Consider the following 82,277-nt stretch of genomic DNA (forward strand, 5'->3'; position numbering starts at 1 on the left):
GCCGCAAGCCGGATCCGGACCAGCGAGCAGCCACGAGCGCCCGCGAAACAGGACGAGAACCCGCGCAACGCCACCAGCCACGAGCCATCAGCGCCCGCAAACCGGATCCGGACCAGCGAACAGCCAGCAGCGCCCGCGAACCGGACGAGGACCCCGCGCGAAGCCCCCAGCCACGAGCCATCAGCGCCCGCGAACCGGGGGACGACCCGCGCGAAGCCACCAGCCACGAGCCATCAGCGCCCGCAAACCGGATCCGGACCAGCGAACAGCCAGCAGCGCCCGCGAACCGGACGAGGACCCCGCGCGAAGCCCCCAGCCACGAGCCATCAGCGCCCGCGAACCGGGGGACGACCCGCGCGAAGCCACCAGCCACGAGCCATCAGCGCCCGCAAACCGGATCCGGACCAGCGAACAGCCAGCAGCGCCCGCGAACCGGACGAGGACCCCGCGCGAAGCCCCCAGCCACGAGCCATCAGCGCCCGCGAACCGGGGGACGACCCGCGCGAAGCCACCAGCCACGAGCCATCAGCGCCCGCAAACCGGACGAGGACCCGCGTACCGCCACCGGGGCCCGCGTACGGGCGAGCCGACCCCCGGACGGCGACCTGCCGACTCGAGTACGCGGGGCAACTTCGGTCGCGCGGGCCGAAAATCGGATCCGCGGGTCAGCGCCGGGCCGGCCGCAGCAACCGGCCGATCCGACTCCACTCCGAGCCGAAGTGATCGTCGGTGACCATGTAGGTCCAGGTCGCCCCGGGCCGGTAGAGGCCGGCGGAATCGAGGTCGAGCCGCCCGTCGACCACCTCGGCGTCCTCGAACAGTTCCACCGCGGTGGCCAGCGCCTCCTGCAGCAGATCCGGGAAGGCCTCGTGCAGCATCCGGTTGTACACCGTCAGCGGCTCCTGCTTGCCCAGGGCCTGCAGGTGGATGCCCTCGCGGATCTCCAGGGCGTACGCCAGATGCGCACTCCACCGCTCATCCAGACTGGACAGCACCGCCGTCCGGGCGGCCGACTCCAGTTCCTCGGCCGAGACCTGCTCGGCGAGTTCGTCGATCCGGTCCGGGATCTTCTGCTTCAGCCGCTCCAGGGCCCGGTCGCCGATCATCAACTCGCCGCGTACCTTGACGATCTCGACCCGCTGCTGCGCCGGCAGATGCGCATATCGACGCGCCAGGCTGCGCTGCTCGCGCTGCTGACCGTCGGAGATCCGCTGGGCCTGATCGATGAACCGGGCGTGTTTGCGGTCCAGCACCAGCCCGTCGGCCTCCAGCACGTCCCGGGCCTCGGGAGTACCGGGCAGGAATTCCCGCAGCAGGGCATCCTCCAGGCTGGTGAAGAACACCGAGTGCCCCGGATCGCCCTGCCGCCCGGCCCGTCCGCGCAACTGGTTGTCCAGCCGCGGGTTCGGGAACCGCTCGATCCCGACCACGCACAGGCCGCCGGCCTCGGCGGCCCCGTCGGCGAGCTTGATGTCGGTGCCCCGACCGGCCATCTGGGTGGACACGGTGATCCGCCCCGGCTCCCCGGCGCGGGCAATGATGTCGGCCTCCTCGCGGTCGTTCTTGGCGTTCAGCAGCACCGCCGGCACCGCGGCCTCGGTCAGCAGTCGGTGGAACCGTTCGGATTCGGCGACCGACTGGGTGGCGACCAGGACCGGTTGGCCGGCCTCGTGCAGGTCCCCGATGAATGCCACCGCGGCCGCGTCCCGCTCGGCGCCGGTCTCGTAGAGGCGGTCCTCTTCATCGGTACGGATGTTCGGCACATTCGGCTCGATCGAGCCCGAGCGGATCTCGTAGAGCTCCATCAGTTCCTCCGCCGCCGAGACCAGCGTGCCGCTCATCCCCACCACGGTGCGGTAGCCGGTGACCAGGTCGCGGACCAGCAACTGGTCCAGCACCTGCACCCCGGCGCTGCCGGCCAGCCGCTCCTTCGCCTCGACCGCCTGTTGCAACCCCTCGGGCCAGCGCTGCAGCGCATCGATCCGGCCCCGGGAGGAGCTGACCAGCGAGACCGCGCCATCGGCCAGCACGTAGTCCACATCGCGTACGAGCAGCGTCCGGGCGTACAGGGCGACGTTGACCCGGGTCAGCACATCGGCGCCGTCGCTGAACAGGTCCGCTTCCGGCGCCCAGTCCTCGACCCGGTTGATCCCGGTGTCGGTCAGGTGCAGGGTGCGCCGGTCGTCGTCGACCTCAAAATCCACCCCCTCGACCAGATCGGCCACGAAGTCGGCCACGCTCAGGTCCAGTTCGGGGGTGGCACCGGCCTCCCCGGCCAGCACCAGCGGCGTCTTCGCCTCATCCAGCAGGACCGCGTCGGCCTCGTCCAGCACGGTCGCATCCTGGCTGATCCCGACCATCTCTTCGGGCCGCGACCGGACCCGGTCGCGCAGCACGTCGAACCCGGCTTCGGTGACCGGGACGTACACCACATCGGCCCGGTACGCCGCCACCCGGTCGGCCTGCGGGGTCGCGCTGGTCACCGTGGCCACGCTCGCCCCGGCCGCGGCCAGCAGCGGACCCATCCAGGCCGCGTCCCGCTCGGCGAGATAGTCGTTGGCCGAGAGCACATGCACCTGGCGACCCTGCAGCACCCAACCGGCGGCGACGACCGCGCCGATCAGCGTCTTGCCCTCGCCGGTGGCGACCTCGACGCTGATCCCGTCCAACATCGCCGCCGCGGCCCGCAGCTGCACATCGAAGGGCCGCAGGCCGATCGTGCGGTCGGCGATTTCGCGGATCAGCACCAGGAAGCGGGCCAGTTCGGGGGGATCGGTGAGTTCGCCCAACTCGTCCAGTGCGGCGCCGAGCTCGGCCACGTCGAGCCCGGCCAGGTCCTCGGCCAGCCCGACGGCGGCCAGCCGGTTCGCCTGCTCAACCACCTGCCGGGCCGGTTTGATGTTCTCCATCCCGGGTGTACCGCGCAGCCAGGCCGCAAATCGCGAGGCACCGCTCGCCCCGTCGGACTTCTTCTTCAACCCAGCCACTACGCCAATCCCGCCACTTCGCCGACCCTGCCCCCACGTTCGCTTCCCGGTCTGTCGTCCGGCCCGTCCGGCCGCTGCGGCAACCGGCTGCGACCTCCATCCAGCAGCGTACGTGGCCTGCGGGGGGATGGGTGTCCGGACTAGTGTTCGTGGTGCGGGTGCACGGCAGGGGATTGGTAGCCTGAGACGAATCACCAACCTTTAAGTCCTGTCCCGTGAGGCAGGAAAGGACGGTTACATGTCTGCACAAGCTCCCGCAGCCATCCTCGTGCTCGAGGACGGCCGGACCTTTACCGGACGCCGGTTCGGCGCCACCGGGGAAACCTTCGGCGAAGCGGTCTTCTGTACCGCGATGACCGGATACCAGGAAACCCTCACCGATCCCAGCTACGACAAGCAGGTCGTCATCGCGACCGCGCCGCAGATCGGCAACACCGGCTGGAACGACGAGGACGACGAATCGAGCCGGATCTGGGTCGCCGGCTACGTGGTCCGGGACCCGGCCCGCCGGGCGTCCAACTGGCGCGCCACCGGCACTCTGGAGGACGCGCTGATCGCCCAGGGCATCGTCGGGATCTCCGACATCGACACCCGGGCACTGACCCGCCACCTGCGCGAACGCGGGGCGATGCGGGTCGGCATCTCCTCCACCGGCGCCTCGGTCGACGAGGTCCTGGAACGGGTCCGACAGCAGCCGGCGATGACCGGCGCGAACCTGGCCGAGGAGGTCTCCACCGACACCGGCTACATCGTCGAACCGATCGGGGAGCACCGCTTCACCGTCGCCGCGGTCGACCTGGGGATCAAGTCGATGACCCCGTACCGGATGAGCGAACGCGGCTGTCGGGTGCACGTCCTGCCGGCCACCGCGAGTGTCGAGGACGTCCTGGCGGTCAAACCCGACGGCGTCTTCTTCTCCAACGGCCCCGGCGACCCGGCCGCCACCGAGCATCCGGTGGAACTGCTCGCCGCACTGCTGCGCCGCCAGGTGCCCTACTTCGGCATCTGCTTCGGCAACCAGATCTTCGGCCGCGCGCTGGGCCTGGGCACCTACAAGCTCAAGTACGGCCACCGCGGGATCAACCAGCCGGTCAAGGACCTGACCACCGGCAAGGTCGAGGTCACCGCCCACAATCACGGATTCGCGGTCCAGGCGCCGATCGGGGAGGACATCCCCACCGAGTTCGGCACCGTCCGGGTCTCCCACGTCGGCCTCAACGACGACTGCGTCGAGGGCCTGGAACTGCGCGACAGCGGCGTCCTGGTCGGCTTCTCGGTGCAGTACCACCCCGAGGCCGCCGCCGGACCGCACGATGCGGCGTACCTGTTCGATCGCTTCGCCGACATGATGGCGGTCCGCCGGGGTGACGCCGCCGGCGGCGACAAGGCATGTCATCGCGACGAGCTGGATCCCGAGCACTACGAGCCGGCCGGCTCCGACACCCCCGCGACCGATGGAGAGAACGCCTGATGCCCCGCCGTACTGATCTGAAGTCGATCCTGGTGATCGGCTCGGGCCCGATCGTGATCGGCCAGGCCTGCGAGTTCGACTACTCCGGCACCCAGGCCTGTCGCGTGCTCCGCGAGGAGGGCTTCCGGGTCGTCCTGGTCAACTCCAATCCGGCCACCATCATGACCGACCCGGACATGGCCGACGCCACCTACGTCGAGCCGATCACGCCGGAGTTCGTGGAGAAGGTCATCGCCAAGGAGCGCCCGGACGCGCTGCTGGCCACCCTGGGCGGGCAGACCGCCCTGAACACCGCGGTACGCCTGCACGAGGCGGGCATCCTGGAGAAGTACGGGGTCGAGCTGATCGGCGCCTCGATCGAAGCGATCCAGCGCGGGGAGAACCGGGAGGAGTTCAAGGAGATCGTCACCGGCCTGGACGTGCCCGGCGGTCCCGGGGAGGTCGCCCGCTCGGTGATCTGCCACAGCATGGACGAGGTGCTGGCCGCGGCCGATCAGCTCGGCTACCCGGTCGTGGTCCGGCCCAGCTTCACCATGGGCGGGGTCGGCTCCGGCTTCGCGCACACCGAGGAACAGCTGCGCACCATCGCGGGGACCGGCCTGGCCGCCTCCCCGGTCACCGAGGTGCTGATCGAGGAGTCGATCATGGGCTGGAAGGAATACGAGCTCGAGGTGATGCGCGACGGCGCCGACAACGTCGTCGTGGTCTGCTCGATCGAGAACTTCGACCCGATGGGCATCCACACCGGCGACTCGATCACCGTCGCCCCGACGATGACGCTGACCGACCGGGAGTACCAGCGGATGCGCGATGTCGGCATCGGCATCATCCGGGCGGTCGGGGTCGAATCCGGTGGCTGCAATATCCAGTTCGCGATCAACCCGGCCGACGGCCGGATGATCGTGATCGAGATGAACCCGCGGGTCTCCCGGTCCTCGGCGCTGGCCTCCAAGGCGACCGGTTTCCCGATCGCCAAGATCGCCGCGAAGGTCGCCATCGGCTACACCCTCGACGAGATCCCCAACGACATCACCGGGGAGACCCCGGCCAGCTTCGAACCGTCACTGGACTACGTGATCGTTAAGGTGCCCCGGTTCGCCTTCGAGAAGTTCCCGACCGCCGACACCACGCTGACCACGCACATGAAGTCGGTCGGCGAGGCGATGGCGATCGGTCGCAACTTCGGCGAGGCCCTGGGCAAGGCGCTGCGCTCGATGGAGGACCCGCTGGCGCGCTACAACTATGCCGCCACCCCGACGACGTCGAAGGCGGAGCTGCTGCGGATCGCACAGACCCCGACCGACGGCCGGATCCAGACCGTGTTCGCCGCGTTCAGCGCCGGTGCCGGCGTCGAGGAGGTCTTCGAGGCCACCAAGATCGATCCCTGGTTCCTCGCCGAGATCGCCGCCCTGGTCGACCTGGCCGCGGAGGTCAAGCAGGCCGGCGGGATCAGCGCCGAGCTGCTCCGCGAGGCCAAGCAGAACGGCTTCTCCGACCTGCAGATCGCGCAGCTGCGGGGGCGGACCGAGTCCGAGGTCCGCGCGATGCGGCACGAGCTCGGGATCCGCCCGGTGTACAAGACCGTCGACACCTGTGCCGCCGAGTTCGCCGCCCGGACGCCCTACCACTACTCCTCCTACGACGAGGAGACCGAGGTCGCCACCCGGACCAAGCCGGCGGTGATCATCCTGGGCAGCGGCCCCAACCGGATCGGGCAGGGGATCGAGTTCGACTACTCCTGCGTGCATGCCTCGATGGCGCTGCGCGAGGCCGGGTACGAGACGGTGATGGTCAACTGCAACCCCGAGACCGTCTCGACCGACTACGACACCTCCGACCGGCTCTACTTCGAACCGCTCACCCTGGAGGACGTGCTGGAGGTGGTGCACGCCGAACGGCAGGCCGGCCCGGTGGCCGGGGTGATCGTCCAACTGGGCGGGCAGACCCCGTTGCGGCTGGCCCAGGCGCTGAAGGATGCCGGGGTCCCGATCGTGGGCACCTCCCCGGAGGCGATCAACGCCGCCGAGGAACGCGGCGCCTTCGGTGCGGTCCTGGAGGCCGCCGACCTGCCCTCGCCGAAGCACGGGATGGCGTACTCGGTGGCCGATGCCCGCGAGATCGCCGCCGAGATCGGCTACCCGGTGCTGGTGCGTCCCTCCTACGTGCTGGGCGGGCGCGGGATGGAGATCGTCTACGACCAGACCTCGCTGGACTCCTACATCTCCCGGGCCACCGAGATCACCCCGGAGCACCCGGTGCTGGTCGACCGGTTCCTCGATGACGCGATCGAGATCGACGTGGACGCCCTGTACGACGGCACCGACCTCTACCTCGGCGGGATCATGGAGCACATCGAGGAGGCCGGGGTGCACTCCGGGGACTCCGCCTGTGCGCTGCCCCCGATCACCCTCGGCGCGGCGGTGATCGACCGGATCCGCACCTCCACCCGCGCGATCGCCGCGGGGGTGGGCGTACACGGGCTGCTGAACATTCAGTACGCCCTGGCCGCCGACACCCTGTACGTGCTGGAGGCCAACCCCCGCGCCTCGCGGACCGTCCCGTTCGTGTCCAAGGCGACCGCGACCCAGCTGGCCAAGGCTGCCTCGCGGATCATGCTCGGCGAGACGATCGCCGAGCTGCGGGCCGACGGGACGCTGCGCCGGGAGGTGGACGGGGCCTACGTGACCGACGCCTCGCCGACCGCGGTCAAGGAAGCAGTGATGCCGTTCAACCGGTTCCGGACCACCGAAGGACGCCCGGTCGACACCCTGCTCGGCCCGGAGATGAAGTCGACCGGTGAGGTGATGGGCATCGACGCGATGTTCGGGCCCGCCTTCGCCAAGTCCCAGCTGGGTGCCTCCAGCTGGCTGCCGACCACGGGCCGGGTGTTCATCTCCGCGGCCGACCGGCACAAGCGCAACATCGTGTTCCCGGTGAAGGCGCTGGCCACCCTGGGCTTCGAGATCCTGGCCACCGAGGGCACGGCGCAGACCCTGCGGCGCAACGGTCTGGAGGTGACCGAGGTGCGCAAGTACTCCCAGGGCACCGGCCCGCACGGGGAGAAGACCATCGTGGAGATGATCAGCGACGGCGAGGTCGACCTGGTGTTCAACACCCCGCACGGGGTCGCCGCCGCCGGGATGCATCCGCAGATGGACGGCTACGAGATCCGGACCGCGGCGGTCTCCCGGGAGGTGCCCTACTGCACCACCGTGGCCGGGCTGTCCGCGGTGGTCCAGGCCATCGAGTCGCTGCAGCGCGGCGACATCGGGGTGCGCTCCCTGCAGGAATGGGCCGCGGATCTGCAGGCCAGCCTGCCGGGAGCGGACGGCTGATGAGCCGGCTGCCGCAGCGGCTGGGCGAGGCGGGGTACCGGGCGCTGCGCCCGGCCCTGTTCCGGCTCGGCGGGGGAGACCCCGAGGTGGCCCATCACGCCACGATGGCGGCGCTGCACCGGGTCGCGGGCAATCCGTGCGCCCGGGCCGCGCTGCGTACGCTCAGCTCTACCCCGGCGGCCCCGGTCACCGTCGGCGGAATCACCTTCCCCGGCCGGGTCGGGATGGCCGCCGGGATGGACAAGTACGCCACCGCGGTCCGGGCGTGGGCCCCGCTCGGGTTCAGCCACATCGAACTCGGCACCGTCACCGGGCAGGCCCAGCCGGGCAATCCGCAGCCGCGGCTGTTCCGGGCCCCGCAGTCCCGGGCGCTGATCAACCGGATGGGCTTCAACAATCCCGGCGCGGTCGCGATGGCCGACGCGCTGCGCCGGCAGGGGATCTATCGGGGGGAGGGGTACGCCGGCATCCCGGTCGGCATCTCCCTGGGCAAGACGAAGGTGGTCGACCTGGACCGGGCGGTGGCGGACTATCTGTTCTCCTTCGCGCGGCTGCACTGGCATGCCGATTACATCGCGGTCAATGTGTCCAGCCCGAACACGCCGGGACTGCGCTCCCTGCAGGAGGGCGCGGCACTGCGCGAACTCCTCGGCGCCCTCACCGCGGCCGCGCGGACCCTGGCCGACCCGATGCCGATCTTCGTCAAGATCGCCCCGGATCTGAGCTTCGCCGATCTGGACGACGTGCTGACCGTCTGCGCCGACACCGGGGTGAGTGCGCTGATCGCCACGAACACGACGCTGTCCCGCGAGGGGCTGGTCGGCGCCGACACCGCGCTGGCCGGGGAGGCCGGCGGGCTGTCCGGAGCCCCGCTGACCGCCCGGGCCCGGGAGGTGGTCGGCTACCTGTGCGCGCACAGCGGGCTGCCGGTGATCGGGGTGGGCGGCATCATGTCCGGCGCCGACGCCCGGGCCCTGCTCGACTTGGGCGCGGCGATGGTGCAGGTCTACACCGGTTTCATCTATGCCGGCCCCCGCCTGGTCCGCCAGATCAATGAGCTACCGGGCGAGATGACCGAATCAATGCACTCAACTGCGGACCCGTCCAGTCAGCGCGGAAATGGCCGCGCCGCCGACACCACGACAACATCGATTCGGCGCTCGAGCGACGTATCCCCGGCGAAAGGGACCCGATGACCGCATATGCCGAGCGGCTGGCCGAGGCGATCCGGACCCGGGGCAGGCTGTGTGTCGGGATCGATCCGCATCCGGCGATCCTGGCCGCGTGGGGCCTGAGTGACGATGTCGCCGGGCTGGCGGCCTGTGCCCGCGGGATGGTCGACGCCCTGGGCGACACCGTTGCGGTGTTCAAACCGCAGGCGGCCCTGTTCGAGGCCTACGGATCGGCCGGGATCGCCGTGCTGGAACAGACCGTCGCCGCGGCCCGCGCGGCCGGCGCGCTGGTCATCCTGGATGCCAAGCGCGGTGACATCGGCTCCACCATGGCCGGGTACGCCCGGGCGTACCTGGGGGAGAGCGCGCCGCTGCCGGTGGATGCGATCACGCTGAGCCCCTACCTGGGGTTCGAATCCCTGCGACCCGCGCTGGACGCCGCCGTCGCCGCCGACGCCGGGGTCTACGTGCTGTGCCGCACCTCCAACCCCGAGGGCGGATCGGTCCAGCAGGCCGAGTTCGGCGGCCGCTCGGTGGCCCAGCAGATGATCGATGCCGCGGCGGCGGCCAACACTGCCGCCGAAACGGACTACGTCGGGCTGGTGATCGGCGGGACCCATGACCGGCTCGGGCTGGACCTGGCCGAGTTCGCCGGGTCGATCCTGGTGCCCGGGATCGGCGCCCAGGGCGGCAGCATGGCGCACCTGCACACCCTGTTCGGTGCTGCCGTCCCGCAGATCCTGCCGAATTCAAGCCGTGGCATCATGCAGGCGGGCCCGGATGCCGGCGCTCTGCGCGAAGCGGTGCAGGGGACCCTGTCCGAGCTCGGGTAAGGGGATAGGTTGAACCCACCGGACAGATGCGAGCAGGAGATGCCGTGAACATTCCGCCCTTGAGCGAACAGCAGATGCAGACAGCGCGCAAGGCAGCCACCGAGGCCCGGCGCCGCCGCGCCGAGGTCAAGGAGCAATTGCGCACCGGAGCGTTGACCCTGGATGAGGTTCTGACACTGGCCGAGACCGACAAAGTGGTGGCGAACGCCCGCGTGGTGGAAGTCCTGCGCTCCCTGCCCCGGGTGGGGGAGAAGCGGGCCGCCGAACTGATGGAGCGGCTCAACATCGCCGAGAAGCGCAAGTTGGGCGGCCTGGGCCGGCACCAGCTCGCCGGCCTGCGTGCCGAGTTCGGCCCGCGTACGCCCGGCGACACCCCACCGGCCGACAGTGAGTGAGGAGACCACGATCACACAGCAGCACGAACCCGGATCGGTCTGGGTGATTTCGGGGCCGGCCGGGGTCGGCAAGGGCACGCTGGTGAACCTGCTGCGGGCCCAGTACCGGCAACTGTGGGTGTCGCTGTCGGTGACCACCCGGGCGCGCCGGCCCCGGGAGCAGGACGGCGTGCACTACCGCTTCATCTCCGAGGAGGAGTTCCTGCATCTGCGGGACACCGACGGGCTGCTGGAATGGGCCCACGTGCACGGCTCGGCGTACTACGGGACACCGCGCCAACCCGTCCTGGACGCGGTCGCCGCCGGCCGGACGGTCATCCTCGAGATCGAGGTCCAGGGGGCCCGGCAGGTTCGGCAGACCATGCCCGAGGCCCGCTCCATCTTCATCGACCCGCCGACGTGGGAGGTCCTGGTACGCCGACTCGCCGGACGAGGCACGGAAACCCCGGAACAACAGGCCCGCCGGTTGGAGACCGCCCGCAAGGAATTGGCGATGCGTTCGGAGTTCGACTACGTGGTCGTCAACGACAATGTCGAGCGGGCCGTGGCAGAACTGGTATCCTTGCTCGGTCTGTAGCCCGTCCCGGCCAATCCGCCGGGCACCGCGGCCCAGTTCGACCCAGAACCTGCGAAGGACGGCATGACCACCAACATTCCCGAAGGCATCACCAACCCGCCGATCGACGACCTGCTCACCAAGGTCGACTCGAAGTACCGGCTGGTCCTGTTCGCCGCCAAGCGCGCGCGCCAGATCAACGCGTACTACTCGCAGTTGGGCGAGGGCCTGCTGGAGAACGTCGGCCCGCTGGTCGAGACCGGGATCCAGGAGAAGCCCCTGTCGATCGCGATGCGCGAGATCAACGCCGGTGTCCTGGAGTGCAAGGAGATCGACCCGAACGAGGAGCAGCAGCTCGCCGATACTTTCGTCGATCCGGACTTCGCGGCCGACGAGTTCGGCACTGAGGATCTGCCCGGCCCCGAGTTCCCGACCGCCTGATCCATGGCCCGGATCGTGCTCGGCGTCGCCGGCGGCATTGCGGCGTACAAGGCCTGTGAGTTGCTGCGGCTGATGACCAAGGCCGGGCACGATGTCACGGTGGTGCCGACCGAGTCGGCACTCAACTTCGTCGGCCGGACCACCTGGGAGGCGCTGTCGGGACATCCGGTGAAGACCCAGGTGTTCGAGGGCGCCGATGAGGTGGCGCATGTCCGCCTGGGCCAGCAGGCCGACCTGGTCGTGATCGCCCCGGCGACCGCGGATCTGATCGCCCGCGCGGCGACCGGCCGCGCCGACGACCTGCTCACCAACGTGCTGCTGACCGCGCACTGTCCGGTCATGCTGGCCCCGGCGATGCACACCGAGATGTGGCTGCATGCCGCCACGCAGGCGAACGTGGCGACCCTGCGCGAGCGCGGAGTCATCGTGGTCGATCCCGACGACGGCCGACTCACCGGTCCCGATTCCGGCCCCGGCCGGCTGCCGGAGGCCGCGGATCTGTTCCCGAACGTCGCCTCGCTGCTCGAATCGGAGACTGTCGCCGCCGCGGCGACCCGCCGCGACCTGGCCGGCCGGCATGTGGTCGTCTCGGCCGGCGGCACCCGGGAACATCTGGATCCGGTGCGCTACCTGGGCAACTCCTCCTCCGGCCTGATGGGCCTGTCGATCGCCCGGGCCGCGGCCCTGCGCGGGGCCCGGGTGACCGTGGTCGCCGCCCACATCGAGCATCCGGTCCCGGCCGGGGCCACCGTCCGCCCCGTGGTCAGCACCGCCGATCTGGCCGAGGCGATGACCGAGCTGGCACCCGAGGCCGATGTGATCGTGATGGCCGTGGCCGCTGCCGACTTCACCCCGCGTACCGCCAGCGCCGGGAAGATCAAGAAGGAATCGGCCGACGCCGGGCTGCAGCTGGATCTGGTCCAGACCACCGATGTGCTCAAGACGCTGTCGCACCGGCGCCCGCGGGAGCAGACCATCGTCGGCTTCGCCGCCGAGACCGCCACCGGGGACGAACTGCTGCGGCTGGGGCAGGAGAAGCTGGCGCGCAAGGGCTGCGACCTGCTGGTCATCAACGACGTCTCCGGCGGGGGCGTGTTCGGGCAGGCCGACAACGCCATCACCATCGTCTCCCCGGATGCCGTCATCGGTTCCTGGACCGGCAGCAAGGGCGCCCTGGCCCATCGCATCCTGGACGCAGCAGGGGCAGTTGGTTCCGCGGGCTAGGGTGTGGTGACACCCACCCCCCTTTGCGATACTCGCGATTCGGGTGTGTGCAGGGAAGGTTGTGCGCATGTCGAAGCGTTTGTTCTCCTCGGAGTCGGTGACCGAGGGTCACCCGGACAAGATCGCCGATCAGATCAGCGACTCGATTCTCGATGAGTTGCTGCGGCAGGATCCCTCGTCCCGGGTGGCCGTGGAGACGATGCTGACCACCGGGCTGGTCATGGTGACCGGTGAGGTCACCACCGAGGCGTACGCCGACATCAACCAGATCGTTCGCGACACGGTGATCCGGATCGGCTACGACTCCTCGCACAAGGGATTCGACGGCTACTCCTGTGGGGTGCAGGTCTCCCTGAACGGCCAGTCCGCCGACATCGCCCAGGGCGTCGACACCGCCTGGGAGAAGCGGCTGGAAGCCTCCGCCGACTCCTACGACCTGCAGGGCGCCGGGGACCAGGGCCTGATGTTCGGGTACGCCTGCACCGAGACGCCGTCGCTGATGCCGCTGCCGATCGATCTGGCCCACCGGCTCGCCGAGCGGCTCACCGAAGCCCGTAAGTCCGGCGACATGCCCTACCTGCGCCCCGACGGGAAGACCCAGGTCACCGTGGAGTACGAGGACAACAAGCCGGTCCGGCTGGACACCGTCGTGGTGTCCTGCCAGCACGCCCCCGACGTCGATCTGGACAATCTGCTCGGGCCGGACGTGACCGAGCAGGTGATTGCTCCGGTGCTGGCCGCCTACGACCTGGCCCATGACGATTACCGCAGCTTCGTGAATCCGACCGGCAAGTTCGTCATCGGTGGTCCGATGGGTGACGCCGGGCTGACCGGACGCAAGATCATCGTCGACACCTACGGCGGGATGGCTCGCCACGGTGGTGGCTGCTTCTCCGGCAAGGACCCCTCGAAGGTCGACCGGTCCGCATCCTATGCGATGCGCTGGGTCGCCAAGAACGTGGTCGCCGCCGGGCTGGCGCAGCGCTGTGAGGTGCAGGTGGCGTACGCGATCGGACGCGCGCACCCGGTCGGTTTCTATCTGGACACCTTCGGCACCTCGGCGGTCCCGGAGGAGCAGATCGAGGCGGCGGTGCTGGCCACCTTCGACCTGCGCCCGGCTGCGATCATCGATGCCCTCGACCTGAAGCGCCCGGTCTATACCAGGACCGCCGCGTACGGGCACTTCGGTCGGGAACTTCCCGAGTTCACCTGGGAACGGACCGATCGGGCCGACGCGCTCGCCCGCGCCGTGCGTGGCTGACCGGTTCGTCGGGGTTGACCGACCGATCGCCGGACCGACAGAAGTGTCGGTGGGCTCGCCTAGCATCACGGTGTGACTGACTCCCTGCTGACCCTCGCGCCCCGGGAAGCGCCGGAGGTCGAGGTGGCCCGGGTGTGCGTGGACATGCCGCTGCCCCACCTGGACCGGCTGTTCGACTACGTCGTGCCCGCGGAGCTCGGCGAGAGCGCGCAGCCGGGCGTCCGGGTCCGGGTCCGGTTCGCCGGCCGGCTGCGGGATGGCTTCGTGATCGAGCGGACGCAACTGGCGCCGGACCCGAGTCGGCCGCTGGCACCGCTGGAGAAGGTCGTGTCCCCCGAACCGGTGCTGACCGCCGAGGTCGCACGGACACTGCGCCGGGTCGCCGATCATTTCGCCGGCTCGCTGTGCGACCTCACCCGACTCGCCGTGCCACCCCGGCATGCCGCGACCGAGAAGGCGAAACCACCCGAACGCCCGCCGATCGACCCGGCGCTGGCCGAGGCCGCACCGAACCCGTGGACCGACTACCCGGCGGGGGAGTCGTTCCTGCAGGCCCTGCGCGCCGGCCGGTCGCCCCGCGCGCTGTGGCAGGTGGCCCCGGCCGCCGCTCGGGTCGGGGACTGGCCGCTCGGCCTCGCCCAGGCGGCCGCCGCGACCGCGGCCTCGGGTCGCGGCTGCGTCATCGTGGTCCCCGACACCCGGGATCTGGCCCGGCTGGAGGCGGCGTGCGAGCAGGTGCTGGGCCGCCACGCGTTCGTGACGCTGCACGCCGACACCGGCCCGGCGGCCCGGTATCGCGCCTTTCTGGCCGCCCTGCGCGGTCAGGTCAAGGTGGTGATCGGGACCCGGGCCGCGGCGTACGCCCCGGTGCCGGACCCGGGTCTGCTGATCTGTTTCGACGACGGGGACGACCTGCACCAGGAGCCGCGGGCGCCCTATCCCCATGTCCGCGAGGTGCTCGCCCTGCGGGCCGCCGAATCCGGGGCGGGCCTGCTGCTGGCCGGGTTCGCTCGCTCGTGTGAGGCCGAGCATCTGGTCCGCACGCACTGGCTGACCCCGATCGAATTGCCGGCCCGGGAACAGCGCCGGCACGCGCCGGGAGTCCGGATCGCGGCGGCGACCGACTTCGAGCTGGAACGCGATCCGCTGGCCCGCGCGGTCCGGGTGCCGCATGAGGCGTTCGAGGCGATCCGGGCCGGGCTGGCTGCCGGTCCGGTGCTGATCCAGGTGCCCCGGACCGGCTATGTGGTGACGGTGAGCTGCGTGGAGTGTGCCGCGGCGGTGCGCTGCACGAACTGCGGGGGACCGGTCGGCGCGACCCGAGACGGCGCCGCCTGCCGCTGGTGCGCCACCCCGGTGACCGACTGGGTCTGTCCCGAGTGCGGGGCCGACCATTGGCGGGCCCCGGTGATCGGGGCGGAGCGGACCGCCGAGGAGTTCGGCCGGGCCTTCCCGAACACCGCGATCGTGCAGTCCCACGGCGAGCACATTCTGGCCGAGGTGGACGACCGGCCGGCGCTGGTCATCGCGACCCCTGGAGCCGAGCCGGTCGCCGCGGGTGGGTACGCCGCCGCGATCCTGCTGGACACCCCGCTGCTGCTCGGCCGGGCCGACCTGCGCGCGGCCGAGGAGGCCCTGCGGCGCTGGCTGAACCTGACCGCGCTGGTCCGGCCGGGCGCCGACGGGGGGACGGTGCTGGCGGTCGGGCCGACCTCCTCGCGGGCCCTGCAGGCCTTGGTGCGCTGTGATCCGGCCGGCTTCGCCGCCCGCGAACTCGCCGAACGCTTCGAGGCGCATCTGCCGCCGGCGGTGAAACTGGTCAGCGTCGAGGGTGGCGCCGAGGCGGTCGATGCCTTCGCCGAGCACCTGGAACTGCCCCCGGTCAGTGAGGTGCTCGGTCCGCTGGTACGCCCGGGCACCGGGGCCGCCGAGGCGACCGAACCGCTGGCGCAACTGATCCTGCGGGCGCCGCTGCACGACGGAGCGGCCCTGGTGCACGGGGTGCGTGCGGTGGTGTCGGTGCGCTCGGCCCGCAAGGAACCGGGGGCGCTGCGGGTCCGGGTGAATCCGGAACTGGTGCTCTAGGTCAGAGCGGTTCCGTAGGATCGATGGGTGCGTGTTGTCTTTGCCGGTACCCCCGATGTCGCCGTCGCCTCCCTCGACGCCCTGCTCGCCTCCGACCACGAGGTGGTGGGCGTACTGACCCGACCCGATGCGCCGGTCGGGCGGTCCAAGAAGCCGGTGCCCAGCCCCGTCGCGGCCCGGGCGATGGACGCCGGCGTGCCGGTGTTCCGCCCGCAGCGTCCGCGGGATGAGGAGTTCATCGCGCAGTTGACCGAGCTGGCGCCGGATTGTTGCCCGGTGGTGGCGTACGGGAATCTGATCCCGCAGCGGGTGCTCGACATTCCGCGGCTGGGCTGGGCCAACCTGCACTTCTCCCTGCTGCCGCGCTGGCGCGGGGCGGCGCCGGTACAACGGGCGATCATGGCCGGAGACACCGAGACCGGCGCCTGCGTGTTCCGGCTGGTGCCCGAACTGGACGCCGGCGACGTGTACGCCGAACTGCGCGAACCGATCGGCCCCCTGGACACCGCCGAGGACCTGCTCGCCCGACTGGCGGGGTCCGGCTCCCGGCTGCTGGTCGAGGTGATGGACCAGTTGGCCGCCGGCACCGCCGTCGCGACCCCGCAGCCCACCGAAGGGGTCACGCACGCCGCGAAGCTGACCGTCGCCGACGCCGAGATCGACTGGACCCGGCCGGCGGAGGAGATCGACCGGCAGATTCGCGGGTGCCATCCGGCCCCGGGGGCCTGGTCGACGTTCCGCGGGGACCGGTACAAGGTGCTGCGGGCCCATCCGGTGCCCGGCGACACGATCGAACCCGGTGTGCTGATGGCGACCAAGAAGTACCTGCAGGTCGGCACCGGGACCCGACCGTTGGAGCTGGACCTGGTGCAGCCGCACGGCCGCAAGGCGATGGCGGCCGCCGACTGGGCGCGCGGGGCCGCCCTGGCGCACGGGGAACGGTTGGGCGCGTGAGCCCGGCCGCACGTCGGCCCGCCCCGCGTCGTCGGCCGAAGCGCCGGATCGATGCGCCGCGCCGCGCCGCGTACGACGCGCTGCGCCAGGTCACCGGCAACGACGCGTACGCCAACCTGGTCGGCCCGGAACTGCTCGGGCAACGGCACATCACCGGCCGTGACGCCGCCTTCGCCACCGAACTGCTGAACGGAACCTGCCGACTCCAGGGCACCTACGACCTGATCATTGCCGCGGCCTCCGGACGCAAACTCGGCGACCTGCAGGCGAATGTGCTCGACGTGCTGCGGCTGGGCTGTCACCAGCTGCTGTCGATGCGGGTCCCGACCCATGCCGCGGTCGCGGCCAGTGTCGACCTGGCCGCGGTCGCGATCGGGGAGCGGGTGACCGGCCTGGTCAACGCGATCCTGCGCCGGGTGGGGGAGCACTCGATGGATGAGTGGCTGGATCGGCTCACCGCCGGCCTGGACGAGGCGTTGGCGCGCGCGATCCGCTCGCACCATCCACGCTGGATCGTCGACGAGTACGCCCGGCTGCTCCCGGCCGACGAACTCGACGCCGCGCTGGCGGCGAACAACATCGCGCCGCGGACCTGTCTGGCGATCCGGCCGGGCCTGTCCACCGTCGCCGAACTCGTCGACGCCGGCGCCGAGGCCCACCCGCGCGTGCCTACCGCGGCGTACTGGCCGGGGAACCCGGGGGACCTGGCCGCAGTCCGCGACGGTCGGGCGGGAGTCCAGGATCCGGGGTCCCAACTGGCTGCGTTGGCGGTGGTCGAACCCGATGCGCCCGAGGGTCCCTGGCTGGATCTGTGCGCGGGGCCCGGCGGCAAGTCGGCGCTGCTGGCCGGGTTGGCCCGGGAACAGGGCACCTGGCTGCTGGCCAGTGAGTTGCAGCCGCATCGGGCCGCGCTGGTCGCCCAGGCCCTGCGCGCCTACCCCGAACCCCATCGGCCGCAGGTGATCGCCGCCGACGGGACCCGACCCGCCGTGGCGCCGGGCAGCTTCGCGCGGGTGCTGGCCGATGTCCCGTGCACCGGGCTGGGCGCCCTGCGGCGGCGGCCGGAGTCGCGCTGGCGGCGTACGCCCCAGGATCTGGCCGCGTTGGTGCCGCTGCAGCGGGCCCTGCTGCGGGCGGCGCTGGATGCCGCCGCGCCCGGTGGGGTGGTGGCGTACGTGACCTGTTCGCCGGTGGCCGCCGAAACCACCGAGGTGGTCGAGCACGTGCTGGCCGAACGCCCCGAGGTCACCCGGATCGCGCCGGATCATCAGCTGTGGCCGCACCGCGACGGGACCGACGCCATGTTCCGGGCGCTGCTGCGGGTCCCGGCCGACCCCGCCGGTCAGGAACCGAACCGACGTCGATAGGAGGTCGGCGTGGTCGCATAGGCGGCGACGAAGTTCTGCCGAAAGGTGACCGCGGAGGCAAACCCGCACGCCGCGGCGATCCGGGTAATGCTCCATTCGGTGGTCTCCAACAGGCGGCGGGCATCATCGAGCCGGCGCGCCAGCAGCCACTTTGCCGGACTGGTCCCGGCGGTCTCGCGGAAGCGGCGACTGAAGTTGCGCGTGCTCATATGGGCATGTGCGGCCAGTTCGGCCACCCCGAGCGGTTCGTCCAGGTGCGCCAGCGCCCAGGTCATCGCGTCGGCGATCGGTCCGGTGCCGTGGTCGGCCGGCAGCGGCCGCTCGATGTACTGGGCCTGGCTGCCCTCGCGGTGCGGCGCGATGACCAGATGTCGGGCGACAGTGGCGGCAGCCTCGGCCCCGAGCCGGGTCCGCACGAGGTGCAGGCAGGCATCCAGTGCCGACGCGGTCCCGGCGGAGGTGAGGACGTCCCCGTGGTCCAGGTAGAGCGCCGCCGGTTCGACGGTGACCTCGGGGTGGGCCCGCGCGAGGGCCGCGGCGCCTGCCCAGTGCGTCACCGCGGTCCGGCCGTCCAGGATCCCGCTGGCGGCCACCGGGACCGCCCCGAGACACAACCCGGCCACCGCCGTTCCCCGTTCATGCGCGGTCCGCACCAGGTCGGCCAGGGTGTCGGGCACCGGTGGAAACTCCGCCGGCCAGGACGGCAGCACCAGCAGGTCGGCCGTCGCCGCCGCGGCCGGTCCGGCAATGTCGGCGAGGAGGATTCCATCCGCTGTCCGCACCGGTGCTCCGTCGGCACTGAACACGACCATGCTCCAGTCCTCGGCCAGTCCCTGGCGGATTACCTCGCCGAAGACGACCAGGGGAGCCGCCAGATGGAACATCGTGATGCCGTCGAAGGCGTGGATGGCGATCTTCATGGTTGGCCCGATTCCATCGAAAGTATGCTCCTGCGCCACTCACGGTACGCCGTGAACCGGGCGAGAGTTGAGGCACGCTCATCGAATGCCAACAAATCGAATGCCAACAAGAGGAGAACCTGACCATGACCGCACCACGCCGCGCCCTCATCCTGATCGACGTGCAGAACGAGTACTTCGACGCCGAAGGCCCGCTGGCCATCCAGTACCCGCCCCGCGCGGACTCGTTGGCCCGCATCCTGGAGACCATCGCAACCGCCCGGGACGCCGACCTGCCGGTGGTGGTCGTCTCGCACGAATACCCGGCTGGTGCCCCGGTATTCGCGGCCGGTTCGTCGAACCAGCAGGTCCACCCGGAGGTGACCGCCGCCGTCGCCCCGGGCGCCAAGCAGGTGACCAAGGCCTACGCCAGCGTGTTCGCGGGTACCGGACTGCTCGACTGGCTCCGCGACCGGGCCGTCGACACCCTCACCCTGGTCGGCTACATGACCAACAACTGCGTCCTGGCCACCGCCGCCGACGCCGAGCAGCACGGGCTCGCGGTGGAGGTGCTGTCGGACGCCACCGGCGCGATCAACCTCGCCAACGAAGCCGGCAGTGCCAGCGCCCAGCAGGTGCACGAGACCCTGATGGTGCTGCTGCACTCCAACTTCGCCGCGGTGGGCACCACTGCCGCCTGGCGTGCCGCCGTGGCCGGCGGAACCGCGCTGCCCAAGAGCGACCTGGGCACCTCGGCGGTGCAGGGCCGGGCGGCGGTTGCCACGGTCTGATCCGGCGACCGTCGTTTTTGGTGCAGCAGAATCTCCCTGCCTCCAGTCAGCGGCACTTTGGTGGGCCCTTGAGGAGTTTTGCTGCACCGAAAACGACGGTCAACCCGGCCCAACTCCTCGGCGACCGGTCGCGGCCCCGCTAGGCTGCGCGCAGAGTCCGAACCCGAAAGACCCGAGGCCATGCGAATCACTCCGAGCATCCTGTCCGCCGACTTCGCGAACCTGCAGCGCGATATCGAGCGCATCCCGTCCTCCGACGCGCTGCACATCGACGTGATGGACAACCATTTCGTGCCGAATCTGACCCTCGGGCTGCCGGTGGTCGAGGCGATCCGGGCGATCACCCAGCACATGCTCGACATCCATCTGATGATCGCCGACCCGGACCGGTGGGCGCCCGCCTATGCCGAGGCCGGGGCGGAGTCGGTCTCCTTCCATGTCGAGGCGGCGCATGCCCCGATCCGGCTGGCCCGGGAACTGCGGGCGCTGGGCGCCCGGGCGTCGCTGGGCCTCAAGCCGGCCACCCCGATCGAGCCCTACCTGGACATCCTGGGTGAGTTCGACCAGATCCTGATCATGACCGTCGAGCCGGGCTTCGGCGGGCAGCGGTTCCTCGACGCGATGCTGCCGAAGATCCGCCGCACCCGCGAGGCGATCGCCGCCCGGGGGACCGATATCTGGATCCAGGTCGACGGAGGAGTCTCCGAGTCGACCATCGATCAGTGCATCGAGGCCGGCGCCGACACCTTCGTGGCCGGCTCCGCGGTCTTCGGGGCCGAGGAACCCGACGCGATGGTGCAGGCCCTGCGGGCCCACGGCGACAAGTTCGGTCGCTGCGCCCACTGACCCCGGGCGGTCAGCCGGACGGATCCTGGCCGTGCCGCCGCAGGTAGCGCTCGAAATCGGCCGCGATGGCGTCCCCGGAGGCCTCGGGTAGTTCGGTCTCGTCCTGATCGGCCTCCAGCCCGGAGACATAGTCCGACAGCTCCGCGTCGTCCTCGATCAGCTGGTTCACCCCGCGCTCCCAGGCGCGCGACAACTCCGGCAGGTCGGCGTAGCCCAGGTGCAGGCCGGTGACATCCTCCAGCCGCTTGATCAACGCCAGGATCGCCTTCGGATTCGGCGAGCTCGACACGTAGTGCGGCACCGCCGCCCACAGGCTCAGCGTCTCGAACCCGGCGGTCTCGAAGGCGCCACTGAGGATTCCGACGATCCCGGTCGGCCCCTCATAGGACGCCCGTTCGGCGCCGTACTTCTCGATCAGGGCATCCGAGGACGCGCTCTTGGAGACCGGGATCGGGCGGGTGTGCGGGGTATCGGCCAGCAGCGCACCGAGCAGCACAACCAGCGACGGCCGCACCGAGCGCAGCGCCGACACGATCGCAGCGGAGAAGGACTTCCAGCGCAGGTTCGGCTCCGGCCCGGTGATCAGCAGCAGGTCCCGGTCGCCGATCCGGCCGGCCCGGAACTCCGTCCGCGGCCAGGTCACCACGGCCTCGTTGGGCACCGGACGGGTCACCGTCGGCCGGTTCACCTGAAAGTCGTAGTACTCCTCGCTGTCCAGCGTGAACACTTCCCGGGCCTCGGCGAGGGTGTCCAGGTGAGCGAGGGTGTCCGTCGCGGCCGCCCCGGCATCGTTCCAGCCGGCGAACGCCAGCACCACCACCGGATCGGTGAGGTCGCGCAGATCACGGTGCATCGGTTGGGGATCGGAGGTCATGGGGTCCACTGTAGTTTGTCCCGTCCGGCCCGGTCGCCGCACGAGCGACGGCGGTTCGCGGCGCCGGCATCCGCCCTGCAAGACCGGGGGTCGCTGCGGGGGATCGGGATAGAATACCCGGTCGTGACCGATAAGCAGCCGCTTTCCCAGCCCATTCCGCGTTCCGGCCCCGCCGGATTGCGAGCCGCCCTCGCTGATCATGTCGTGATCGCCGACGGAGCGATGGGAACGATGCTGCAGAGCTACGACCTCACCCTCGACGACTTCGACCAGCTCGAGGGGTGCAACGAGATCCTGTCCGTGACCCGGCCCGACGTGGTCCGCGCCATTCACGACGCCTATTTCGAGGCCGGCTCCGACTGCGTGGAGACCAACACCTTCGGTACCAACCTGGCCGCCCTCAACGAGTACGACATCGCCGACCGGATCGGTGAGCTCGCCGAGGCCGCCGCCCGGATCGCCCGCGAGTCGGCCGACGCGTACACCACCGCGGAGCACCCGCGCTGGGTGCTGGGCAGCGTCGGCCCCGGAACCAAGCTGCCGACCCTGGGCCACATCGGCTTCGTCGCGCTGCGCGATGCGTACCAGACCCAGGTCGCGGCGATGATCCGCGGCGGGATCGACGCGGTCCTGATCGAGACCTGCCAGGACCTGCTGCAGACCAAGGCCGCGGTGATCGGGGCCAAGCGCGCCATCGCCGAGGCCGGAACCGATCATCCGGTCATCGTCCACGTGACCGTGGAGACCACCGGCACGATGCTGATGGGCTCGGAGATCGGCGCCGCACTGACCTCGCTGGAGCCGCTGGGGATCGACATGATCGGCCTCAACTGCGCCACCGGCCCGGCCGAGATGACCGAGCACCTGCGGTACCTGTCCCAGCATGCCGGGATCGACGTCTCGGTGATGCCGAACGCCGGGCTGCCCGAACTGACCCCCGACGGTGCCCGCTACCCGCTGGGGCCCGACGCGATCGCCGAGGCCCTGGACCGGTTCACCACCGACTTCGGGCTGTCGCTGATCGGCGGCTGCTGCGGCACCACCCCCGACCACATCCGGGCGCTGGTTGCGCGGGTCGGCCACCGGCCGCGCCAGGAGCGTACGCCGGAGATCATCCCGGCGGTGTCCTCGCTCTACACCGAGGTTCCGCTCGACCAGGACACCGCCTACCTGTCGATCGGGGAACGGACCAACGCCAACGGTTCCAAGGCCTTCCGGGAGGCGATGCTGGCCGGGAACTGGGACGAGTGCCTGGAGATCGCCAAGGCCCAGATCCGCGACGGCGCCCACCTGCTGGACCTGTGCATCGACTACGTCGGCCGCGACGGGGTCGCCGACATGACCGAGGCGACCAAACGGTTGGCGACCGCCTCGACCCTGCCGATCGTGCTCGACTCCACCGAACCCGAGGTGATCCGGGCCGGCCTGGAACACCTGGCCGGTCGCTGCGTGATCAACTCGGTCAACTATGAGGACGGTGACGGACCCAACTCCCGCTTCCAGCGGGTGATGCCGCTGGTCCGCGAGCACGGTGCCGCGGTGGTTGCGCTGACCATCGACGAGGAGGGGCAGGCCCGCACCGCGGATTGGAAGGTACGCGTCGCGTCCCGGCTGATCGAGGACCTCAGCACCAACTGGGGGATGAACGTCGCCGACGTCATCGTCGACACGCTGACCTTCCCGATCGGCACCGGGCAGGAGGAGACCCGCCGCGACGCCCTGGAAACGATCGAGGCGATCCGTCGGATCAAGGAGAAGTACCCGCAGGTGCACACCACCCTGGGGGTGTCGAATGTGTCCTTCGGGCTGAACCCGGCCGCCCGGATCGTGCTCAACTCGGTCTTCCTGCACGAGTGCGTGGAGGCCGGCCTGGATTCGGCCATCGTGCATGCGGCCAAGATCCGCCCGATGAACCGGATCCCCGAGGAGCAGCGTCAGGTCGCCCTGGACATGGTCTACGACCGGCGCCGGGAGGGCTACGACCCGCTGCAGACGTTCCTGCAGATGTTCGAGGGCGTCACCACCGCCGACGAGAAGGCCGCCCGGGCCGCGGAGATGGCTGCCCTGCCGGTCGCCGAACGGCTCAAGCAGCGCATCGTCGACGGGGCCGACAAGGGCCTGGAGGCCGACCTCGACGAAGCGATGGCCGACAAGGCGGCCCTCGACATCGTCAACGACGACCTGCTCGCCGGGATGAAGGTGGTCGGCGAACTGTTCGGCTCCGGGCAGATGCAGTTGCCGTTCGTGCTGCAATCGGCGGAGGTGATGAAGAAGGCCGTGGCCTACCTCGAGCCGCACATGGAGAAATCCGACGACACCGGCGGCAAGGGCACCATCGTGCTGGCCACCGTGAAGGGCGACGTCCACGACATCGGCAAGAACCTGGTCGACATCATCTTGTCCAACAACGGCTTCAACGTGGTCAACCTGGGCATCAAGCAGCCGGTGCAGGCCATCATCGACGCCGCCCAGGAACACAACGCCGACGTGATCGGGATGTCCGGGCTGCTGGTGAAGTCCACCGTGGTGATGAAGGAGAACCTCTCCGAGCTCGCCGCGCACGGGATGGCCGACCGGTTCCCGGTGCTGCTCGGCGGTGCCGCGCTGACCCGGGCGTACGTGGAACAGGATCTGCGCCAGCAGTACCCGGGCGAGGTGCGCTACGCCAAGGACGCCTTCGAGGGACTGCAACTGATGGACACCCTGATGGCGATCAAGCGCGGGGATCCGGACGCGGTGCTGCCGCCGTTGCGGCAACGCCGGGTGCAGCCGGTCGACAAGCCCGCCGAAGAGCTGCCGGTCAGCACCGAGCGCTCGGATGTGGCCCGTGGCATCGACGTGCCCACCCCGCCGTTCTGGGGCTCTCGGGTGGTCAAGGGGATCAAGCTGGCCGACATCGTCGACTGGCTCGACGAACGCGCCACCTTCCTGGGCCGCTGGGGCCTGAAGCCGACCCGCGACGGGGTCTCCTACGAGGAACTGGTCGAAACCGAGGGCCGGCCGCGGTTGCGGATGTGGCTGGACCGGATCCACCGGGAGAAGATCGGCGAGTTCGCCGTGGTGTACGGCTATTTCCCGTGCTACTCCGAGGGCAACACGCTGTTCGTGCTCGATCCCGAACGGCCCGAGATCGGGAACCCGGACGCGGTCGTGGCCCGGTTCGAGTTTCCCCGGCAGCGCCGGGACCGGCACCTGTGCCTGGCCGACTTCTTCCGCGATGCGACCGAGGCTGCCGAACTCGGCCCGGATGTGATCGCGTTCCAGCTGGTCACGATGGGGCGGCGGGTCTCGGAGGTGACCGCCGAGCTGTTCGCCGCCAACGCCTATCGCGACTACCTCGAACTGCACGGCCTCAGCGTTCAGTTGACCGAGGCGCTCGCGGAGTTCTGGCACTCCCGGATCCGCGACGAACTCGGGCTGGGCCGGGCCGACGCGACGATCGAGGAGCAGATCCGCGACCAGGCGTACCGCGGCTCGCGGTATTCGTTCGGGTACCCGGCGTGTCCCGATCTCGGCGACCGGGCGAAGCTGGTGCAGTTGCTGGAGCCGGAACGGATCGGGGTGGAGTTGTCGGAGGAATTGCAGCTGCATCCGGAGCAGTCGACCGACGCCCTGGTGGTACACCATCCCGAGGCCAAGTATTTCAACGCCTCCTGAACGACGGGACGACATGACGACATCCACTGCTGCCTCCCCGCTGCCCTTCGCCGCGGTGATGTGGGATTTCGACGGGACGCTGCTGGACAGTGAACCGATCTGGATCGGTATCGAGCTGGCCATGGTGACCGAGATGGGCGGCGATGCCGGGCAGTACGACGTGGCCTCCCAGGTCGGCAGTTCGCTGCTGGACACCGGGGCGTACATGATCGAGCTGGCCTACTCCACCGGCGGCAAGGTGACCGGGCTGACCCCGCAGACCGTGGTCGGGGACCTGGTGGCCCGGGTGAGTGCCGAGATCCGGGCCCGGCGGCTGGAGTGGCGGCCCGGGGCCAAGGAACTGCTGCTGGCGCTGCACGAGGCCGGGGTGCCGCAGGCGCTGGTCTCCGCGTCCTATCGCGATGTGCTCGCTGCCGCCGCCGAGCAGTTGCCCGGCCATGTCTTCGACACGATCGTGGCCGGCGACGACGTACGCCTGGGCAAACCGCACCCGGAGCCCTACCTGACCGGCGCCGCCCGACTCGGCGTGGCCGCGACCGACTGTGTGGTGATCGAGGACTCGGTCACCGGCGCGGCGGCGGGCAACGCCGCCGGGGCGATCGTGATCGCGGTCCCCAACGAGGTCCGGCCCCCGGCCGCCGCCCGACGGATCGAGGTGGAGTCGCTGGCGGGGGTCGGGATCGCCGAGCTGTCCGACCTGGTCCGCCGGGCAGCCGCCGGCAGCGTGGCGCAGGCATGACGCGTCGAACCGGGCCTCGCGGGCCGGTCGCGGCTCTGGTTGCGCTGGTCCTGCTGGTCACCGGGTGCACCGCACCGATCGATCCCTATCGCAGCGGCCCGATCGTGGTGGCGACCACCGGTAGCCCGACCACCCTCGACCCGGTGTTCGCCGCCGACGCGGCGTCGCAGGATCTGGTCACCAACGTCTACGAACGTCTCCTGATGATCGAGCCCAAGACCGGCCAGGCGCGGCCGGAGGCGGCCCAGGAGTGCAAGTTCACCGCGCCGACGGTGTACCTGTGCTCGCTGCGGGACAAGACCTGGTTCCACAACGGCAACCCCGTCACCGCCGAGGACATCAAGTTCTCCATCGAACGGGCCAAGCGGATCGGGGGCGAGCGCGGGCGCATCTTCGATGTGATCACCGACATCACGATCCCCTCCGAGCGGCGCCTCGAGTTCCACCTGGCCCGGCCCGACCATCAGATCGCCGCGATCCTCGCCACCCCGCAGGCCTCCATCGTCGACCATCGCACCGTCGGGCTGACCGAGATGGCGCCCACCAACCGGGAATCGGCGTCCGGGCCGCTGGTGCTGCGCCGCTTCGAACCGGGCCTGCAGGAGTACGAGCGCTACGGCAACTACCAGGGCGCCCGGTGGGCCGCCTGGGGCCGGTTCACCGTACGCCAGTACACCGAGGACGGGCTGGCCCGGGCGCTGCAGAACCCGCAGTCGGGGATCGATGTCGTCTGGCACGGCCTGCGCGACGGGGGCCGGCCCCCGAACGACTGGCAGGAGGTCGTCGCCCCCGAGGGGCAGGCGCGCTGGCTGCGCTGGAATCCGACCTGGCAGGAGAGCCGGGATCCCGCGATGCGGGCCTGGCTGGTCGCGGCGACCACCGAGCTGCGCAACTGGGACTCGGTGATCCCGCCGTCGATGGCCGGCCACACGACCACCTTCCCGATGCCGCCGGTCGCGCCCGGGCAACGCCCCAAGCTCCCCGGCAACGAGTTGCGGATCGGCTACGTCTCGAGCGTCGCCGGTCTTCCCGCCTTGGCCGAGCAGCTGCGGTTCGCGCTGCAGTATGACGGCACCATCGTGCTGTCCCCGGACCGCACCGATGTCGCGGTGTTCCTGGAGGAGATCCGGGCCACCACACCCGGCAGCTACCTGCAGCCGTGGCTGGCCGACCTCCCCGCCGATCGGCGGGCCCAGGTACAGCCGCTGTACGACCAGTGGGTGAGCGCAACCACCGAACCCGATCGGGTCCGGCTGCTGGGCGACCTGCAGCGGGCGGTGGCCGAGGACGGCACCGTCGTCCCGCTGACCATCGCGAACGACCGGATCTGGCTGGCGCCCGATATCCAGGTGCGAACCAACACCGAACGCGAACATGACATTCCGAACTGGGGCACCGGCTACACGCTGGGCCTGTGGGGGCTGTACCGATGAATGACGAGCACACCGAACCGGCCGCCCCGGGCCCGCAGCCGCAGACCTGGTCCGGGGTCCGCACCGGACCGCTGCAGGAGGGGGAGTGGGTCACCGTCACCGACCCCAAGGGCAAGCGCAAATCCCTGCTGCTGCAGTCGGGACACACCTACCACACCACCAAGGGCGGGGTGCCGCACGACGAGATGATCGGCGGCCCGGACGGGAACACCGTCATCACCGCCGGCGGGATGGGGCTGCTGGTGCTGCGTCCCCTGCTGTCGGACTACACCGTGACGATGCCGCGCGGCGCCGCGATCATCTACCCGAAGGAAGCCGGACAGATCGTGCTGGCCGCCGACATCTTTCCCGGGGCCCGGGTGCTCGAGGCGGGCGTCGGTTCGGGCGGGCTGACGCTGTCCCTGCTGCGCGCGATCGGACCGCACGGGGAGTTGCACTCCTTCGAGCGGCGCCCCGATTTCGCCGAGATCGCCCGCAGCAATGTGCGCACCTGGTTGGGCGCCGACCCGCCCGGCTGGCACGTACACGTCGGTGACCTGGTCGAACAGCTGACCGCCGCCCCGGACGATCCCGCCGAGGTGGACCGGGTCATCCTGGACATGCTCGCCCCCTGGGACTGCATCGAAGCGGTCCGGGACCGGCTCGCCCCCGGCGGGGTGCTGTGCTGCTATGTCGCCACCACGACCCAGCTCGGGCGGGTGATGGACACCATCCGGACCGTGACCGGCTTCACCGAGCCGCAGGGCACCGAGACGATGACCCGGGACTGGCACGCCGAAGGGCTGGCCATCCGCCCGGCCCACGGCACCGGGTCGCACACCGGCTTCCTGGTCACCGCCCGCCGGCTGGCCCCCGGGGTGGTGGCGCCGATGCGCAAGCGTCGCCCGGCGGCCGGGGCGTACGGGCCCGACTACACCGGCCCCCGGCCGGCCTGGGTCCCCACCCTGGCGGAGGTTCACGGCGACGCCGACCCGACAACCGACTGGGGCCGGCTCGGGTGAGCTAGTCTCGAAGGAATCCCACCGAACGGAGGTGGTCGCGGTGACTCAGCCCGACCCCAGTGTTCCCGGCCAGGCCGACATTCTCAGCAGGCGGCTGGACCAGGCCCGAGCCGATGCCCGAGAACTGGCCGCGCGCAATGACCGGCTGGCCGCCTCGCTGCGCGAGGCCCGGGACAAACTGGTCTCGATGAAGGCACGGCTGGACGCGTTGGGTGCGCCGCCGGTGTCCTTCGGGGTGCTGCACGCGATGCTGCCGGCCCCCAGCGACGGCAGCGCCCAACTGGCCGATGTCTGGGTGAACGGTCGCAAGTTGCGCACCAAGGTCGCCGCCGAGGTGGACCTGTCCCAGCTGCGCCGCGGCAGTGAGGTGCTGCTGAACGAGTCGATGGTGCTGCTGGAGGTCCTCGACCCGACCGACACCGGCGAGGTCCAGTCGGTCAAGCACGTGCTGCCCGACGGGCGCGCGATCATGGTGGGGCGCAGCGACATGGAAACCGCCGTCCGGCTGGCCGGCGAGCTCGATCCCGAGACCGTCGAGGCCGGGGATCTGCTGACCGTCGACCTGAAGCTCGGGCTGGCGTACGCGAAGGTCCCCAAGGTCGACGTCGAAGAACTCGTCCTGGCCGAGATCCCCGATGTGACCTGGGCCGATATCGGCGGCCTGGACGCCCAGATCGAGCAGATCACCGACGCGATCGAACTCCCGTTCCTGCACCGCGACCTGTACGCCGACTACCAGCTGCGGGCCCCGCGCGGGGTGCTGCTGTACGGGCCCCCCGGGGTCGGCAAGACGATGATCGCGAAGGCGGTGGCGAACTCGCTGGCCCAGCAGATCGCCCGCGACGAGGGGCTGGACCCCAAGCAGGCGCGCAGCTATTTCTTCAACATCAAGGGCCCCGAACTGCTGAACAAGTACGTCGGGGAGACCGAGCGGCACCTGCGCCTGGTCTTCGAGCGGGCCCGCACGATGGCCTCGGAGGGGATGCCGGTGGTGGTCTTCTTCGACGAGATGGAGGCGATGTTCCGCACCCGCGGGACCGGGGTCTCCTCCGACATGGAATCCACGATCGTGCCGCAGCTGCTCAGCGAGATCGACGGCGTGGAGGGGGTGGACAACGTGATCGTGATCGGCGCCTCGAACCGGGAGGACCTGATCGATCCGGCCATCCTGCGGCCGGGCCGCCTCGATGTGAAGATCAAGATCGAACGTCCCGATGCCCAGGCCGCCCGCGACATCTTCGACCGCTACCTGAGCGAGAAGGTGCCGCTGCACCCCGAGGAGGTGGCCCGCTTCGGTGGGGACCACAGCCAGGCCCGAGCCGCGATGATCGACGCGGTGGTGACCGAGATGTACGCGGTCTCCCCGCACAACCGCTACCTCGAGGTGACCTACGCCGACGGGGACACCGAGATTCTCTACTTCAAGGACTTCACTTCCGGGGCGATGATCTCCTCGATCGTGGCCCGGGCGAAGAAGGCAGCGATCAAGGCCCAGTTGGCCGGCGGGGAACGCGGAATCCGGGTGGATCAGTTGATCGAGGGGTGCCGCCAGGAATTCCTGGAGAACGAGGACCTGCCGAACACCTCCAACCCGGACGACTGGGCCCGGATCTCCGGGCGCAAGGGGCAGCGGATCGTACACATCCGCACCCTGGTCACCTCGAAGCGCCCCGAGGGGATCGACGAAGGCTCCACCGGTCAGTACCTGTGACCCGCAGGGTGCCGAACAGGAACACGATCAGCCGCCAGCCCAGCAGCAGATAGCCGAGCACGGCGGTGGTGGAGACCACCAGCGCCCAGGGGACGGTCGCGTCGGTGAGCAGGTAGCGCAGCAGCAGGCCCACCACGCAGGTCAGCAGCCAGACCCCGACGCTGCGATAGGCGGAGAACACGTTGCGCCACTGCCGCAGCACCAGCCAGCCGACCGCCAGCCCGACCAGGAACGGCCAGGCGTTCGTCCACAGCGACGCCGGGGTCATCTCCTCGGCCCGGCTGCGGGAGAACGCCAGGGCGTACGCGGTCACCATCACCAGGTCGAGCCCGAGGGCCAGCAGCGTACGCACCGCCCCAGCGTACGCGGTGCCCGCTAGGCTCGGCGCCATGACTGTGTGCGGGATCGAGACCGAGTACGGGATTTCGTTGGAGGGCGACGCCCAGGAAACCCACCCGATGGTCCTGTCCAATCACGCTGTCCGGGCGTACCAGGCGCTGATCAGCAGCTCCGAGGGCCCGCACTGGGACTTCTCCGGGGAGCGGCCGCTGACCGATGCCCGGGGCTTCGAACTGGAGCGCTACGAGGCCCGCGCCGACCAGTTGACCGACGAGCCGGATGCCACGATGGCGAACACGGTGCTCAGCAACGGGGCCCGGTTCTACGTCGATCACGCCCACCCGGAGTACTCCGGGCCGGAGGTCACCTCCGCCGCCGATGCGGTGCTGTGGGACCGGGCCGGGGACCAGGTCCTGGCGCTGGCCGCGCGCGCGGCCGGCAGCCGGCTGGGGCGCACCATGCGGATCTACAAGAACAACACCGACGGCAAGGGTGCGGCGTACGGGACCCACGAGAACTACCTGATGGCGCGACAGACCCATTTCCATCGAGTGGTCCGGCAGTTCACCGGGTTTCTGGTCACCCGGACCCCGCTGGTCGGCGCCGGCCGGGTCGGGATCGGGACCGACTCGCGCACCCCGGGCTTCCAACTGAGTCAGCGGGCCGACTTCTTCGCCGCCGAGGTCGGGCTGGAGACCACCGTCAACCGGCCGATCATCAACACCCGCGACGAGCCGCACGCCGATGCGCTGCGGCACCGACGCCTGCACGTGATCACCGGCGACGCGAACCAGTCGGAGTTCGCCACCTGGCTCAAGGTGGGCACCGCGGCGCTGACCCTGCGGGCGATCGCCGACGACGTGGTGGGGGACTCGGTGCAGCTGTTCCGCCCCGTCCCGGCGATGCACGCGGTCTCCCACGACCTGGACTTCACCGTGCTGCTGAAGACCCTCGAGGGGCGTCAGTTGACCGCCCTGGACCTGCAGGAGCAGTACGCCGACGCCGTCGCCGCCTGGCTGGCCCGGGACCCGGAACTGGCGCACCCCGAGGAGGCCCGGGACCTGCTGACGGCCTGGCGGGCCACGATCGCGCAACTGCGGCAGGACCCGATGCAGCTGGCCGATCGGCTGGACTGGGTGACCAAACTGCAGCTGTTGGAGTCCTACCGCCGCCGCGACGGGCTCGACTGGTCGGCGGCCAAGCTGGCCCTGGTCGACCTGCAGTACGCCGATGTCGATCCCGATCGCAGCCTCTACCACGCGCTGCGCCGCAAGGGCCGGCTGCTCCGGCTGGTCACCGACGCCGAGGTCGCCCGGGCCCGGACCCAACCGCCGGACGACACCCGGGCGTACTTCCGCGGCCGGGTCGTCGACCGGTTCGGCGACCAGGTCCGCGCGGCGTCCTGGGATTCGGTGGTGCTGCAGGTGCCCGGTCGGCGCAACTGGCTGCGCATTCCCACCCTGGATCCGCTGCGGGGCACCCGGGCACTGGTCGGCGATGTGGTGGATCAGGCCGCCGACGTGGGCGATCTGGTCACCCGGCTGGGGCTGTGACCGAGTGTCCGGCGCAGGGTCTATAGTCGACTGGGTCTGTAGTCGAGTCGGTCGATCGCCGGGTCGATCTATAGTCGGTACAGGGCCCGTCCGCTGGCCCGGTGATGTCAGGAGCGTCGATGAGTGAGTCCGCACAACAGCTCCCGCACCGCTCGGAGGAGGACGCCGAGCAGGTGATCGACCAGACCCGTCCCGCCGCCGGTGACGAGGACCTGGATGATCTGCTCGATGAGATCGACGATGTGCTCGAAGTGAATGCCGAACAGTTCGTGCGTTCCTTCGTCCAGAAGGGTGGCCAGTGACCGAGTTTCTCAATCCGGCGTTCCGGGAGATCGCGACCTCCTCATTCACCGAGTTTCTCGGCAAGGCCGCGCCCGAACTGCTGCCCGGCCGGCTCGGGCTGACCGGGTCGGCGGCGGAGTTGACCCCGCACGGGACCACGATCGTGGCCGCGACCTACCCCGGCGGAGTGATGATGGCCGGCGATCGGCGCGCGACCATGGGCAATGTGATCGCCCAGCGCGACATCCAGAAGGTCTACCCGGCCGATGAGTACTCCGTGGTCGGGATCGCCGGCGCGGCCGGGCTCGCGGTGGAGATGGTGCGCCTGTTCCGGGTGGAGCTGGAGCACTACGAGAAGATCGAGGGCGCCCCGCTGTCGCTGGACGGCAAGGCCAATCGGCTGGCCGGGATGATCCGCGGCAACCTGCCGATGGCGATGCAGGGCCTGACGGTGATTCCGTTGTTCGCCGGCTGGGATGCCGGGCGCGACCAGGGCCGGATCTTCTCCTACGACGCCACCGGCGGACGCTACGAGGAGACCGCGTTCCATTCGGTCGGCTCCGGCTCGGTGTTCGCCCGCGGCGCGCTGAAGAAGCTGTATCGCCATGATCTGGACGCCGCCGGCTGCGCGACGGTCCTGGTGCAGGCGCTGTACGACGCCGCCGACGACGACTCGGCCACCGGGAGCCCCGATCTGGCCCGCCGGATCTTCCCGATCGTGGTCGCGGTGACCGCCGAGGGCAACCACCGCTATGACGAGGTCGAGACCGCCGAGATCGTGGATCGTATCGTCGCCGCGCGGCGTACCCGCCCCGATGGGCCGCAGGCCCCGCTCAACTGACCACCCACCGCACCGCCTGAACACAGGAGCAGCTCATGAGCATGCCCATCTATGTTGCCCCCGAGCAACAGATGAAGGATCGCGCCGATTTCGCCCGCAAGGGGATCGCGCGCGGCCGGTCGGTGGCGGTGCTGCGCTATGCCGACGGCATCTGCTTCGTGGCCGAGAACCGCTCCCAGGCCCTGCACAAGGTCTCCGAGATCTACGACCGGATCGGGTTCGCCGCGGTCGGTCGGTACAACGAGTTCGAGAATCTGCGGATCGTCGGCATCCGGCACGCCGACATGCGCGGCTACTCCTACGACCGGGTCGATGTGACCGGGCGGGGGCTGGCCAATGCGTACGCCCAACTGCTCGGCACGATCTTCTCCTCCGGGGCGGAGAAGCCCTACGAGGTGGAACTGATCGTCGCCGAACTGGGGGAGACCGCCGAGCACGACCAGATCTATCGCCTCACCTACGACGGATCGGTCGGCGATGAGCCGCACTTCGCGGTGATGGGCGGTCAGGCCGATCAGATCGCCGAATCCATCCGGGCCCACCATCGCGACGACCTGTCCCTGGCCGAGGTGCTCAAGGTTGCCGTCGAAGCCCTCGCCGCGGTGAATCCGAGCACCGAATTGGGGGTGGAGGCGCTCGAGGTCGCACTCCTGGACCGGACCCGGCATCAGCCGCGCAAGTTCCGCCGGCTGTCGGCGGCCGCGCTGCACACCCTGCTGGACCTGCCGACCGCCGGGACCACGACAGCGGCCGAGCCCGGGACCGGCGAGCCGGCCGAGCAGCAGGGAACCGCTGCCGAGCCGGCGGCAGAGCCGGAGCCCACCCCGGGTGCGGACACCGCGTCGAACGGAGATGAACCCGCCGGTGAGTGAAACAACGGAGCTCCAGGGCCCGGTCGTGATCATCGGGGCGGGCCTGATCGGAGCCTCGGTGGGGTGTGCCCTGACCGCCGCGGGAATCGACGTCCGGCTCAGCGACCGCAATCCGGCGCATGCCCAGGTCGCGGCCGGCCGCGGCGCCGGAAGTGTCGACCCGGTCGATCCGGACGAGGTCGCGGTGGTCGTTGCCGCCGTCCCGCCGGCCGCCCTGGTCGGGGTGATCATGGCCGCCCTGGCCCAGTACCCGAATGCGTACGTCACCGATGTCGGGTCCGTGAAACACCGCATCCTGATCCGTTTGCGCGAACAAGGCGCCGACCTGTCGCGCTATGTCGGCTCGCACCCGATGGCCGGGTCCCATCTGAGTGGCCCGATCTCCGCCAACGAGGACCTGTTCGCCGACCGGACCTGGATCGTGGCACCCCATGAGGGGTCGACGCCCGGCGCGGTCGACACGGTCACCGCCCTGGCGCGGACCTGCCGGGCCCGGGTGGTCCGGATGGGCACCGCCGACCATGATCGGGCGGTCGCCGAGGTCTCCCACCTGCCCCAGGTGGTGTCCTCGGTGCTGGCCTCCGGACTCACCGGCGTGGCGCCCGCACACCTGGCGATCGCCGGGCAGGGCCTGCGCGACACCACCCGGATCGCCGGCAGCGACCCCGGCCTGTGGCAACAGATTCTGCTCGGCAACCGGGAAGAGGTCGCCCAGGAGGTACGCCGCTTCCGCGCCCGGCTGGACGACATGCTCGAAGGCCTGGAGGCCGGCTATGTCGAGCCGCAATTGGCCGCCGGGGTGGCCGGAACCCTGGCGATCCCGGGCAAGCACGGCGGACGGCACGAGGAGTACGCGCGGTTCATCGTGCAGATCCCCGACGAACAGGGCGCGTTGGCCCGGTTGTTCGTGGACGCCGATCGCGCCGGGGTGAGCATCGAGGACATCTCGATCGAGCACGACCCGGTCAAGCAGGTCGGTTGGTTGTCGCTGGCGGTGGTTCCCGAGGGCGCCGAGCGGCTGGAGAAGACCATGACCGAGGCGGGCTGGGAGATCCAGCCACCGGATTGAGCCGGAGTGCCGCCGGCCGGGGTACGCCCCGACCGGGTCGGGGCGTACCGACGCGGGATCAGCGACCGAACCGGAAGCTGGAGGCGGTGATTCCGCCGGCCATCATCGTCTCGTGGTAGGTCCGATGTGCCGGGTCGCCCTCGGCGGCACCCACCGCCACCATCAGCGGGATCAAATGATCCTCGGTGGGATGGGCGATCCGGGCACTCGGGGCCGCGGCCCAGCGCTCCAGCAGGGCCGAGCGCTCCGCCCCCTGATGGGCCAGCAGGGCGTCCGACAGCCACGCGTCGAACTCCGCCGACGGCCGCGCCGCCCCCGGACCGAAGGCCCGCAGGTTGTGATATGACAGGCCGCTGCCGATGATCACCACGCCCTCGTCCCGCAGCGGCGCCAGCGCCCGGCCCGCGGCCAGGTGGGCCGCCGGATCGAAGTCGTGCTTGATCGACAACTGCAGGATCGGCACATCGGCCTTCGGCCAGATCGCGTACGCCGGGGCGAACACCCCATGGTCGTAGCCCCGCTCGGCGTCCTGGTCGACGCGGATCCCGGCTCCGGTGAGCAGCTCGGTGACCCGGGCGGCGACGTCGGGGGCACCCGGCGCCGGGTACTGGATGTGATAGGTGAACTCGGGGAAGCCACCGTAGTCATAGACCATCGGCGGATTCGGGTTGGTCTGGACGGTGAACCGGCCGGTCTCCCAGTGCCCGGAGACCATCAGCACCGCCCGCGGGGCGACCCCGATCTCGGCAGGCATCGCCTGCAGCGAACGCTCCAGGATCGACATGTCCATCGGCAGCATGTCCTTGATCCACGGCCAGGGCCCGCCACCGTGAGAGATGAAGTAGGTCGGCATCCGCAGGGACTGCTCGCTCATGACGCACTCGTTTCACTTGATGATTCAACTATTGTGCCACAACGACCGCCCACCCCGCCATATTCCCCGGGGCAGTCCCCGCGTACGCTGTGCGGCACACCCCCGAACTCCCCATCGACGCCGCTGAAACGGAGCCAGTTGTGAGCACCCTGCTCGAGGGCATTACCAGTCACCAGATCCGCACCGAGCGTGGCCAGTTCCAGGTGATCGAGGCGCACGCCGAGGCGGCGGGCATCCCGGTCGTGCTGATCCACGGCAATGTGTCCAGCTCGCTGTTCTTCCAGCCCACGATGCAGGCGCTGCCGCGCCACACCTACGCCGTCGACCTGCGCGGCTTCGGGGATTCCGAGACCCTCCCGGTGGACGCGACCCGCGGCGTCCGCGACTATTCCGACGACGTCGCCGCGGTGCTCGACACCCTCGCCGTGCCCCGGGCCCATCTGGTCGGCTGGTCGATGGGCGGGGGAGTGGTGATGCAGCTGTTGCTGGATCGCCCCGACCTGGTCGCCACCCTGACCCTGATCTCGCCGGTGTCGCCGTACGGGTTCGGCGGCTCCGCCGCGGACGGTACGCCGCTGACCGAGGACTCCGCCGGGACCGGGGGCGGTGCGGCCAATCCCGGCTTCGTCGCCGCCCTGGCCGCCGGGGACACTACCGCCGATTCACCGGTGACCGCCCGCTCGGTGTTCCGGACCACCTATGTCGCGCCCGGGTACGACAGCGAGCTGGAGGATCTGTGGGTGGAGTCGATGCTGTCCACCAAGCTCGGGGATGACAACTACCCCGGCACCAAGACCGAGAGCCCCACCTGGCCCGGCTTCGGCGCCGGCGAGCGGGGCGTGCTGAACACGATGGCCCCGCGCTGGTTCAACACCGCCGGCATCGTGGACATCGCCGCCAAGCCCGCCATCTTGTGGGTGCACGGGGAGGACGACGCGATCGTCGGGGACGCGACCATGTTCGATCTGAATCAGCTCGGCAAGCTCGGGGTGGTCCCCGGCTGGCCCGGTGAGGAGGTCGCGCCGGCGCAACCGATGGTGAGTCAGACCCGCGCGGTGCTGGACGCCTACCGGGCCAACGGCGGCAGCGCGACCGAACTCGCCCTGCCCGGGGTGGGCCACTCGGCCCACCTGGAAGCTCCCGAGGAGTTCCGCACGGCCCTGCTCGGACACATCGGCGAGCACGACCAGTAGGAGCGGTCGACCGGCGGGGACCGCGGTTCAGACCGTACGCCCCCGGGCGTCCGCGTCGGGCCAGCAGCCGGTGTCGGCCATGCTGACCACCATTGCACTGAACAGGGCCGGATCCTCCGCGCTCCAGGGATGGTGCATCCCCGGCGCCATCCAGGTCTGCAGTTGCGGCAGCCGTTCCTGCAGCGGTTCGAAGCCACGCCGGATCGAGGCGCTCTCCCGCTGTCCACTGACCGCCAGCACCGGACCGGCGTACGCGAAGGGCCCGACGGGCATCCCGGAGGCGGCCACTTCCGCGAACATCGCCCGGTTCGTCTGCGCCGAAGCCGCGGTCGCCGAGTCCACGAACACCTCGCGGGAGTCCGGCGGGATGCCGAAGGGGAGTGCCTGCAGCCACCAGTACCAGCGTCGCTGCCACAGCGGTACCTGGGGGCGGATCAGCACTCGTTCGGCCCGGGAATACCCGGCCAGCGCCACTCCGGTGACCGTGGCACTGCGGACCAGTTCCGGGTGTCGGTGCAGCAGGTGGACCGCCACGAAGCCGCCCAGCGACAGCCCGACCACATGGGCCCGGCCGGCCACGGCGTCCCGGCGGATCCGGTCGGCGATGTCGTCGGCCGCTCCGGCGAGCCCGGGCCAGCGCTCACCCGCGCGGGAGGCGTACCCGGGCAGGTCCGGGGTGAGCAGGTGGCGCTCGGACAGCAACTCGATCTGGGGCAGCCAGGTCCACCCGCCCATGTTCGCTCCGTGCAGGAAGACGATCGTCTCCCCGGTGCGCGGGCCGTGCTCCTGGGGGTAGCTGGTCAACATGGCGGGGCCTCGGTTTCGGTGAGAGTGCGGCGAGTCTGTTCGAGCCAGCGCAGTTCGGCCTCGGCCTGGCCGATCCCGGAGCGCAGCGTGGCGGCCCGGAGGGTGGCGGCCAGGTCCCCGGTGGGAGCGTCGATGGCCCGCAGCGTGTCCAGCAGGGCACGGGCCTGCGCCTCGCGTTCGGCCAGCAGGTCGAGCACTGCCGGCACCCCGAGCGGCGCGGCGAAGAAGAGCCGGGCGAGGAAGGGTTCCTTGCTCTGCTCCTGCTCCAGCGGGCTGCGCAGCCAGGCGTCCAGTTCGGCCCGGCCGACCTCGGTCAGCGCATGCACCTTCCGGTCCGGCTTGCCGTCCTGGTTGATCACCGTGGTCTCGATCGCGCCGGTGTCGCCGAGCCGGGTCAGGGTCCGGTAGATCTGCGACTGGTCGGCATGCCACAGGTGGGTGATTGAATTGGCGAACGCGCGGCCGAGATCGTACCCACTCATCTGTTGCACCGAGAGCAGGCCGAGGATCGCGTGCTTGAGCTCCATGGCCATATCCTACAGTGCATATATAGGACTGTACATATATATGGAGAAGTTGTCGGATGGCCATCTGTTCACCGGTGGGCGTACTAACGTTGAACGCTTGATGACATGTCCCGAGCACCCCCTGTTCGGGCAGCAGCGCGAGCGAAAGTGGTGGTTAGGGTGACGAATATGCAGACCGGATCTGCGTTGATCATTGCGATCGACGGCCCGAGTGGATCGGGCAAGTCCAGTGCAGCCAAGGGGGTTGCCCAACGGCTCGGTCTGGCCTACCTGGACACCGGTGCGATGTATCGCGCGGCCGCCTGGACGGTCCTGCAGCAGGGCATCGCGTTGACCGATCCGGACGCCGTCGCCGAGGCCGTCCGGCGCGCGGACATCCGCCTGAGCACCGACCCCGACGCCTTCACGATCAGCGTCGACGGGACCGAGGTGACCCGGGCCATCCGGGAACCCCGGATCTCCGAGCAGGTCAGCCTCGTCTCCACCGTCCCGGCGGTCCGCGAAACTTTGATCGCCCAGCAGCGGGAGATCATCGCCGGGGCCGCCCAGGGGATCGTCGTGGAGGGCCGCGACATCACCACCGTGGTCGCCCCCGACGCCCCGGTCCGCGTTCTCCTGCAGGCCGACCCGGCAGCTCGGCTGGCCCGCCGCGGGGCAGATCTGGCCGGCGCGGTGAACTCCGCCGAACTGACCGACCAGGTGCTGCGCCGCGACCGCGACGACGCCACCGTGGCCGCCTTCGAGGAGCCCGCCCCCGGGGTGACCCTGATCGATTCCACCCAGCTGACCCTGGAGCAGGTCATCAGTCGGATCTGCGCCCTGGCCGAAGTCCACTAGCCGAAGGAGCCCCGGTGACCAGTCTTGACGTTCGTTTCGCCAGCAGTCCGGACATCTCCGACTGGGTCCCCGGGGCATTGCCCAGCACCGATCACCTGCCCGCCCCGCGCATCGGGCTGCTGAGCCGACTGCGCGGACCCGCCGCCTGGGCCCTGGAGCAGTACTGGGACATCGACTGCCGGGGCGCCGAACACATCCCCGGACAGGGCCCGGTGATCCTGGCCAGTAATCACATCGGCGTGGCCGATGGGCCGCTGCTGGTCGCCCGGACACCGCGGCCGACCTTCGCCCTGGCCAAGGCGGAACTGTTCTCCGGCGCGGTCGGCGCCACGCTGGAAGCGGTGGGTCAGATCCCGGTCGCCCGCGACTACGTCGACACCACCGCGATCCGCCGCGCGGTCAAGGTGCTGCGGGAGGGGCATGCGCTGGCGATCTTCCCCGAGGGCCGGCGGCATCGCGGGGATCTCTCGGTGATCCAGGGTGGGGTGGCGTACCTGGCGATGGTGACCGGGGCGCCCATCGTGCCGGTGGCGATCCTGGGCACCCGACTGCCCGGACAGAGTGTGAGCCAGGCGCCCGCCCGGGGTGCCCGGTTGCATATCGTGTACGGTGAACCGATTGTCACCGATCCGGTGCTGTGGCCGCGTCGCCGTACGGCGGTCGCCGAGCACACCGAACAGGTACGCGTCCGGCTGGCCGCGCACCTGGCGTACGCCGAAGCCAGCACCGGACACACCCTCCCCGGACCGGTCGACCTGCCCTGACAGGTCGCGGTCCGCCCGACCGAAGCAGGACCGATGACCAGCGAAGACACCAGTGCCGAATCCGCGACCGTGAAACCGGTCCTGGCCGTGGTCGGGCGCCCCAACGTCGGGAAGTCCACCCTGGTCAATCGCATCATCGGCCGGCGCGAGGCCGTCGTGCAGGATGTGCCCGGGGTGACCCGGGACCGGGTCTCCTATGACGCGATCTGGAACGGCCGGGAGTTCATCCTGGTCGACACCGGCGGCTGGGCCTCCGACGCCACCGGGATGGCCGCCCAGATCGCCGAGCAGGCCGAACTGGCCATCGCGGCCGCCGACGCCGTGCTGTTCGTCGTCGACGCCACCGTGGGCACCCTGGACGAGGACGAGGCGGTGGTCCAGGTCCTGCGCCGCTCCCGCAAGCCGGTGATCCTCGCGGCCAACAAGGTCGACGACCAGCGCACCGAGGCCGAGGCGGCCAGTATGTGGAATCTCGGCCTGGGCCAGCCGTGGGCAGTCTCGGCGATGCACGGGCGCGGCACCGGCGATCTGCTCGACGCGATCCTGGCGATCCTGCCCGAGGCGCCGGCCGAGGCCGAGGCCGAGATCGGCGGTCCCCGTCGGGTCGCCCTGGTCGGCAAGCCCAATGTCGGCAAGTCCTCGTTGTTGAACAAACTGGTCGGGAGCCAGCGCTCGGTGGTCGACAACGTCGCCGGGACCACGGTCGATCCGGTCGACGAGTTGGTCGAACTCGACGGCGAGGTCTACCGCTTCATCGACACCGCCGGGATCCGCAAGCGGGTCAAGGAGGCCTCCGGGCACGAGTACTACGCCTCGCTGCGGACCCAGTCGGCGATCGAGCGGGCCGAATGCTGTGTCGTGGTGATCGATGCCACCGAACCGGTGAGCGATCAGGATCTGCGCATCCTGTCCGGGGTCGAGGAATCCGGGCGGGCACTGGTGCTGGCGTACAACAAGTGGGACCTGACCGATGAGGAGCGTCGGCACTACCTCGAGCGCGAGATCGAGCGGGACCTGGGCCACTTCGCCTGGGCGTCCCGGGTGAACATTTCCGCGCTGACCGGGCGCAATGTGCACCGGTTGCGCGCGGCGATCGATGAGGCGCTGGCCGGCTGGGAACGCCGGATCAGCACCGGCCAGCTCAATGCGTTCCTGGGCCGGGTGGTGGCCGCCCATCCGCACCCGGTACGCAGCGGCAAGCAGCCGCGGATCCTGTTCGGGACCCAGGCGCAGAACTGCCCGCCCACGTTCGTGCTGTTCACCACCGGCAAGCTCGACGACACCTACGTCCGCTTTGTGCAACGCCGGTTGCGCGAAGAGTTCGATTTCACCGGTACGCCGATCCACGTCCAGGTCCGGGCCCGGGAGAAGCGGGGCAACCCGCGTGCCTGACCCGCGGGCGTACCCGGGCAAGGCGGGGGTTGTCCCCGATTCATTGGACAGCGAACGCGGCCAACACTGGGCGTATGCACACACCATCGGATGACCGGCTCCTGGATCGGTTCCTTCCCACGTTCGATCTCGCCGTGACCCAGCACTATGTCGCCGCGGTCCCGGCCGACGCCGCCTTCGCCGCGCTGAAGAATCTCGACCTGATGACGGTCCAGTCGCCGCTGTTGGCCACGGTCTGGACCCTGCGGGGGATCGGCAATCTGCTGAGCGGGCGGCCCGACCAGCGGCCCAGCGCCCGGATGAACGATCCGCAGACCGCCCCGCCGGGCTGGCAGATCCTGGCCGACGGAGATCGGGAGATCGTCTATGGCGGGATCGGGCGGACCGATCGCGGCGAATGGCGTGAGGTGCCGATCGACGAGTTCGCCGGCTTCGCCGCGTCCGGCTGGGCGCGGATCGCGGTCGCCCTGTGGGTACGCCCGGGCACCGACGGGCACAGCTGCCTGTCGGCCGAACTGCGGATCAGTGGCGGCGACGAACACCTGCACCGGCAGTTGAGCGAGGACTGGTGGATCTTCCGCGTACTGGCCGCGCACCTGCTGCGCGCCGGGCTGGCCACCGCCGCCCGGGACGCGCAACAGGCCTAGGCCCCAGCAGGTCCGGACCTCACCAGCAGGCCCGGACCTCACCAGCAGGCCCGGACCTGACCAGCAGGCCCGGGCTCAGGCGGCCCGGGAGAGTTCGCGGGTCAGCTGGTCCACCAACTGCGACCAGGACTTCCCGAACCCCGGGTGCAGCCGCAACTGCGGAACCCGCTCGAGGTCGACCCAGGCGATGTCGAGGGACTCCCAGTCCGCCGGGGCGACCGGCGTACGCTCGCTGGCCTCGGCCAGGAAGGTGCTGTAGGACCAACCACCGTGATCGGTGACGTGGGCCAGGGTCAGCGGGCCGATCTCGGGGAACCCTGCGACCTCCTCGCCGGCCTCGCGCAGCGCTGCCTGCTCCGGCGTCTCACCGAGCTCGATGGCACCGCCGGGCGCCGCCCAGGTTCCGGTGTGGTGCCCGGCGCCGCGCTGCTGCAGCAGGACCTGCCCGTCGTGGTGCACCAGCACCCCGGCCGCCCCGTGGACGCCCCAGTGCTGGCAGCCACGTGCACAGGTGATCGTTTCGTCGAAATAGTCGTGCATAATGCCTCCCAGTTGTCTCGGGCGGCCACGCTGCCGCGTTATCTTTTGTTGATCTTTCTGCAATTCAGCATGACACGGGCGATCAAACGACACCGACGAAGACATGCCAAGTACAGATGAACACTGCCCCAACACGGATTATTCCGGCTAGCGTGAACGCATGAGCGAGCGGATCCCCAGCCACTGGGACGCCATGGTTGCGGCGAACCCCGGCCACTCGGCGGCGTACGCCCAACGATTCCGCGACATGGCGGCCGCCGGACTGGACCTGCTGGGGGAGGCCCGGTTGGTCGACGCCATGCTCCCACGCGGCGCCCGCGTCCTGGACGCCGGCTGCGGACCGGGGCGACACGCCGGCTATCTGGCCCGGGCCGGGCACGTGGTGATCGGCGTCGACGGGGACGCCGAGTTGATCCGGGCCGCGGCCGCCGATCATCCCGGACCGACCTACCTGGTCGGCGATCTGGCCGAACTCGATCTGCCCGCCCGGGGGATCGCCGCCGATTTCGACGCGATCCTGTGCGCCGGCAATGTGATGACCTTTCTCGCCGAGTCGACCCGGCGTACGGTGCTGGCCGGATTCGCCCGACATCTCAGCGACACCGGTCGGGCGATCATCGGGTTCGGCGCCGGCCGGGGGTACGCGTTCGACGCATTCTTTGCCGATGCGATCGCCGCGGGCCTGCGCGTCGAGCTCACGCTGAGCACCTGGGATCTGCGAGCTTTTACCCCCGACGCCGATTTCCTGGTCGCGATCCTGAGCCGCGAGACGACTACCGAGCGGTAATAATCGGGGCTCCCATTTGCGGTGTGACGGCGCGTTTCGCCTATCGGCCCACCCGTGGACAAGCGCCGATCCGAGGAGGATACGCTGCCCGGTAGATCGGCGAGACGCCCGCTCACTCTTCCTCGGAGCAACTACTGACGAGGCGCAGTGAGTTCGCTAGATTGTGCTACGGGCAACGAGGCTCACAACAGGAGGACGGTGCTTATATGGCGACCTCAACGCCAGCCAAGCGGACGGCGGCCAAGAAGAACACAGATAACACCAGCACTGTCGAGACGATCGCCAGTCCTGACCCGGAGCTGGCCAGCAAGCTGACCCCCGAGGTGCTTGCGGCCATCGACGTCAAGGACACCTATGCGAACCCGCCGGCGGAGCTGAGCGACCGCGATCCCGAACTGCTGAAGAAGCTGTATCACGGCGTGATCCGCGGCCGTGCCTTCGAGGACCGGATGCACTCGATGTATCGCTCCGGAGACCTGCTGGGTTCCTATTACTCGGGCAACTGGCACGAGGCGATCGGCGCCGGGATCATGGCCGCCATGCGCGATGACGACTGGTTCGCGCCGCTGCACCGCGATGTGACCGCGCACCTGATGCGTGGCATGCCGCCGGAGCAGATCATGGCGTCGTTCATGGGCAAGGCGATCGGGCCGACCGGTGGCCGCGACGGCACGCTGCACTACGGCCGGCTGGATCTGCGGACCTACAACCCGCCCAGCCACATCCCGGCAAACTTCCCGGTCGCCACCGGGTTCGCATTTGCCTCGAAGTACCGTGGTGAAGACACCGTGACCGTGGCCATCTGTGGTGACGGTTCCACCTCGCGGGCCGACTTCCACGAGGCGGTGAACCTCGCCGCCGCCCAGGACCTGCCGATCGTGTTCGTGGTCCAGAACAACCAGTGGGCGTACTCCACCCCGCTGCCGTTGCAGACCCACTCGGCGACCTTCGCGATCAAGGCCGTGGCGTATGGCATCCATGGCATCAAGGTGGACGGCACCGACGCCGTCGCCGTCTACGACGCGATGGCCGAGGCGATCGAGCGGGCCCGCTCCGGCGGGGGCGCCACGATCGTGGAGGCGGTCACCATGCGCATGCACGGCCACGCCGAGCATGATCCGGCCGACTACGTCCCGCGGGAAATGCTCGAGGAATGGTCGAAGAAGGATCCGGTGGAGCTGCTGGAGAAGCGCCTCATCGACGCCAAGGTGATCACCGAGGACGAGGCGAAACAGACCCGCGAGGACGCTCGCAAGTGGGCCATCGAGGCACGCAAGATCGCCATTGCCGCGCCCATGCCCGACCCCAGCAACATTGAGGATGGCATCTATGCTGAGTGACCTGGCTGACAAGAACGACTACACCTACCTCGATGCGGTCGGTGCGGGACTGGACGCGGAGATGGATCGGGATCCCGACGTCTTCCTGATCGGCGAGGACGTCGGTCAGTTCGGTGGCGCGTTCAAGGTGACCAAGGGCTTCCTGGACAAGTACGGCCCCAAGCGGGTCGTCGACACCCCGATCGCCGAGACCGGGGTCACCGGTCTGGCCGCCGGTGCCGCGCTGGTGGGCCTGAAGCCGGTGGTGGAGTTCCAGTTCGCCGACTTCATCTCCTGTGCGTTCGACCCGATCATCAATGTGCTGTCGCGGCACCACTGGCGGACCGGTGACGCGATGCCGGTGACCATGCGGGCCCCGTTCGGTGCCCGCCTGAGCGCCGGCCCGACCCACTCCCAGTCGGTCGAGTCCTACTTCGCGCACGTGCCCGGCATCAAGATCGTCATGCCGGGTCTGCCCGAGGACGTCGCGCCGCTGCTGATCGCCTCGATCCGGGACAAGAACCCGGTGCTGTTCCTGGAGAACAAGTACCTCTACCGTCGCCTGCACGGGCAGGGCAAGGTCGATCTCGAGCCGGCCGAACTGGGCAAGGCCAAGGTCGTCCGCGAGGGCACCGATGTCACGCTGGTGACCTACTCCGCCGGGGTGCACCAGGGCCTGGAGGTGGCCGAGGAACTGGCCAAGGACGGGATCTCCGTCGAGGTCATCGACCTGCGTACCGTGGTGCCGCTGGACATCGACACCGTGGTGGAGTCGGTCAAGAAGACCTCCCGCGCGGTAATCCTGCACGAGGCGATCGTCCACCTGGGCATGGGCGCGGAGATCTCCTCGCAGATCCAGGAGAAGGCGTTCTGGTACCTCGATCAGCCGGTCAAGCGGGTCGGTGCGCTGAACATCCCGGTTCCCAGCAGCCCGCCGCTGGAGCAGGCGATGATCCCGCAACCCGAGGAGATCGCCGCGGCGCTGAAGGAGGTGGCACGGGCATGAGCGAGTTCGACATCTGCGTCCTCGGTGGTGGCCCCGGTGGCTACGCCTCCGCGCTGTACGCCGCCTCCGCCGGCCTCAAGGTCGCAATCGTGGAGAAGGACACGATGGGCGGCACCTGCCTGAACCGGGGCTGCATCCCGGCCAAGGGCCTGCTGCAGGCCGCCGAGGTGTATCGCACGGTGGGTCATGCCGACACCTTCGGGTTCAAGGTCCCCCAGGGCGAGACCACGATCGACTGGCCCCAGGTCAACAAGCGCAAGCAGGGCGTGGTCGATCAGCTGGTCAAGGGCCTGGAAGGCCTGCTGAAGCGGCGCAAGGTCACCCGCTTCGACGGCTTCGGCACGATGAACAAGGACGGCAAGGTCGTCGTCGACGGGAAGGTGATTGACGCCGACAACGTGATCATCTGCTCCGGCTCGGTCCCCAAGGTGTTCCCGGGGATGGAGCTGGGCCCGCGGGTGTACACCTCCGATGAGGCGACCAACTCGACCTGGGACAGCCTGCCCAAGTCGGTCGCGGTGATCGGCGGCGGCGTGATCGGGGTCGAGTTCGCCTCGGTCTACATCGACATGGGGGTGGAGACCACCCTGCTGGAGTTCATGCCGGATCCGATCCTGCCGATCGGCACCGACCGGGAGGTCGCCAACACCGTCGCCAGGAGCCTGCAGAAGCGGGGCGTCAAGGCGATCGGCGGCGCCAAGGTCGGCAAGCTCGAGGACACCGGCAAGAGCGTCAAGGTGCCCTACGAGCGCAAGGGCAAGCAGGAGCAGATCGAGGTCGATCAGGTCCTGATCGCGGTCGGCCGGACCCCGGCGACCTCGGGCCAGGGCTTCGCCGAGGCCGGCGTCAAGATCGACGACCGCGGCTTCGTCGAGGTCGACTTCAACACCATGGCGACCTCCCGCAAGAACGTGTACGCCGTCGGTGACTGTGTGAACAGCCCCGGCCTGGCGCATGTGGCGTACGCGGAGGCGATCGTCGCGGTCAAGTCGATCCTGGGCGAGAACCCGGTTCCGGTGGACTACCAGAACGCGCCGTTCATCGTCTACTCGCACCCCGAGATTGCCTGGGTGGGGCTGTCGGAAGAGGCCGCCAAGGAGCAGGGGATCGAGTACGAGGTCAAGAAGCATCCGTGGCCCGGCAACGGCCGCGCGATGATCGTCGGCGAGACCGAGGGCATGTTCAAGGTGCTGGCCAAGCCGAACGACGGGCCCATCATCGGCTGGCATATGTCCGGCCCGTGGGCGTCGGAGCTGATGAACAGCGGCTATTACGCGGTGAACTGGGAGGCGACGCCGTCCGATGTCGCGCACCTCATCCACGCCCACCCGTCGCTGTCGGAGCTCATCGGCGAGACCATGATCACCTTCTCCGGCCGCTCGCTGCACGGCTGACCCCTACCGAGGAAAGAACGCTATGTCTGACGAAATCAATGTCGTGACCATGCCGAAGCTCGGTGAGACGGTCACCGAGGGCACTATCGGCAGCTGGTTGAAGAATGTCGGCGACACCGTCGAGTTCGACGATCCGCTGTTCGAGGTCTCCACCGACAAGGTCGATTCGGAGATCCCCAGCCCGTACGACGGGGTGATCCTGGAGATCCTGGTGCCGGCCGGGGAGACCGTCCCGGTGGGCACCGAGGTGGTCAAGATCGGTGCGCCGGGCGCCAGCCTGGACTCGGCTCCCGCGTCACCCGCTGCGGCGCCCGCTGCCGAGGCGGCTCCGGCCGCCGCGGCGCCGGCTCCCGCAGCCGGTGGGTCGGGCTTCGCCGGGGCGGTGCATGACCTGACCATGCCCAAGCTCGGCGAGACCGTGGCCGAGGGCACCATCGGCGCGTGGCTGAAGAACGCCGGTGACAGCATCGAGTTCGACGATCCGCTGCTCGAGGTCTCCACCGACAAGGTCGACTCGGAGATTCCCAGCCCGTACGACGGGGTGTTGCTGGAGATCCTGGTGCCGGCCGGGGAGACCGTCCCGATCGGCACCGTGATCGCCCGGATCGGGGAGCCCGGCGCCGAGGGTGCGGCGGCTGCTGCCCCCGCGGCTGCGCCGAGCGCTCCGGCGGCGACCGGTGCTGCTCCGGCAGCCGGCGACGGTAAGCCGGCGGCAGCCGGTGGGGCCGGGGTCATGCTGTCGCCGCTGGTGCGGCGACTGGCCGCCGAGCACAATCTCGATGTGTCGCAGATCAGCGGCACCGGGGCCGGCGGCCGGGTTCGGCGGGAAGACGTCGAGCAGGCCATCGCCTCCGGTGGTGCCAAGGCGGCTCCGGCCGCGGCGGCTCCCGCGGCGGCTGCGGCTGCTCCGGCGGCCAAGCCCGCCGCGGCGGCTGCTCCGGCGGCCTCCGGCGGGTTCGTCGCGACCCAGGTGCCCGGCACCAACGATCCGCGCGACCGCACCGAGAAGCTCTCCCGGATGCGGCAGGCGGTCGGCAACGGGATGCTCAACTCCCGCGCGCTGGCTCCGCAGGTGTGGGCGTCGATCGAGGTCGACTACGAGAACATCGAGAACGTCCGCAAGAAGTACAAGAATGAGTTCCGGGCCCAGACCGGGGCCGGCCTGTCGTACTTGGTCTTCATCGCGCGGGCGGTCTGCGAGATCCTGCACAAGTACCCGGCGGTGAACTCCTCGCTGGACTGGGAGGCCAAGACCCAGACCTTCCATCCGTACGTGAACCTCGGGATCGCGGTGGACATGGACGAGCAGGGCCTGGTCGTTCCGGTCATCAATGACGCCGATCAGCTGAATCTGCGGGGCATCGCCACGCAGATCAAGGCGAAGGCGGGGTTGGCCCGGGGCAAGAAGCTCGGCGCCGATCAGATGCGCGGTTCGACCTTCACCATCACCAACCCCGGTCCGGTGGAGTCGTACGCGTCCTCGCCGATCATCAACCAGCCCAACTCGGGGATCCTGTGCACCGACGGGGTCCATCGCAAGCCGGTTGCGGTCGGGGACACGATCGCGATCCACCACATCGGCATCATCGGCCTGGTCTACGACCACCGGTCCTTCGATGGCGTGACCACCGGCAAGTTCCTGCTCGACCTGCGCAATGTGCTGCAGGATCGGGATTGGGAGGCCGAGCTGGGGCTCTGAGCGCGCCAGCTGCAGCAACCCGGAGGCCGGGCCCGCATGGGCCCGGCCTCCGGCGTTTTTCCGGTCCGACGTCAACCCCGTCGCCTGCCGGGTAAAGTGAGGGCTCAGGAGAGGGGGCAGGATGGCCGGGCGGGATCTCTATCGCACGGTGATCCGCACCGTGTTCGCGGTGCTGTTCATCGTCGGAGGTTTCACCCACATCGTGCTGGGCCGCTTGGTGCCCGAGGCCTATGCGGTGTTCGGGGAGAATGCGCTGTTCCCGGCCCTGGCCGAGTTCTGGGACACCACGGTGATGCCGCAGATCGGCTGGGTGACCCTGGCCCAGGCCGCCATTGAACTGGCCTGTGGCATCGGCCTGCTGCGGCACGGACTCCGGGTCCGACTCGCGGCCGCGGTGATCATCGTGATGCTCGCGGCGCAGTCGCTGATCGGGCTGGGGGTGACCGAAGCCGACCCGCTCACCGACGTGCTGGTCAATCGGGTCACCCCACTGGTACTGCTGGTCCTGGTGATCCCGCTGCTGACCGGACCGTCACCCGCGCCGTTCGGGGAGAAGTGGCGACGGTTGCTCACCTCGCGGAGCCCGCGGGCCGCCGCGTGAACCTCAGCCCGCCCGGCCGGCGGGGACCGGCGTACGGTCCGGGGCGTGGTCGGTGGCGTGGTCGAAGCGCCGGGTGAGCGTACGCACGGCGTCGCGACCGGCGCGGTTCGCACCGACGGTCGACTGGGAGGGTCCGAAACCGATCAGATGGATCCGCGGATCGGCGGCTGCCTGAGTGCCGCGGACCGCGATTCCGCCACGCTCATTGGTCAGGTGCAGCGGCTGCAGGTGGTCGAGGGCGGCCCGGAATCCGGTCGCCCAGAGGATCACATCGAGTTCGGTGAAGCTGCCGTCGGCCTCGCGTACGCCGTGCGGCCGGATCGCGGTGAACATCGGTCGGCGGTTCAGGACACCCCGGTCCCGGGCGGCGATCGCGTACGGGGCCCAGCCCAGGCCGGTGTAGGAGACAACGCTGCGCGGGGCGTTTCCGGCCTCGGCATCGGCGGTCACCTTGGCGATGGTCTCCCGGCCCTCGATCTCGGAGCGGAACTCACCGCGGAACTCCGGTTCGCGGCGGGTGTACCAATAGACCTCGGCCACCCGGGAGATCTCCTCGAGTTGCTGCAGCGCGGAGATGCCCCCGCCGACGATCCCGACCCGTTTGCCGGCGAACTCCTCCAGGGAGACGTAGTCGCGGGTGTGCAACTGGCGGCCGGCGAAGGTGTCCTGGCCGGGGTAGTGCGGTTGATGCGGGTTGTCCCAGGTGCCGGTGGCGTTGATGATGGCGCGGGTACGCCAGGTCCCGGCGTCGGTCTCCACCAGCAGGTCGCCCTCGGGGTCGGTGTCGGCGTACGAGACGCGGGACACCCGGACCGGGCGTTCGATGGCGAGACCCATCCGCTGTTCGTAATCGGCGAAGTAGCGCGGGATCGCGGTCCGGCTGGGCTCGGCCGGATCGATTGCGGGCTTGGCCAGGCCGGGCAGGTCGAAGATCCCGTTGACGGTGGCCATGTGCAGGGACTCCCAGCGATGTTGCCAAGCGCCGCCGGGAGCAGGGTTGGCATCGAAGACGACGTAGGTACGCTCGGCGTCGGGATTGGTTCGGGCATCGAGGTAGCCGTTGCGGCTGAGGTGATAGCCGGCCGACAGTCCCGCCTGGCCGGCCCCGATCACGATGATCGTGGCGGTGCGTTCGCGGTGTGGCTGGCTCATGAAGATCCTCCTGGTGCCGGACCGGACTGGGTCTGTGCCTACCACAACACCGCAACAATGATTAATATTTCAACTACTCCGGGTTCCCCTCGGCGTTGTCGTCGACCCGGACCAGCCCGCTCCGGTAGGCCCATACCGCGATCTGGAGTCGGTCCCGCAGCTGCAGTTTGCTCAGCAGGCGGGACACGTAGGTCTTCACGGTGGCTTCACTGAGAAACAGTCGCTCCCCGATCTCGGCGTTGGACAGCCCCTGGGCGACCAGGCGGACCACGACGGTCTCCCGCTCGGTCAGCCCGGCGAGTGCCGCCGACCGTGCCCCGGCCCGGGGGCGCGCGGTGAACCGGTCCAGCAGCCGGGTGATCAGCGCCGGCGCAAGCATCGACTCACCTCTGGCCACCACGCGTACGGCGTGCACCAGGTCATCGGGAGACACATCCTTCAGCAGGAAGCCCGAAGCACCGGCGCGAACGGCCTCGTACACATACTCATCCAGATCGAAGGTGGTCAGCACCAGCACCCTGGGTACCGGAGGCGGGAGTGCGCCGATCCGGCGGGTGGCTTCCACCCCGTCCAAGCGAGGCATCCGGATGTCCATCAGCACGACGTCGGGTCGCAGGTCCCCGACCACCTCGACTGCTTCGATACCATCGGCCGCCTCGCCGAGCACGGCCAGGCCGGCCCGCTCGAGAATCAGCCGGAAGCCGATCCGAACCAGCTCCTGATCATCGACGACCACCACCGAAGTCCGGGGCCGGGCCGGGTCGGTCATGTCGGTTCCAGCGGTAGGGCGGCCCGGACGGTGAACCCGGCGTCGGTGGCTGCGATGTCGAGGTCGCCATCGAACAGTTCGACCCGCTCGCGCATGCCGAGCAGCCCGTGGCCCGGCTTCTCGGTGTCGGGCCGCGCCGGGCCGGGGTCGGAGATCTCGACCAGGAGTTGGGTTGCCCCGAAGTCGAGGTGGACGCGGGCCCGGGTTGCCTCGGAGTGGCGGCGTACGTTGGTCAGGGCCTCCTGCACGATCCGGTACACCGTCAGGTCCAGCCCTGCCGGCAGGTCACACGGGGCGCCGGTCAGGTCGAGCACGACCGCCAGCCCGGCCTTGCGGGCCGAGGCAAGCAGATCCGGGAGCGCGGCGATCCCGGGCATCGGGGCCAGATCTCCCTCCCGTTCCGGATCGCGCAGCACGCCCACCAGACGGCGCATCTCGGTCAGCGCGCCACTGCCGGTGGTACGGATGGTGGACAGGGCCCGCCGGGCGAACTCGGGATCGTCCTCGACCACCTGTTCCGCGGCGCCGGCCTGCACCACGATCGTCCCGACCGAGTGCGCCACGATGTCGTGGAGTTCGCGCGCGATCCGAGCCCGCTCGTCGGCAATTGCCGCCAGGGCCTGCTCGCGCGCGGCGGCCTCGGCCACATGTGCCCGGACTGCCTCCTCAGCGGCGCGGTCCTCGAAGACGCGGAGTCCGCGCCCGACCAGCCAGACCAGAATCAGGAACGCCCAGTGGAACACCACCTCGTTGGGCGACTGCAGCAGTTCCATGGTGAGATCACCCAGGACGACCGTCGCGGCCGAGGCCACCGTACCGAGCCAGAGGTAGCGCCCTCGGCCATGCCGCGCAATCGTGAACACGAGCACCAGCAGCGGCACCATTTGCCCGAAGAACAGCAGCGAGAGATTCCCCGGCCCGACCACCATGCCCAGCACCGGCCACACGGCCAGTCCCCCCAACGCCCACCACCGACGGGCTCGGCGTACCGCGATGAACCCGGCGAAGGCCACTACAGCCACGCTGCCCAATACCGGAGAACCGTCACCCTGGACCGATTCCATCGGCAGCCAGATCTCGACCAGGCCCACGGCGGCCAGCAGCACCGCGATTGCGATGTCCACCGCCCACTGGCGCCCGCTCAGCCGCTGCACGCCTTCAATGTAGCCCGCGGCCCCCGCCGGCGTCGTCATCCCTTAGTGGACACCGACGTCCTCTCAAGGGGCGGGAACTCGGGGAAAGTGACCCCCTCCGGGCACCGCAGCGGCTGCCGGAGACGGATCCGGCGCACCTCCGCTCGTTCGTAACGTGGAATCAGACAAGAGTTCACCGAACCGAGGAGCCGACCATGACACACGCACATCTCGAGCGACTGGGCACCGCGATCGCCCTGGTCGCCTGTGGCCTCACGACCGTGCTCAGCATCCTGCTGATGCCCGATTTCAGCGGCGATCAGGCCGCGCAATTGGCCGCGATCGCCGCCGCACCGGCAACCGCCACGATCTCGGCACTGTGCTTCGCCGGATCCCAACTGTTTCTCATCCTCGGGGTGCTCGGGGTGGCGCGGATGCTGCGGGATCGGGCTCCGGTGCTGGCACCGGTCGGCGCCGGCCTGATCGTGGTGGGGGCCTTCGGGCATGCGGTGTACGGCGGCATCACGCTACTGATGCTGACGATGGCGCAGGACCGGGGCAACAACGCGATCCATGCCGCGCTGCTGGCGCAGTCGCAGGAGGGGGCCGTGCTCCCGATGATGGTGGCCGGGCTGGTGGGGACCGTCCTCGGGTTCCTCGTGTTCGGCGTCGCGCTGTTGCGGGCGCGCTGGCCCTATCGGTGGATCGGCGCGGTGATGATCGGGTGGGTTCTCGTTGAGTTTGTCGGCGGCAACTTCTCCTCCTGGGCCGGGTACGCCTCCGCGGTGCTCTTCCTGGTGCTGTTCGGGGCCATGGCGGTTGCCGTGCTGCGCTCCCCGTGGGCGTACTGGCAGACCGGGGGCCCGGCGCGGACCCGCACTGCGGATGAGGTTCCGGTCGCCGGTCCGACCGACTCCGCTCTCAGCCGCGAGGAAGCGACAGCTCGCGGAGCGGGTCGCCGCCATCGATGAAGAGTTTCGCCGCCGGGGTGAGGGCCGCCGCGATCCGCGCGAGCGCGGCCCTTCCGGCTTCGGGGTGACGGCCGTCCAACGCCCCGACGCGGACCGCGAAGGCCAGATCGAACGGCGCCTCACCGGGCAGGAGCACCAGGTCCTCGGCGGCCACCTGCCGAACGCTCAGGGTCCCGGCGGCGATCTCGGCGGCGGCGTTCTGTTCGGTCTGGGCGACACCTTTTGGGGAGCGGTCGATCACCAGGATGTGCCCGTCCCCGAGGCGCCGCGCCACCTCCCGGGCGGCGGCGCCGGGGGCCCCGCCGATCTCCAGGACGCGCATCCCGGGTGCCAGCGGCAGGGCGTCGACGATGGCGGCGAGGCGGGGCGAGAGCGTACCCATCGCCCCAGCCTACGACCCTGTGGTCCCCGGGCCGAGCCCCCCGCGCGGTCAGGAGCCGACCGCGTACCGGAAGTAGAAAGCCCCGAACAGCAGAACCACCCCGACGTTGGCCGCCAACCGCGGCCACAGGTGGTCCCGGAAGACGACGACATCCAGGGTGAGGATGGTCCCCACCATCGCGACGACGTAGATGGCAATGACGACCGCCCTGGACATGTCAGCCTCCGACCGGCAGCGGTGGGTGGTCGCGTCCCAGCGGGCGGCTCGTCGCTCACGGCTGTGACTCGATCCTACCGCTGCCCAACCGGCCGGCCCGGACGACTGCACCGCACCCGCCGCCGGTTCGGCCGAGGCGGGCGGATACTCTGCGGGGATGCGCATTGCGATCCCCACCGAGGTGAAGAACCACGAGAACCGCGTTGGCCTGACGCCGGCCGGCGTGGCCGAACTGACTGCCGCCGGCCACGAGATCTTCATCCAGTCCGGGGCCGGGCTGGGATCCTCGATCACCGACGAGGAGTACGCGAAGCAGGGCGCCGTGCTGATCGACGACCCCGACGAGCTGTGGGAGCGCGGGGAGTTGGTGCTGAAGGTGAAGGAGCCGGTCGCCGAGGAGTACCACCGGCTGCGCGAGGACCTGGTCCTGTTCACCTATCTGCACCTGGCCGCCGATCGCCCGCTGGCCGACCGGCTGCTGGCCTCGGGGACCACGGCCCTGGCGTACGAGACGGTCCAGTCGGAGTCCGGGACGCTGCCGCTGCTCTATCCGATGTCGGAGGTGGCCGGGTGTCTGGCACCGCAGGTCGGGGCGTATCACCTGATGCAGCCGGAGGGCGGGCGCGGCGTCCTGATGGGCGGCGTCGGCGGGGTGGCGAACGCCCGGGTCGTGGTCATCGGCGGCGGCGTGGCCGGGCAGCACGCCGCGACGACGGCGCTCGGGATGGGGGCCGATGTGACGGTCCTGGACACCGACATCGACAAGCTGCGTTCGATCTACTGGCGCCATCAGAATCGGATCCATGGGCTGGCGTCCACCTCGTTCACGATTGCCGAGCAGGTCCGACAGGCGGATCTGGTGATCGGCGCGGTGCTGATTCCCGGAGCCCGGACACCCCGGCTGGTCAGCAATGACCTGGTCGCCGAGATGAAGCCGGGGTCGGTGCTGGTCGACATTGCGGTGGATCAGGGTGGGTGTTTCGACGACACCCACCCGACCACGCATGACGAGCCGACCTTCCGGGTGCACAACAGCACCTTCTACTGCGTCGCGAACATGCCCGCGGCGGTGCCGAACACGAGTACGCAGGCCCTGACGAACGCCACGTTGCCGTATGTGCTGCAGCTGGCGAACCGGGGCTGGCGGGCCGCGCTCGCCGCCAACCCCGCACTGGCCAAGGGGCTCAATGTGGCCGAGGGCCGGATCACCCATCCCGGCGTCGCCGAATCACTCGGCCTGGAGCTCACGCCGGTGGAGGACATCCTCGCCGACTGAGCGTTCCGGCTAGCCGTCGCGTCGGTCGTACGCCGCCCGGGCCGCCAGCACCGACGGCAACTCGCCCTCGACGAGGCCGATCAGGGCGAGCAATGGTTCGGCGATCCGCCGGCCGAGAGTGGTCAGGGCGTACTCCACGTGCGGCGGGATGTTGCTGAGCACATGCCGTTCGACGAACCCGTCGCGCTCCAGTTGATTGAGCGTCTGGGACAGCATCCGGTCGCTGATCCCATCGATGCGTCGACGAATCTCGCCGAAGCGCAGCGGGGCCTCGGCCAGGAGCAGCGCGGCCAGCGTCAAGGTGCCCCAGCGACCCGTCAGGTGCTGCAGGGTCTCCCGGGAGGCGCAGGCACTGGAGAACACGTTCGGCGGCGGGATCGCAGCACCGACCGTTTCGGTGTCGCTGCCAACACTCACCTCAACCACCTCACTTCTGCCCGGGCTCTCAGCATACTCCGCACATAAGCACTTCCTCAAAGGTTGTGCTTACGTTTTGTTAGTGCTTACATGTGGGGGTATCACATCTCCGATCGAATGGATCATCACCATGCGTATTGCAGTCACCGGAGCCACCGGCCAGCTCGGCGGTCACATCATCGATTCCCTGCTCAAGCGCGGCATCCCCGCCGCCGACATCGTCGCGATCGTCCGGAATGAGGCAAAGGCGGCCGGCCTGGCGGCCCGCGGCGTGACGGTCGCGGTGGCCCCGTACGAGGACGCCGAAGCCCTGCAGCAGGCGTTGACCGGCGTGGACCGGTTGGTCCTGGTGTCCGGCAGCGAGGTCGGCAAGCGACTCGCGCAGCACACCAATGTCATCAACGCCGCCCGCGCGGCCGAGGTCGGATTCGTCGCGTACACCAGCCTGCTGAACGCCCCGACCTCGAAGCTGAGCCTGGCACCCGAGCATGTCGCCACCGAGCGCCTGCTCGCCGAGTCCGGGATCGACCACACGGTCCTGCGCAACGGGTGGTACTGGGAGAACTACGCCAGCGCGCTCGAACCGGCCAAGGCCACCGGGAAGATGTTCGGCGCGGCCGGCGACGCGAGGGTCGCAGCCGCGGCCCGGGCCGACTACGCCGAGGCGGCCGCGGTGGTGGTGACCGGTGACGGCCACGTCGGCATGGTCTACGAACTCGGTGGCACCCCGGCGCTGACCTACCCCGAGATTGCCGAGGCCGTGGGGGAGGCGATCGGCGCGGAGGTCGACTATGTGAATGAGTCCGTGGCCGAGTACCGGGCCGGGCTGGAAGGGGCCGGCCTGCCCGCCGACCTCGCCGGGATGATCGCCGAGTGGGACGCGGCCATCGCCGACGGTGCGCTGTACTCCGAGAGCACCGACCTGCAGGACCTGATCGGGCGGCCGGCCACTTCCGCCACCGCTGCCCTTTCCGCCTGACCGACCGGGTTCGAACCGAGGACCGTCGTTTTCGGTACCGCAGATTCTCCTGAGCCTCAGTCAGGCCACATTTCGGAAGGGCCGGACACGATCTGCTGCACCGAAAACGACGGTTTCCCCGGGAGCCTCGGCCGTCCTCATGCTCTGGGCCGCGGTCCGAGGCTTGGGCTCAATCGTCACCCCACTGCGCCGAATCCCGCCCGTCGAGCCCGGATGACGGCCTCGCCCCGACTGGTGGCCCCGAGCTTGCCGAGGATCATCGACACCTGATTGCGGACCGTCTTGGACGCCAGCCGTCGTTTTCGGTGCAGCAGATTCTCCTGAGCCTCAGTCAGGCCACATTTCGGAAGGGCCGGAACGATTCTGCTGCACCGAAAACGACGGTGACCCCAGGTAAGCGCTCACCAGCCGCCATAGGGGACCGTGAGGATCTCCAGCCGGTGATCGTCGGGATCATTCCAATAGACCCCGCGGCCGCCGTCGTTATGGTTGATCTCGCCCTCCCGGCGATGGAACGGATCGGCCCAGAAGGTCAGCCCACGGGCCTTGATCCGGCCCCAGATGACGTCGAACTCCTCCTCGCTCACCAGGAACGCGTAATGCTCGGGGCCCTGGGGCGGATCGTCGACGTAGTCCAGCGAGGTGTCGCCGACCTGCACGGTGGCGAACGGGCCGAAAGAGCCCGGAGGTGCCAGCCCGAGCAATTCGGTGAGGAAGGTCGCCGAGGCGAGTTTGTCCGTGGCGTGGACGATGGTGTGGTTCAGCGTGACAGTCATGCCGATCTCCCCTCCAACTCCATGGTGCGCCCGAACGGCCGCGGAATCATCACCCCGGCGGCCCGGCTCGAGCTATGCCTCCGGGGGGTCTTCGGGGTGTTCCGGGCGCAGCGGCCCGGACGGGGTATCGAAATGGGGGAGCTTGCGTCCCTGGGTGCGCTCGTACCACTCGGCGTACGCCCCGACCGCTGTGGGCAGTGTCGGAAATACGTAGTCCGCACCAACCTCATCCACAACCCCGGCGCGATCGAGTTCGTGCCACAGATCATCCTTGACCCGCGCGAGGACCAACCGAACGCCCTCCTGCTCGAGCCGCTGGCGCAGGTCCGACAACGCGTCCATCGCCGTCAGGTCCACCTCGACATTCGCCTCGGCATTGAGCACCAACCAGTAAACCGGGCCGCGCTCCCGGGCCTCCTCCACCGCCGCATAGGCCCGGTGGGCGAAGTCATTGGCGTTGGCGAAGAAGAGGGGAGAGTCGTAGCGATACACCACCAGCCCGGGCACCTGGACCGCCTCGGGATAGTCGTCGATGTCGTGCATCCCGGCCACCGTGGGGACGTAGCCGAGGATGCCGTCATGCGGGTGCGCGATCCGGCGGATCAGGTCGAGCACCGACAGTCCGATGGCCACCCCGATGCCGACCAGGACGTCGAACACCAACACCGACACCGTCGTGGCCAGGCACAGCACCAGCTCGCTGCGCCGGAAGGCGGCAATGCGGCGCAGCTCGGCCACGTCGATCAACCGGACCGCGGCGAAGATGACCACCGCGGCCAGCGCCGCGGTCGGGAACGTCCCCACCAGCGGACCCAGCCACAGCAAGATCGCCACCACCAGCACCAACGACACCAGGGAATGCAGTTGGGTCCGGGCGCCCATGGTGTCCGCGATCACCGTCCGGCTCCCGCTGGAACTGATCGGAAAACCCTGCAGCAACCCGCTGGCCAGATTCGCCCCGCCGAGCGCCAGGAACTCCTGCCGACTGTCGATCCGCTCGTGATGGCGGGTCGCGAAGGCCCGGGCGGTCAACACGTTGTCGGTGTACGCCACCACGCTCATCCCGACCGCTGCCGGGAGCAGGGACCACGGATCCAGACCGGTCGGATCCGGCAGCCGCGGCGCCGGAATGCCGGCGGGCACCGCGCCGACCACCGCGACCCCCTGGGCGGTCAGATCGAACACGGCGACCACGATGGCGGCGGCCACCATGGCGATCAGCGGGCCGGGCCAGGTCGGGGCGAACCGGTGCAGCACGAACAGCACGATGAGTACGCCGCCGCTGAGCAGCAGGGTCGGGAGATGGAACTCCGGGAGATGCCGGATCGCGCTGGCCACCTCCTGGATCACATTGCCCGACGCGACCGGGATCCCGGTCGCCCTGGGGATCTGGCTGACGATCATCAGCACCGCGATGCCGGCCATATAGCCGACCAGCAGGGGTCGCGACAGCAGTTCGGCGAGAAAACCGAGCCGGGCGATCCAGCCGATCACGCAGACCAGGCCGACGGCGATCGCGAGAGCGGCGGCGACATCGGCGTACCGGGCCACGCCGACCGCGGTGATCATGGCACCCACGCCGGCCGCGGTCATCAGCGCCGTGGTCGATTCGGGGCCCACCGAGAGTTGTCGGGACGATCCGAGTAGCGCGTACACCAGCAGTCCTGGACCCACTGCCCACAGCCCGGTGATGGCGGGCAGGCCGGCTACCTCGGCGTACGCCATCACCTGCGGGACGAGGTACGCGGTGACGGTGATCCCGGCCAGGATGTCACCACGCAGCCAGGAGCGCCGGTAGTGCAGCAGGACGGCGACACCGGGAAGCAGGCGTTGCCAGCCTCGGGGACCGGGGCGTCGAGTCGGCGTCGGGCGGGCCATTGGTCAACCGTACTGCCGGGTTCGCCAACGCCGACGCGGGCCTCAGGCGTCGCGTTCCACCAGGCTGATCAGGCCTTCGCCCCAGTGCGTGGCGCGCTCGATCTCGCCCGGCTTGAGCGGACCGTCGGTGTCGGCGACCCAGAAGGACTCGCCGCGGGCGGCGTGCTCGAAACCGCGCCGGTGCAGGACCTTGTCCGCCGCCTTCGCCGCCGACCCCGGAAGCAGGGGCACCTTGACCCGGGTGTCGAAGGTGATCACCGGCAGGTCGGCCCGGGGTGACACCCGATCGATCCACTCCCGCAGGCCGGTATTGACAACAGCGGCCCCGTGATCCGCCGCGTCGGAGCGGGTCTGTTCGCGCGACATGCTGAACGCGTGGGTCGGTCCGCCGACCACCAGCAGGGTCACTTCGCCCGGAATCTCGGTAGGGGCCGTGTCGGTCCCCACGGTCTGCACCTGCTGTCCGCTGTTGCGCACCCCGGCGGCGATCGCCTCCGCGATCTCGGCGGTGTTGCCGTACAGAGATTCGTACACGATCAGGGTTGTCATGCCCCTGCACCCGCTCCCCGGAGCCAGGTCCACCGGAACGCCCGGTGGGTTGCTCCACCTCAATTCTGCGTCTGTCGCCGCCGCGACGCGCCGGGGTCGGCCGATGGTGACCGAGGTCACCCGGGTCGCCGTCGCGTCGGGGTGCGACCTCTCCGCAGCGATCCGACAGTCGCCCCGTGACGACGGCGCGTGCCGGCCGGCCCGCCTAGCGTGGGCAGCAGCGAGAAGGGGCACCCCATGCAAGGACATGCAACCATCATCGGCGCCGGGATCGCCGGCCTGGCCACAGCCATTGCGCTGCGCCGCACTGGCTGGACGGTCACCATCCGGGAGCGCGCACTGGCAATCTCGGCCGGCGGAAACGCACTGGGTATGTGGCCGGCCGCGATGACGGCACTCGATGCGCTGGATCTGGGGGATCGCGTCCGCGCTCACGCGGTGTACGCAGCCGGAGAACGGATCCTCACTCCCGAGGGTGCTCTGCAGTCCCACATCCCACCCAGCCGGCACGTCTACCTGATTTCGCGCCGGCGCCTGTTGGAAGTCCTCTACGACGCGGTCCCCGAGGGCTTGATCGCATGGGGAACTCCGCTGCGTCCCGGCGAGGATCTGCCGCCCGGCGACATCATCGTCGGCGCCGACGGGATCCACAGTGTCGTCCGGGAACGGCACTGGGGCACGACCACGGAACGATCGCTGGGCACGGTGGCCCTTCGCGGCGATATCTCCGGGGAGGTCAGCGGCGTGACCGAGACCTGGGGCCGGGGTGCGATGTTCGGGGTCACGCCGACCAGCGACCGACGGACCAACTGGTTCGCCTGTGTTCGCCCCGGTGTGCTTACTGCTACCGGGGACGGCGTCGCTGCGGACCTGCGAGAGCATTTCGGAACCTGGCATCCTGCGGTCTCGGCGGTGGTGCACCGGATCACCGACCAGGACGTGGATGCCCGCGACCTGTTCGATGTGCGCCACCGTGGTTCGTACGCCAAGGGACGGGTCGTGCTGATCGGTGACGCGGCGCATGCGATGGCACCGGACCTGGGCCGGGGCGCCTGCGAAGCACTGGTCGATGCGCTCACCCTGGCCGAGCAGCTCTCCGGCGCCGATACTCCCGCGCCGGCGTTACGGCAGTTCGATCACCTCCGACGGCATCGCACTCAGCGCTACGTCGCGATCTCCCGGATGCTCAACCGCCTCTCGACCGGGACCCGGGGGATCCACGTCCGCACGGCACTGCTCGCGCTGCTGCCCAGCGCGGGATCGGCTGCCCAGCGGACCGAGCCCGTCCGAAGCTGACCGTGGACCGTCCCGGCGGAAAGTCGCCCCCGGGCGACTGCCGGGCCCAGCTCGCCGACCTACGATGGCAGCATGATCGAGGACGATCGCAGTCGGCTCCCGGCTCCCTCGTGGTTCGACGCGCTGTTGGGGCTGATGGTCACTGTCGTGGTGTCCCTGTTCATCGCCGCGGATATCGGGGACGGCACCGCCGACGGCTGGGCCTACCTGTGGGCGGTCGGGCTCGGCGGCCTCATGCTGGTCCGGCGTCGGTACCCGGTGTTGGTGGTCATCCTCTCGGCGGTGGCGGTGATCGCGTACCACGCTCTCGGTTACCCGCCGATCGGAATCGCCGTCCCGCTGGCGACGGCGGTCTTCTCCGCCGCTGAGGCTGGTCGCGCTCCCGTAGCGGTCATCGTCGCGGCGAGCGTGGTCATCGTCTCGGTGTCGTATCGGCTGCTCGTGGGCCAGAATCCCGCCTTCGTGCTGGCGTACGAGTTGCCCGGGACCGCCCTGCTGCTCGGCGGGGCGATCGTGCTCGGCGACAGCGTACGATCCCGGCGTGAGTTGCGGCGGCGATCGGAGCAGATCGCCGAGCTGGTCCGCGCGCAGGTGTCCCGGGAAGCCGAACAGCGCCTGTTGGGGGAGCGCCTGGGGATCGCCCGGGAACTGCATGATTCGGTCGGGCACGCCCTGACCGTGGTCAATCTGAACACCCAACTGCTGGAGGAGGCGCTGCAGGACAGCTCCGATCCCGCGGTGCAGCGGTCGCTGGCAGCGATCGCACGGACCACGGCGGCGACCTTCGCGGACCTGCGCCGCACCGTCGCCAGCCTGCGTCGCGAGGATCCCGGCGGTACACCGCTCGGGTTGGCAGACCTGGCGAGCGCCACCCAGCCGGCCGAGCAGAACGGACTTGCCGTGCACACCAGCGTGACGGTGCGTTCGGCCCTGTCGGCGACCCTCGAGAACGCCATCTTCCGGATCGTCCAAGAGGCGATCAACAATGTCGTCCGCCACGCCGATGCCTCCCGCGTCGAGGTGGTGGTGGCCGAGACCGACCAGGAGGTCAGCGTGCGGATCAGCGACGACGGCAGGGGGAATCCCGAGCAGATCAAACCCGGCGCCGGAATCGCCGGGATGGCCGAACGGACGCAGTTACTGGGGGGCCGCTTCACCGCGGCCGGCGGGGATCACGGCTTCACCGTCTGCGCTGCGTTTCCCCGGGAGGTGGCGAGGTGACCACAGTCATTCTGGTCGATGATCAGGACCTGGTCCGGGAGGGCCTGCGGGCCCTGCTCACCCGCGACGAAGCGATCCGGGTGGTCGCCGAGGCCGCTGACGGGCGCCGCGGCGTGGACGCGGTCCGACGCTACCGGCCGGATGTGGTCCTGATGGATCTGCGCATGCCGGTGCTGGACGGGATCGCCGCCACCGCGGAGATCACGGCGGATCCCGCCCTGGTCGGCACAGCAGTGGTCGTCCTGACCACCTTCGACGAGGACGGCGACATCGTGTCGGCGTTGCAGGCCGGGGCGGTCGGCTACCTGTTGAAGAGTTCGACCCGCGACGATCTGCGCCAAGCGGTTGTCCGTGCCGGAGCCGGGGAACGGCTGCTGTCGCCCAGCGTCCTGGCGCAACTGATGGATCTGGTTGCCGGCGGGTCCGCGGCGCCGGTTCCCGACCCCCGGCTGGCTCTGTTGAGCGAGCGCGAGCTCGAGGTGCTCACCCGGGTCGGTCAGGGGGACACCAACGCCGAGATAGCTGCCACGCTCTTCCTGAGCCCGGCCACGGCGCGAACCTATGTCAGCCGCATCCTGGCCAAACTCGGCGCCCGGGATCGGCCGGAACTGCTGGTGATCGCCCATCGCTCCGGGCTGGTACCGCCTTAATGTCGTCCGATGTTCGCTCCGAGGTCGCCCCGGGGCGTTCGCCCTGTCGCCTTCGGGGTGACAGGGCCCGGAGTCGGATTTTTCTACCGTGGTGGCATGACTTCAACCACTGAATCCTCCGCCACGCCCACGCAGAAGCGGCCCGGGCTCGGGCTGCCGTTCCTGGCCCTGATCGGACTTGCGGCGCTCGGCCTGCCCCGGGTGATCCTGCATGACCTCCACCTCATTCCCGAGTTCGGGCCGATCACCTGGGTGCTGGCCCTCGCGCCGGTCGCGATTTGGATCGTGGTCGCCGTGGCGGCCAAGGTCCCGAACGCCTTCGTCACCGTGCTGGTCATCGGCGTGATCTTTGCCGTGCTGCTCGTGGCGACCCACCAGATCCTGTGGACCCAGGCCTTCGCCGCGCAAGGCCTACCCACCGTCGGCACCGGCGCCGCGGCTACCGTGATTCCGCGCTTGGCGGCGATCCCGAGCGGCTTGATCACCGGCACCCTGATCGGGGTGATTGGCGGACTGGTCGCCTGGGGCACCCAGGCACTGACCCGGCGGATCGCCGCGAAACGCTGACCGCAACCAAGTGATCATATTGCAATCTATTTATATGTGTGATGGAATGAACCCATGGACACCGAACCGGGGCTGGCCGAGGCAGCCGATCTGTTCAAGGTCCTCGGCAATGTGTCGAGGCTGGGGCTGCTGCGCCTGATCGAGCAGCAGCCGCGTACGGTCGGCGCGCTCACCGAGGCCTCCGGGCTGTCCCAGCCACTGGTCTCGCAGCACCTGCGGACACTGCGGCAGTCGGGCCTGGTCACTTCGAGCCGGAACGGCAAGGAGATCAGGTACGCACTGACCGACGTGCACGTCAGCCACGTGATCGCCGATGCGATCACGCACGTCCAGGAGACTCTCGCGGATTCCGCGGAGAAGGAATCGACCACCATCAACAAGGAGACAGCATGAGCGAGCACAGCCAGGCCGAGCACACCACCACCGAGCACGAGCACGGCGCCGACTGCGGCCACCAGGCCATCCAGCACGGCGACCACGTCGACTACCTGCACGACGGGCACCGCCACGCCGCCCACGGGGATCACTACGACGAGCACGACGAGCAGGCCGAGCACACCACCGCCGAGCACGAGCACGGCGCTGACTGCGGCCACGAGGCCGTCCAGCACGGTGACCACGTTGACTACGTCCACGACGGGCACCGCCACGCGGTGCACGGTGATCACTACGACGAGCACTGAGTTGCTCGACTGAGTGCAGTCTGTCCGAGGATGGCGGCGGGGTGCGGGATTCGGTTCCCACACCCCGCGCGCATGTTCGGCGGTCGGCGTCAGCGTCGTAGCACGAGCCAGAACGTCGTCGAACCCAGGCGTTCCAGCACCAGCCCCACCTGCTCCGCCTCCTGGGCGACCACGGTGGGAGAGGGGTGGCGAAACTCGAATTCGACCACATCCTCGACCAGGACGCGTTCCCCGTCGAGGGTCAGGTAGGTCATCCGCCAGCGCATGAGCTCGGTGCCGACCGGTCGCCCCTCGGCAATCCCGCGATAGCTCAGGTCACCGACCCGGACATCGGCGAAGACGGCCGGGGGCACCACTGCCGGACGCGGTGGGGACTGCAGATCGATCAGGGCCGCGCCGCCCGGCGGTAGTCGATCGCCGAGCTCGGCCAGCAGGGCCGCCCGTTCCCCGGCATCGAAATGGCCGATCACACCCAGCGCGATCGCCCCGCCCAGGTGCTCCGGCAGCGGCGCGGCGAAGAAGTCCTCCGGACGGACGGTGACCCGGTCGCGCCACTGCGGATGAGCGGCGATCCGGGCCAGCGCCAGGGCGCGCATGGCCCGGCTGGGTTCCAGGGCCTGGACCCGGGCCTCGGGCAGCCGCTCCAGCACCACCGCGGTGTTCAACCCCGACCCCGCGCCGATATCCAGGATCGGCCCCTGTTTCGGCCGCAGCCGGGGGAGCAGCAGTTCCAGGGCGGCCAGTTGGCCGGGGCGAGCGGAGCCGTTGAGCAGGTCATAGGCGCCCGCGGTCACCGCGTACGGGTCGATCGTCGTCACGGGCTCAACCTAGCCCATTGCAAATGACTCCCACTAGCTATAAGCCCCGATGGCGTCGCGCGCGACGCCGCGGATCTCGAGGATCTTGGTGATCGGGGTCCCGGCCAGGGCGGGACTGCTGGCGGGATCGGCCCAGACCCGGGCCCGCAGTATCTCCAGCAGGTGAGCCGCCTGCTCCGCGGTCTCGAAGTCGAGGTCGACCACGACATAGCGCAGGTCCTCGGTGGGTTGCCGGACGGTATCCCGCAGTACGCCGGCACGGGTTCGCAGGTCGGCGAATCGGTTGAAGGCGGTACGCCAGGTGTCGTAGTCGGTGATCGGGTGCTCGATGTGAAGAGTGAACATGTCTCCACGATCGCCGCGCGCCGGCGGTGGCACCATCCCAGATCCCTGGGTAGCTCGATCCGGGGCAGCACCGGGCCGCAGTAGGCTGCCGGTATGGCCGCACGGGTGTCGCCGGACCGGGTCGCCGCGATGATCCGGGCGCGCTGCCGGGCCGGGTTGGACGGGCGCGAGTTGCGGATCGCGGTGATCGAGGATCTGCGCCGCGTGCTGGCCTTCGACCAGTACGTCTGGGTGCTGACCGATCCGCTCACCTGGGTCGGGGTGGATCCGCTGGCGGACGTTCCCGGGGTGCGCGACCTGGCCCGCACGATCCGGCTCAAGTACGCGACCGCGGTGAATCGCTGGACCACCCTGAGCGATGTTGCGGGGCTGGGGGAGCGGGCTGCGGAGAGTCCGTTGTGGCGCGAGGTGCAGCGTCCGCTCGGGGTGGTCGACGTGGCCTCGGTGGTGTTTCGGGACGCGTACGGCTGCTGGGGGTTTCTCGATCTGTGGCTGCCCGAACCCCTTGACCCCGCGTACCTGCGGCTGCTGCACTCGGTGGAGCCCGAGCTGACCGGGGCCCTGCGCGCGGCTCGGGCGGCGACGTTGCGGATCCTGCCTGCGGGTCCGCTCATCCCGACCGGGCCGGCCACCCTCGTGCTGGCCGACACCCTGGCGGTGCAGGGCAGTACGGCCGGGATGGCCGACCGGCTGCAACGGCTCCTGCCCGGCGCGCCCGGGATGTCCCCGGTGCCCGCGGCCGCCCTGAACGCCGCGGCGCAGTTGCTGGCGGTGGAGGACGGGGTCGACGCACATCCGGCCGAGGCACGCACCCATCTGGGCGAGGGTCGGTGGGTCGTGGTTCGCGCGGCGCGACTGGATCCGCCCGACCCGAGCGCCCCGGCCGGCCGGATCAGTGTGGCGATCGAGCCGGTCACCCCGGCCGAACGCCTCGACCTGTGCGTCCGCGCGTTCGGTTGTACGCCCCGGGAGGCCGCCATCGTCCGGCTGGTCGCCCGTGGCCTGGACACCGCGAGCATTGCCGGCGAACTGCACCTGGCGGCGTACACCGTCCAGGATCACCTCAAGGCAATCTTCACCAAGGCCCAGGTCGCGTCGCGGCGCGACCTGGTCCCCCTGCTGGCGGGCTGACCCCGGGCGAGCCGAATCCCCTCACCCCTGATCGGGGCCCTGGTCCACCCACTGGACCAGTTGCCAGATCAGGCCGTTGGGATCGGTGAACTGGCAGAACCGTTCACCCCAGGGCTCGGTCTCCGGCGCGGTCACCACCTGTGCCCCGGCGGCGCGGATCCGTTCGAACTCGGCGTCGAGGTCGGCGAGTTCGAAGACCAGGAGCAGACCCTGTCCGGCCGGGCCGGCCTTGTCGGCGGGTTTGAAGGTCGACAGGCCGGTGGCGAGGAAGATCAGATTCGTCCCGGTGTCGGGGTGGGTCAGCGAGACAAATCCGTCGGCGGCCATCTGCTCGGTGAAACCGAGGTGGGTGGTGGCGAAGCCCGCGGAGGCGGCCACGTCGGGAACATTCAGCGACACGGCGGTTCGGGTGATCTGCATGGGGTGCCCCTTCCGATAAACTACGTACACTGTACATTGTTATCGTCCTGAGGAGAAGGTCCATGCCCAAACCGTTGGTGGATCTGCTGTGGCGCGAGCACCCCGCGGCGCCGAAGGGCGGCAGCCGCGGGCCGCGCACCAGGCAGCCGCTGTCGGCCGTGGTCGCCGGGGCGATCGAGCTCGCCGACGAGTTCGGCCTGGATGCGATGACGATCCGCGCCCTGGCCCAACGCCTGGGCATGTCACCCATGTCGCTCTACACCCACGCCAACAGCCGGGACGATCTGTTGGTGCTGATGGCCGATGCCGCGTACGCCGCGATGGCCCCGGCGGCGTACCGGGTGGCCGACTGGCGGGATCGGGTGACGCAGGTGGCGCAGGCGTACCGGACGCTCCTGCTCAACCATCCCTGGCTGCTGCAGATCCGCGATCCGCGGACCGCCCTCGGTCCCGGGACGATCGCCCGGTACGACCATGAGCTGCGGGCCTTCGACGGCACGCAACTCAACGACGTGCAACGCGACGCAGCGCTGACCTTCGTGCTGGATTTCGTCGAGGCCGGCGCGGCGGCCCAGCTGGTGCCCACCACGGATTTCGGTGCGGTGTGGACGGAGTCGGCCGCGGCCCTGGGCCGGTACGTGGGGGAGGACTACCCGCTGGCCCGCCGGGTCGGCCAGGCTGCGGGGGCCGCCCTGGGCGCGCCGTACAGCGCCGCGGACGCGTGGCGGTTCGGGTTCGAGCGGGTCCTGTCCGGCCTGGCCGCGCTCATCGACCGGCCCGGCGGTGACGACAGCCCCCGCCACTGAGCGAGCACGACTCAGGCGAGTCCGGACTGAAAGGCGAAAACCACCAACTGGGCGCGGTCGCGGGCCCCGAGTTTGATCATCGCCCGACTCACATGCGTCCGGGCGGTCGCCGGGCTGAGCACCAGCCGCTCGGCGATCTCCTGGTTGCTGAGCCCCTCGGCGACCAGCGCGACGATCTCGGCCTCGCGGGCGGTCAGGTCATGGATACGGGGATGCGGCGCGAGCGGACGCCGCTGCTCGGCGACGAACTCGGCGATCAGGGTACGGGTCACACTCGGCGCCAACAGCGCGCCGCCGTCGACGACCGTCCGGATCGCCTCGAGCAACCGGACCGGCGCGGTGTCCTTGAGCAGAAAACCCGACGCGCCCACCCGCAGCGCCTCGAACACGTAGTCGTCGCGCTCGAAGGTGGTCAGCACGATCACCCGGGTCTCGCCGAGCGCGGGATGGGCGATGATCCGCCGGGTCGCCTCCAGACCGTCGATCCCGGGCATCCGGATGTCCATCAGGATGGCGTCGGGGCGGACCCGGACCGCCTCCCGGACCGCGGCGAGCCCGTCGGCGGCCTCCCCGACGAAGGTGAAGTCGTCCTCGTTCTCCAGCAGCGTGCGCAGGCCGATCCGGACCAGATCCTGATCGTCGGCCACCATCACCCTGATCATCGTCGGCTCCGCACTGCCGGTCCCTCCTCGGCTGCCATCCTGCTCCCATTGCACCAGACCGGGCCGAGGGCCGCGTACGCCCCGCAACGTAACCGGGAATACGACCTCGGCACGGCGACTGCGACCGCCGCGGCGACCACGCTGGTGGGCATGAACACTCGCACCTCGACGCCGCTGATCGGCGCACTGATCTTTCTGTTGCTGTACCTGGCCGTCTCCCCGGTCGCCGGCGCTTTCAGCATCGGCGACCTGCCGTTGCCCGGCTCCCCGCCGGCGACGGTCCACGACTATCTGGCCGTCAACACCGTCCCGTCGCTGCTGACCGGACTGCTGCAGGCTCTGTCCGGAATCGGGCTGGCCGTGGTGGTCGGCTCCCTGCCCCGGGCCGTCGATACCGACGCCGCCCCGCTGCGGACCGGCGTCCTCGGCCGGCTCGCCGGGTGGATCGCGGTCGCGGCCATCCTCCTCAGCGCCGCGCTCTCGGTCGTCCTCGGGCTGATCTCGCCCACCGCCACCACCGACACCGTCGCCCTCATCCGCAACTTCTCCTTCTACTCCGGTGGGGTCACCCATGTGGTGGCCCTGGGCGTGTTCGTCCTGGCGATCCTCGCCTTCCACCGCAGCGGCAAGGCACTCCGCGTGCTGGCCGCGATCGCCGGCGGCCTCGCCGTGGCATCGGTGCTGTCCACGGTGATCTTCTACGCCTCGCTGTTCCTGCCGGTCGGCCGATTGGCGTGCATGGTGGTCCTGGTGGTCGCCGGCATCATCGTCGCGCGCGGCCGCAGCATCCCGGCGGTCGCCGAGGGTGACCGCCCGCGTACCCGCGCCGGACACTGACATCCCACCGCTGGAGAAGGGAAAGTCCCATGTTCGAAGGAACCGTCACCTCCGCCGATGGCACCCGCCTGGCCTACACCGCCTGGGGTGCCGGCGCGCCGATCGTCATCATCGACGGAGCCACCGCCCACCGGGCCACCACCGCCGAGAACCCGGCGACCGCAGCACTGCTGGCCGATGAGTTTCTGGTGATCAACTACGACCGCCGGGGCCGCGGCGACAGCGACGACCACCTGCCGTACGCCGTCGAGCGGGAATTCGAGGATCTCGCCGCGATCATCGAGCAGGCCGGACACGCCCGTCCGACGACGGTGTTCGGCTGGTCCTCCGGCGGCAATCTCGCGCTGAACGCGGCCCAGGCCGGGGTCCCGATCGCCCGGATCGCGGCGTTCGAACCCAACGCGGCCGTCGACGACACGCGGCCGCCGCTGCCCGGCGACTACGTCGAGCGCCTGGACGCCGCCGTCGCGGCGGGCCGGCCCGGGGACGCGGTCGCGCTGTTCCTCACCGAGGCGGTGCTGCTGCCGCCGGAGCTGGTCGCGGGCATGCGCGAGGAGGACTGGTGGCCGGGTCTGGAGGCGATCGCGCCCACCATCGCCTACGACGGCCGTCAGGTCGGCGACGCGCTGTCCGGGCGACCCCTGCGGCCCGATTTGTGGAACCGGATCGACATCCCCGTCCTGGTGCTGCACGGCATCGACACCTGGCCCGCCCTGGCGGCCGGTGCCCGCGCCATCGCCGCGCACCTGCCCACCGCCACCCTGCGCCCGGTGCCGGGTCAGGAGCACAGCACCACCCCCGACGTCCTGGCCGCGGCCCTGCGAGACTTCATCAAGGAGAACTGACATGACCAACGCTGATCCGGCACCCACTCCCGAGAATCCGGGACGGGTCGTACTCACCGAGTTCATCTCGATCGACGGCGTCGTGGAGGCGCCCGGCGGTGAGGACTTCAAATATCCCGACTGGAGCTTCGCCTTCGACCGGGGCCCCGACGGAGAGCGGTTCAAGCAGGACGAGGCGCTGAACTCCGCCGCCCTGTTGCTGGGCCGCAAGACCTACCAGGGCTTCGCCGAGGCCTGGCCGCACGAGCAGGGTCCGCTCGCCGAGAAGTACAACACCATGCCCAAGTACGTGGTCTCCGGTACGCTCACCGCCCCCGAATGGGCCAACACCACGGTGCTTTCGGGCGACCTGGTCGCGGAGGTGACCCGGCTCAAGAGCGAGATCTCCGGCGAGATCTCGGTCGCCGGCAGCATTCAATTGGCCCACGGCCTGCTCGCCGCGGATCTGGTCGATGAGATCCACCTGATGGTCAGCCCGATCATCCTCGGTCATGGCCGCACGCTGTGGGGACCGACCCCGGACAAGTCGGCCTGGCGGCTGACCGAGGCGACCGTGTTCGGCGACAGCACGCTGCTCACCACCTACCGGCGGCGCTGAGGTTACGCCGGGAGGGACACCGCTACTCGAAACTGCTGCTGCGACGGGTCGATCGTGATCGACCCGTCGACGTCGTGCACCCGCCGCCGCATCCCGGCGATGCCGAAACCCTCCTGCAGGTCGCGGTTCGAAGCGGCGGCATTGACCACTTCGATGGTCAACTCCTCGGTGCCGTACCCGACCCGGACCGCGGCGGACCGGTCGCTGGCATGCTTGGCGACGTTGGTGAGTGCTTCCTGGATCACCCGGTACGCCGCGAGGTCGACCGCCGGGGCGAGCGTACGCCGCTGCCCGCTGATGCTCAGGTCGACCTCGATGCCGGACTCCCGCATCCGGGCACACAGGTCGCCGAGCCGGCGCATCCCCGGGACCGGCGCGAGCGCATCGCTGCGGGTGATGCCGTCGGGCGCGATCGTGGCCAGGGTCGTCCGCAGCTCGGCCAGGGCCTCGGCGCTGGTCCGGCTGATCGCCGCCAGAGCGATGTCGGCCTGCTCCGGCTTGCGCGTGCGGACATGGCGGGCGATATCGGCCTGCATCTGGATCGCGGCGAGGCCGTGTCCGACGATGTCGTGGACCTCGGAGGCCAGCCGTACCCGCTCGTCGTTCAGCACCCGCCGCTCGGCGTCGGCGCGCTGACGCTGCGCGGCCTCCACGGTGAGCCGGCGGGTGACCCCGATGCTGAACGGCACCACCAGCCAGGCCGCCCCGGGGATCAGCGCCAGCACGCCGTCCACGGGTCCCTTGGCCAGCAGATGGGACAGCAGCAGGGGCAGCGCGATCGTCCCGGTGAGCAGGGCCGGGCGCAGGCGTACCTGCCGGGCCAGGGTGTAGGTGGCGACCGCCAGACACACCAGCATGGGGCCGTACGGGTAGCCCAGCCACAGATACAGCGAGGTCAGCAGCACCGTCGCCGCGAAGGATCCGATCGGTCGGGCCCGCACCCCGGCGGCGAGTGCGGTCAGCGTCACCAGGGCGTACGCCCACCCGTCGACCGGTCGGGTCTGATCACCCCACAGCGGCAGGAAGGGCAGGGTGCCCACGCCGAGGACCAGCAGCACCGCTGTCCGGACCGCGTCCCCGATCAGTTCCCGCCGACTGCGCGTCACCACTCCATGCTGACACCTCGGTCGGGGCGTTCCAATGGCCGCGGGGCCGGGGGTCCACAGCTACGTCACGGGGCGTAGTCGCAGCGCCGTCCGACGTCGGACGCGGGCCCGGCCGGGGCGTGGGAGCGTCGAAGGGTGGGCAGAGCGCCCACCGGGTACGCCGCCCGGAACCGCGCCGGCGTACATCCGACCGAGGAGGATTCCGATGCCTGTGATCGAGCTGCCCACGGCCACCCTGGAGTACACCGACAGCGGCGGCGACGGGCCGGTGCTGGTGCTGCTGCACGGACCGATGCTGGACGCCAGCATCTGGGACGACGTGATCGACCTGCTGCCCGAGCTGCGTTGCATCGCCCCGACGCTGCCGATGGGGGCGCACCGCTATCCGGTTCCCGACGACCTCACCAATGAGTCGCTCACCCGGTTGGTCGGGGCGCTGCTGGCGGCCCTCGACCTGCCCGAGGTGACCCTGGTGCTCAATGACTGGGGTGGGGCCCAGATCTTCGTCGAGCTGGGTCTGGCCGACCGCATCACCCGCCTGGCCCTGGTGGCCTGTGAGGCGTTCGACAACGTGCCGGCCGGTGCTCCGGGACGAGCGCTGGCGCGGCTGGCCCGCCTTCCCGGCGGGCTGGCCCTCCAGGCCCAACTGACCAAGCTGCGCCCGGTGCGCCGGCGGCTGGCCGGCGAGATGGCGGCGCATCCAATCGCCGACGGCCGGCTGCAGCGCTGGTTCGAACCGTCGCGCGATCCGCGGATCCGCGAGGATCTGCGGCGGTTCAGCGCCCGCTTCCCGATCCCGGCGACCCGGGACTGGTCCAGCGGCGTGGGGGAGTTCACCGGCCCGGTGCTCATCGCCTGGGCCGAACAGGACCGGATGATGCCCGCCGAGCACGGCGTCCGGCTGGCCGAGTTGCTGCCGCAGGCGGTCCTGGTCCACATCCCCGACGCGGCCACGCTGGTCCCGCTGGACCAGCCGCACGTATTGGCGCGGCACCTGCGGGACCTGGTACAGCGCCCCGGCTGAGCCACCGGCGGTGCGGGACCGATCAGTCGGCAGGTGCGGGGGATTGCGCATGCTTGGGTCGATAGGTACGCCCGAAACTGCGTTCGGCCCCCGGGTAGATGTCGACCAGCTCCCACTCGTACCGCCGGCCGCCGGGCACATCGAAGATGCGCACCCCGTCGCCGAGAAACACCGGGGCGACGAACACCTGCAACTCATCGATCAGGTCGAGTTCGAGGGCCTGCCGGGCGAGATCGGCACTGATGATCTGCAGGTCCTTCTCCCCGGCGGCCTGTTTGCCGATCCGGATTGCCTCGGCGATGTCGCAGGTCAGCGGAACGAGCCCGGGTCCGGGGCTGCCCGGCGTGATGACGCGGGGATCGTTCGCGAGTTCCTCGGGGCGGTGGGTGAGGACGAACTCGATCCCGGTCCAGGCCCCGCCGTAGGCCTCGGAGGTGAGATCGTCGCGTACGCCCCGCTGGGCCAGCGCCGCGTCGTAGCCCCGGCGTCCGGACAGAATGGCCCCGACCGCCTCGGCCAGGCGTACGGTGATGTCGCTGTCGATGTCCTCGGCGGTGGACAGCCAACTCATGTCGTGGTCGGGACCGGCGATGAAACCGTCGATCGAACAGGTGAATCCCCAGGCGACCTTGCCCATGATTCCTTCCTTCCGGCCGCCGCCCGATGTGGGGCGGCGGCTCTTGCCTCGATGGGGATGGGTGATGTTCCGGCGGGCCTTGTGCTCACAGCGGCCCGAGCACCGTGGCGGGATCGGCGGACAGGGCCAGCGCGTCGAGCACGGTGAGGAGTTGCCGCTCCTCGTAGGCGAAATGACTTTCCATGATCGCCGCGATCCCCTCGAGATGCCGGTCGATCTCCCGGCCGGAGGCCCGGCCGAGGGCCTCCTGGACGGCGGTCACCAGGTAGGCGATCATCGAATGGTCCTGCATCAGGTACCGCAGGGTCTCCTGCAACCCGGGGTGGGCCTCGGCGATCGCCGGGAACAGCAGCCGGTCCTCGCCGAGGTGGTGATCGGTCAGCGCCCTGCAGAAGCCGCGGCAGTACAGCAGCAACTCCCGTGCAGCGGGTTCGGCGGATTCTCCTGCCGCGACCGCGTCCCGGGTCACCTGCAGCGCTTCGCGCAGGCGTTCGTGGACGGTGCGCAGTTCTTGACTCCAGGCCACCAGCCTGGTCGGGTCGCCCTCAGTCACGGGAGGGCGAAGGGACAGACGCCATGGCGTCACGCTCCTTCGGGTTCGGCGCCTCCATGCCTGACACTGGCTGCCACCGGCACGCGACGCTCCCACCACGGTACGTGGCGATCTGCGCGGTGCAAACCCGGTGCCTCGGGTCACGCCGGGCCGCCCAGCGGCGGGCGCGTCAGCACGGTCGGCCGATACTCGACGATCTGGATGCGGCCGTCGAGGGTTCGGTGATCGATCATCTCGAGGGCCACGTCGGGGTAGCCGTCATAGATCCGTTCGTCACCGGTGGCCCCGGTGATCACCGGGAAGATGCCGACCCGGAATCGGTCCACGAGTCCGGCCCGGAGCAGGGATCGGCACAGGCTGAGGCTGCCGAGCGTACAGAGCAGCCGGGAGCCGTTCTGCTTCATCGCCCGGACCGTCTCGACGGCGTCCTCGCGGATCAGGGTGGAGTTGGCCCAGGTCAGGGGTGCTTCGAGTGACGCGGAGAAGACCACCTTGGGCGCCTGGGTGAGTCCGTCGACCGATGCTTCTTCGTCGGCGGTGAACGCGTCCTGGTCACCGGGAATCTCGCCGGCGGCAAAGCCGGACATCAGCCGATAGGTGTTGGCGCCCATCAGATAGGTGACTTCGGGCTGCTCCCCGAGCCAGCCGAGGTACTCCGGGCCCTCCAGACCCCAGAACCCCGGCCAGCCGTCTCCGGAGGCGTAGCCGTCGAGGGTGGTGATGAAGTCGACGAGAAGTTCTGACATGGCAGTCACACCTCTCCGGTCTTGTTCGGGTCGTACGTGCTTGCGGCCATGGTGTCCTCTTCACTGCGTTGTGATGCAACCTGCCGGACGGTTCCACCGCGAATGTTCACGGTGTTAACATCTACGGTAAGTTGATCGGACGGACAGAGTCAATGGCTCGAGCGAGGAGGTCTGATGTCCCCGGGCAACTACCACCACGGCGATCTGCGGGCAGCCCTGATCACCACCGGGCTGGAACTCACCCGCCAGGGCGGGCCGTCGGCACTGAGCCTGCGCGAGGCCGCGCGGCGGATCGGCGTTTCGCCGAACGCGGCCTATCGACATTTCGCCAATCACGGTGCACTGCTGGCCGCGGTTGCCGCCGAGATCCAAGACCGGATGGCCACGGCCATGCGCGCGAAAATGTCGGCCGCCACGGGGGGCCCGGCCGTCCGTGCGGTCGCCGAACTTCGGGGCGTCGGCCTGGGCTACGTGGGGTTCGCTCTCACCGAGCCCGGCTGGTTCCAATTGGCGTTCTTCACCCCCGACGGGGTGGACCGGCCCGACGGGCGGATTCCGCCGCCACTGACCCTGCTGCATCACGCCCTGGATTCCCTCGTTGCGGCGGGAGTACTGGCCCCGGCCCGCCGGGCGGGGGCGGTGTGGTCCTGCTGGTCGACGGTCCATGGGTTCGCCGAGTTGGCAGTGCACGGCCCGCTGCGCGCCGAGTCCGCGGAAGTGCTCGAGCAGCTGGGCGAGCGCGTCGTCGACGACATCACCGCCGGCGTGCTGGCGCAGGCGGGGACCGGACGTCAGAACCCGGTCGAACCGAGTAGTCACCAGACATGATCGTCGTTTTCGGTGCAGCAGATTTCGATGCGCGGGTCTCGTGAAATCTGTTTCTCCCAGTCAGCGCGATTCGGGGTGCAGCGGTCGAGATTCTGCTGCACCGAGAACGACGGTGAGGCCATCCACTACATACCCCCAGGGGTATAATTCCAGCCATGACCACACGGCAGATCACCCTGAACACCCTCGAACCGACAATCAGTGCGGGCGGGATCGTCCTGCTGGACTTCTGGGCGGCGTGGTGCGGACCGTGCCGCAGGTTCGCACCAGTCTTCGAGAAGGCGGCGGAGAAGCACCCGGACATCGTGTTCGGCAAGGTCGATACCGAGGCCGAGCAGGAACTTGCCGCCGGATTCGGCATCACGTCGATCCCGACCCTGATGGCGTTCCGGGACGGCATCCTGGTTTTTGCGCAGCCGGGTGCCCTCAACGCAGCCACACTGGACCAGGTGATCGACGCCGTCCGCGGCCTGGACATGGACGAGGTCCGGGCCCAGGTGGCTGCCCAGAGTGCCCCGGAGACGTCGCGATGACCTGCGCGTCCAGCCGGACCCAACGCGTCGTGCGGGGGATCGTCGCGCTCTTCATGGTGGCCTACGCGGTGAGCACCCTGCCGACCGCTCCGGTCCTCGGCATCGCGGCCGCAGTCATTGCGATCGGCATTGCCGTCAGTGCGGTCACCGGCGCCTGCCTGACGAACCCGCTACAGCTCCGCGGGAAGCAGGAACCGACCTCGTTCGGCTTCGACGACGCCCGCAAGGTCGTCGACCTGTCCACCCCCAGCTCCGCCCCCACGACCGCGAATGTCGAGCAGCGCGGCTGTTGGGTGCGGCGGGATTCGGCCGACGTGCGGTGAAACACCCGGAGCACCCCGACCCGGTGCAGTGGGCCGGGCCGCTCCGTCCGGCGTGACCCCGAGGGGCTCACGTGGCCCCGCGCTGCGGTCGGGGCCGGCCGAACAACAACAGCAGTGACGCGGCGGCGATCACCAGGAGCGCGCTGAGGCCCGCCGCCACCTGGAATCCGTCGGTGAACGCCTCCCGGGCCCGGCCGAGCAGGTCGTCAGCCAGCGGCGCCGGCACCGGCGCGGCGGCCCGGCCGGCCGCACTCAGGTTCTCCTCGAACAACGCGACCACGGCCGGCGACGTATCGCCGGGGACGGTTCCCGCGACTCGGAAGCGGTAGGTGGCGGTGATAACGCCGCCCAGCAGGGCGATGCCGAGGGCGCCGCCCAGCTGCGAGATCGTGCTGGCTACCGCCGCTGCTCGGCCGGAGCGGTGCGGCGGTGCGGCCCCGATCATCAAGTCATTCGACAGTGCCATCAGTGGGCCGAGGCCGGCCGACACGATGAGAGCCCCGCCGATCAGGATCGGCAGACTGCCCGTTCCACCGACCCGGGTCAGAATCAGGTACCCCGCCCCGGTGACGAGCAGGCCGATAGCAATGATCAGCATGGGCCGCACGTGTCGCGCAAGGTGCGGCGCCACGCTCGAACCGAGGATCACACCGAGCGCCGAGGGGGCGGTCCACAGCCCGGCGGTCAACGGCGACAGGCCCAGCACGAGTTGCAGGTACTGCGCGATCGCATAATTGGACCCCCACAGCACGAAGATGCCGAGCCCGAGACTGGCGCCGGCCAGGGCGAACGTGCGGTTTCCGAACAGGGAGAGATCCACCAGCGGCGCGGCCAGCCGCCGCTGCCGTGCGACGAACGCGCCCGCCAGCAGCACGCCGGCCAATACCGCCACCGCGGCCCACCAGGACCACCCGAGAGTGAGCATCTGTTTGATGCCCTGGACCACTGCCAGGATGGCCGCGATCGACAGCAGGGCGCTCGGGACGTCCAGCCGGCCGCCCCGTGCACCACTGCGCCCGGGCACCACCAGCGGGACCGCAACCAGGGTCACCACAATCACCGGGACCGCCAGCAGGAAGACCGAACCCCACCGGAAGTGATCCAACAACCACCCGCCGACCAGCGGCCCCAGCGCCGTGCCCCCGGAAATCGTGGCGACAATGGCGGCGATCGCGGTGGCCCGCTGCTTCGGGTCGACGAACAGACCGGCGATCAGCGACAGGATGGAGGGCATCAGAGTCGCCCCGGCCACCCCCATCAGTGCCCGGGCGGCGATCAGCACTTCAATGCTGCCCGCGTACGCCGCCAGCAACGACGCACATCCGTAGCCGGCAGCGCCGACCAGCAGAACTCGTCGGGGCCCGACCCGATCACCCCAGGCACCCATCAGGATGAGACATCCCGCCAGCACAAAGGCGTAGATGTCGACGGTCCACAGCAGCTGACCACTGGTGGCGGGCAGGTCGCGAGCAATCGAGGGCAGTGCCAAGTTGGTGATCGTCAGTTCCAGGGAAGCCAGCAGGGCGGGCAGGGCCAGGACGGTGAGGGCGAACCACTTGCGGCCCCCGACATGGCGAGCTGCGGTCTCGGCGACGGCGTGGGCAGTCGAGTCGGTCATGCTCTCGAGCTTCCAACTTCACCTTAACTTGAAGTCAAGACAGCTCTGCCGAGCAGGTCAACCCTCTTGTTGAACAGCAATGTACGAGTTAATCTGAAAGGGAATCCTCGCCCCAGGAAAGGCGGGTGGTCCCCGTGGCTGCTCCCGCGCCGGCCGACGCCGCGGCCCTGCCGTGCCGACGGGCGACTCCGACCACGGGCAGAGCTGAAGATCCGTCCGGGTGGCGACGCCGTGACCCGGCCCCATCGGGTGTGCTGGAGGGCATGGAATCGATTTCCGGGACTGCGCCCGAGGCCGTGATCAGTGTCCGTGGGCTGACCAAGGCGTACGCCGGCCGGGTCGTCGTCGACCACGTCGATCTGGACGTGTTTCCCGGCGAGATCGTCGGCCTGATCGGAGCCAACGGCGCCGGAAAGACGACCGCGGTCGAATGCCTCCAGGGCCTGCGTCGCCCCGATGCCGGGAAGATCCGGGTGCTGGGCCTGGACCCCGCCCGGGACGGGCCGCTCCTGCGCGCCCAACTGGGCAGCCAGTTGCAGGATTCCGGGCTCCCCGATCGGATCCGGGTCGGCGAGGCGGTGGAGTTGTTCGCCGGACCCGGCGCCCAGGAACCCGGTCCGCTGCTGGAACGCTTCGGCATCGCCGCCCGGGCCCGCACCGCCTACGCGGCGCTCAGCGGCGGGGAACGGCAGCGGCTGTTCCTGGTGCTCGCCCTGCTGAACCGGCCCCGGCTGGTGATCCTGGACGAACTGACCCAGGGGCTGGATCCCGCCGCCCGACGCAGTGTTCGGGCGGCCGTGGCACAACTGCGCGACAGCGGCGTGACCGTCCTGCTGGTGACCCACGAGGTGGCCGAGGCCGAGGCCCTGTGCAACCGGGTGGTCGTGATGAAGGCCGGGCGGATCCTGGACCGGGGGACACCGGCCGAACTCATTGCCCGCCACGGCGGACATGCCATCATTCGCTTCGGCCTGCCCCGGCTGGACAACGCCACGACCGCGGCCGCGTTGCAGCAACTCAACCGACTCCCGGCGGTGCAATCGGTCACCCACGCCGAGCACACCGTTACCGTACGCGGCGGGCGGCCCGCGATCGCACATGTCGGGGCCTGGCTGACCGGTCGACCCGACCCGATCCCGGACGACCTCGACGTGGCACTGCCCGACCTCGAAGGGGCACTGCTCAGCCTGCTCACCGAGCCGGACCGGACGGCGGTGGCGGCATGACGACCACGACGCTGGATCGACCCCGGGCCGGGGCCGGAGTGACCCGCCGGCTGCTGGTGCAGGAACTGCGCCTGGTCGCCCGCGACCCGTTCACCCTGACCTTCACCCTGGCATTTCCGATCGTGGCAATGCTGGTGGTCGGGGGCGCCTTCGGCACCAGACCCGCCCATGGCTTCCCGCTGAATCCGTCGCACTGGTACATCGCCTCGTACTTCACCGTGATGATCGGGGCCACCGGTCTGGTGCTGCTGCCGGTGCACATCGCGTCCTATCGGGAGCGCGGCGTACTGCGGCGATTCGCTGCGGCCGGGTTCCCGCGCTGGTCCTTCGCCCTGGCCGAGCAGGCCCTGGGGCTGATCGCCGTCGCGGTGGCCGGGGTGGCGTTGCTCCTGGTGGCCGCGCCGGTGTACGGCGTACCCGCGGTGCAGGATCCGGTACGCGTGGGTGTCGGCATGCTGGTCGGGGCCATCGCGTTCGTCAGCATCGGCGTACTGCTGGGGACGGTGCTGCCGTCCGCCCGGGCGGCGCAGGCGATCGGGCTGCTGCTGTACTTCCCGTCGCTGCTGCTGGGGGTCGGTGGGCCGCCGACGTTCGTGATGCCGCCGGTGATGCGAGCCATCGCCGAGCACCTGCCGCTGGCCCTGGTCAACCGCTCGATCCGCGATCCCTGGCTGGGACTGGGCGACGGCACCGGGCCGCTGCTGATCGTGACCGCGATCGCCGTGCTGGCGACGATCCTGGCGATGCGTCGGAGCCGATTGTGACCCTCGCTCGGATTCGCGCCGCCGACTGGCTCCTGGTGCCGGCAGCCCTGGCCGTTCTCACCGGCGCAGGGGCGATCCTGGCCGGCCGGGGCCCGGCCCTCGCCCTGCTGCTGGCGGCGCTGGCCGGTGGGATCAGTATCGGCCCGGCGCGGCGGGGCAGTACCGGCCGACGCCTGGCGGCAGAGTTGATCGGCCCGGGGTTCGTCGTGGTCGGGGCCTGCTTCGCCGAATCCCGCACGGTGGGCTGGTTCGGGCTGTGCGTCCTGGTCGGCTGGGTCGCGCTGCGGGCCCGAGTGGTGGTGGCGCTGGTCGCGGCCGGGGCGGCGGTGGCGGTCTTCGTCGTCCAATTGGCCCTGGTGAGCCACGAGCCCGGCTGGGTGACCTGGATCGCCGGGGTCTGCTTCACCGCCGGAGCCTGTGTGTTCGCGCGGCGCGAGCGGGTGCTCCGGGAGCGATTGCAGGCCGCCGACGCGGAACTGGCCCAGCGGGCGCGCAGTGCCGAGCGCGGCCGGATCGCCCGGGAGATGCACGATCTGGTCGGCCACAGTCTCACCGTGACCCTGCTGCACCTGGGCAGCGCCCGGCTCGCGCTCGCCGACGACCCGGACGCCGCGGATCTGGACGCCATCCGGGACTGCGTGGCTGAGGCCGAGCAGGCGGCCCGGACCAGCCTGGAGGACGTGCGGGCCGCGGTCGGGCTGCTGCGGGCCAGCGGGGAGACGTACGCCGGGCCGGCCCCCACCGCGACCGATCTGCCCGACCTGGTGGAGTCCTATCGCCATGCCGGGGTCGCCGTCGAGCTGAGTCTCGCCGGTGATCCCGCCGGGCTCAGTGCGGGCCGGGGGCTCACCGCGTACCGGATCGTGCAGGAATCGCTCACCAATGCCGTACGCCACGGCGGAGGTCCGATCCGGGTGGAGGTGGAGGTCGGGACGCCGCAGGTCCGGATCGCGGTCCGGGACGCGGGCCCGCGGGGCTCGACCCGGGCCAGGCTCCGGCCCCTGCGCAGTTCGGTGGGCTCGGGCGCCGGCGGCGGTACCGGGCTCGCGGCGATGCGGGAACGGGCCCGGGCCGTCGGCGGCGAGCTCAGCGCCGGACCGGACGCCGCGGGCTGGCTGGTCGAGGCGGTGCTCCCGGTATGACGCTTCCCGACCCGGCGTACGAACCGAGCGAGGCGCCCGAGGCGTACGAACCGACCGAGGCAGGGCGGGCCCAGCCGGTCCGGGTGCTGGTGGTCGACGACCAGGAACTGATCCGTGCCGGCCTGCGTGGCATCCTGCGGGAGCGCTACGGCTTCCGGATCGTCGGCGAACTCGCCGACGGGGCCGGCGTCCTGGATACCGTCGCCGCGACCGAACCGGACGTGGTGGTGATGGACGCCCGGATGCCCGGGGTCGACGGTCTGGCCGCGACCAGGCGGCTGCGCGCCGCCGGGGTCGCGGTCCCGGTGCTGATGCTGACCACCTTCGACGACGAGGAGATCCTGGCCGGATCGCTGCGCGCGGGAGTGGCCGGCTTCCTGCTCAAGGGGGCGCCGGCGGAGGACCTGCAACGAGCGATCCGTACGCTGGCCACCGGCGGGGCCTGGTTGGATCCGGCGGTGACCGGTCGAGTGCTGCTCGGGTACCGGGAAGGGATCGCCCCGGTCCGCCCCGGGACCCAGGTCGACCTGCTGACCCCGCGGGAAAGGGACGTGCTGGCGCTGATCGGAGCCGGGCTGTCCAATGCCGAGATCGCGGCCCATTTTGTCCTCGCGGAAGGGACGATCAAAACCCACGTCGGTCACATCTTCACCAAGCTCGACCTGCGGGACCGGGCCGCGGCGGTGATCTTCGCCTTCGATCACGGCCTGGTACGCCCGGGCGTACCCCACGAACCGGCGCTGGATCAGCGCTGAGTGGTGGGATCGGCGAACGCCCATGCGGATCGGAGCTGACGCCCTCGCGGGTCCCGCACCGGGCCCTGAGATTGGGACTGCGGCTGGGCACAGACGCGACCGGATGGGGCGAGGCCGAAGCAGGCCCCCGGGCGGCTCGGGGGCGTGATGCTCAGGACCTCGGGAGGTAGCCGGCCTTCGTGATGGCGGCACGGACCTCGTCGGGATCCACCGGACCGGTCACGGTGACCGTGGAGACGCCGCCGGAGGTCAGGTCGACCTCCACCGCCG

82 protein-coding genes and 1 pseudogene are annotated in these 82,277 nt (G+C 70.0%); 57 read left to right on the top strand and 26 right to left on the bottom strand.

The features are described from left to right. Positions 1-665: 665 nt before the first annotated feature. On the bottom strand, positions 666-2,987 hold the full coding sequence (secA2, locus tag G531_RS21405; protein ID WP_145978681.1) for an accessory Sec system translocase SecA2: 2,322 nt from the start codon (positions 2,985-2,987) through the stop codon (positions 666-668). Between the two features lie 238 nt (positions 2,988-3,225). Between secA2 and carA the strand changes: the two genes are divergently transcribed. The 12 genes from carA to G531_RS21420 all read left to right on the top strand — a co-directional run bounded on the left by carA (position 3,226) and on the right by G531_RS21420 (position 18,081). Next, the gene (gene carA / locus G531_RS21410) at positions 3,226-4,458 is read left to right on the top strand and encodes a glutamine-hydrolyzing carbamoyl-phosphate synthase small subunit (protein WP_081683963.1); all 1,233 of its coding nucleotides are present in this window, start codon (positions 3,226-3,228) and stop codon (positions 4,456-4,458) included. Beyond that, positions 4,458-7,793 (top strand): carbamoyl-phosphate synthase large subunit, encoded by a 3,336-nt coding sequence (carB, locus tag G531_RS0108340; protein WP_026926894.1) that lies wholly within the window; start codon positions 4,458-4,460, stop codon positions 7,791-7,793. Before carA ends, carB begins: the two co-directional genes overlap by 1 nt. Further along, complete coding sequence (locus G531_RS21415; RefSeq protein ID WP_081683964.1) at positions 7,793-8,989, top strand: quinone-dependent dihydroorotate dehydrogenase; 1,197 nt, start codon at positions 7,793-7,795, stop codon at positions 8,987-8,989. Before carB ends, G531_RS21415 begins: the two co-directional genes overlap by 1 nt. After that, the gene (gene pyrF, locus G531_RS0108350) at positions 8,986-9,798 is read left to right on the top strand and encodes an orotidine-5'-phosphate decarboxylase (RefSeq protein ID WP_026926895.1); all 813 of its coding nucleotides are present in this window, start codon (positions 8,986-8,988) and stop codon (positions 9,796-9,798) included. Before G531_RS21415 ends, pyrF begins: the two co-directional genes overlap by 4 nt. Positions 9,799-9,842: 44 nt before the next feature. Continuing rightward, a complete protein-coding gene (gene mihF / locus G531_RS0108355; RefSeq protein WP_026926896.1) occupies positions 9,843-10,193 on the top strand; it encodes an integration host factor, actinobacterial type in 351 nt (116 codons plus the stop codon). Beyond that, positions 10,186-10,770 carry a guanylate kinase gene (gmk, locus tag G531_RS0108360; protein WP_051215255.1) on the top strand — a complete coding sequence of 195 codons (585 nt, stop codon included), beginning with the start codon at positions 10,186-10,188 and terminating at the stop codon, positions 10,768-10,770. Before mihF ends, gmk begins: the two co-directional genes overlap by 8 nt. Before the next feature lie 63 nt (positions 10,771-10,833). After that, positions 10,834-11,190, top strand: coding sequence for a DNA-directed RNA polymerase subunit omega (gene rpoZ, locus G531_RS0108365; protein ID WP_026926898.1), 357 nt, complete (start codon positions 10,834-10,836; stop codon positions 11,188-11,190). 3 nt (positions 11,191-11,193) lie between these two features. Beyond that, positions 11,194-12,414: a bifunctional phosphopantothenoylcysteine decarboxylase/phosphopantothenate--cysteine ligase CoaBC gene (gene coaBC / locus G531_RS0108370; RefSeq protein ID WP_026926899.1), complete on the top strand. Its 1,221-nt coding sequence runs from the start codon at positions 11,194-11,196 to the stop codon at positions 12,412-12,414. Positions 12,415-12,481: 67 nt separating this feature from the next. Further along, entirely contained in the window at positions 12,482-13,675 is a 1,194-nt protein-coding gene (gene metK, locus G531_RS0108375; protein WP_026926900.1) for a methionine adenosyltransferase, read from the top strand. A gap of 72 nt (positions 13,676-13,747) precedes the next feature. Continuing rightward, positions 13,748-15,760: a primosomal protein N' gene (locus G531_RS0108380; RefSeq protein WP_051215256.1), complete on the top strand. Its 2,013-nt coding sequence runs from the start codon at positions 13,748-13,750 to the stop codon at positions 15,758-15,760. 27 nt (positions 15,761-15,787) lie between these two features. Next, positions 15,788-16,714 (top strand): methionyl-tRNA formyltransferase, encoded by a 927-nt coding sequence (gene fmt, locus G531_RS0108385; RefSeq protein WP_026926902.1) that lies wholly within the window; start codon positions 15,788-15,790, stop codon positions 16,712-16,714. Further along, entirely contained in the window at positions 16,711-18,081 is a 1,371-nt protein-coding gene (locus G531_RS21420; protein WP_051215257.1) for an RsmB/NOP family class I SAM-dependent RNA methyltransferase, read from the top strand. Before fmt ends, G531_RS21420 begins: the two co-directional genes overlap by 4 nt. Here the strand turns inward: G531_RS21420 and G531_RS0108395 are convergent. Further along, positions 18,057-19,001 carry a GlxA family transcriptional regulator gene (locus G531_RS0108395; RefSeq protein WP_026926903.1) on the bottom strand — a complete coding sequence of 315 codons (945 nt, stop codon included), beginning with the start codon at positions 18,999-19,001 and terminating at the stop codon, positions 18,057-18,059. The genes G531_RS21420 and G531_RS0108395 overlap by 25 nt on opposite strands. A 125-nt stretch (positions 19,002-19,126) precedes the next feature. On the opposite strand from G531_RS0108395, the gene G531_RS0108400 reads away from it, so the two are divergent. Together G531_RS0108400 and rpe are read left to right on the top strand one after the other, a co-directional pair. Beyond that, on the top strand, positions 19,127-19,771 hold the full coding sequence (locus G531_RS0108400) for an isochorismatase family protein (protein WP_026926904.1): 645 nt from the start codon (positions 19,127-19,129) through the stop codon (positions 19,769-19,771). Positions 19,772-19,951: 180 nt separating this feature from the next. Further along, entirely contained in the window at positions 19,952-20,617 is a 666-nt protein-coding gene (gene rpe, locus G531_RS0108405) for a ribulose-phosphate 3-epimerase (protein WP_026926905.1), read from the top strand. 10 nt (positions 20,618-20,627) lie between these two features. Here the strand turns inward: rpe and G531_RS0108410 are convergent, their stop codons facing one another. Then, entirely contained in the window at positions 20,628-21,491 is an 864-nt protein-coding gene (locus G531_RS0108410; RefSeq protein WP_245630478.1) for a PAC2 family protein, read from the bottom strand. Positions 21,492-21,614: 123 nt separating this feature from the next. Between G531_RS0108410 and metH the strand changes: the two genes are divergently transcribed. From metH to arc, 5 genes and pseudogenes are all read left to right on the top strand, one after another. After that, entirely contained in the window at positions 21,615-25,148 is a 3,534-nt protein-coding gene (gene metH, locus G531_RS0108415; protein ID WP_281177506.1) for a methionine synthase, read from the top strand. Between the two features lie 13 nt (positions 25,149-25,161). Continuing rightward, positions 25,162-25,887, top strand: a complete 726-nt coding sequence (locus G531_RS0108420; RefSeq protein ID WP_026926908.1) for an HAD family hydrolase — start codon at positions 25,162-25,164, stop codon at positions 25,885-25,887. After that, complete coding sequence (locus G531_RS0108425; protein ID WP_026926909.1) at positions 25,884-27,320, top strand: ABC transporter substrate-binding protein; 1,437 nt, start codon at positions 25,884-25,886, stop codon at positions 27,318-27,320. Before G531_RS0108420 ends, G531_RS0108425 begins: the two co-directional genes overlap by 4 nt. Before the next feature lie 14 nt (positions 27,321-27,334). Beyond that, a pseudogene (locus G531_RS21425) lies at positions 27,335-28,321 on the top strand (tRNA (adenine-N1)-methyltransferase); the annotation flags it as partial. Positions 28,322-28,361: 40 nt separating this feature from the next. Next, positions 28,362-30,032 carry a proteasome ATPase gene (arc, locus tag G531_RS21430; RefSeq protein ID WP_245630479.1) on the top strand — a complete coding sequence of 557 codons (1,671 nt, stop codon included), beginning with the start codon at positions 28,362-28,364 and terminating at the stop codon, positions 30,030-30,032. Here the strand turns inward: arc and G531_RS21435 are convergent. Further along, complete coding sequence (locus tag G531_RS21435; RefSeq protein WP_051215259.1) at positions 29,977-30,384, bottom strand: DUF3054 domain-containing protein; 408 nt, start codon at positions 30,382-30,384, stop codon at positions 29,977-29,979. The two genes, arc and G531_RS21435, sit on opposite strands and share 56 nt — an antisense overlap. A gap of 37 nt (positions 30,385-30,421) precedes the next feature. On the opposite strand from G531_RS21435, the gene dop reads away from it, so the two are divergent. From dop to G531_RS0108465, 5 genes are all read left to right on the top strand, one after another. Continuing rightward, positions 30,422-31,924 (top strand): depupylase/deamidase Dop, encoded by a 1,503-nt coding sequence (gene dop, locus G531_RS21440; RefSeq protein ID WP_051215260.1) that lies wholly within the window; start codon positions 30,422-30,424, stop codon positions 31,922-31,924. 119 nt (positions 31,925-32,043) lie between these two features. Continuing rightward, positions 32,044-32,226: a ubiquitin-like protein Pup gene (locus G531_RS0108450; RefSeq protein WP_026926910.1), complete on the top strand. Its 183-nt coding sequence runs from the start codon at positions 32,044-32,046 to the stop codon at positions 32,224-32,226. After that, positions 32,223-33,047, top strand: coding sequence for a proteasome subunit beta (gene prcB, locus G531_RS0108455; protein WP_026926911.1), 825 nt, complete (start codon positions 32,223-32,225; stop codon positions 33,045-33,047). The genes G531_RS0108450 and prcB overlap by 4 nt, the downstream gene beginning before the upstream one ends. Before the next feature lie 35 nt (positions 33,048-33,082). Further along, positions 33,083-33,919 carry a proteasome subunit alpha gene (prcA, locus tag G531_RS0108460; RefSeq protein WP_026926912.1) on the top strand — a complete coding sequence of 279 codons (837 nt, stop codon included), beginning with the start codon at positions 33,083-33,085 and terminating at the stop codon, positions 33,917-33,919. Further along, on the top strand, positions 33,912-34,988 hold the full coding sequence (locus G531_RS0108465) for a prephenate dehydrogenase (protein WP_026926913.1): 1,077 nt from the start codon (positions 33,912-33,914) through the stop codon (positions 34,986-34,988). Before prcA ends, G531_RS0108465 begins: the two co-directional genes overlap by 8 nt. A 58-nt stretch (positions 34,989-35,046) precedes the next feature. Here the strand turns inward: G531_RS0108465 and G531_RS0108470 are convergent, their stop codons facing one another. Continuing rightward, a complete protein-coding gene (locus G531_RS0108470) occupies positions 35,047-35,862 on the bottom strand; it encodes a DODA-type extradiol aromatic ring-opening family dioxygenase (RefSeq protein WP_026926914.1) in 816 nt (271 codons plus the stop codon). 140 nt (positions 35,863-36,002) lie between these two features. On the opposite strand from G531_RS0108470, the gene G531_RS0108475 reads away from it, so the two are divergent. Beyond that, positions 36,003-37,055, top strand: coding sequence for an alpha/beta fold hydrolase (locus tag G531_RS0108475; RefSeq protein WP_026926915.1), 1,053 nt, complete (start codon positions 36,003-36,005; stop codon positions 37,053-37,055). 27 nt (positions 37,056-37,082) lie between these two features. Here the strand turns inward: G531_RS0108475 and G531_RS0108480 are convergent, their stop codons facing one another. After that, positions 37,083-37,862 carry an alpha/beta fold hydrolase gene (locus G531_RS0108480; RefSeq protein WP_026926916.1) on the bottom strand — a complete coding sequence of 260 codons (780 nt, stop codon included), beginning with the start codon at positions 37,860-37,862 and terminating at the stop codon, positions 37,083-37,085. After that, positions 37,856-38,389 carry a PadR family transcriptional regulator gene (locus G531_RS0108485; RefSeq protein ID WP_035758376.1) on the bottom strand — a complete coding sequence of 178 codons (534 nt, stop codon included), beginning with the start codon at positions 38,387-38,389 and terminating at the stop codon, positions 37,856-37,858. Before G531_RS0108485 ends, G531_RS0108480 begins: the two co-directional genes overlap by 7 nt. 168 nt (positions 38,390-38,557) lie before the next feature. Between G531_RS0108485 and cmk the strand changes: the two genes are divergently transcribed. The 4 genes from cmk (at position 38,558) to G531_RS0108505 (ending at position 42,029) form a co-directional block, all read left to right on the top strand. Then, the gene (cmk, locus tag G531_RS0108490) at positions 38,558-39,226 is read left to right on the top strand and encodes a (d)CMP kinase (protein ID WP_026926918.1); all 669 of its coding nucleotides are present in this window, start codon (positions 38,558-38,560) and stop codon (positions 39,224-39,226) included. Positions 39,227-39,240: 14 nt separating this feature from the next. After that, on the top strand, positions 39,241-39,990 hold the full coding sequence (locus tag G531_RS0108495) for a lysophospholipid acyltransferase family protein (RefSeq protein ID WP_162143161.1): 750 nt from the start codon (positions 39,241-39,243) through the stop codon (positions 39,988-39,990). Between the two features lie 33 nt (positions 39,991-40,023). Further along, the gene (gene der, locus G531_RS0108500; RefSeq protein ID WP_026926920.1) at positions 40,024-41,382 is read left to right on the top strand and encodes a ribosome biogenesis GTPase Der; all 1,359 of its coding nucleotides are present in this window, start codon (positions 40,024-40,026) and stop codon (positions 41,380-41,382) included. A gap of 74 nt (positions 41,383-41,456) precedes the next feature. Further along, positions 41,457-42,029, top strand: a complete 573-nt coding sequence (locus G531_RS0108505) for a hypothetical protein (RefSeq protein WP_026926921.1) — start codon at positions 41,457-41,459, stop codon at positions 42,027-42,029. 75 nt (positions 42,030-42,104) lie between these two features. Here G531_RS0108505 and G531_RS21445 read toward each other — a convergent pair whose 3' ends face one another. Further along, positions 42,105-42,569, bottom strand: a complete 465-nt coding sequence (locus tag G531_RS21445; RefSeq protein WP_035758378.1) for an NUDIX domain-containing protein — start codon at positions 42,567-42,569, stop codon at positions 42,105-42,107. Between the two features lie 160 nt (positions 42,570-42,729). On the opposite strand from G531_RS21445, the gene G531_RS0108515 reads away from it, so the two are divergent. The 6 genes from G531_RS0108515 (at position 42,730) to G531_RS21450 (ending at position 49,375) form a co-directional block, all read left to right on the top strand. Further along, positions 42,730-43,356, top strand: coding sequence for a class I SAM-dependent methyltransferase (locus tag G531_RS0108515; protein WP_026926922.1), 627 nt, complete (start codon positions 42,730-42,732; stop codon positions 43,354-43,356). Between the two features lie 206 nt (positions 43,357-43,562). Continuing rightward, a complete protein-coding gene (locus G531_RS0108520) occupies positions 43,563-44,696 on the top strand; it encodes a thiamine pyrophosphate-dependent dehydrogenase E1 component subunit alpha (RefSeq protein WP_145978682.1) in 1,134 nt (377 codons plus the stop codon). Continuing rightward, positions 44,686-45,681, top strand: coding sequence for an alpha-ketoacid dehydrogenase subunit beta (locus G531_RS0108525; RefSeq protein ID WP_026926924.1), 996 nt, complete (start codon positions 44,686-44,688; stop codon positions 45,679-45,681). The genes G531_RS0108520 and G531_RS0108525 overlap by 11 nt, the downstream gene beginning before the upstream one ends. Next, positions 45,678-47,075, top strand: a complete 1,398-nt coding sequence (lpdA, locus tag G531_RS0108530) for a dihydrolipoyl dehydrogenase (RefSeq protein ID WP_026926925.1) — start codon at positions 45,678-45,680, stop codon at positions 47,073-47,075. Before G531_RS0108525 ends, lpdA begins: the two co-directional genes overlap by 4 nt. 22 nt (positions 47,076-47,097) lie before the next feature. Continuing rightward, a complete protein-coding gene (gene sucB / locus G531_RS0108535; RefSeq protein ID WP_026926926.1) occupies positions 47,098-48,774 on the top strand; it encodes a 2-oxoglutarate dehydrogenase, E2 component, dihydrolipoamide succinyltransferase in 1,677 nt (558 codons plus the stop codon). 121 nt (positions 48,775-48,895) lie between these two features. Then, positions 48,896-49,375: a DoxX family membrane protein gene (locus G531_RS21450; protein ID WP_051215261.1), complete on the top strand. Its 480-nt coding sequence runs from the start codon at positions 48,896-48,898 to the stop codon at positions 49,373-49,375. 3 nt (positions 49,376-49,378) lie between these two features. Here the strand turns inward: G531_RS21450 and G531_RS21455 are convergent, their stop codons facing one another. From G531_RS21455 to G531_RS0108555, 3 genes are all read right to left on the bottom strand, one after another. Further along, entirely contained in the window at positions 49,379-50,527 is a 1,149-nt protein-coding gene (locus G531_RS21455; protein ID WP_051215262.1) for an NAD(P)-binding domain-containing protein, read from the bottom strand. A gap of 73 nt (positions 50,528-50,600) precedes the next feature. Then, entirely contained in the window at positions 50,601-51,296 is a 696-nt protein-coding gene (locus tag G531_RS0108550) for a response regulator (protein ID WP_026926927.1), read from the bottom strand. Continuing rightward, the gene (locus G531_RS0108555; RefSeq protein WP_051215263.1) at positions 51,293-52,450 is read right to left on the bottom strand and encodes a sensor histidine kinase; all 1,158 of its coding nucleotides are present in this window, start codon (positions 52,448-52,450) and stop codon (positions 51,293-51,295) included. The genes G531_RS0108550 and G531_RS0108555 overlap by 4 nt, the downstream gene beginning before the upstream one ends. A gap of 194 nt (positions 52,451-52,644) precedes the next feature. Between G531_RS0108555 and G531_RS0108560 the strand changes: the two genes are divergently transcribed. Next, positions 52,645-53,400, top strand: coding sequence for a hypothetical protein (locus G531_RS0108560; RefSeq protein ID WP_026926929.1), 756 nt, complete (start codon positions 52,645-52,647; stop codon positions 53,398-53,400). Here the strand turns inward: G531_RS0108560 and G531_RS0108565 are convergent. Next, positions 53,351-53,782 (bottom strand): SAM-dependent methyltransferase, encoded by a 432-nt coding sequence (locus tag G531_RS0108565; RefSeq protein WP_026926930.1) that lies wholly within the window; start codon positions 53,780-53,782, stop codon positions 53,351-53,353. The genes G531_RS0108560 and G531_RS0108565 overlap by 50 nt on opposite strands. 48 nt (positions 53,783-53,830) lie before the next feature. Beyond that, the gene (locus tag G531_RS25650; RefSeq protein WP_155827950.1) at positions 53,831-53,998 is read right to left on the bottom strand and encodes a hypothetical protein; all 168 of its coding nucleotides are present in this window, start codon (positions 53,996-53,998) and stop codon (positions 53,831-53,833) included. A 157-nt stretch (positions 53,999-54,155) separates the two neighbouring features. On the opposite strand from G531_RS25650, the gene ald reads away from it, so the two are divergent. After that, on the top strand, positions 54,156-55,274 hold the full coding sequence (gene ald / locus G531_RS0108575) for an alanine dehydrogenase (protein ID WP_026926931.1): 1,119 nt from the start codon (positions 54,156-54,158) through the stop codon (positions 55,272-55,274). Positions 55,275-55,283: 9 nt separating this feature from the next. Here ald and G531_RS0108580 read toward each other — a convergent pair whose 3' ends face one another. Further along, positions 55,284-55,691: a winged helix-turn-helix transcriptional regulator gene (locus tag G531_RS0108580; protein ID WP_245630480.1), complete on the bottom strand. Its 408-nt coding sequence runs from the start codon at positions 55,689-55,691 to the stop codon at positions 55,284-55,286. Between the two features lie 130 nt (positions 55,692-55,821). Between G531_RS0108580 and G531_RS0108585 the strand changes: the two genes are divergently transcribed. Continuing rightward, complete coding sequence (locus G531_RS0108585) at positions 55,822-56,670, top strand: SDR family oxidoreductase (RefSeq protein ID WP_026926933.1); 849 nt, start codon at positions 55,822-55,824, stop codon at positions 56,668-56,670. Positions 56,671-57,071: 401 nt separating this feature from the next. On the opposite strand, the gene G531_RS0108590 is transcribed toward G531_RS0108585, so the two are convergent. The 3 genes from G531_RS0108590 to G531_RS0108600 form a co-directional block, all read right to left on the bottom strand. After that, entirely contained in the window at positions 57,072-57,446 is a 375-nt protein-coding gene (locus tag G531_RS0108590) for a VOC family protein (RefSeq protein ID WP_026926934.1), read from the bottom strand. Between the two features lie 72 nt (positions 57,447-57,518). After that, positions 57,519-59,324: a SulP family inorganic anion transporter gene (locus G531_RS21460; protein ID WP_051215264.1), complete on the bottom strand. Its 1,806-nt coding sequence runs from the start codon at positions 59,322-59,324 to the stop codon at positions 57,519-57,521. A 42-nt stretch (positions 59,325-59,366) separates the two neighbouring features. Then, the gene (locus G531_RS0108600) at positions 59,367-59,873 is read right to left on the bottom strand and encodes a flavodoxin domain-containing protein (RefSeq protein ID WP_026926935.1); all 507 of its coding nucleotides are present in this window, start codon (positions 59,871-59,873) and stop codon (positions 59,367-59,369) included. A gap of 237 nt (positions 59,874-60,110) precedes the next feature. On the opposite strand from G531_RS0108600, the gene G531_RS0108605 reads away from it, so the two are divergent. The 6 genes from G531_RS0108605 (at position 60,111) to G531_RS0108630 (ending at position 64,290) form a co-directional block, all read left to right on the top strand. Continuing rightward, positions 60,111-61,169, top strand: a complete 1,059-nt coding sequence (locus G531_RS0108605; protein WP_026926936.1) for an FAD-dependent monooxygenase — start codon at positions 60,111-60,113, stop codon at positions 61,167-61,169. A 72-nt stretch (positions 61,170-61,241) separates the two neighbouring features. Further along, complete coding sequence (locus tag G531_RS0108610) at positions 61,242-62,390, top strand: sensor histidine kinase (protein ID WP_026926937.1); 1,149 nt, start codon at positions 61,242-61,244, stop codon at positions 62,388-62,390. Next, positions 62,387-63,040 (top strand): response regulator transcription factor, encoded by a 654-nt coding sequence (locus G531_RS0108615; protein WP_026926938.1) that lies wholly within the window; start codon positions 62,387-62,389, stop codon positions 63,038-63,040. The genes G531_RS0108610 and G531_RS0108615 overlap by 4 nt, the downstream gene beginning before the upstream one ends. Before the next feature lie 96 nt (positions 63,041-63,136). After that, positions 63,137-63,607 (top strand): hypothetical protein, encoded by a 471-nt coding sequence (locus G531_RS21465; protein ID WP_051215265.1) that lies wholly within the window; start codon positions 63,137-63,139, stop codon positions 63,605-63,607. Between the two features lie 54 nt (positions 63,608-63,661). Continuing rightward, positions 63,662-64,000 (top strand): ArsR/SmtB family transcription factor, encoded by a 339-nt coding sequence (locus G531_RS0108625; RefSeq protein ID WP_026926939.1) that lies wholly within the window; start codon positions 63,662-63,664, stop codon positions 63,998-64,000. Beyond that, positions 63,997-64,290: a hypothetical protein gene (locus G531_RS0108630; protein ID WP_026926940.1), complete on the top strand. Its 294-nt coding sequence runs from the start codon at positions 63,997-63,999 to the stop codon at positions 64,288-64,290. The genes G531_RS0108625 and G531_RS0108630 overlap by 4 nt, the downstream gene beginning before the upstream one ends. An 89-nt stretch (positions 64,291-64,379) precedes the next feature. Here the strand turns inward: G531_RS0108630 and G531_RS24490 are convergent, their stop codons facing one another. Further along, positions 64,380-65,108: a class I SAM-dependent methyltransferase gene (locus G531_RS24490; RefSeq protein ID WP_026926941.1), complete on the bottom strand. Its 729-nt coding sequence runs from the start codon at positions 65,106-65,108 to the stop codon at positions 64,380-64,382. A gap of 33 nt (positions 65,109-65,141) precedes the next feature. Continuing rightward, positions 65,142-65,453, bottom strand: a complete 312-nt coding sequence (locus tag G531_RS0108640) for a hypothetical protein (RefSeq protein ID WP_026926942.1) — start codon at positions 65,451-65,453, stop codon at positions 65,142-65,144. A gap of 93 nt (positions 65,454-65,546) precedes the next feature. Here G531_RS0108640 and G531_RS0108645 point away from each other — a divergent pair, with 93 nt between their 5' ends. Next, positions 65,547-66,584, top strand: coding sequence for a helix-turn-helix transcriptional regulator (locus G531_RS0108645; protein ID WP_051215266.1), 1,038 nt, complete (start codon positions 65,547-65,549; stop codon positions 66,582-66,584). A 21-nt stretch (positions 66,585-66,605) separates the two neighbouring features. On the opposite strand, the gene G531_RS0108650 is transcribed toward G531_RS0108645, so the two are convergent. After that, complete coding sequence (locus G531_RS0108650; RefSeq protein WP_026926944.1) at positions 66,606-67,004, bottom strand: VOC family protein; 399 nt, start codon at positions 67,002-67,004, stop codon at positions 66,606-66,608. 62 nt (positions 67,005-67,066) lie between these two features. Between G531_RS0108650 and G531_RS0108655 the strand changes: the two genes are divergently transcribed. After that, positions 67,067-67,810, top strand: coding sequence for a TetR/AcrR family transcriptional regulator (locus G531_RS0108655; protein WP_026926945.1), 744 nt, complete (start codon positions 67,067-67,069; stop codon positions 67,808-67,810). Between the two features lie 11 nt (positions 67,811-67,821). Here G531_RS0108655 and G531_RS0108660 read toward each other — a convergent pair whose 3' ends face one another. Next, on the bottom strand, positions 67,822-68,472 hold the full coding sequence (locus G531_RS0108660) for a response regulator (protein ID WP_026926946.1): 651 nt from the start codon (positions 68,470-68,472) through the stop codon (positions 67,822-67,824). Between the two features lie 150 nt (positions 68,473-68,622). Here G531_RS0108660 and G531_RS0108665 point away from each other — a divergent pair, with 150 nt between their 5' ends. From G531_RS0108665 to G531_RS0108675, 3 genes are read left to right on the top strand one after another with little or no spacing between them, the layout of a single operon-like run. Then, complete coding sequence (locus tag G531_RS0108665; protein ID WP_026926947.1) at positions 68,623-69,309, top strand: hypothetical protein; 687 nt, start codon at positions 68,623-68,625, stop codon at positions 69,307-69,309. Positions 69,310-69,338: 29 nt separating this feature from the next. Continuing rightward, complete coding sequence (locus tag G531_RS0108670) at positions 69,339-70,154, top strand: alpha/beta fold hydrolase (RefSeq protein WP_026926948.1); 816 nt, start codon at positions 69,339-69,341, stop codon at positions 70,152-70,154. 1 nt (position 70,155) lies between these two features. Beyond that, a complete protein-coding gene (locus G531_RS0108675; protein WP_051215267.1) occupies positions 70,156-70,752 on the top strand; it encodes a dihydrofolate reductase family protein in 597 nt (198 codons plus the stop codon). A gap of 2 nt (positions 70,753-70,754) precedes the next feature. On the opposite strand, the gene G531_RS0108680 is transcribed toward G531_RS0108675, so the two are convergent. Further along, complete coding sequence (locus tag G531_RS0108680) at positions 70,755-71,858, bottom strand: sensor histidine kinase (protein ID WP_035758379.1); 1,104 nt, start codon at positions 71,856-71,858, stop codon at positions 70,755-70,757. A gap of 205 nt (positions 71,859-72,063) precedes the next feature. On the opposite strand from G531_RS0108680, the gene G531_RS0108685 reads away from it, so the two are divergent. Beyond that, positions 72,064-72,882, top strand: coding sequence for an alpha/beta fold hydrolase (locus G531_RS0108685; RefSeq protein ID WP_026926951.1), 819 nt, complete (start codon positions 72,064-72,066; stop codon positions 72,880-72,882). A gap of 22 nt (positions 72,883-72,904) precedes the next feature. Here G531_RS0108685 and G531_RS21475 read toward each other — a convergent pair whose 3' ends face one another. The 3 genes from G531_RS21475 to G531_RS0108700 form a co-directional block, all read right to left on the bottom strand. Beyond that, the gene (locus G531_RS21475; protein WP_035758380.1) at positions 72,905-73,519 is read right to left on the bottom strand and encodes a dihydrofolate reductase family protein; all 615 of its coding nucleotides are present in this window, start codon (positions 73,517-73,519) and stop codon (positions 72,905-72,907) included. Positions 73,520-73,604: 85 nt separating this feature from the next. Further along, entirely contained in the window at positions 73,605-74,072 is a 468-nt protein-coding gene (locus tag G531_RS0108695; protein ID WP_026926952.1) for a hemerythrin domain-containing protein, read from the bottom strand. A gap of 140 nt (positions 74,073-74,212) precedes the next feature. Further along, positions 74,213-74,818: a dihydrofolate reductase family protein gene (locus G531_RS0108700; RefSeq protein WP_026926953.1), complete on the bottom strand. Its 606-nt coding sequence runs from the start codon at positions 74,816-74,818 to the stop codon at positions 74,213-74,215. A 174-nt stretch (positions 74,819-74,992) separates the two neighbouring features. Between G531_RS0108700 and G531_RS21480 the strand changes: the two genes are divergently transcribed. From G531_RS21480 to G531_RS0108715, 3 genes are all read left to right on the top strand, one after another. Further along, on the top strand, positions 74,993-75,646 hold the full coding sequence (locus G531_RS21480) for a TetR/AcrR family transcriptional regulator (RefSeq protein ID WP_051215268.1): 654 nt from the start codon (positions 74,993-74,995) through the stop codon (positions 75,644-75,646). A gap of 155 nt (positions 75,647-75,801) precedes the next feature. Next, complete coding sequence (locus G531_RS0108710; protein ID WP_026926954.1) at positions 75,802-76,179, top strand: thioredoxin family protein; 378 nt, start codon at positions 75,802-75,804, stop codon at positions 76,177-76,179. Next, positions 76,176-76,502, top strand: coding sequence for a YgaP-like transmembrane domain (locus tag G531_RS0108715; RefSeq protein WP_026926955.1), 327 nt, complete (start codon positions 76,176-76,178; stop codon positions 76,500-76,502). Before G531_RS0108710 ends, G531_RS0108715 begins: the two co-directional genes overlap by 4 nt. A gap of 67 nt (positions 76,503-76,569) precedes the next feature. On the opposite strand, the gene G531_RS21485 is transcribed toward G531_RS0108715, so the two are convergent. Beyond that, positions 76,570-78,120, bottom strand: a complete 1,551-nt coding sequence (locus G531_RS21485) for an MFS transporter (RefSeq protein ID WP_035758383.1) — start codon at positions 78,118-78,120, stop codon at positions 76,570-76,572. A 263-nt stretch (positions 78,121-78,383) separates the two neighbouring features. Between G531_RS21485 and G531_RS21490 the strand changes: the two genes are divergently transcribed. From G531_RS21490 to G531_RS0108740, 4 genes are read left to right on the top strand one after another with little or no spacing between them, the layout of a single operon-like run. Continuing rightward, positions 78,384-79,346, top strand: a complete 963-nt coding sequence (locus G531_RS21490; protein WP_051215269.1) for an ABC transporter ATP-binding protein — start codon at positions 78,384-78,386, stop codon at positions 79,344-79,346. Next, entirely contained in the window at positions 79,343-80,110 is a 768-nt protein-coding gene (locus G531_RS0108730) for an ABC transporter permease (RefSeq protein ID WP_051215270.1), read from the top strand. The genes G531_RS21490 and G531_RS0108730 overlap by 4 nt, the downstream gene beginning before the upstream one ends. Then, positions 80,107-81,252 (top strand): sensor histidine kinase, encoded by a 1,146-nt coding sequence (locus G531_RS24495; protein WP_051215271.1) that lies wholly within the window; start codon positions 80,107-80,109, stop codon positions 81,250-81,252. The genes G531_RS0108730 and G531_RS24495 overlap by 4 nt, the downstream gene beginning before the upstream one ends. Next, positions 81,249-82,007 carry a response regulator gene (locus G531_RS0108740; protein ID WP_081683970.1) on the top strand — a complete coding sequence of 253 codons (759 nt, stop codon included), beginning with the start codon at positions 81,249-81,251 and terminating at the stop codon, positions 82,005-82,007. Before G531_RS24495 ends, G531_RS0108740 begins: the two co-directional genes overlap by 4 nt. Positions 82,008-82,277: the final 270 nt, after the last annotated feature.

This window comes from Granulicoccus phenolivorans DSM 17626 = NBRC 107789 = JCM 15570 (assembly GCF_000423085.1).
In the GTDB taxonomy this organism is placed as follows: Bacteria; Actinomycetota; Actinomycetes; order Propionibacteriales; family Propionibacteriaceae; genus Granulicoccus; species Granulicoccus phenolivorans.

Coding starts and splice junctions, on each gene's coding strand:
- G531_RS0108645 (WP_051215266.1), top strand. CDS start 65,547: ATGGCCGCACGGGTGTCGCCGGACCGGGTCGCCGCGATGATCCGGGCG.
- G531_RS21485 (WP_035758383.1), bottom strand. CDS start 78,120: ATGACCGACTCGACTGCCCACGCCGTCGCCGAGACCGCAGCTCGCCAT.
- sucB (WP_026926926.1), top strand. CDS start 47,098: ATGTCTGACGAAATCAATGTCGTGACCATGCCGAAGCTCGGTGAGACG.
- G531_RS0108685 (WP_026926951.1), top strand. CDS start 72,064: ATGCCTGTGATCGAGCTGCCCACGGCCACCCTGGAGTACACCGACAGC.
- G531_RS0108525 (WP_026926924.1), top strand. CDS start 44,686: ATGCTGAGTGACCTGGCTGACAAGAACGACTACACCTACCTCGATGCG.
- G531_RS21445 (WP_035758378.1), bottom strand. CDS start 42,569: ATGCACGACTATTTCGACGAAACGATCACCTGTGCACGTGGCTGCCAG.
- G531_RS0108610 (WP_026926937.1), top strand. CDS start 61,242: ATGATCGAGGACGATCGCAGTCGGCTCCCGGCTCCCTCGTGGTTCGAC.
- coaBC (WP_026926899.1), top strand. CDS start 11,194: ATGGCCCGGATCGTGCTCGGCGTCGCCGGCGGCATTGCGGCGTACAAG.
- G531_RS21460 (WP_051215264.1), bottom strand. CDS start 59,324: ATGGCCCGCCCGACGCCGACTCGACGCCCCGGTCCCCGAGGCTGGCAA.
- G531_RS0108650 (WP_026926944.1), bottom strand. CDS start 67,004: ATGCAGATCACCCGAACCGCCGTGTCGCTGAATGTTCCCGACGTGGCC.
- pyrF (WP_026926895.1), top strand. CDS start 8,986: ATGACCGCATATGCCGAGCGGCTGGCCGAGGCGATCCGGACCCGGGGC.
- dop (WP_051215260.1), top strand. CDS start 30,422: ATGACTGTGTGCGGGATCGAGACCGAGTACGGGATTTCGTTGGAGGGC.
- G531_RS0108640 (WP_026926942.1), bottom strand. CDS start 65,453: ATGTTCACTCTTCACATCGAGCACCCGATCACCGACTACGACACCTGG.
- G531_RS0108585 (WP_026926933.1), top strand. CDS start 55,822: ATGCGTATTGCAGTCACCGGAGCCACCGGCCAGCTCGGCGGTCACATC.
- G531_RS0108675 (WP_051215267.1), top strand. CDS start 70,156: ATGACCAACGCTGATCCGGCACCCACTCCCGAGAATCCGGGACGGGTC.
- carA (WP_081683963.1), top strand. CDS start 3,226: ATGTCTGCACAAGCTCCCGCAGCCATCCTCGTGCTCGAGGACGGCCGG.
- G531_RS0108485 (WP_035758376.1), bottom strand. CDS start 38,389: ATGGAGCTCAAGCACGCGATCCTCGGCCTGCTCTCGGTGCAACAGATG.
- G531_RS21450 (WP_051215261.1), top strand. CDS start 48,896: ATGGCCGGGCGGGATCTCTATCGCACGGTGATCCGCACCGTGTTCGCG.
- G531_RS0108625 (WP_026926939.1), top strand. CDS start 63,662: ATGGACACCGAACCGGGGCTGGCCGAGGCAGCCGATCTGTTCAAGGTC.
- G531_RS0108700 (WP_026926953.1), bottom strand. CDS start 74,818: ATGTCAGAACTTCTCGTCGACTTCATCACCACCCTCGACGGCTACGCC.
- G531_RS0108480 (WP_026926916.1), bottom strand. CDS start 37,862: ATGTTGACCAGCTACCCCCAGGAGCACGGCCCGCGCACCGGGGAGACG.
- der (WP_026926920.1), top strand. CDS start 40,024: ATGACCAGCGAAGACACCAGTGCCGAATCCGCGACCGTGAAACCGGTC.
- G531_RS0108450 (WP_026926910.1), top strand. CDS start 32,044: ATGAGTGAGTCCGCACAACAGCTCCCGCACCGCTCGGAGGAGGACGCC.
- G531_RS0108470 (WP_026926914.1), bottom strand. CDS start 35,862: ATGAGCGAGCAGTCCCTGCGGATGCCGACCTACTTCATCTCTCACGGT.
- G531_RS0108715 (WP_026926955.1), top strand. CDS start 76,176: ATGACCTGCGCGTCCAGCCGGACCCAACGCGTCGTGCGGGGGATCGTC.
- G531_RS0108560 (WP_026926929.1), top strand. CDS start 52,645: ATGACACACGCACATCTCGAGCGACTGGGCACCGCGATCGCCCTGGTC.
- G531_RS25650 (WP_155827950.1), bottom strand. CDS start 53,998: ATGTCCAGGGCGGTCGTCATTGCCATCTACGTCGTCGCGATGGTGGGG.
- G531_RS0108600 (WP_026926935.1), bottom strand. CDS start 59,873: ATGACAACCCTGATCGTGTACGAATCTCTGTACGGCAACACCGCCGAG.
- G531_RS0108505 (WP_026926921.1), top strand. CDS start 41,457: ATGCACACACCATCGGATGACCGGCTCCTGGATCGGTTCCTTCCCACG.
- G531_RS21480 (WP_051215268.1), top strand. CDS start 74,993: ATGTCCCCGGGCAACTACCACCACGGCGATCTGCGGGCAGCCCTGATC.
- G531_RS0108740 (WP_081683970.1), top strand. CDS start 81,249: ATGACGCTTCCCGACCCGGCGTACGAACCGAGCGAGGCGCCCGAGGCG.
- G531_RS0108660 (WP_026926946.1), bottom strand. CDS start 68,472: ATGATCAGGGTGATGGTGGCCGACGATCAGGATCTGGTCCGGATCGGC.
- G531_RS21455 (WP_051215262.1), bottom strand. CDS start 50,527: ATGAGCCAGCCACACCGCGAACGCACCGCCACGATCATCGTGATCGGG.
- G531_RS21490 (WP_051215269.1), top strand. CDS start 78,384: ATGGAATCGATTTCCGGGACTGCGCCCGAGGCCGTGATCAGTGTCCGT.
- G531_RS0108425 (WP_026926909.1), top strand. CDS start 25,884: ATGACGCGTCGAACCGGGCCTCGCGGGCCGGTCGCGGCTCTGGTTGCG.
- G531_RS0108710 (WP_026926954.1), top strand. CDS start 75,802: ATGACCACACGGCAGATCACCCTGAACACCCTCGAACCGACAATCAGT.
- G531_RS0108515 (WP_026926922.1), top strand. CDS start 42,730: ATGAGCGAGCGGATCCCCAGCCACTGGGACGCCATGGTTGCGGCGAAC.
- G531_RS0108550 (WP_026926927.1), bottom strand. CDS start 51,296: ATGACCGACCCGGCCCGGCCCCGGACTTCGGTGGTGGTCGTCGATGAT.
- G531_RS21465 (WP_051215265.1), top strand. CDS start 63,137: ATGACTTCAACCACTGAATCCTCCGCCACGCCCACGCAGAAGCGGCCC.
- G531_RS0108395 (WP_026926903.1), bottom strand. CDS start 19,001: ATGAAGATCGCCATCCACGCCTTCGACGGCATCACGATGTTCCATCTG.
- G531_RS0108420 (WP_026926908.1), top strand. CDS start 25,162: ATGACGACATCCACTGCTGCCTCCCCGCTGCCCTTCGCCGCGGTGATG.
- G531_RS0108605 (WP_026926936.1), top strand. CDS start 60,111: ATGCAAGGACATGCAACCATCATCGGCGCCGGGATCGCCGGCCTGGCC.
- G531_RS0108730 (WP_051215270.1), top strand. CDS start 79,343: ATGACGACCACGACGCTGGATCGACCCCGGGCCGGGGCCGGAGTGACC.
- cmk (WP_026926918.1), top strand. CDS start 38,558: ATGCAGACCGGATCTGCGTTGATCATTGCGATCGACGGCCCGAGTGGA.
- metK (WP_026926900.1), top strand. CDS start 12,482: ATGTCGAAGCGTTTGTTCTCCTCGGAGTCGGTGACCGAGGGTCACCCG.
- carB (WP_026926894.1), top strand. CDS start 4,458: ATGCCCCGCCGTACTGATCTGAAGTCGATCCTGGTGATCGGCTCGGGC.
- rpe (WP_026926905.1), top strand. CDS start 19,952: ATGCGAATCACTCCGAGCATCCTGTCCGCCGACTTCGCGAACCTGCAG.
- G531_RS0108565 (WP_026926930.1), bottom strand. CDS start 53,782: ATGGGTACGCTCTCGCCCCGCCTCGCCGCCATCGTCGACGCCCTGCCG.
- G531_RS0108520 (WP_145978682.1), top strand. CDS start 43,563: ATGGCGACCTCAACGCCAGCCAAGCGGACGGCGGCCAAGAAGAACACA.
- G531_RS0108630 (WP_026926940.1), top strand. CDS start 63,997: ATGAGCGAGCACAGCCAGGCCGAGCACACCACCACCGAGCACGAGCAC.
- lpdA (WP_026926925.1), top strand. CDS start 45,678: ATGAGCGAGTTCGACATCTGCGTCCTCGGTGGTGGCCCCGGTGGCTAC.
- G531_RS0108665 (WP_026926947.1), top strand. CDS start 68,623: ATGAACACTCGCACCTCGACGCCGCTGATCGGCGCACTGATCTTTCTG.
- G531_RS0108400 (WP_026926904.1), top strand. CDS start 19,127: ATGACCGCACCACGCCGCGCCCTCATCCTGATCGACGTGCAGAACGAG.
- rpoZ (WP_026926898.1), top strand. CDS start 10,834: ATGACCACCAACATTCCCGAAGGCATCACCAACCCGCCGATCGACGAC.
- ald (WP_026926931.1), top strand. CDS start 54,156: ATGCGCATTGCGATCCCCACCGAGGTGAAGAACCACGAGAACCGCGTT.
- G531_RS21415 (WP_081683964.1), top strand. CDS start 7,793: ATGAGCCGGCTGCCGCAGCGGCTGGGCGAGGCGGGGTACCGGGCGCTG.
- G531_RS0108655 (WP_026926945.1), top strand. CDS start 67,067: ATGCCCAAACCGTTGGTGGATCTGCTGTGGCGCGAGCACCCCGCGGCG.
- G531_RS0108590 (WP_026926934.1), bottom strand. CDS start 57,446: ATGACTGTCACGCTGAACCACACCATCGTCCACGCCACGGACAAACTC.
- G531_RS21475 (WP_035758380.1), bottom strand. CDS start 73,519: ATGGGCAAGGTCGCCTGGGGATTCACCTGTTCGATCGACGGTTTCATC.
- prcA (WP_026926912.1), top strand. CDS start 33,083: ATGAGCATGCCCATCTATGTTGCCCCCGAGCAACAGATGAAGGATCGC.
- G531_RS0108670 (WP_026926948.1), top strand. CDS start 69,339: ATGTTCGAAGGAACCGTCACCTCCGCCGATGGCACCCGCCTGGCCTAC.
- G531_RS0108410 (WP_245630478.1), bottom strand. CDS start 21,491: ATGACCTCCGATCCCCAACCGATGCACCGTGATCTGCGCGACCTCACC.